A 110930-nucleotide genomic window follows, 5' to 3' on the forward strand; every position below is an offset into this window, starting at 1 on the left:
GGGGGGGGGGGGGTCGGGGGGGGGGGGGGGGGGGTGGTGGGGGGGGGGGGGGGGGGGGGGTGTTTTTTGGGTTCCCACCCAAAACCCCCCCCCACGACCCCCTCGACCAACGCCACATCTGTCACCGCAGTCGCACCAACCCCTGGCGGATGTCAGGAAAGGGGTCGTTCAGGACATCCGGGGCTACGGAGAGACCGCCTCGGGAGCGGAGGGCACCGAAGGAGCGACCGGGGAAACCGCCGCGACGCGACGCCGCCGCTGCACCGGGATCTGCACCCGGCCGAGCGCCGCCTGCACCGCGGATTCCGCCAGCGCGGCCAGTTCCCGCCGGTCCGAAGCGCGGCCCGGCGCGATCTCCGGGCACACGTGCACCTCCAGCACCAGACCGCGCAGCGCCGCGACCCGTCGCAGCGAGGCGATGAGCGACTCCGGCCCGATGAACGCCGGCTGGGTCGTCTCCCGCCCGTCGGCGAGCCGGAAGCGCAGCGCGAGCGGCCGCACCGGGACGCCGCCGTCGATCGCGGCCTGGAAGGTCGCGGGACGGAATCGGCCCGAACCGAGACCGCACCAGGTAGTGCCTTCCGGCGTCACGCTCACGAGTGATCCGCCGCGCATCGCGTCGGCGAGTTCGTCCATCGTCGCGGGCAGGCTCCGCAGGTTCTCCCGGTCGAGGAAGATGCTGCCGCCGCGGCGCACCAGCAGGCCGAGCACCGGCCAGGCGCCGACCTCCTTCTTGGCGAGCGCCCGCATCGGCTGGACGGCGTTCACCGCGATGATGTCCAGCCACGAGATGTGGTTGTTCACCACGAGCGCGCCACGGCCCGGCACGGCGCGGAAACGCTCGTCGCCGAGTACGCGCAGCTTCACCCCGAAGGATTTCAAGATCCCCGCGAAAAGCAGGCGCACCAACCGTTCCCGTGGCATGCCGCGCAGCACGAGCACCAGCGGCGCCGACAGGAAAGCGCCGAAGATGACGCCGATCGCCGCGGTGAACCGCAGGACGCGCCGGGGGAACGCCACCGTCGGCGCCCCTTCGCTCAGGCAGCCGTCGCCGCACGGCGACTTCGGCATCCAGGCGTGAGTCATCCCTGCACTCCCAGGAAGAACTTGAGGTACCGCTCGTCGACGTTGTGCAGATCCAGCAGGACGAAGAAGTCCGCGACACCGAAATCCGCGTCGAGCGCGGGCGGGCCGTAGATTTTCGCACCCAGTCGGGTGTAGCCCTTGATGAGCGGCGGAAGGATCGCGCGGGCGGGCCGCTCGACACCCTCGGCCCGCCACGGGTTCAGCGGCGTCACCCGAAAGGATTCCTCCGCGTAGTGCTTGGCGCGCAGGACATCCCAGACGCCCGCCGCGTAGACCCCGCCGTCCGTCAGCGGTACGGAAGCACAGCCCGCGAGATACCGGTGGCCGGCCAGCAGCATGTAGCGCCCGATGCCCGCCCAGACGAGGCTCACCACGGCGCCGCTGCGGTGGTCGGGATGCACGCACGACCGCCCCGTCTCGACCAGCGAAGGGCGCAGCGCATCGAGCGCGGTGAGATCGAATTCGCTGTCGGAGTACAGCTTCCCCGCCCGCGCGGCCCGATCGGGCGGCAGCATCCGGTACGTGCCCACGATTTCGCCGGTGTTGTCGTCCCGCACCACGAGGTGATCGCAGAACTCGTCGAAGTAGTCGACGTCGAGACCGGGTTCGAGCGAATTGAGCGTCGCCCCCATTTCCTCGGCGAAAACCTGATGGCGAAGTCGTTGCGCGGCAACGACTTCTTCGTTCCCGTTCGCCACGAGGAGGGAGTAACGCGGCGCATCGGCCGGGAGTTCGACACCTGCCTGGTCAGTACTGACGAGGAGCTGTGACGTCGTCATGACCCAGGTCTACCCCTCGGGGGGTACCAACGACAATGCGCCTGATGGCCGATTAGTGCACGTTCAGTTAATTGCGGGTTCTCAGGGTTCTCTCAGGCTGGAAGATCACTTTCGGATCACAGAAAAGGGGCCGCCCGGGAAAGAAATCCCGGACGGCCCCTTCGCGCGACGAGGGGTCTCAGCCCTTGCGCTTCTGGACCTCTTCGGTCAGCTGCGGCGCGACGTTGAACAGGTCGCCCACCACACCGAAGTCGGCGATCTCGAAGATCGGCGCCTCGGCGTCCTTGTTGACCGCGATGATGGTCTTCGAGGTCTGCATACCCGCGCGGTGCTGGATCGCGCCGGAGATGCCGAGCGCGATGTACAGCTGCGGCGAAACCGTCTTACCGGTCTGGCCGACCTGGAACTGCGCCGGGTAGTAACCCGAGTCGACGGCGGCGCGGGAAGCACCGACGGCGGCACCGAGCGAGTCGGCGAGCGCCTCGACGACGTCGAACTTGTCGGCCGAGCCGACACCGCGGCCACCGGAGACGACGACCGAGGCCTCGGTCAGCTCCGGCCGGTCGCCGCCGACGATCGGCTCGACACCGGTGATCCTGGCGGACTTCGCCGGGTCGCCCGCGGGGACCTCGACGGTCTCCTCGGCGGCCGCGCCTTCGGCCGGGGCCGCCTCGACCGCGCCGGGGCGGACCGAGATGACCGGGACGCCCTTGGTGGACTTGGACTTGACGGAGAACGCGCCACCGAAGATGGACTGGTCGACGCTGCCGTCGCCGTTCACGCCGACGGCGTCGTACAGCAGACCGGAGCCGAGGCGGACCGCGACCCGGGCGGACACCTCCTTGCCCTCCGCGCTGGCCGCGACGAGCACGGCGGCCGGGGAGGTCCGCTCCGCGAGAGCGGTGAGGACGTCCACCTTCGGGGTGACCAGGAAGCCGGTGGCGTTGTCGCCCTCGGCGACGTACACCTTGGCGGCGCCGTGCGCGGCGAGGGCTTCCTTCGCCTTGGCGGCGGTGCCGGTCGGGCCGACGACGACCGCGGACGGCTCACCCAGTTCCCGAGCGGCGGTCAGCAGCTCGAGCGTGACCTTCTTGACTTCACCGTCGACGTGGTCGACGAGGACGAGTACTTCAGCCATTTCCCTATTCCTCCTCGAAACCTGTCTCAGATGAGCTTCTGCGCGACCAGGTAGGCGGCCACCTTGCTGCCGCCGTCACCCTCGTCCTCGACGCGCTCGCCGGCGGTGCGCGGCGGCTTCGGAGAGGCTTCGAGCACGGACGACCAGGCGTTGCCGAGGCCGACCTCGCCGGCGTCGACGCCAAGGTCCGCGACGGTCAGCGTCTCGACCGGCTTCTTCTTCGCGGCCATGATGCCCTTGAAGGAGGGGTAGCGCGGCTCGTTGATCTTCTCGCCGACGCTCACCACCGCGGGCAGGTTCGCCTCGAGGTGCGTGACGCCGTCCTCGGTGTAGCGGTCGGCCTTGATCGAGGTGCCGTCGACGGTCAGCTCGTTCACGTGGGTCAGCTGCGGCAGGCCGAGCAGCTCGGCGATGATCGCCGGGACGGCGCCACCGCGGCCGTCGGAGGCCTCGTTACCGGTGATGACCAGGTCGAAGCCTTCGACCTTCGAGATCGCGGCGGCCAGCACCTTGGCGGTGGCGATGGCGTCGGAGCCGTGAAGGGCCTCGTCGGAGACGTGGATGGCCTTGTCGGCGCCCATGGACAGCGCCTTGCGGATCGCGTCGGTCGCGCGGTCGGGACCCACCGAGACGACGGTGACCTCGCCCTCGCCCGCTTCCTTGATCTTCAGGGCTTCTTCGACGGCCTTCTCGTTGATCTCGTCGAGCACGGCGTCGGCGGATTCGCGGTCAAGAGTGTTGTCGGCACCGGAGAGCTTCCGCTCCGAGTAGGTGTCCGGTACCTGCTTGACCAGGACAACGATGTTCGTCATGGGTCTACTTCGACCTCCCGTTGGTGGCCGGCGTCGGCCACGGGGCAACAGCTCTACTGGCCGGTAGATTAGGGCCATTTCAGTGCCGCGGCCCGCCGAGGTGACCTCATTCACCTGGATGCACGTTTTAGTGGGACCATCGTCCAGGTAATTCACCCGGAAGTGAGTGTTACCGGGCGACTAACCCGAACGGCCGTATTCCGGGGTACTCGTGGCGGGGGTGAGGCGATAGCCTGCCCGACCATGCGTTCCTTGCCCGGCCCCGTCGCCGTGATCACGGACTCGACCGCCTGCCTCCCCGCCCCGGTCGCCGAACGCTGGGGAATCGGCGTCGTTCAGGTCCAACTGCAGGTCGGAGAGCAGTTCGACGAAGAGAACCGCTACGACCGCGAGGACATCATCGGCCATCTGCGCGCCGGGACCCCGGTGAAGACGGCGCCGCCCGAGGTCGCCGCGTTCTTCTGGGCGTTCCAGGACGCCGCGAGCAAGGGTGCCTCGGCGATCGTCAGCATCCACATCTCGGGCCGGATGTCGGAGACGGTGAACGCCGCCCGCGAGGCCGCCCAGCAGGTGAGCGTCCCCGTCCACGTCCTCGACAGCGGGACCACCGGGATGAGCCTCGGTTTCGCGGCGACCTCGGCGGCCAAGGTCGCCGCCGCCGGCGGGCAGGCGACCCGGGTGATCGACGCCGCCGAACGCCGGTTCCGCGGCAGCCGGGAGATCCTCTACGTCGACACGCTGGAGTTCCTGCGCCGCGGCGGCCGGATCGGCGCCGCGCAGGCCTTCCTCGGCTCGGCGTTCTCGATCAAACCCCTGCTGACGGTGAAGAACGGCGAGGTCGCCCCGCTGACCCGGGTCCCGGGCCAGCGGCGGGCGCTCAACAAACTCGTCGACCTCGCGGTGGACTGCGCGGGCGATCAGGACGTGGAGGTCGCCATCACCCGGTTCGGCCCGGACGAACGCGATCTCGAGATCGGCGGGCGACTGCGGGCGCGGCTGCCGCATATGGTCGACAGCACCCTGGTGGACGCCAGCATGATCCTCGGCGCCCACCTCGGTCCCGGCGCCATCGGCATCACGGTGTCGCCGGTGTAGCCCGCTTCGAGGGGATCAGCGCCAGCACCACCGGGAGCACCGCGCCCAGCGCCGTCGTCACGACGATCAGCACCTGGTCCACCGGCTCGAAATGCGAGACGTGGCCGAGGTGGTAGAGGAAGTGCGGCAGTCCGAAGAGGAAGGTCGCGAGCGCCGCGAGCCTGGCCACGGCGGTCGTCCCGATCACGGCGGCGCCGATCAGGATCGCGGAAAGCGCCAGGTTGAGGCCGCCGAAGTCGCGGATCAGGTGTTCGTTGAAGGGGCCGTCCATCGCCACCCAGCCGGTGCGGAACCCCGGGAAGTCCCGGTAGAAGCCGTCCGGGCTGAACAGCGGCCACAGCCCGACGGGCAGTTCGATGAGACCGAAGACGACGAGCAGTACGCGGGTGAATGTCCGTTGCATACCTCCTGGACTGGACAGCACCGCGAAACGTGACACGCAGTTAGTCCTCTGGATGCGGTCCTTGCACGTGCAAGGACCGCATCCAGAGGACTAACTGCGCCAGGGAGGGAAGTGACCGGCCGGTAGGGTCGCGGCGTGACCACCCCAGCCACCAGGGCCGAAGCGCTGCACCTCACCGGTGAACGCACCGTGCCGGGCATCGCCGAGGAAAACTATTGGTACCGCCGCCACGAGGCCGCGTATCAAACGCTCCTGCCCCTGTGCGAAGGCAAGACCGTCCTGGAAGCCGGGTGCGGTGAGGGCTACGGCGCCGGGCTCATCGCCACCGTCGCCGAGCGGGTGCTCGCCCTCGACTACGACGTCCCCACCACCGAGCACGTCGCCCGCCGCTACCCCGGCATCGGCGTGGCCATGGCCAACCTGGTGTTCCTGCCGCTTCGGGACGCCTCGGTCGACGTCGTCGCCAACTTCCAGGTGATCGAGCACCTCTGGGACCAGGGCGCCTTCCTCGCCGAATGCCGCCGCGTGCTCTCCCCCGGCGGACGGCTGATCGTCACCACACCCAACCGGCTGACCTTCACCCCGGACAGCGACACCCCGCTCAACCCGTTCCACACCAGGGAACTCGCACCGTCCGAATTGGACGAACTGCTGCGTGAAGCCGGTTTCGAGGTCGAGACGCTGCACGGCCTCCACCACGGCGAGGGCGTCGCGAAGCTCGACGCCAAGTACGGCGGCTCGATCATCGACGCGCAGCTCGACGTCGTCATGGGGCAACTGCCCGGGCAGGCGACCTGGCCGGCGGAACTGCTCGCCGATGTCCAAGCCATCCAGGCCGCGGATTTCGCCATCCACGGTGAGGACCTCGACGCCAGCCTCGACCTCGTGGCCGTGGCGGTGCGCCCATGAGGGAGCTTGCGAGCGAATCACTCAACACAGTGCGCCTGCTCATGCGACGCAAAGCGACCCACTACGAGGAGCAGGCATGAGCGAGTACGAAGGCACGTTCTGCCTCGTCGTGCACAGCCATCTGCCGTGGCTGCCGCATCACGGCTCCTGGCCGGTCGGCGAGGAATGGCTTTACCAGGCGTGGGCGCATTCCTACCTGCCGATGGTCGACCTCTTGCGCCGCTTCGCCGACGAAGGCCGCGAGGACGTCCTCACTCTCGGCATGACGCCGATCCTCGCCGCACAGCTCGACGACCCCTACTGCATCGACGCCTTCCACGACTGGCTCGGGCATTGGCAGCTGCGCGCCTGGCACGCGTCCACGCTCTGGCGCGGCGACCCGCTGCTGCGCGACCTCGCGGCGGGCGAGTACCGGACGGCGCTGAAGGCGTCGGAAGAACTCGAAACGCGCTGGCGTCACGGTTTCTCGCCGATCCTCCGGTCCTTTGTGGACAACGGGACGATCGAACTGCTCGGCGGCCCGCTGGCGCATCCGTTCCAGCCGCTGCTCGACCCGGCGGTGCGCGACTTCATGCTGCGCGGCGGGCTGGCCGACACCGCACTGCGGATCGGACAACGTCCCGAAGGCATTTGGGCACCCGAATGCGGTTACGCGCCCGGAATGGAGGCCGGATACGCCGCCGCGGGCGTCCGGCGGTTCATGGTCGACGGACCGTCCCTGCACGGTGACACGTCGGCGGCGCGGACCGTCGGCGATTCCGACGTCGTCTGCTTCGGCCGCGACCTCGAAGTCACGTACCGCGTCTGGTCGCCGAAGGCCGGCTACCCCGGCCACGCCGCCTACCGCGACTTCCACACCTGGGCGCACGAAGTCGGCCTCAAACCGTCACGGGTGACCGGCAAGACCGTCGAGCCGCCGGACAAGGCGCCGTACGACCCGGCGATGGCGACGGCCACCCTCGGCGGCCACGTCCAGGACTTCGTCGACACCGTCGTCGCCCGGTTGCGCTCGCTCAAGGCCGAGCACGGCCGCGAATCGCTCGTCGTCGCCGCCTACGACACGGAACTGTTCGGGCACTGGTGGCACGAGGGCCCGGCCTGGCTCGAAGGTGTCCTGCGCGCGCTGCCCGAGGCGGGGGTCCGCGTCACCACGCTCAAGGGCGCGCTCGAAGCGGGCCACCTCGGTGGGAAGGTCGATCTCCCGGCGTCGTCGTGGGGCTCGGGCAAGGACTGGCGGGTCTGGGACGGCGAGCAGGTCGCCGACATGGTGCGGGACAACACCGCGCTGCAGCACCGGATGCTCGACCTGGTCACCGGGATGGACACGACGACGCGTGACGCCGTCCGCGACCAGGCCGTCGCCGAGGCGATGCTGGCACTGTCGAGCGACTGGGCGTTCATGGTCACCAAGGATTCCGCCGCCGACTACGCGCGGCGGCGGGCGAGGGTGCACACCGAACGGTTCGACACGCTCGCCGGGCTGCTCCGCGAGGGAGCGCTCGACCGCGCGCGGGAGACCGCGTCCGCGTTCCGGCGCGACGACGGGCCCTTCGGCCATGTCGACGCCCGTGACCTGCTGAGGAAATGACGAAAGGGAGAGCATGGGGATCCACGACATTCCACTGAAGACGCTCGCGGGCGAGGACACGACGCTCGGCGCGTTCGAAGGCAAGACGCTGCTGGTGGTGAACGTGGCGTCGAAATGCGGGCTGACCCCGCAGTACACCGGGCTGGAGAAGCTGCAGGAACGCTACGCGGACAAGGGTTTCTCCGTCGTCGGGTTCCCGTGCAACCAGTTCGCCGGACAGGAGCCGGGCACCGCCGAGGAGATCCAGGCCTTCTGTTCGACGACGTACGGCGTTTCGTTCCCGCTGTTCGAAAAGCTGGACGTGAACGGCGAAACCCGTCACCCGCTCTACGCCGAACTGACGAAGGCGGCCGACGCGGAAGGCGCCGCCGGCGACGTGCAGTGGAACTTCGAGAAGTTCCTCGTCGCCCCGTCCGGTGAAGTGGTGGGACGATTCCGCCCGCGCACCGAACCCGAGGACGAAGTGATCACCAAGGCGATCGACGCCGCGATCGGCTGACCCGCGCTTTTCCCGAGACGGGCGGGGTTTCCGGAGCGATCCGGTGAACCCGCCCGTTTCCTTTTCCGGCGATCCGGTGACCAAAGTCCCTGAATATCCCACCACTCGCGCGATGACTGGTTGCTCGATCACAAACCCCTGTCACATAAGGGAAATACTGACATTCCCGGGTGAAGCGCCGTACCCGATTGCACTATGGCGCCACCCCGCGGACAAGGGAAGACTCTTTCGTCGGGACTCCCGCACTTCGTCAACGCCGACAACCAGAAAAGTGTGGCCGACATGATCGAAAACAATATGATCCCGGACGATTTCCTCTCCCTCGCGAGCGTGCAGGCGGCCGAGGAGGAGGCGTTGCTGAACCGGCAGAACGTGGTGGGTGTCGCGCTCGGTACCAAATGGTCCGGGGGCAGGGACACCGGCGAAAAGGCGATCACCGTCCTGGTCGACACGAAACTGCCGCACGAGATGCTGCGTGACGACGACCTCGTCCCGGCGACGCTGGCGGGCGTGCCCACCGACGTCCAGGAGGTCGGGGTGCTCCAGGCCGGCCGCAGTATCGCCGCGCCGAAGGTGAACGGCGCCGCCACGATGATCGACGAGCCCCCGGCTCCGACGCTCGCCCGCCCCGACGAACTCGCCCGTGAGCAGGTCGGCCCGTTCACCCTCGCCAAGAAGTTCCGCCCGGCGTACGGCGGGCTGAGCGTCGGCCACTTCAAGATCACCGCCGGCACCTACGGCACCGCGGTCTACGACGCGACGGCACTGCCCGGCAAACCGCCGAGATACTACATCCTGAGCAACAACCACGTGCTGGCGAACTCCAACGCCGCCGCCATCGGCGACCCGATCCTGCAGCCCGGCCCGTTCGACGGCGGCGTCGTCCCCACCGACGTCATCGCCAGGCTGAGCCGGTTCGTGCCGATCAAGTTCATCCAGCCGGGGCAGCCGGTGCCGTTGAACTTCGTCGACGCCGCGATCGCCGAAGGCCAGTTCCACGACCTCGACCGGCGGATCTTCTGGGTCGGCGAGCTCAAGGGCACCAACGTGGCGCCCGCGGTCGGCACGCTCGTGCAGAAGACCGGCCGGACCACGAACTGGACGACCGGGCGGATCACGAACATCAACGCCACCGTCGACGTGAACTACGGCGGAGGCAGGGTGGCCCGGTTCGCGCAGCAGCTGCTGACCACCGACATGTCGGCCGGTGGCGACTCGGGCAGCCTCGTGGCGGACCTGAGCGAGAACGCCGTCGGCCTCCTGTTCGCCGGCTCGCCGGTGGTCACCGTGATCAACCGGATCTCGCTGGTCGAAGCGTCGCTCGGGATCCGGGTGCACCCGTAGTGGCCGACGAAATCTCCGACGTCGATGCCGCGCTCGTGGCGGCGTCCCGGTGGCTCGACGACGTCCCCGGAGTGGTCGGCGTCGGGCAGGGCGAGGCCGAGGGGGCACCCACGATCGACGTGTGGATGACCCCCGGTCACGACCCCGGGCAGCTGCCTTCTCAGCTGCTCGGGGTGCCCGTCCGGGTCCGGGATTCGGGTGGTCCGGTGGAGGCTCAGCCGGACTGACCCGCCTCGATGACCGCGCGATTGCGGGTGGCGACGGTCGGCGCGTCCGCCTTCACCACCCGCCGGTCGTAGGTGAGCAGGCCGTTGACCTCGTTCTCGACGTCGGTGGTCTGGGTGTAGATCGCGCCGGAAAGACCGGTTCCGGCGATGATCCGTTCGAGATGCTCGCTGACCTCGGCATAGCGCTTCGTCAGCTGTGCCGAGGTCAGCGTCATCTCGTAGGCCTGCGGCTCCCCGGGCCAGCGATGCTCGTCGAGGACCAGGCCGAGGCCGCCGTACTCGCCGTCGACGATCACCCTGTGGTCCTTCACCGAGGGCTTTCCCGGCCCGACGTAGGTGTGGTCGTCGTAGACGTCGCCCGCGCCGGTGTCCGGCCACGAGAAGCAGCAGTTCACTCCGCTGTTCGCGACGACGAGCCTGGTCGGGTCGAGGTCCTTCACCAGGTTCGCGATCCGCGCGGTGTCGAATTCGCCCCAGCCCTCGTTGAACGGCACCCAGCCGACGATCGAGGTCACCCCGCGCGACTGCTCGATCATCTCGGTCAATTCCTCTTCGAACCGCGCCTTCGCTTCCGGCACCGGATCGGGCGCCGTCCCGGGCGGGCCGTCGAACGAGACGGTGAGCGACGGCATGTCCTGCCAGCCGATCCGTCCAGTGGTACCAGCGCTCCGGCTCGACCTTGACGTGTTTGCGGACGAAGTTGAAGCCGAGTTCCTTGGTCTTCTCCAGGTCGAACCGCAACGCCTCGTCGGTCGGGGCGGTGTGGATCCCGTCCGGCCAGTAACCCTGGTCGAGCGGGCCGTGGAGGAAGGTGATCCGGCCGTTGAGCGCGATCCGCGGCCTGCCCTGGGCGTCGGAGACCGTCCCGATCGTGCGGAGCCCGGTATAGGACTCGACGACGTCGAGCGGATTGCCGCTCTCGTCGAGCAAACGGACCTGAAGGTCGTAGAGATACGGATCATCGGGCGTCCAGAGGCGCGGCGAAGGCACCTCCGCACGCAATCGGCGTCCCACGTCCTCCGCGGCACGTGCCACTTCGGGGCCATCGGGCTCGCTCACGATCAGCTCCACCCGGGCGCCGCCTGTGACCTTGGGCACAACCGTCACCCCTTCGAGGTCTGACGTCACCCGGAGATCCCGGACGCGCTCGGACGGCACCGGCTCCAGCCAGACGGTCTGCCAGATACCCGACGCGGCGGTGTAGAAGATCCCTTTCGGGTCGTTCCGCTGCTTGCCGACGGGGTGTGTCGAAGCGTCGGTGCGGTCCGTGGCCCGGACGGTCAGTTCCTGCGATCCCGACGGGCGCAGCACGCCGGTGATGTCCGCGCTGAAGGCCGTGTACCCGCCCTCGTGGGCGGCCACCTCCTGGTTGTTGACCCAGACCGTCGCGGACTGGTCGACGGCGCCGAAGTGGAGCAGCACGCGCTGACCGTCCCAGCCGGACGGGACCTCGAAAACCTTGCGGTACCAGAGGGTTTCGTCCCGCCGTCCGATACCGGAGAGCGCCGACTCCGGCGGGAACGGCACCAGGATCCGCTCGCCGTACCCGTTCCGGCCGGGCGAGCCGCTGCCCGCGTACTCCCAGACGCCGTTGAGGTTCAGCCAGCGTTCGCGGACCAGCCGCGGACGCGGATACTCCGGCAGCGCGTTGCCGGGCCCGACCTGCGCGGACCACGGCGTCGAGAGCACCGGTTCGACGGTTTCGAAGGCCGGTCCGGCCGCGTTCACCGAGGACGTCATCAACCCGATGGTGGCAAAGATCGTCGCTCCTGTCGCCCTCGATCGGGTTCACCGGCAGGGGTGATCGCCCCGTCCCGGTGACGACCGACTCACGAGTAACCTCCACCCATGCGCGTGCTGATGTTGTCGTGGGAGTACCCACCCGTGGTCGTCGGCGGACTCGCACGGCACGTCCACGCCCTGGCCCGGCATCTCGCCCGGCAGGGGCACGACGTGGTCGTCCTGTGCCGTCACACGGCGGGCACCGACGCCGAGACCCACCCCAGGACCGATCGCGTGGTCGAGGGCGTCCGGATCATCCGGGTCGCCGAAGACCCGATGCACGTGACCTTCGAACGGGACCTCGTCGCGTGGACGCTGGCCATGGGGCACGCGATGGTCCGCGCCGCCACCGACCTGCTGCGCACCTGGCAGCCGGACGTGGTGCACGCGCACGACTGGCTGGTCACCCACCCCGCGATCGCGATCGCGGAGGCCGCGCGGGTGCCGCTGGTCGGCACGATCCACGCCACCGAGGCCGGGCGGCACTCCGGCTGGCTCTCGCATCCGCTGAACCAGCAGGTTCACTCGGTCGAGTGGTGGCTCGCGAACCGCTCGGACGCGCTGATCACCTGTTCGCAGGCCATGCGCCGCGAGGTGGCGCATCTGTTCGAGGTCGACGGTGACGCGGTCACCGTGATCCACAACGGCATCGAGGAACGCACCTGGCAGGTGCCCGCGGAGGAGGTCGCGCACGCGCGCGAGGTCTACAGCCCCTCCGGCGCGCCCCTGCTGCTCTACTTCGGACGGTTGGAATGGGAGAAGGGCGTGCAGGACCTGCTCGCCGCGCTCCCCCGGATCCGCCGCGCCAAACCGGGGACGCGGCTGGTGGTCGCCGGCAAGGGACGGCATCTGGAGGAACTGGTCGACCAGGCCCGCAAGCTGCGCGTCCGCCGCGCGGTGGACTTCGTCGGGCACCTGTCCGACCGCGAACTGCGCGCCGTACTGGCCGCGGCCGACGCCGTCGTGCTGCCCAGCCGCTACGAGCCGTTCGGGATCGTCGCCCTGGAGGCGGCCGCCGCGAAGGCGCCGCTGGTCGCTTCGACCGCGGGCGGGCTCGGCGAGGTCGTCGTCGACGGCGAGACCGGCCTGGCGTTCAGCCCCGGCGACGTCGACGCCCTCGGGGACGCCGTCGAGGCGGTGCTGGACGACGAGGTCGCCGCCGCCCGCCGCGCGCTGACCGCGCAGTCGCGCCTGGCCGCGGACTTCGACTGGGGGCGGATCGCCGAAGCGACCGTCGCGGTCTACCGGCGGGCTCGCGCCGGGGAGCCGGTGGAACTGGGGCGGCCGAAGATCGCGACCGGGAACGCCTTCGAGCCCTGATCGCTCGACGCATTCAGAGGACTAATCGCGGACGCGCGTGTGGGTCGTGAGTGGCGATTCGTGTTCTAACCCGAATCGCCACTCACGACCCCGGCCCAAGCTGTCCTGATGCCCTTCGCGCCGCTCGAAGTACGTGAAGGACCCCTTCATGTACTTGGGAAAGGTGTGAAGGGCGAGTTACTTCGGCCGAGCAGCCGCTTTGCGGCGGTGGCGCGGGGCGAAGGGGAATCCGGGACGTCGGGGGACCCGGATCCCCCCTCACGAGCGTCGCGGGTCGCGAGGGGCGCGACCCCCGGGGCTGCTCTAGGTGACGAAGATCAGAAGTGGCAGGGCCGAACACAGCCCGGCTGCACCGAGACCCCGGCCGAAGCGGACACCGCCGGGGCGGCGAGGGCGACGGCGACGACGGCGAAGGTCGCGGCCAAGAGGGTCCTCAACTGCTTCTTCATGGTGGCTCCTCGGGGAAACGGGCGGAATTCCCACCCGGCGCCGAGCATCCGCGCGACCCGCCGCCGAAACAACGGGGGAATCACTACGTATCCCTACCTATTCGCGGTCCGTGACCGGTTCATCCCTTTCTGCCGGTCAGCATCCGTACCTGAACCGGCTCCACGAACGGCGCGTACGGGGAAATGGCAGCGCTCAGCCGCTCCTCGAATCCGGCGCGCTCGGCCGGCTTCGGCAACCTGTTCTCCGGGGTCGCGGAGTAGACCGCGCCGATGACGAATTCCAGGTCGATTTCGTCCTCGTACTCCACCACGCGCGAACCGGTGGCGAAACCGGCGGCCTCCAGGCTCGCGCGGTACCGGTCCTGTTCCTCTTGTTCGGCCCCGCAGGTACGCACGAGCGGCTGACCGAGCCAGCCGGAAAGGTATTCGCGCAATGCTTTCGACCACGAACTCTCGTGCAGCCACATCGGCGCCCCGTTGGTGAGCACGGCGACCCCGCCGCCGGGCCGCAGCAGCGAACGGAGCACGGGGAACAAGGTCGCGTGGTCCATCCAGTGCAGGGCCTGCCCGATCGTGACCACGCCGAGACCGTCCCGCCCCAGCAACGTCCGCAGCGCCGGAACGTCGCTGTCGGCACCGACGAGCCAGTTCACGTTGGTGAGCCCGGACGCCACTTTCCTGGCTTGGGCGAGCATGTCCGGTTCGGGATCCATCCCGATGACCGAGCGGGTCCTGGCGGCGAGCGGCCGGGTCAGCTGACCGGTGCCGCAGCCGAGGTCCAGTGCCGTGTCCTCGGTGGACAGCCCGAATTCCGCCACCAGCTTGTCGAAGACTTCGACGGGGTAGCCGCGGCGGTAGCGCTGATAGAACTCGGCGACCTCGCCGCTGAACTTCAGGATCGTCATCCCGCGATCGTGACCTGCCCGAGGATCCCTCGCCACCGCTTTCGCGCACGGCGGAAGGCCGCGGAGGCCCCGTCCACGGTGGTGTGGTGAGGACGGGCCTCCGCGGCGAAGCGCACGCCCGACAGCGCTACCGGAGGGGCGCGCGCGTGAAGCGGGTCCGGTGGCGGGGAGCCGCCGCCACCGGACCCGTTGGGCCACACCGTCCCAAACCGGTGTGGAACCCGGCCGCCCCGCGTCAGGTAGAGGCGGCCGGAGCCTGCGTCACCGCGCGGTCAGGTATCGCGCGTACGCGCCGGTGGTGAGGAAGCTCGGCAGCTTCTCGCCCAGCGCGGTCTCGGTGAAGATCTCGTAGGCGTCGCCGAGCCGGTTGCCCTCGCCCAGCTCGGCCCGCACCGACGCCAGCTCTTCGTCCAAATAGGACACGGCCAGCTCGCGGGTGAGCGCGGTGCCGTCTTCGAGCTTCGTGCCGTTGCGGATCCACTGCCACACCTGGCAGCGGGCGATCTCGGCGGTGGCGGCGTCCTCCATCAGGTTGTGGATCGCCGCCGCGCCCGTACCGCGCAGCCACGCGTCGATGTAGCGCAGCGCGACGTTGATGTTGGCGCGGACACCGGCTTCGGTGACCTCGCCGCCCGCGCTGGCGACGTCGAGCAGGTCCTCGGCGGTGACGACGACGTCCTCACGGAGCTTGCCGAGCTGGTTGGGCCAGCCGCCGAGCACCTCGTCGAACACCTCGCGGCAGACCGGGACGAGACCGGGATGCGCGACCCACGAGCCGTCGAAACCGTCGTTCGCCTCGCGTTCCTTGTCCTGACGGACCTTCTCGAGCGCGGTCGCGTTGATCTCCGGGTCCTTGCTCGGGATGAACGCGGCCATGCCGCCGATGGCGTGCGCCCCGCGCTTGTGGCAGGTGCGCACCAGCAGTTCGGTGTAGGCCCGCATGAACGGGACGGTCATCGTCACCTGCGCGCGGTCAGGCAGCACGAAGTCCGCGCCGTGCGAGGAGAAGTTCTTGATGACGCTGAAGATGTAGTCCCAGCGGCCGGCGTTCAGCCCGGAGACGTGCTCGCGCAGTTCGTAGAGGATCTCCTCCATCTCGAACGCGGCGGTGATCGTCTCGATCAGCACGGTGGCCCGGACGGAACCGCGCGGGATGCCGAGTTCCCGTTGCGCCAGCAGGAAGACGTCGTTCCACAGCCGCGCTTCGAGGTGGTTCTCGAGCTTCGGCAGGTAGAAGTACGGGCCGCTGCCGCGGGCCAGCAGCTGGCGCGCGTTGTGGAAGAAGTAGAGGCCGAAGTCGACCAGGCTCGCCGAGACCGGGCGGCCGTCGATGCGGATGTGCTTCTCCACCAGGTGCCAGCCGCGGGGGCGGGCGACGATCGTCGCGGGCTCTTCGCCGATCGTGTAGCGCTTGCCCGCCTCGGTGGTGAAGTCGATGTTGCGGCGGATCGCGTCGAACAGGTTGAGCTGGCCGTCGATGACGTTGTGCCAGGTCGGCGAGGTCGCGTCCTCGAAGTCGGCGAGCCAGACCTTCGCGCCGGAGTTCAGCGCGTTGACCGTCATCTTGCGGTCGGTCGGGCCGGTGATCTCGACGCGGCGGTCTTCGAGACCGGGCGCGGCCGGGGCGACCGACCAGCTGCTGTCGTCGCGGATGGCACGCGTCTCGGGCAGGAAGCCCAGCGGCTCCTCACCGGACTGGAGCTTCTCGCGGCGCAGACGGCGGGCGTCGAGCAGCTCGCGGCGGCGGCCGGCGAACGCGTTGTCCAGTTTGGCCACGAAGTCCAGTGCGGCCGGGGTGAGGATCTCGTCGAACCGGTCACCGGCGGGTCCGCAGACGTCGATCCGGTAGTTCAGCTTCTCAACCATGGTGTGCCTCCGCTGGGGCTTCGCGAGAGATTGAAGGGGATGGGAGGTGGCGGTCTCCCCTGGGAGTCGAGAGACCGCCACCTGGCACCTACTTGCGAGGGATCAGAACTGCTCGGCCTCGGTGGAACCGGCGAGCGCGGTGGTCGAGCTCTCCGGGTTCAGCGCGGTCGCGACGTTGTCGAACCAGCCGGTGCCGACCTCGCGCTGGTGCTTCGTGGCGGTGTAACCGCGGTCCTCCGAAGCGAACTCACGCTCCTGCAGGTCGACGTAGGCGGTCATGCCCTCGCGGGCGTAACCGTGCGCCAGGTCGAACATCGAGTAGTTCAGGGCGTGGAAGCCCGCCAGGGTGATGAACTGGAACTTGTAGCCCATGTGGCCGAGCTCGCGCTGGAACTTCGCGATCGTCGCGTCGTCCAGGTGCTTCTTCCAGTTGAACGACGGCGAGCAGTTGTAGGCCAGCATCTGGTCCGGGTACTTGGCCTTGATCGCCTCGGCGAACTGACGGGCGACCTCGAGGTCCGGCTTGGAGGTCTCCATCCACAGCAGGTCGGCGTACTCGGCGTAGGCGAGACCGCGGTCGATGCAGGGGTCGATGCCGTTGGTGACGTTGTAGAAGCCCTCGGCGGTGCGCTCGCCGGTGACGTACTTGCGGTCACGCTCGTCGACGTCGCTGGTGATCAGCGTGGCGGCCTGTGCGTCGGTGCGGGCGACGATCAGCGACGGCACGTTCAGCACGTCCGCGGCGAGGCGGGCGGCGTTCAGCGTGCGCTCGTGCTGCTTGGTCGGGATCAGCACCTTGCCGCCGAGGTGACCACACTTCTTCTCGGACGCGAGCTGGTCCTCCCAGTGCACACCCGCGGCACCGGCGGCGATCATGCCCTTCATCAGCTCGAAGGCGTTGAGCGGGCCACCGAAGCCGGCCTCGGCGTCGGCGACGATCGGGGCGTACCAGTCGATGTCGGTGTTGCCCTCGGCCCAGTTGATCTGGTCGGCGCGGCCCAGCGCGTTGTTGATGCGACGGACGACGGCGGGCACCGAGTTGGCCGGGTAGAGGCTCTGGTCCGGGTAGGTCTGGCCGGAGAGGTTGGCGTCGGCGGCGACCTGCCAGCCCGACAGGTAGATGGCCTTCAGGCCGGCGCGGACCTGCTGCACCGCCTGGTTACCGGTCAGTGCGCCCAGCGAGTGGACGTAGTCCTCGTTGTGCAGGAGGTCCCACAGCTTCTCGGCGCCGCGGCGAGCGAGCGTGTGCTCCTCGACCACGCTGCCGCGCAGCTTGACCACGTCAGCCGCGGAGTACGAACGCTTCACGCCCGCCCAGCGGGGGTCGGTCTCCCACTGCTTGGCCAGTTCGGCGGCCGCCTGCTCCAGCTGCTGCGCGTGCTGAGTCATCGGATTCTCCCGGTGTTGCGAAGTTTGCGAGTGATCGCCTTTCCTGATCCGACCCTGACATGACTGGGGAAATCCGATCCAGGCCTCCAATTTGCCAATTTCTGCGAAGCTTCCGTAGCATCTTGCAAAGGTTGCGAATCGCAGATTCGCAAGCCGGGGCAAAATCCACGGGCTTGACCGTTCACTGAATCGTTCAGGCCCGGAAACCTTGCGGACAGAGAGGCCTCAGTGGACAAAACCTTCGCCGGAGCGAAGCTGCGGCATCTGCGCGAAAGCCGGTCGATGAGCCAGGCGGATCTCGCTCGTGTGCTGGAGATCTCACCCAGTTACCTCAATCAGATCGAGCACAACTCGCGTCCGCTGACCGTCCCGGTGCTCCTTCGCATCACGCAGGCGTTCGGTGTGGACACCGAGTTCTTCGCGAACAACGACACCGCCCGGCTGGTGGCCGATGTGAAAGAGGCGCTGCTCGACGAGGTCCTCGGCGTGGACGTCACGAACAGCGAGCTCAACGACCTCGCCACGAACCTGCCGACGATCGCCCAGGCCCTGGTCAAACTGCACCGCAGCTACCGCAACGCCGTGGAGAACACCGCCGCGCTGACCATGGAAAACGGCCTCGGCCTGCACGGCAGCGCCGCGACCGCCCTGCCGCACGAAGAGGTCCGCGACTTCTTCTACGAACGGGAGAACTACGTCGCCGAGCTGGACGAACGCGCCGAACGGATGGCACACGACATCCCTCTGCAGCGTGGCCAGGTGCTCGCGGCGCTGAAGGAGACCCTGATCCAGCGCTACGGCGTCGACGTCACGAACGAGGGCATCGACGAGACCAACGGCGAACAGCACCGGTACGAACCGGGGCCGCGAGTGCTGCGGCTGGCGCCTAGCCTGCGCGTCGGGCAGCAGGCGTTCCGGATGGCCTCGCAGATCGCGTTGCTGGAATACGACGACCTGATCACCGAGCTCGCCGACTCGTGGGCGTTCTCCGGGCCGGCCGCGCGTTCGCTGGCCCGCGTCGGGCTCGCGAACTACTTCGCGGGCGCGCTGATCCTCCCCTATGGACCGTTCCTGGCGAGCGCGGAACGCTTCCGCTACGACATCGAGCGGCTGTGCGACCACTTCGGCGTCGGCTTCGAGACCGTCTGCCACCGGCTCTCGACGTTGCAGCGTCCGAAGAACCGCGGCGTGCCGTTCTCGTTCGTGCGGGTCGACCGGGCGGGGAACATGTCGAAACGCCAGTCCGCCGCGGGTTTCCACTTCTCCCGCGTCGGCGGCGCGTGTCCTCTGTGGAACATCTACGAGGCGTTCGCCCAGCCCGGCAAGATCCTCACCCAGATCGCGACCCTTCCCGACGGGAAGAGCTACTTCTGGGTCGCGCGGACGGTGTCCCGCAACATCGGCGGCTACGGCAGCCCCGGCAAGACGTTCACCGTCGGCCTCGGCTGCGAACTGCGGCACGCGAAACGGCTGATCTACTCGACCGGGCTCGACCTCGACGACCGGGCCGCGGCCACCCCGATCGGCATGGGGTGCAAAGTCTGCGAACGCCCGGCCTGCTCGCAGCGCGCGTTCCCGACGATCGGCAAACAGCTGACCGTCGACGAGAACACGAGCACCTTCGTCCCGTACCCGGCGGTGCCCAAGTCGCCTTGAGCCGCCCTGATCTCCCTGGCAGGGTGACCGACGACGGCCGCGGCCTGTGACGGCGGCCACCGCACTGGGGAGAAAATAATGATCTTGGTGACCGGGGCAGGCGGCAACGTCGGCTCGGAACTGACCGGAATCCTGGCGCGTGGCGGGCATCCCGTCAGAGCGCTGGTCCGCACGCCGCGGCCGTTGCCGGACGGCGTCGAAGGAGTGACGGGAGATCTCGACGAGCCGGCGAGCCTGAAACCGGCGTTGGCCGGTGTCCGGGCGGTCTTCCTGCTCGGCGGCTACGAGGACATGCCCGGCGCGCTGGCGGTGATGCGGGACGCGGGCGTCGAGCACGTCACGCTGCTGTCGTCCCGTTCGGTCGTCGGCGGGCACGCGGACAACGCCGTCGCGGGAATGCACATGGCGGCCGAGGCGGCGGTGCGCGCTTCGAAGCTGGCGTGGACGTTTCTGCGGCCGAGCGGGTTCATGTCGAACTCGCTGCAGTGGGTCCCGCAGCTTCGCGCCGGGGACGTCGTCCGCGAGCCGTTCGCGAACGTCCCGGTGGCGACGATCGACCCGTACGACATCGCCGCCGTCGCCGCGGAGTCACTGACCACGCCGGGACACGAGGGGCTCGCGTACGCCATCACCGGGCCGGGTTCGCTCCGGCCCGCCGACCGGCTCCGTGTCCTGAGTGAACTGCTCGGACGGGAGCTACGGCTGGAACCGCTTTCGGACGCCGAGGCCCGCGTGACGATGAGCGCGGAGATGCCGGAGAAGTACGTCGACGCCTTCTTCCGTTTCTTCGCGGGGGGCGAGTTCGACGACTCCGCGGTCACGGGTGCCGTCGAGGACCTCACGGGACGGGAGCCGCGGCCGTTCGCGACCTGGGCACGCACGCATTTGGCCGCTTTCCGCTAGCCTTCGGCCGGTCACGCCGCCGGGTCGCCGATCCTGCCGAGGAACAACGGCGCCCCGGTGGCCGTGTCGGTGATGACGAAGAGGAACGGGCGGTCGACGGTCACGGTGCGCGGCACCTCCGCGGACACGGCGCGGGCATCGACGCCCGTGGCCGCCGCGGCCTCGGTGCCCTCCTCGTCGACCTGGACGAAGGTCTTGTGCTGCACGGAAGCGATCCGCAGCCGGGCTTCGTCGGTGATGCCGCTGAAGTCGGCGCCGGGTTCGAACGCCGAGGGCATGCCCGCCTCCTTGAGCGGCGCCGTCAGGTCCAGCGCGGACCTGACGGTGAACCTGGGCATGGCCAGGTCCACGGTGGCCGGCCGGATCTCGCCGAGCAGCGCGGCGATTCCCTTGCCGCGCAAGGCGTCGATCGCCGCGGGCACGATCACGGTGAAGGCCAGCCGCCCGCCGCGGTAAGGCAGTGTGACCGCCTGGTAGCCCGGCCCTTCGGCGTAGCCCAACTGAACCTCCGGCGCGGTACGCATCATCGGGACGGTCACCGTCGACCCGTCGGCCCGGGTGAACGGCGCGTCCGCCGTCCGGTCGCGGGGGAACTCCCGCGCCCAGGGCACTTTCAGGTACAGGGCGTTGGCGAGGACGAGCCTGGTTTCGTCGGTGATCGCCGTCTCCGGGAAGAGGTCAGGGATCCTCCCCTCGGTCTGGTCCGCCACCGTCCGGTTGATCCGGTCGCGGGCGCCGCCGGGGTCGGCGGCGAAGTCCTCCTCGCTCGTCGCCGCACCGAACCGGTCGCGCAAAACGTCCCGGTATCCGGGCTTGATCCCGAGCCCTCGCTGGATCCAGGCGGTGTTCGACACCTTCAGGTCCTCGTGACCGGCGACCGGCGGAACGGGAGATCCGTCTCCGGGAAGTCGCAGCACCTTCCGGATCTGCATGGCGGTGTCGCCCTTCGCGCCCGCGCCGACCATTTGCAGCGCGGTGGACACGCTCGCCGGGGACAGCACCAGGTTCGCCCCGCCCGCCAGCGCCGGCGCGGTGAGCAGGTCAAGCCCGAAACCGCCGGCCGCCTTGACCGCCGCTGCCGTGCCGGGCGTCACCTGCTGGGTGACGGGCAGCGGCGCCGGAAGTTCCTCACGGGTGGGTTCCGCTCCGCAGGCCGCGAGCAGTATGACCAGGCCGAGCGCGAGGGACCGGGTGAACGCCGTCATGACCGGGAGACGGTCGCCGTGCCCGGTTCGGTTGCACCGGCCCAGGCGGAAAGCGGACGTCTCTCCGTCGTGGCCGGGGCCGGTCAGTACATTCAGCATTCGTGCAAGGGATCGAAACGGTGAGCGCCCGAACGGTCGAAGAGGCCGCCAAGCGATTGGCCGGGGTGGTGACCCGCACGCCGCTCGAACCGAACGAGCGGCTCTCGGCGCGGGTCGACGCCCGGGTCTGGCTCAAACGCGAAGACCTGCAGACCGTGCGCTCGTACAAGATCCGCGGCGCGTACAACTTCATCGTCCAGCTCGACGCGGAGCACCGGGAGCGCGGCGTCGTCTGCGCGAGCGCGGGCAATCACGCGCAAGGCGTCGCGTACGCGTGCCGCCGGCTCGGCGCGAACGGCCGCGTCTACGTTCCCGGCACGACTCCCCGGCAGAAGCGCGAGCGGATCGCGACACTGGGCGGCTCACATATCGAAGTCATAGTCGTCGGAGAGACCTACGAAGACGCCTTCACCACCGCGAAGCAGGACGCGGAGAGCACCGGCGCGACGCTGGTCCCCGCCTTCGACGCGCCGGAGACGGTGGCCGGTCAGGGCACGGTCGCGATGGAGGTCGTCGCGCAGCTCGGGTTCATCCCGGACGTGATGGTGGTGCCGGTCGGCGGGGGCGGGCTGCTCGCGGGGATCGCCGCGTGGGCCGCGGAACGGGCGCCGGAGATGCGGATCGTCGGCGTCGAACCGGCGGGCGCGACCTGCATGGCGGCCGCGCTGGCGGCCGGTGAGCCGGTGCGGCTCGAAAGCGTCGACACCTTCGTGGACGGCGCGGCGGTCGCGCAGGCCGGAGCGGTGACGTACCCGCTGGTCCGTGACGGCGGGGTCGAGCTCACCGACGTCGCCGAGGGCGCGATCTGCACGGAAATGCTCGCGATGTACCAGTCCGACGGCGTGATCGCCGAGCCCGCGGGCGCGCTCGCGACCGCCGCGCTGGGCACGACGGTGAAGATCGATCCCGGGCAGATCGTGGTGTGCGTCGTCTCCGGCGGCAACAACGACGTCAGCCGCTACGGCGAAGTGCTCGAACGGTCGCTGATCCACGAAGGGCTGAAGCACTACTTCCTGGTGGGTTTCCCGCAGGAGCCCGGCGCGCTGCGGCGGTTCCTCGACGAGGTCCTCGGGCCGGACGACGACATCACGCGGTTCGAGTACGTGAAACGCAACAGCCGCGAGACCGGCCCGGCGCTGATCGGCGTCGAACTCGCGCGGCCCGGCGACCTGGAAGGCCTGCTGCACCGGCTGGAGGTGAGCCCGCTGCAGGTCGAGCGGGTGGAGCCGGGCAGCCCGCTGTTCCACTTCCTGGTCTGAACTTCCGTGGTGGGCCACTGCGAAAGGTGTCGGTGGCCTGTGGTCCACTGGTCGCCATGGTGAGCAAGGTCGACGGAGTCCGGAGTCTCGATGCGTTGCGCGAGCTGGTCCACAGCGGCGCGGAGCCCGAGTACCAGCTCTTCTACGGCCACACCCCGCTCAAGAGCGGCCGGGTCAACGCGGCCTGCCTGAGCCAGTGGTGGCTGGCACCGTTCGTGGTGAACGGCGAGCGCTACCCGACGGCCGAGCACTTCATGATGGCGAGCAAGGCGGAACTGTTCGGCGATCACGAGGCCGCGGCGAACATCCGTCGGGCGCCGGACCCCAAAACCGCCAAGATCCTCGGCCGCGAGGTCACCGGTTTCGACGCCGAGGTCTGGGAGCGGCACCGCTTCGACATCGTCATCGACGGCAACCTCGAGAAGTTCCGCCAGCACGCCGAAGAGCGTGAGTTCCTGCTGGCCACGGGCGACAAGGTGATCGTCGAGGCCTCCAGGATGGACCTGGTCTGGGGCAGCGGCCTCGCCCGCGAGGACAAGAACGCCACGCGCCCCGACTACTGGCGCGGGCAGAACCTCCTGGGCTTCGCGCTCATGGAGGTCCGGGAGCAACTGCGCGGCTAGTTTCGCGTAACTCGCGTGACCAAAGCCCGCACTCGCGTGCTTGGACACCGCACTCGCGTGCTTGGAGGCGTAACTCACGTGTCACGCCTCTGAGCACGCGAGATCCGCCTCGGAGCACGCGAGTTACGCCTCTGAGCACGCGAGTTACGAGTCGACGCCCAGGGTCTTCTGCAGCGCCTTGTTCGCCTTGCGCGCCATGTCGGCGACGGCTTCGCGGCGGGCGGCGTCGGCGGCGTAGTCGTCCTGCCGGTTCCGCACCACGCGCGCCGGCGAACCGACGGCGATCGAGTAGTCCGGGATCTCGCCTCGCACCACGGCGTGCGCGCCGAGGACGCAGCCGCGGCCGACCCGGGTGCCCTTGAGCACGGAGACCTTGGTGCCGATCCAGGTGTCCGGCCCGATCCGCACCGGCGACTTCACGATGCCCTGGTCCTTGATCGGGACGGTGATGTCGGTGGTGACGTGGTCGAAGTCGCAGATGTACACCCAGTCCGCGACGAGCGTGGCCGCGCCGAGCTCGATGTCGAGGTAGCCGTTGAGGACGTTCTGCCGCCCGAACACCGCCTTGTCGCCGATGCGCAGCGAACCCTCGTGGCAGCGGATCGCGTTGCCGTCGCCGATGTGCACCCAGCGGCCGATCTCCAGCCGCCCGTAGCCGGGGCGGCAGTGGATCTCGACGTCCTTGCCGAGGAACACCATCCCCCGCAGGATGATGTGCGGGTTCGCGATCCGGAACTTCAGCAGCCGCCAGTAGCGGACCAGGTACCAAGGCGTGTACGCGCGGTTTCGCAGCACCCAGCGCAGCGAATCCTTGGTCAGGAACTTCGCCTGACGCGGATCACGACGGGCCTGGCCCCAGGCGCGGAGCCGCGACAGCGCGGGCGCACCCCACATGGACGTCATACCGGTGACCGTAACCTGTGTTCAGGCCGCCGACCGCAAAGGGGAGCACGCGCATGGGCACCAAGCTGATCATCGACACCGACCCGGGGGTCGACGACGCCTTCGCGCTGGCGCTGGCCACGCAATCCGAGGACGTCGACCTCCTCGGCGTGACCACGGTGTTCGGCAACGTCCCGCTGAGCCACACCACCGCCAACGCCCGCCGCCTGCTGCAGCTCTTCGGCCGCGACGACGTCCCGGTCGCCGCCGGCGCCGCGCGGCCGCTGGTGTACGACAACGCCAAGCCCGCCGGGTACGTCCACGGCCAGGACGGCCTTTCCGGCCACGCCGGGACGCTGCCGGAGGCGAAGCGCCCGCTCGACGAACGCGGCGCCGTCCGGCTGCTGGTGGATCTGCTGGAAGCCGCCGACGAGCCGGTGACCATCGCCCCGATCGGCCCGCTGACGAATATCGCGCTGCTGCTGGCGGCCCATCCGGGCATCCGCGAGAAGATCGGCCGGATCGTCGTCATGGGCGGCGGGGTGACCAAGGGGAACTCCACCACGGCGGCCGAGTTCAACATCTGGAGCGACCCCGAGGCCGCGCGCCGGGTGCTGGTCGACGAGGACATCCCGACGGTGCTGGTCCCGCTGGACATCACGCACCAATGCTCGGTCGACACGGACTGGCTGGGCAAACTCGCCGCGTCCGGCCCGCTCGGCGCGGCACTCGAAGCGCTGACCCCGACGTACGTGAAGCACTACACCCCGATCCTCGGCATGCCGGGGATGGTCATGCACGACGCGGTCGCGGTGGCCGAAGCGATCCGGCCGGGCGTCCTCGACCTCGAGTCGTACCCCGTGGACGTCGAGTGCGGCTTCGGCCCCGCGCGCGGCGCGACACTGGTAGACCGGCGAAGGCTGCGAAGCACCGATCCGCAGGCCGTGCCGGGCCGCACCATCGACGTCGCGCTGACCACCGACGTCGACGCCTTCCGCGAGTTCGTCCTCGGCCGGATCACCGGGGGCCGGTGATGGAACAGGAAACCTCCCGCCGCCGCAGACTCCCGGTGATCATCGCCGCCGTCGTCGTCGCGGGCGCCGCCCTGGTCGCCGCCATCACCTTCGCGCCGAAGGAAGAGCCGAAGACGGAGGCCGCCGCCGTCCAGTCCTCGGCCCCGCCCGCGCCGCCGTCGCCGTCGTCCGCCCCGGCGGAAATGCCGAAGGAACAGCCGAAGGTCCCCCAGCAGATGGGGCAGGAGTTCGACGCCTGGGTGTCGAAGACCAGCGGCTGGCTCGACATCCCGCTGCGCGCGATGACCGGCTACGCGAAGACCACCGTCGCGCTGAGCAAGGAAACGCCGAGGTGCCGTCTTTCCTGGGTGACGCTGGCCGCGCTCGGGAAGATCGCCTCCGATCACGGCCGCGCCACCGGTTCGGGGCTGAACGCCGACGGCGTGCTGACCAAGCCGCTCGGCGCGATCGAGGTCCGCGACTTCTACAACAAGGTCGTCTCGTCCGCGAACGCGAGCGGCCCGCTGCAGCTGACGCCGTCGGTGTGGGACCGGTTCCAGGCGTCGGCGACGGGCGGCAAACCGAACCCGCAGAACATCGACGACGCCACGCTCACCGCCGGGCGTGCCCTGTGCGCGGGCGGCCGCGACCTCGGCCAGGGTCAGACGTGGTGGAACGCCGTCAGCACGCTGCAGCCCGCGCCGCTGCTGATGCACCGCACGCTCGCGACGGTGAACGTCTACGGCACGGTCGGCCAGAGCCCGCAGCCGCCGAACGCGGCGGCCTTGAGCGCGGTCAACTTCGCCATCGACAAGATCGGGCTGCCCTACGTCTGGGGTGGCAACGGCACCGGTGGCAGCGACCCCGGTTTCGACTGCTCCGGCCTGACGACGGCCGCGTACGCCAGCGCCGGCGTCAAGCTCATGCGCACCGCCCACACGCAGTACCACAGCGTGGACAAGGTGACCGATCCCCAGCTGGGCGACCTGATCTTCTACGGCGAACCGAACACGAAGATCCACCACGTCGGGCTGTACATCGGGAACCAGCAGATGATCGACGCCCCGCAGACCGGGCAGGCGGTACAGGTGCACACCTACCGGAAGCAGGGCGACGACTACGCCGGGGCCGGCCGCCCGACGGCTTAGGACGAGGGGCAACCAACCCTCCCCTTGAGGCGTGTACGTCGTGCATGCCACAAGGGGAGGGCCAGCATGACCTTACGAAGATCACTGACGTTGTCCGCTGTCGCGCTCGCCATCGCGCTCACCGTCACCGATGGCGGGATGGCGGCAGCGGCGACCACTGATCAACAGCGTTCAGAGGTGACGCTGTCCGCGACGTCCTGGGGTTACGTCGACTCGGCGACACCGACCACCGCCTACTTCAAGCCATCCGGCAACCTGCCGATCGGCACCGGGGACAGCACACCGCACCTTCAACGCTCCTACGTGAATTTCGACCTGCGCTCGTTGCGGGGTGTGCCGTTCACGACGGTGCTGCTGTCGGCAGGCGAGACGCACTACGTCGGCTGTGACGGCCGCGCCACCGAGGTGTGGCGGACCTCCGCCTACACCAAGCAATCGACCTGGCAGAGCCGCCCGGCGGAGCGGACACGGGTGGCGTCCAGGGGTGCCGATGGCACCTGCATCGACAACGACGCCACGTTCGACGTCACCACCGCGGTGCGGGACGCGATCGAACACAAGGTCCGTCACCTCACACTGGGCTTCCGCGTCGCCGAAGCCCACGAGGCGGACCCGGCGTTCTATCGGATGATCAAGGCCCCGGCGACGCTGCGGGTGGTCGACAACGCTCCGCCCGCGACGCCGACCGACCTGCGCACCAATGACGAACCCTGTGCCAAGGACGGCGCCGGCGCGCTGGTGAGCGACCAGGCGAAGCTGAGCGCACAGATATCCGACCCGGACGGCGACCCCACGTACGGGCGGTTCACGTGGTGGCCGGTGGCGGACCCGGCGCAACGGCACACGGGTACCGGGTCGGGCAATCCCGCCGCGGCGTACCCGGACACCTCGGGCCTCGCCGACGGTACCTACGCGTGGGAGGTGTACGCACAGGACAGCTGGGGGGCGAAGTCGTCCACGACTGCCCCGTGCCGGTTCACCGTCGACCGCACGGATCCGAACGCGCCTGCCGTCGTCTCCGCGACGTACCCGGCAGGCGCCGAGGGCGGCGGGGTCGGTGTGGCGGGCGAGTTCACCTTCTCCCCCAACGGTTCCACCGACGTCGTGCGGTACGACTACAACTTCGGCGCGGGGACTCGGGAGATCGCCGCGGGCCCCGATGGCACGGGCACGGTCAGCTTCACGCCGACGGCCAACGGCTGGCAGTCGGTGGTCGTGCGGGCGTGGGACCGGGCTGGCAACCTCTCGCTCAGCACCTACTACTCGTTCATCGTCAAGGAGACGCGGCCGACGGTCACGTCCGACCGCTACCCGCCGCAGGGCGGCCCGGACGGCGGCATCGGCGTGCCGGGCGTGTTCCGGTTCGCGCCGGGGATGCCGAACGTCGTGGCGTACGGCTACCGGCTGGACGACGGCGCGTCCGCCACGGTCACGGCGGGCCAGGACGGCGTCGCCGAGGTGACGATCACGCCGGCCACCGGTGGTGATCACGTGCTGTTCGTGCGCAGCACCGACACGTCGGGCGTGAAGTCGCCGGAACGGGAGTACCGATTCCTCGTCGACGCGTCACCGGTGGTGAGCGGGCCCGAAAACGTCGACCTGGGCACGTCGGTCACGTACACGGCGAAACCGAGAATGCCGCACGTCGTCGAGTACGACTACTGGTTCGCGAGTGCCGAGAGTACGAAGTGGACGGTCAAGGCGAACGCCGACGGAACCGCCGCGCTGCCGGTCGAATTCGCCTCGGCCGACCAGAACCTGCTGCGGGTCCAGGCCCGCGACGCGTCCGGCGAGCTGTCCCCGGTGACGGAGAAACGGTTGTGGCTCAACACCTGGCGACCCACGATCGGCTACGTGGGCGACATCGGGACGGAGGGCAGAGCCGTCACGTTCACGTTCACCACCCCGATGCCGAACGCCGTGGAGTTCGAGTACTGGCCGGCGGCGGACCCGGCGACCAGGTGGACCGTGCCGGTCAGCGGGAACACCGCGACGGTGAGCTACACCCCGCCGAGGATCGGCGACTACGAGATGCTGGTGCGCGCGAGGAACACGGCGGGCGTGTGGTCCTCGACGGGCAACATCACGTGGACGGTGACGAACGATCCGACGGTGACCTCGAAGGAGTTCCAGGCGAACGGGCGGGTGTTCCCCGGCAGCTTCACGTTCGAAGCCCGCCAGCCGGGCGCGGTGGCGTTCGAATACTCGTTCAACTGGGGTCCGTTCCAGCGGACGGCCGCCGAGAACGGGCGCGCCGTGCTGGCGTGGACTCCCCCGCTGCCACCGGCCGGCTCGGCCGGCCACAACCTGCGGGTGCGTACGGTGACCGCCGACAACGTCTCCTCGCAGGAGAAAACGTACTACTTCAACATATTGAGCGCGCCGTACGTGTCGTCGAAGGAATACCCGGAAAGCACATGGTCGGGCGGTGCCGGTGTGCCGGGGACGTTCACCTTCACGCCGGGTATGCCGGGCATCGTCTCGTACACCTACTCCGTCCGGAACGACCGGGGTGCCGTGACCGAGGAGATCACCGTACCGGCGGACGGTTCGGGTGCGGGGACGATGACGTGGACCCCACCGGACCGAGGTATCTACTCGGTCCACGTGCGGGGCAACACGGCCGACGGCACCAAGTCGGGTGGCATCGGCTACTCGGTGTACGTCAGATAACCGCGTGACCGGCGGCCCCGTTCCCCCAGGGAGCGGGGCCGCCGTGTTCAGCCGCGGTAGTAGTCGGCGAGGGCCGCGAACGCGGCCTTGGGTTCCCACGGCATGCCCGGATAGGTTTCGCCGTCGCGGTCTTCGAGGACTTTGACGATGCCGAGACTGGCCAGATCCAGGTCACGGCGAGGGTCGTCGGGACGGTGCGGGTAGTTGGAGAGCGCGAAAAGGTAGACGAAGGCGCCGTCGACACCTTCGGCGTCGAAGATCTCCAGCAGCTCGCGCAGGTACTTGGCCTGCCCGGCCTCGTCGCGGTCGTACTCCCCGTTCAGCCGGACCGGGCGGCCGATCTCGTCGTGCTCGACGATCTCCATACTGCGCGGCGCCAGGTCGCCCGCGCCGCGCCAGGTGGCCGTGCCGAAGCCGGTGATCGCGAGCGGTTTTCCTTGCGCCACAAGGGCGCGCACCCCTTCCTGGAACCGGTCGGCCACCTCCGCGGACCGGATGAGTTCGACCGACATGATGTCGAAGAGGGTCCAGTCGACCCGCTCGAACGGGATGCAGGCGTAAGTGATCTTCCCGTGAAAGCGCTCACGGACCGTTGCCACGACCTCCTCGAGGAAGTCGTTGAGGCGCGCACTCGCCTCGGCGACTCGCTCACCCAGGCTCTCCGGCATGCTGAACAGTCGTTCGAGCCGCTCGGCGATGTCGTCACCGGGCAGGAATCCGTGGTCCATGAGGCTCAGCTCGACGCCGGTGACGAACACGACTTCGGCTCCAGTCCGCCGGACCCGCTCCGCCCGCCGCGCGCTGTCGGTGAACAACGCCAGCATCTCCTGGGCCGTCAGCTCCAGCGGGTAGGGCGAGAACCAGACCTCCAGCCCGAGCTCGGCGGCGAGGTGAGCGGCCTGTTCCAGCCGTTCCGGATCGCCGCCGACGAGATGCACGGCGTTGCAGTGCAGGTCGTCACGGATGATGGCCAGCTCCCGTTTCACCAGGTCGAGATCGAAGTTCTCGCGGGAGTTCTCGCCGCCCCGGACAAAGCCGGTGTCGTAGGCGATGCCTTTGGCACGCATGGGTTCGGTCCTCTCGTGTCGGGCTGTGGTGCCCGAGGCTAGGCAGAAACTTGCGCGCGCGCAAGTTTGCGTTCGCGCAAGTATGCTGGGATACTCGGCCGGTGACGACACGGCGGACCGGATTGCGCGATCAGAAGAAGCAGGCCACCCGAAAGACCTTGCGCGAGGCGGCGCTGCGGCTGGCCCTGGAGCGTGGTCCCGAGAACGTGCGCGTCGACGACATCGCCGAAGCCGCCGGAGTCTCGCCCCGGACCTACAACAACTACTTCTCCAGCCGCGAGCACGCCATCGTCGCCGCCGTCACCGCCGATCGGGAAGCGCGGATCGCGGCGGCGGTGGTGGCCCGGCCCGCCGAAGTCGGCCTCGCCGACGCCGTGATCGAAGCGATCGTCGAGCAGTACACCGACCCGGGCGAACACCATCGCGACGCGCTGCTGCTGATCACCACCCGTCCAGCACTGCGCGACGCCTTCGCCGACACCACCAGCGCGCTCGAACTCCCCCTCGCCGACGCGATCGCCCAACGCCAGGGCGACATTCCGCCGCACATCGCCCTTGTGCTCGCGGCGAGCGTGACCGCCGCGGTGCGCATCGCGCTCCAGCGATGGCTCCAGCCGAGCGCCGCGTCTCTCACGGCCGGCGGGCTCGTCGTACCGTCCGGCTCACTGCCCGACCTGCTCCGCACCGCACTCGCACCACTCGCGCCCGCACTCGACGCCGCCGAAGCCCGTCGCGACATAAGGTGACCGCGTGTACTCACCGATTCCGGTCCTGAACGAGCTGAAGGACCTTTACGACTCGACGCGCGACTACCTCGCCGACGGTTTCGAGCTGCACGACTACGACGACAAAAGCCGCTTCCCCCAGGAGCTGGACGACCCCGAGTTCCTCTCGCGGGTGGTCCCCTTCGCCCAGGCGAACGGGAGCGGCTCGACGTACGCGATCTGGCGAGCCGATGACGAGACGGACCTCGCCCGGTCGCCTGTCGTCGTCTTCGGCGACGAGGGTGGTGAGCACGTCGTCGCCCGCGAGTTCACGGATCTCCTGCGGCTGCTGGGTTTCGACGCCGAGATCATGGTCGACCACGATTCGGCCTACTACTACCGCGAGGAAGACGACGACCACAGCGGCTCGCACGAGCTGTTCGTCGAGTGGCTCCGGGAGCGCGGCTTGACGCCGGCCGAGGATCCGGACGGCGTCGTGGCCGCTGCTCAGGAGGCCCACGGGGAACGGTTCGGGGCCTGGATCACGCCGTTCTACGAAAAGATCGGCTGGGCCTGAAAAGCCGCCGCGTTGTCGCGCGCCCAGCCGTCGAACGTGAGCGCCGGACGGCCGAGGAGTGCTTCCACCGTGGTGGTCGTCGGTCCGGGACGCTCGCTGTAGTCGGCCAGGGAGCCGAGCAGGCGGGCGGGGACTTCCTCGGGGAGTCCCTGCGCGAGCATGCCCTGCCGTACCTGCTCGGGTGGAAGCTCCTGGAAGGACAGTGGCCGATCGATGGCCGCACCGATGAGCCGCACCTTCTCGTGCTGGTCCACCGATCCCGGGCCGGTCAGCGTGTACACCGACTCCGCCGGGAGATCGCCGCGAAGTGCTCGCGCGGCCACTGCGGCGATGTCGGTTTCGTGGATCGGGGACGTGGCGGCCCGGCCGTACGCGCCGCGCACCACGTCGCCCGCCTTGATCTGCGGTGCCCAAGCCAGCGCGTTGGCGGCGAAATCCGCCAGGCGCAGCACCGTCCACTCCAGACCTGAACGCGTGACGAGGTCTTCGGCGTACTGGAACTGTGCGGCGAAACGGGCTTCCCCGGCCGGGTACTCCACGGTGGTGGCCGACAGCAGCACCACACGCCGTACACCTCGCTCGGCCGCGAGCTTCAGCAGCTCTTCGAGGCCGGGACCGGTGGCACGCGGGCTGATCTGGACCGCTTCAAAACCTTCCAGGGCCGTCTCGATCCAGCCAGGGCGAAACAGGTCCCCGGCAACGACTTCCACGTCGCCGGGAAGCCCGGACCCGTCGCCGCGCGTGACCGCGGCGACGCCGATTCCTCGGTTCAGCAACACATTCATCACCTGACGTCCTACGACGCCGTTCGCTCCGGTGATCAGGATCATGATCGTTCCCTTGTTCGGCGGGGCGGGGTGTCACACGCTGACGGGTGCTGGGGCCGGGACGATCCGGCGGCGGCGCACGGGAAGCATCGACGTCGGATGCGAGATGCTCCAGGCCGCGGCCTTGCAGATGATCTCCTTGAGGCGTGCGGCCGTCTTGCCGGTGAGCGCCGAGTCCTTGGGCCGGTCGTCCGGGGTCACCCACTGCACGACGGCGTCGCGGCGGCCGAGGCTGACGCACTGGCCGGTGTACCCGATCTTGTTCTCGGGGAGCGAGCCTCCGGTCAGAACGGCGACGATGGCGTCGGCCGCGCGGTAAGCCGTGGGAACTCCCGAGGCGCAGGACATGCGCAGTGGCATGCCGTTCACGCCCGGCGCGAGCGCGGCGTCGCCGACGGCGTAGACGTCCGCGTGCGAGACCGACCGCAGCGTGTCGTCCACGACGATCTGTCCCGTCGCGGAGACGTCCAGGGTCGTGGCGGCGGCGATGGGATGGACGGCGAAACCGGCCGTCCAAACGGTCACCTGGGCGGGAATCTCGCGGCCGGCCGCGGTCATCGCCCCGTCCGGCCCGACACGTGTGATGTCGGTGTCCTCGTACAAGGTGATGCCGAGCCTCTCGAAGGTCCCGCGCAGATGACGCTGGGCCTTCTCGCTCATCCAGGCGCCCAGGCCGCCGCGGACCGCGAAGGAGACTTCGAGATCCGGCCGCGCTTCCGCGATCTCCGTGACGGCTTCGATGCCGGTCAGTCCACCGCCGACGACGAGCACGGTCCCGCCCGCCGCCAGGGCGGCGAGACGGTCACGCAGCCGCAGCGCGGAACCCTTGCCGTCGATGTGGTGAGCGTGTTCCGCGACGCCGGGAACGCCGCGGTCCGCGGCCGCGCTGCCGAGCGCGTAGACGAGCGTGTCGTAGGCGATTTCGCCGTCGTCGAGGGCGACGGTCTTGCGTTCGGTGTCGACCGTGGTGACCCGCGCCGTCCGCACCCGCACGCCCGTGCCCGCGAAGACGTCGGTCAGCAGGCGGGGTTTCAGGTCCTGGCCGGTCGCGAGCTGGTGCATGCGGACCCGCTCGACGAACTCGGGATCGGCGTTGACGAGGGTGATCTCGGTGTCGGCGGGGTGCAGCCGCTTGGCAAGGCGCCCGGCGGCGTTGGCTCCGGCGTATCCGGCTCCGAGAACGACGATTCGGTGCTTCATGGTCTCACTCCTGTCCGGTCGGTGTTCGCTTCCTGAACCGGACGGCGACACGAAACCTGACAGCGGCGGACTGTGATCCGGGTCACCAAGCGACGGTGAGCGGTTCCCCGTGCTCGGAGGTGCCCCACTGGCTCGCCGCGCGGTCGAGTTTCGCGGGGTTCACCTGGGCGTGGACCGCTGTGATGCCGTCGGTGGTGACCTCCAAGGAGACGACGCCGACGAGCCTGCCCTCCACCGTCAGCACCAGCGCGGGCACGCCGTTGGCGACGGTGGAGAACAGCTCGGGCTTGCCGCCGATCAACGACCACTTGGCCGCGCTCGGCTTGAAGAGGCCGCGCAGGAACCTCGCCACCCGGACCGCGCCGGTGATCGGCCGCGGCAGCGAGAAGAGCACACCGCCACCGTCGCCCACGCTGATCGCGTCGTCGGCCAGCATCCGCACCAGCGCGTCGGTCCGGCCGCTGAGCGCCGCGGCGAGGAACTCCTCGACGATCTTGCGGGCCGCGGCCGTGTCGACCTCCACCCGGCGCCGGTCGGCGGCCAGATGCTGCTTGGCCCGCCGGTAGATCTGCTGGCAGTTCGACTCGGTGACGTCGAGGACCTCGGCGATCTCGGCGTGGGAGTACCCGAACGCCTCGCGCAGCACGTACACGACGCGCTCCTTGGCCGAGAGCCGCTCCATCAGCGTGAGCATCGCGATGGAGACCGATTCACGCTGCTCGACGGTGTCGGACGGGCCGAGCATCCGGTCCCCCGCGAAAACCGGCTCGGGGAGCCATTGGCCCACATAGGTTTCCCGCCGGGCCCGCGCCGAGGTGAGCCGGTTGAGGCAGAGGTTGGTGAGCACCTTCGTCAGCCATGCCTCCGGCGTCTCGACGTACTTGCGATCGGCGGACTGCCAGCGCAGGAAAGTGTCCTGCACCGCGTCCTCCGCGTCGCTCGCCGACCCCAGCAGGCGATACGCGATCGCCTCCAGCCGGCCACGGGCCCCTTCGAACACCTCGACCTCGCGCGCACCGGTCAGCATCGCTCCAGATTAGCCATCACACCGGAGTCAGGCGGCGGGAATCCAGCTGCCGTGCAGTCCCAGCGGGACACGGGCGGGCAGGTGGACCCTCGCCAGGGGTTCGCCGGTGAAGTCCTGCGACGCCAGGATCACCAGATCCGCCGCACCCCGGTCGCGGTCGTGGACGTAGACCAGGTTGTAGCCGTCGTCCTCCGCGGCCGCGCGGGCCGACGGGACGAACACGGTCTCCCCCGCGTTCGCGTCACGGCCGAACTCGTGGGCTTCGGTGACGCCGGTCAGGATGTCGTGTTTGAGGAGAGCGCTGCTGAAGCCTTCGTCGGGGCGGTCCGGTTCGGTGGCGCTCGGCGTGGCGTACAGCTCGGCCGCCGCCGAATAGCCATAGCGGTAAGGCTTTCCGCCGAACCGGCCGTTGAGGCGAGGGAAGTCCTGCGGGCGGCCGTGCAGCAGTGTGCGCGTGGCCCGGTCGGCCGTGAGGTCCGCCGTCCAGCGTTCGAGCACGGGTTTCGAGGCGCCGACGTCGGCGAAGTCGATCGGCCGGGGATGCACGACCACGTCCACCACCACGGTTCCGTTGTCCTCGAAGGCGTTCAGGGTGTGACCGACCATGACGGGCGCGGTCTCGAACCACCGCACCGTCCCGCCCGCTCTCGGCAGCAGCCCCAGCCGTGACGGCAGTTCCCGGTTCCAGTGGAACGGCACGCCCGTCGCCAGACGTTCGGCCTCGAAGACCATCGGGGACTCGTAGAACACCACGTAGTGCTCGGTGAGCGCGAAGTCGTGCATGTACGGCAGCGTCGGCGCCTTGATGTCAGTGACGCTCCGGTTGCGCCCGTCGGGGCCGATCACGATGTGCTGCACGAAATCCGCGCCGTACCGGAAGGCCAGCGAATGCAGCTCGCCGGTCGCGTGGTCGTACTTGCTGTGCGCGTTGGCGGAGAAACCCTGTTCCGTCGCACCGAGGGCGGCGGGCCCGACGGTGTCGAGTTCGTCGGTCAGCTCGTACGGGGCCAGGCCTCCTTCGATGAGCGCGTAGAGGCGGCCGCCGTGTCCCGGGCCGCTGGCAGGCGGCGCACACGACGCTGGCACCGGGCTGGCAGGCGCTGTCAGCCGAAGAATTCGACGGTGTCTCCGGACCAGCCGGGGTCGCCGGTCCTCGCGAAGGCGACCCACGCGCCGTGCATCCTGGCCGCGAGACCTTCCGGGGCGGGATCGGGCCCGAGCAGGCCCGTCTCCCCGTGCAGCCACGGCTCGCCGGCGACGTCGAAGACGAACGGCAACTCGACGGTGTGGGCGGCGCCGAGCCGTCCGTTCAACGCCGTCGAGCGATGGCCGAACGAGTACCGGTGGGTGTGGCCGTCCGAGATCCGCGCGTGTGCCGTTGCCAGCCGCTCGGTACCGGCGCCGAACAGTGTCCGCCCGAGATCTGTTCGGCCGTAAAGGTTTCCTTCCTCGGTGTTGGTGCCGATGAGCAGCGCGACGTCGCCGTCGAGAGGACCGTCGGCGGGCTGGACCGGCGACACCAGGCTGAACGGGCTCAGCCCGGCCAGCGGATCCTCGGCGGTTTCGGTCCGCAGATCGAGACCGGCCAGCGCGGGCAGGATCTCCACGAACCGCTCGTCCGGGATCTCGCCGAACGCTCGCGCGGTGGGCTCGGTTCTCAGCGCGGAAGCGGCCGCCGCGGTGACCCTGGCGGCCTGTTCCGGTGTGAAGGCGCCGGTTCCGCTGCCGCTCTGGACGATCGCCCGGCGGAACGTTCCTTTGGCCTCCGGCGTCGCGAGCAGCGCGCCGGTGAGCGTCGCCCCCGCGGATTGCCCGAAGACGGTGACGTTGTCCGGATCGCCCCCGAACACCGCGACCGTGTCCCGCACCCAGCCGAGCGCGGCGAGCACGTCGAGCAGCCCCCGGTTGGGTGGGGCACCCTCCAGATCGAGGAAACCGGGGACGCCGAGGCGGTAGTTCACCGTCACCAGGACGACGCCGTCACGCGCGAACGCCCGTCCGTCGTACAGTTCGGCGCGGGCCGAACCGGTGACGAAACCGCCGCCGTGCACGAACACCATGACCGGACGACGGCCGTCGTCCGCGGCGGGTGTCCGGACGTCGACGGTGAGGTACTCGTCACCGCGCACCCAGCCGGGTCCGAAATACGGGGTCATGTCGAGCCCGCCGAAGTCGCGCACCGGCTGAGGTGCCGTCGGCCCGGGCCGCGTGCCGTCGCGGACACCGGACCAGCCCGGGTGCGGCGTCGGCGGGAGAAGGCGGCCGGGCCCGATCGGCGCCGCCGCGTACGGGATGGCGCGGTAGAGCTCACCGGAGGAGTCGCGTTGGCCGCGCACGACACCGGATGGGGTTTCTGCTTGCACGTACACGAAAAACTCCTCAGGAGAGGGCGGAGAACCCGGCCCACCGCGCGATCGCGAACTTCGATCCTCGGCGCTCGACGCGCACGGCGCCCTGAGCGCCGAAATGCGCCGGGAAGACGAGAGCGTTGTCGTCGGTGGCCTGGCCGAGCAGTTTGTGCCGGGTGGCCCGGGAGCCGGCCGGGTCTTCGCAATAGGGCGAATTGGTGTCCGGCTCCACGATCTGCAGCGCGGTGTGCACGAGGTCACCCACGAACAACGCCCGCTCCCCGCCCGATTCCAGGGTGAGCACGGACGAGCCGGGGGTGTGGCCGGGCGCGAGATCCAGCCGCAGATTCCGGTCGACGCGGTGCGTGCCGTCCCACAGATGGGTCAGCCCCGCCTCGTGCACCGGCGCGACACTGTCCTCGAAGACGTTCTGGTTTCCGCGGCCCAGCACGGAATCGTGTGCTTCGGCCGGATTCCAGAAGTCGAAATCGGGCCGCGGCATCAGATACGTGGCGTTCGGGAAGGTCGGCACCCAGGTGCGGCCGTCGAGCCGCGTGTTCCAGCCGACGTGGTCGATGTGCAGATGGGTGTTGACCACGACGTCGACATCCTCGGGCCGCACACCGGCGGCCGCGAGGTTGTCGAGGTAGGCGGTGTCGAGGCGGTTCCACACCGCCGCGTACGGCCGGTCCTTGTGGTTGCCGACCCCGGTGTCGACGAGGATCGTGCGTCCTTCGCTGCGGATCAGCCACGACTGCAGCGCCGCACGGCACTCGTTCGTCTCGGGGTTCCAGAAATCGGGCGCCAGCCAGTCGCGGTGTTCGTCCCACGCGCCGCCTGGGCTGTCCGGCATGAACTCGGCCGGCGTCATGCCGAGCGAACCGTAGAACTCCTTGACCCGGGTGACCGTGACGTCTCCGATGATGATCTCGTCCATGCCACCGAGCCTGGCGGCCCGTGCGCGCCCGGACCACGCCCCGCTTTTCCTCCCACTGGGAGGGTGTGGCTGAGTGTGGCCACGCCACGGATACTCGGGTTCATGGACGGACCTGGCCCGCTCGGCGACTTCCTGCAGGCGCGACGGGCTCGGCTGCGCCCGGAAGACGTCGGCCTGCGCGATTTCGGGGCACGCCGCCGGGTGGCCGGGCTGCGGCGCGAGGAACTGGCCCAGCTCGCGGGAGTCAGCGTCTCCTACTACGCGCGGCTGGAGCAGGGCATGTCGCGCGGCGCCTCGGCCGAGGTGCTCGACGCCATCGCTCGCGCGCTCCGGCTCGACGGCCACGAACGCGAACACCTCGAAAGGCTCGCCACCGCCGCCCGCCGCACCCCGCGGGCACGCCGTCCACGGCCCGAAACGCTCCACGACGAGACACGGGATCTCCTGGGTACCGTCGACGCTCCCGCCCTGGTGCTCGGCCGCCGCTCGGACGTCCTGGCGTGGAACGCCCTCGGCCACGCCCTGCTGGGCGGGCATCTGGACTTCCACGCCCCGGACGACCCGGCGCGACGGCCGAACATGAGCCGGATGCTGTTCCTGGACCCGCACTGCCGGGACCTGTACACCGACTGGAAGCGGAAGGTCCGCGCGGTGGTCGGCAGCCTGCGGATCGCGGTCGGCAGGCATCCCGAAGACCCGCTGCTCGCGGAACTGATCGGCGAACTGACGATGAAGAGTCCCGAGTTCGTCGCGCTCTGGAGCGACCATCGCGTGCGGCCCTGTGACGCCGAGAGCTACGAACTACGGCATCCGGTCGTCGGCGCGGTCACGGTGACCCAGCAGACCCTGTCGATCGCCCGTTCACCGGATCAGTTGCTGATCGTGTGCACCACCCCCGCCGGCTCGTCCGACGCGCAGGCCCTCACGCTGCTCCGGCAGGCGGGCTCAGGCCTTGTCGTGCACGGTGATCGCGTAGCCGTCCGGGTCCGCGAAGGCGAACGTGCGGCCGAACGGCCCGTCGAACGGCTCCGTGAGGATGGTGACGCCGGCGTCGGCCAGCCGGTCGTGCAGGCCTTGCGCGTCGTCGGCGTGCAGCCACATCGCCACCCCTGATCCCGGCCGCGGGGAGATGGCGTCGAGATCCGTGCCCGGCACGGGTTCCCGCACCGCGAACGGGATCGTCTTCGTGCCGAACACCACCGCGTGCGGCGGTGCGACGGGCAGCCTGCTCAGCCCGAGGTGGGTCTCGTAGAACGCGGCGGCACGGTCGAGGTCGCGCACCTGCAGTGAGAAGAAATCGGGTCCGGTCACGGTCATGTCGTCCTCCATGTCAGTGTGTTGACATAGCCAACGTATGTCATGATGCTGACATGAGTCAAGGTGAGCAGGTCGGGCCTCTGGACCAAGCGGTGGGGTACATGCTGAAACGAGCGGCGACGGCGCTCCGGACGGCGATGGACACCGCGTTGCGCCCCCTCGACCTGACCGTGCCGCAGTACTCCTGCCTCGAAGTGCTCTCGCAGCGGCCGGGGCTGTCCAACGCGGAACTGGCCAGGGCCGTGTTCGTCACCCGGCAGTCGATGAACCTGGTCCTGCGCGGATTGCAGGACCGCGGGCTCATCACCCGCCCGACGACGGCGCCTCAGGGCCGCGCCCTGCCCAGCACGCTCACCCCCGCCGGACGCGAACGGCTCCGCGCCGCCAGCGGCGTCGTGCGCACGGTCCAAGACCGGATGCTCACGCCGTTTTCGGCGGACGAGCGGGACCGGCTGCTCCACGACCTCGCCGCCTGCGCCGACGCGCTCGCGTCCGAGGAATGACTCAAGACCTCTTGCTCACCAGCGTTTCCGGTTTGAACGCGTACACGTCGGTGCCTTGGACCAGCACGTGCCATTCACCGCAGACCTTGTCGGTCCGGCTTTCCTGTCCCTGCGGCCACCACTGGGCGGCGAGGGTGGCAGGCTGTGTCGCGGCCGCCCCCGGCACGCAGACGGCGGGCAGAGTCCCACCGGTGAACCTCAGGAGCCGCTCCGAACCCGTGGTCCGGATGACTTCGGTGACCGACGTCGCCCCGTCCGGCACCCACTCCGGCAGGCGGGCGTCCTCGTTCCGCTTGCCCTCCGCGCCGGTCGCGTAGCCGACCGTCTTGACGTGCCCGTTCGCCTTTTCGGTCAGCCCTTCCTTGAGACCGCATCCGGACAGGGCGACCGTGGCCGTCGCGGCGGCGAGGACCGCCGCGGTGATCTTCGTGTTCATACGATCGAGTCAACCTCGCGGAACCGTCCGCGGGATCGGACTTTCGGCTCGCCCGCGCCGCCATCCGGCCGATCTCCACGACGGATAACCGCCAGCGATCGGCGACGCGGCGCACCACAGTGGTCGTCGTGACAACGACAACAGACGCCCTGTCCGTACTCAAGGGCATGTACGCGGCGGAAGCCGAGTACCTCACCGCGGGCGGCCCCGGCGAGGCCGCCTTCGCGCCGCTCGCCCCGTTCTTCTCCCCCGCAGTGGTGCTGCACCAGGCGGATTCCCTGCCCTACGGCGGAATCTGGCGCGGCCATGAGGGAATGGAGCGGTTCTTCGCCGCGATGAGCGACACCTGGGACGTCTTCGACATGGTGGAGCAGAGCTTCCTGAGCGAGACCAGCCCGCTGGTCGTCCTGACCCACGTGCACGCCCGTGCCAGGGCCACCGGCCGCGAGCTGGGCTTCCCGATCCTGCAGACGATCACCGTCGAGGACGGGCGCATCACCGAGGTGCGGCCGTTCTACTGGGACACCGCGGCGATCGCGGCGGCCTGCACGAACTACCATTCCGCTGATGACCGCCTACCAAGATCTTGAGCTGTTCGAGGAAGCCGCTTCCCTGCCGGAACGGCAACAGAAGATCCTGCTGACCATCCGCGAATGGGTGATGGAGTACGGATACTCGCCGAGCACACGCGAGATCGGTGAAGCGGTCGGGCTCCGCTCGACGTCCTCGGTGTCGAAGCACCTCGCGGCCTTGGAGGAGAAGGGCTTCCTCCGCCGCAGCAGCTCGATCTCCCGCCCCATCGACGTCCGCGCCTTCCTGCACGGCACCACGTCGAAAGCGTCCACAGAGGACTCCGTGCCGGTGCCCGTCGTCGGTGACATCGCCGCGGGAACGCCGATCTCGGCCGTCGAGCACGTCGACGACGTGATGACCCTGCCGCGTGAACTCACCGGGCGCGGCAACGTCTTCGGGCTGCGGGTGCGCGGTGACTCGATGATCGACGCGGCGATCTGCGACGGCGACATCGTCGTGGTGAAGCAGCAGCAGGAGGCGCACTCCGGCCAGATCGTCGCCGCGATGATCGACGAAGAGGCCACGGTCAAGGTCTACCGCCGCCGCGACGGCCACGTGTACCTCGAACCGCGCAACCCCGCCTACGACGTCATCGACGGGGACCGCGCGAGCGTGCTCGGCGTCGTGGTGTCGGTCCTGCGCAGCGTCTGACACTTTCCGGGCGGCGGCGTGCTCAAGCGACGAATCCGAGCACCAACGAGGCTGCGACGGGCGCCAGGTACATCAGCGGGAACGCGGCGTGCGACGGCCAGTGCGCGCGGAGCACGGTGATCACGGCGCCGGTGAAGTAGAGCACCAGGCCGATCCCGGCCGCGACGCCGAGCACGGGCACCCACAGGCCGGCGATCAGGCCGAGCGCGCCCGCCGCCTTGGCGACGCCGAGCGGCGTCCACCAGCCGCGGGGAACGCCGTAGTCGGCCAGCGGCTGTACGACCCACTTGGCGCGGAAGAAGATCGAGGCGGCCGAGAAGGCGGCCATGATGGCTCCGACGACGGTGACGATGACATAGGCGGTGGTCATTTCGGTTTCTCCTCGGGTTCTCGATGGTTCGCCGGGTTGACCCCCGCCGCTCGCCGGATGTGACAACCTGGCGACGGAGGCGCCGTGACCCATGTCACATCCCGGGACGGCACACCGATCGCCTGCGAACGGGCAGGCTCCGGGCCCGCCGTCATCCTGGTCGGCGGCGGCCTCGACGACGGCTCCGAGAACGCTCCACTCGTCCCGGAACTGGCCGGGCGGTTCACCGTGCTCGACTACGCGAGGCAAGGGCGAGGCGAAAGCGGCGACACCCCGCCGTACTCGGTGCACCGGGAGTTCGAAGACCTCGACGCGCTCATCACGGCCGCCGGCGGCTCCGCGTCGGTGTTCGGGGCGTCGTCCGGCGGCGCGCTCGTCCTCGAAGCGGCCGCGGACGCCGTCGCCGCCGCGCTCCCGGACGCGACAAGGCGGATCGTGGCGGGGCAGAGCCACGTCGCCGATCCGAAGGTGTTCGCGAAGGTATTGGCGGACTTCTTCGCCTGACGCGTTTTGGAGCAATCGCTCTCTTATTGTTTTAGAGCAAGTGCTCTGTTACTGTCGCCCCATGCCCCGGCCCCGCGTGCACGACCTGGACAGGCTGCTCGACGCGGCCGAACGCCTCGTCGTCGAGACGGGCGCCCACGGCGTCACCGTCCGGTCCCTCGCGGCCGCCGCGGGAGTGTCCAACGGCACGATCTACCACGCCTTCGGCTCACTCGGCGCCTTGCTGGCCCGCGTCTGGCTCCGTGCGGCGGGCGAGTTCCTCGACCTCCAGACCGAGCTGGCGGATCAAGCGGAAGACCCGGTCGAGGCGGTCACGGCCGCGGCGGGCACACCGGCCGCGTTCGCCGACCGCAGGCCGGAGGCGGCCCGCCTGCTCATCACCGTCAAGAAGGAAGACGTACTCGGCCCGCAGGTCCCCGACGACCTCGCGGGCGAACTCCTCGCACTCGACAAACGCCTGATCGCGCTCCTGGTCCGGCTCGCCGAGCGGCTCTGGGACCGGCGGGACGCGCAGGCCGTCGAGGTGCTGACCACCTGCGTGGTCGATCTGCCGACAGCCCTGTTCCGCCGCGCGTTCGCCGCGGGCGAGCCGATCTCCGAAGACTCCCGCACCCGGCTCACCGCCGCGGTCCGCGCCATACTCCTGCTCCCACCCCCGCGAAAGGACTGACATGCCCACCCTGCGCCAAGACGCCCCGGTGTTCCTGCTGGACCTCGGAGACGACGAGAACCGCTTCTCGCCCTCCTGGCTGGAAACCGTCCATTCCCAGCTGGACACCGTCGTCGCCTATCCGGATCCGGCCGTGCTGGTCACCGTCGGCTCCGGGAAGTTCTACTCGAACGGCCTCGACCTCGAATGGCTCACCAGCAACCCCGCACAGGCCGCGCAGTACGTCGCCGACGTCCACGAACTGCTGGCCCGCGTGCTCACCCTCGGCGTGCACACGGTCGCCGCGATCAACGGGCACGCGTTCGGCGCCGGGGCCATGCTGGCGATGGCGCACGACTTCCGGGTGATGCGCGCCGACCGCGGGTACTTCTGCTTCCCCGAAGCGGATATCAACATCCCGTTCACGCCGGGGATGGCGGCGCTGATCCAGGGCAAGCTCACTCCCGCCGCCGCGATCGCGTCGATGACCACGGGGCGGCGGTTCGGCGGGACGGACGCGCGTGATCTGGGGCTCGTCGACGCCGTCGCCGAGAAGCCCGCGCTGCTGGAGTACGCGACCGACCTCGTCCGCCCGCTGGCAGGCAAGGATCGCGGCACGCTGTCCGCGATCAAGACGACGATGTTCAGCCCTGCCGTCACCGCGCTTCGCGCCAAGTAGCCGTCGTGCGCACCGACGACGCGGCGTTCGATCGCCTGGTCGAGCCGTTGCGCCGCGAGCTGCACGCCCACTGCTACCGCCTGCTCGGCTCGGCCCACGACGCCGACGACGCGCTGCAGGACGCGCTCCTGCGAGCTTGGCGGGGGATGGACCGGTTCGAGGGCCGCAGCTCGATGCGCACCTGGCTCTACACCATCGTCACCCGCACCTGCCTGGACATCGCGGCCGCCCGCGGCAACCGGGCCTTGCCGATGGACCTGGGCCCGTCGAGCGAGCGAGTCGTGTTCGAAGACGCCCCGGCGACCGAGGTGGCGTGGCTCGGCCCGTACCCCGACGCGCCGGACGCCAGGTACGAGCGGCGCGAGGCCGTCGAGCTGGCCTTCGTCGCCGCGCTGCAGCACCTGCCTGGCAACCAGCGGGCCGCGCTGGTGCTCTTCGACGTGCTCGGTTTCTCCGCCGCCGAAATCGCGTCCACAATGGACACTTCGGTCGCGGCGGTGAACAGCGCGCTGCAACGCGCGCGGGCGATCGTGGCCGAGAAGGTCCCGGCGCCCGAGGGGCAGCGGAAGCTCGAAGACACCCGGACACGCGAGATCGCGGCGGACTTCGCGTCCGCGCTGGAACGTGGCGACGCCGACGCGCTCGTGGCGTTGCTGACCAAGGACGTCACCTGGTCCATGCCCCCGCTCATGCGCTGGTACAGCGGCATCGAGGCCGTGACCGGCTTCGCCGTCGCGGTCCCGCTGGGCCGGTGCCCGAGCTGGCGCACCGAGGTCCTCACCGCCAACGGGCAGCCCGCCGTCGCCTGCTACCTGGGCGAATCGGCCGACGCCGTCCATCGCGCCTGGTCCATCAACGTGCTTTCCCTGCGCGAAGACCGGATCCGCGAGATCACCTCGTTCCTCGACGCGGACCTGTTCGCGCGGTTCGGCCTTCCCCCGGCGAAGGCCTGAGCATGCGCAAGAGGGTGTTGATCACGCTGGCGGTGGCCGTCACCATCGTCGGTGTGGTCTTCGGTGGCGCGTTCGCCTTCCAGCGCAAGCTGATCTACCTCCCCGAGGCAGGTCCGCTCGCCGGTGCCGCCGACGTCCTGCCCGGCGGCAGGGACGTCACGCTCACCACCGCCGACGGGCTGGGCCTGGCGAGCTGGTACTTCCCGGTCACCGGCGCGAAGGCGGCCGTGCTGGTCGCGCCGGGCAACGCCGGGAACCGGTCGTACCGCGTGCCGATGGCCCGCGCGCTGACCGCGCGCGGGCTCTCGGTGCTGCTCTTGGACTATCGCGGATACGGAGGCAATCCCGGAGAGCCGTCCGAGGACGGCCTCGCGCTGGACGTCCGTGCCGCGCAGGACTTCCTGGTACGCGAGGCCGGGACGCCGCTGATCTACTTCGGCGAGAGCCTCGGCTCCGCGGTCGTCACCGAACTGGCCGTCGAGCGGCCGCCGTCCGCACTCGTGTTGCGTTCGCCGTTCGCCGACCTCGCGTCGGTCGGACAGCGGCACTATCCGTTCCTGCCGGTCCGCTGGCTCCTGCGGGACGAGTTCCCGACGAGGGACAACGTCGCGCGGGTGAAGGCACCGGTGACCGTCGTGTACGGCGCCGCGGACTCGATCGTCCCGGCCGAGCAGAGCCGCGCCGTGGCGCGGGCGGCCGGCGCCGAGGTGATCGAGGTCCCCGGCGCCGATCACAACGATCCGGCGTTGTCCGACGGACCGGAACTGATCGGCGCCATCGCGGGCGCGGTTCGCTGACGGGCTCAGACCCGGCTTGCGCTCCGGCCCAGTGACAGGGAGTGGCCTGGGTTGAGCTTGCGGCCGAGGCGATCGGCCTTGGGCCAGCGGACGTCCGTCGCCCAGCCCGCCTTCTCGAACAGCCAGATCAGCCGCGCCGAGATGTCGAGCTGGCCACGGCGGACGCCGTGCCGGGCGCCGGTGGGGTCGGCGTGGTGGGAGTTGTGCCAGGACTCGCCCATCGAGGCGATCGCGAGCGGCCAGAAGTTCGCGGATTTGTCGCGGGCGGCGAACGGGCGGTCGCCGATCATGTGACAGAGCGAGTTCACCGACCAGGTGACGTGATGCAGCAGCGCCACGCGGACCAGGCTCGCCCAGAAGAAGGCGGTGACCGCGCCCCACCACGACATCGTGATCACGCCGCCGAGGACGGCGGGCGCGAGCAGCGTGACGACGGTGAGCAGCGGGAACAGGCGATCGATCCGGGCGATGTCACGGTCGGCGAGCAGATCGGGGGCGAACCGTTGCGCGTTGGTCTTCTCGCGCTCGAAAAGCCACCCCATGTGGGCGTGCCAGAAGCCGCGGGCCAGCGCGGCAGGGGTGGTGCCGAACCGCCACGGGGAGTGGGGGTCGCCCTCGCGGTCGGCGAAGGCGTGATGGCGCCGATGGTCGGCGACCCAGCCGATGACCGGGCCCTGCATGGCCATGCTGCCGGCGACCGCGAGGGCGATCCGCAGGCCGCGGTTGGCCTTGAAGGCGCCGTGGGTGAAGTAGCGGTGGAAACCGATGGTCACGCCGAGACCGGTGAGGAAGTAGAACCCGGCGGCCAGGCCGAGGTCCACCCAGCCGAGGCCCCAGCCCCACGCGAAGGGGACGGAGGCGGCGAGCGCCAGCAGGGGCACCACCGCGAACAGCTTGACGAGAAAGTTTTCGGTGGTGGTCTGCTCCCCGGACAGCAGGGGCTGTGGCGCCTGCCGTTCTTCGCTGTCCGGGTGTCTTAGAACTGAAGTCATATCGTCGCTTCTTGTCGATGGCCAGGACTGGTATCGGCGGTGTCAGCCGATGTCACGGCGCGACGCACGGAACGCGAAGCCCGCGACGAATTCTGCGCGAGCGTGCTTGGACAACACGACACCCAAAACGTTGGTCTGCTCCGGTCAACGAACGGCGTCGGCCGAAGGTTCCGGTGCGGGATAAGAGGGTTCGCGAAAAAGATCCCGGTATCGCTCACCTTGAGGGGTCGCGGGATCGTGACGCTCGACCTGGGTGTCGAGCGGGTGGCTGAACAGCGCACTGTCGGTGCTGTGAGTTTTGACGGTGAAACCCTTTCGAAGGGACCGCGGATTCGCGGTCTTCGGCGAGGCCGGGGGCGAATTCCACCCGCCTCGTGCCGGATCGGCGTCGCGCTGTGAAGGCGCCGCCATCCGCCACGATACACGCCCCGGGGCCGGAACCCCAGGGCGTCCGCATCGATCAGCCGGGTGCCGTCACGTTGAGCGCCGCCACGAGCGTCCGCTCTTCGTGGGCGAAATGTGCTTCGAGCGTCCCCGCGAGCGCGTCGAACTCCTCGCGCAAGCGAACGGGGTCACTCTCACCGTGGACGTACCCCTCGACGAGCTTCCGGATCCGCTTCTGCAGGTCCGCGACGGCGACATGGTCCTCCCCGAGCTCGGTCAACACCGGCGCGAGCGCCGGGAACCGTTGCGCCAGCATGGGAAACGCTCCCATGTCCTCGCCGGTATGATGTTTGGTCAACGCCTCGCAGAACGAAACACAGTGCGCCCGCAGGGACTTCTCCATGAAGAGCGCGTCCGCGCGCCCGGCCACGATGTCGTCCACCCCGGCGCGCAGCGTCTTGAGCTCCTCCCGCAGCCAGTCGTGGACCTCCACCAGGAAGTCCCCCAACCCCCGCACCCGGTCGTCGATCCGGTACAGGATCACGACCGGCAGCACGCGCGTCGTTTTCGCCTGGTACTCGGCGAAACCCGGCTCCACGGCGACGATCTTCGCGAACAGCGCGTCACCCTCCGCCGCGGGCGGAACTGCCGCGACGGCCTCGTAGGTCTCGGTCCCCGTCTCGATCGTGACCCGATGGTCACGCCGGATGTTGTGATACCAGCCCGGATGCGCCGGCGCCCCCATGTTCGAAGCGACGACGACGATCTTGCCGTCGATTTCGAGATATCCCAGCGGATTCGTCCGCCGCTCACCACTCTTGGCACCGATGGTGGTGAGCAGGATCATCTGCCACCCCTCGAACATGCCGCCGAGCTTTCCCTTGCTCCGCCTGAATTCTTCGATCACCTGGTCGTTGAAGCCGGTCAATGCGATCCTTTCCCGTCGATGTGTCGACAGGAGGGCGCGGAACCGCCACCGGAAGAGCGCACACAAGCCTGGACGCACCCGATTTTCGGGCGCATCGCATGGAGGCGTCATCCCACGACGCGGGGATGACTGAAAACGAGAGACGGTGTGTGCCGATCTCTGGTGGCCGAGTAGCCGCTACCTCCATGCGTAGGCCCATACGGGGCTCGACGACGACGTTAGCACGGGACCGGGCCGATGCGCACCTACCTTGCCTCTTTCGCTTAACCGAAAAGACACTCGGCGAGCTAAGCCTCTTCGCACCGTTAAGGCGCTTCGCTGCTTTAAACCCCCTTCGCGGCTGCCATTTTTCGGCAATTTTCTCCGCTAGGCCGTTTGGACTAGCGCAGGTGTTCGATTCGGGGTAATGTCGGTGTCGTGGCCAGCGACGATACATCCCCGAGGACGTCCACCGAGTGGTGGCGCGTCGATACCGCGACGCTACATGCCCGTAAACAGGAACTTGAGATCCAAAAACGTCAGATAGACGCAGAGCAGAACGCGATCCTGGCTGAAATCAATTCCCGTGGGATTCGCGGGTGTAGTGGTCATTCGACGTTGTCGGCCCTGATATTCGAGGACTTCCTCGTGACCGACAAGGAAGCCGACGCCCGCGCCGACCGGGTCCTCGCTTTGTATCCCGGCCCGTTCATCGGCGGAGACCCCGAACCACCCCTGGCGCCGTTGACGGCCGAAGCTGCCGCCGAGGGCGCGATCGGCGGCAGTCAGATCGACGCCATCATCCGCACCCTGGCACGCATCCCCTCCTCCGTCCCCGAAGAAGACGTGCGTGCGGGGGAGAAGATCCTCGTCGACCTCGCCCGCCGCGCCGGGCCCCGGCAGATCGCCCGCGCCGGGCGCCGCCTGCTGGACAAGCTCGACCCCGACGGGAAAGAACCCCGCAACGAGGACCCCAAAGACACCCGCCCGGAGCTGCGGTTCGTCAAACACCGCGACGGCACCCTCGGCCTCAAAGCCAGACTCGACCTCGAAACCTACGCCCGCCTGAAGTCCGACCTCGATCCGATGGCCAAACCTCACAAGGCCATCGACGGGGTGCGGGATTCCCGCAGCCAGGACGAACGCTACGGGGATGCTTTCACCGACTACGTGCGGTTGAAGACCACCAGCCGCAACCTTCCCGGCCAGGCGGGCGAGGCGACTCACATCCTGGTCACCATGTCCTACGACGACCTCATCCGGGACATCGGCGAAGCGCACCTCGATTTGGTCGGCCCGATCAGCGCCACTGACGCCCGCATCCTCGCCTGCGACGCCCGCGTCCGACCCGGCGTCCTCGGCACCGCAGGCGAACCCCTCGACATCGGACGCTCCAAACGCACCGTATCCCTCGCCCAGAAATACGCACTCACCCTCCGCGATGGTGGGTGTTCGTTCCCGGGCTGCGACATGCCCGTACCCCGCTGCACCGCCCACCACATCGTCTTCTGGCGCCACCACGGCGAAACGAAAATCGACAACCTCGTCCTGCTGTGCACGAAGCACCACCGGTTGATCCACCACAGCGAATGGAAAGTCCAGATCGCCCAAGACGGCCTGCCGGAGTTCACCCCACCCACCTACCTCGACCCCACCGGAACACCAAGGCGGAACACCATGCACCTCAGGACATAAGCCGACCCGATCGGGCCCGGTCGCACACCGGACACAGAGACCTACCAGATCTCTGACTGTCCACGTGAGACGTGGTCCCGAGTCAAAGCACCGATTTGACACTTCGCAAGGCGTCGTGAGTGATAAAGAGCGTTCTAACGCTCTTTATCACTCACGACCCCAGAAAGAAGCATGCCCAGCGGCGCCAATCAGGCATCTGGCGACCAGAGTGTCCAGTGTGGACACAGAGGGCACGGCCGACCCGCCGCCCAGCCCACCCACGAAGGCTCTCAGCCCTTGAGGCCAGCGCGGAATGCCTACAAGACAGGGGCTTGTTCACACCTTGCCCTGCCCTCGATATCCCACCCCCAAGGCGACTGCCCCGCCTTCGCCACGTTGCGAAGCTTCTTTAGCGACACGACCGCGCGCCCCTACCTCAGCCACAGCGCCCCGCCACCCATCGGAAACCCCGGCGTGGGCGAGGAAAGTCCCCTTCACCTCACCTGCCCCCATCCAAACCCGTGACACCAGGCGGAAATCCCTGATCCAACGCCAACTCACCGACCACCTGGTCCCCGCTCATCTCCCCGGTCAACCGGAACCCGAGCTTCAGATAGAAGCGCTCGGGCCCGTCGTCGCCGGGGTGCCAGCAAGCGGTGAGGTGGTCACCGCCCCGGCGGCGGATCTCGGCGGCCACGGCGTCGACCGCGAAACGACCGTAGCCCCGGCCCTGTTCGCCCGCCGCGATGTTGAGCCGCCAGAGGCCCGAGCGGATGTCCGTACCCGTGCCGTCGCCGGCGAAGTCGATGTCCAGGAAGGCCATGAGGAAACCGACCAGCCGGTCACCGTCGAAGATGAGACGGGGCCAAGCGATGCCGGGATGCACGTAGGCCTCGGCGAGGGACTTCACCACCGGCGCGACCAAATGGCTTTGCTCCGGTTGGACCTTCAGTTCGATCGCGGCGTCGAAGTTGGCGGCTGTGACCTCGGCCAGCCTGAGTGTCCTCGTCATACTCGCACCGTAAACCGGTGATCAACTCATTTCGTCCAGCACCGCCTGGATCACGTGCCGCGCGTTTCCCGCCATCGCCTCGTTGGTCTTCCGGTAGTACGGCAGCGCGATCAGTGCCTGCGAGAGCGTCCGCGCGCGGCCGCGGTTCCAGGTCGCGTCGTCGACGCTCAGTGCCTCCCGGAAGACTTCCCTCCCGGAAGAGGGCAAGAGGTTCCACGCCGGGAAGAGGTCGCAGGCCGGATCGCCCGCGCCCATGCAGCCGAAATCGATCACCGCGGAGAGCCGGTCGCCGTCCAGCAGGAGGTTGCCCGGCATCAGGTCCGCGTGCAGCCACACCGGCGCCGCCGATGGCTCGGGCATCCCCAGAGCGTTCTCCCAGAGAGCGAGGACGGCGTCGCAGTCGACGTTCTCCTCAGGGATCGCACGCAGGCGTTCGATCGCCGATCGCGTCTCCGCGTCCAGTGTCGTGAGCGGTCCGCCGCGGTGTGCTTTCGGCGCCTGCGCGGTGGGTATACGCCGCATCGCGAGCACGAACTCGGCCAGGTCTTCGGCCAGCGGTACGGGCCGGCCGAGCGCGTCCGGCCGCGGGTTCTCGCCCGGCAGCCAGCGATACACCGACCATGGCCACGGGTAGCCGTCGGCGGGCAGCCCCGCGCCGAGCGCCTCGGGGATCGGCGTGGGCAGCCGCGACGCGATACGCGGCAGCCACTCCTGCTCCAGCGCCACGTCTTTCGCGCCGCCCTTGGTCAGTGGCAGCCGTACGACCATGTCGTCGCCCAACCGGAACATGGCGTTGACCGTGCCACCGGACGGCCACCGTTCGACCGTCCGTCCGGCCCACCGCGGGAACTGTGCCGCGAGCAGCTTCCGTACCAGGTTCTCGTCGACCACGACGGACATCCAACCACCGCGCGGGCATGCCGATCCTGACCGGCTCCGAGCCGCTCACCCCGGAACTCACCGTCCGTCCGGCCCGGCCGGGCGAGGAGGACGCCGCCTGGCTCGCCGGACGCGGAATCCACCTGTGGCCGCAACGCTTTCCCCGGGAGTCGGTACACCACCAGATCCAGGCGGGCGAGCGTTGCTGGTCGTCAGGCACGGCAAGCCGATCGCGACCTGTGTGGTGACCGAGGCGGATCCCGGACTCTGGGGCGGAAAGACGGAACCGGCCTACTGTCTGGGCCGCCTCGCGGTGGCGCGGGAAGCGGCCGGAGCCGGACTCGGGAACAGGATCATCGACTGGGTCGCTGAGAAGGCCGCGGTTCACCACAAGGCCTTCGTCCGGGTGGCGACCACGAGGGACAATCCGGCCTTGCGCGGGCTCTACGAGCGCAGGGGTTTCGAGCACGTGGCCGACCCGCCCGAGGCGAAATGGCCCACCAGCCTCTACGAAAAGGCGGCCGGGTCACGGCAAGCCGAGGATCTCCGGCCGTGAAGCGTATTTCCGCCAGTGCCGTCCCGGATCCGGGACCAGCCGTCGCCTTTCGAGATCCAGCAGTCCGGAAAGGCTCTCCACCTCGGCCACGACGGCGCCGTCCGGTGTCACGAATTCCTGGACGACCCGGGACACCTTGCCCGGCTCCCAGGTGAACCTGGTCAGGACGTCGATCCGCGCGCGGGCACGCAGTTCCCGGCGGAACCGGATCGTCGTTTCGAGGTTGACCGGGCCGAGGTTCCCGGCCTTGAGCTCCAACGGGTCCACGCCGGCCGCCCAGACGCACTCCCAGCGCGCGTGGTCGGCGTACGCCAAGTAGGCCGGGCCGCGTACGTGACCGTTGATGTCGAGATCGTCGGTGCGGATGTCGATGGTGACGCGGAAAGGTTCGGGCACCTCCCGATCTTCGCCCCGGCGGGCCGCCCAGTCTGGAACGTTTCGGCCAGTCCAGGACCGCACGAGCGCGCCCGGCGACGCGGCCGACAGCCGACGACACTCGCGCCCGAGATGCGACTGATCCGCGTAGCCCACGTCGGCGGCGATGTCAGCGAGCGACGCCTGATCCCGTGCCACGGCCTCGACGCGCTCGAGGAACCGGTGGAACCGCAGCACCCGCTGCAACTCCTTGGGACCGACACCGACGTCGTGCCGCATATGCCGCCGAAGGCCGCGCTCGCTCACACCCAGCGCGGCGGCCACCCGGTCGGTACGAGCACCGGGCGCACGCAGCGCGCTAGCGGCCGCGAGAGACAGCCCGTCCACCTCGACGTCCCGAAGCCTTTCGGCGACCAGCGATTCCAGCACCGATCGCGCCTCACCAGGCGCTCCGCATTCGGCCAGCCTGGCCTCCGCGCGGCGAGCACCAGCGGGCAACAGGTCGCGCAACGGGGTGGCACCCGCTCCCAACTCCGTCATCGGCAGGCCCAGCAGCGCGCCGCCGACGCCGCACCGCAGGCGCAGCCCGGCGGTCCACTCCGCCGGCGGCAGCTCGTGCCGCAGCACCCCGCGCACCGTGGTGACCGCGGCGAGCACCGTCCCGTCCCAGACGAGGTCCACACAGCCGTCCGGGAACACCCGCAGCGGACGACGACAGCCCACCAGTCCCGTCCAGGCGCACTCGACCACGCCGGCCACGGCCGCGACCGGCGTGCTTTGGCGGTACACCGAACGGCCCGAACGGCGACGCAGCGGGACACCCACGTCCGGCAGTATGCCCCCGCCCGCCGACAAGATGCGCTTCACATGATCTTGATGAAGACTTGCCGCCGTGCTGCGACCGGTGCTCGACCCGTCCCCCGCCGAGTGGATCTCCCCCAGGCTCGGCGGGGCATTCGGCGCGGCAGGCCGCACGGTTCCGCGTGGTTACGCGGCCTACGCGCGCCTCTGCCACCCCGCCGAGCGCGACCGTGGTGGCTGGGCGAGCTGGAGCGAAGCCGCCGCCGAAACGGGACGGCGTGCCCATGGCGCCATGCAGTGGCACGCGCTGGTCGGCTCCCCGGATCCGGTGAATCTCACCGGCTCGCTCTGGCGCGGCTCACCGCCGGGGCGCGGCACACTGCCGTCGCACAGTCTCACCGCGCTGCTGGCCGTTCTCGGCGACCACACGTCCGCTTCGGACGCCTGGTTCGGCCTCTGGGACGGCTACGGCTGGGCCGACGAGGCGACGTTGTCCCGCGAGCACCTGGACGCGCCGCGACTGCGCCACCCCGGCCGGGACTACCTGCTCTTCCACGGACCGTTGACGTCCGCGACGGAACTCGGCTGGCGGCCCCGGCCGAACTGGTTCGAGGCGCAGTCGCCCAACCTGTTCTGGCCGGACGACCGCGCGTGGTGCGTGGCCACCGAAGTCGACTTCGATTCGACCCTCGTCGCGGGCGAGGAGGCCCTCGTCGACGCCCTGGTCAAGGCACCGGGGCTGGAGGTCTGGCGGATCGAATCCGACACCTCGCTCGCGGCCGACGGGGACCGGATCAACCAGCTCCCGTGACGGTCAGCGCTCCTCGATCGCGTCGACCTTCGTCGGGTAGAACGCCACGTGGTCCTTGATCTCGGCGACCGCGTCGTGCGGCGCTTCGTAGGTCCAGACGGCGTTCTCGGCGACGCCGTCACCGGTACGGACGCTGTAGTACGACGCGTCGCCCTTGAACGGGCAGTACGTCGAGTGGTCCGTCCGCTCCAGCAGGCCGAAGTCGACGTCGGCACGCGGGATGTAGTGCGCGGGCGGATAGTTCGCCTCCCGCAGCGTGAGCGCGTTCGCGCTGTCCGCCACGACCTTCCCGCCGACCGTGACGACCACGCGCGCCTTGTTCGGCTCCACCGTGATCGGGTGGGCCGCGCTGGGCTTCAACACCTTCTTGTCAGACATACCGGGCACAGCGACGCCGCCCGCGCGGATATTCCCCTCAAGGCAGGTAGTACATCGGATTCGGCAGTTTGACCGGGAACTCGGCGTAACCGCCTTCGAGGTCGCTGAACTGGTCACCGAAGTTGGCGAGGATGGCCGCGCCGGTCGAGGCGATATGCTTCCGCGTGCCCGATTTGTACTGAACGGTGGTGCAGGTCAGCCCGCACGGCAGATAGTCCGGCGCGGTGGTCTTCGGTTTGAAGAACGCCCCCGCCGGCGCCGGGTAGCCCTCGTTCGCGAGGTTCTTGAGCGACTGCGGGCCTTGGAACTCGTTGCGCCCGGTCAGGAAGTAGATCTTCACACCGCGCTGCGCCGCCCAGTTCGCCAGCTCCAGTACGGGCTTGTTCGCGACGAACGTGCCCTTGTCGATCGCTTCCTGCTGTTTCACCGGGTCGAAGCCGAAGTCGTTGTCCGCTTCCCAGCCGTAGGTGACCTCGGCGGTGTCGTCGACGTCGAACACGACGGCGGGGTTCTCGACGCCGCGGTCCAGCCTCCGCGTGAGGTAGCGCTTGGCGTCGTCGACCTGGCGCCGGGTGTCGGAGACGAACCGGCTGCCGTCGGAGTACCGGTGCTTGCCGTCGCTGCCGACGACATCGCCGTAGTAGGCCTTCACGTCGAGCTTGACCTGGCCGATGTTGGCGGGCTCGCGACCGTGCCACCCGGTGGCGTCGCCGGTGTTCGCGACGGCGGTGGCGCCGCCCGCGAGAACGGCCCCGGCGGCCGCGGCGGCGGCCAGTTTCAGCAGACCGGTGAACCGGCTCATGGAAATGCTCCTCACGTCAGCTGTGCGCGGCAAAGGAACGCTACTCCAGAACGACCGATTCTGGTCAGTACCAAAGTAGCTTCTTCACCACCGCGAGGTTTCAGCTTGCGCCGCAAGGCATCCGGGTCTATGTCGAGACCTCGGACGAGGATCTCCAATCGACCGATATCGTGTTTTTTCAGTAATACACGAAGATTCTTCTCGCTGTACGGTCCGTGCTCGAATACCCGGAACGCCCGGATTCCCGGCGGAGGAGTGTCCCCCGTCAGGTACGCGATACGCTCGTCGAGCTGCCACAAACCGTGCCGCGCCGCGTAATGCCGCACGAGCCCGGCCCGGACGACCGCGCCGTCGGGATCGACGATCCATTCACCCGGCTCACACGCGGGGATCTCGTCGGGGTCGGCGTCGGTGACCGTCCACTGTGTACCGTCCGAACGCAGCACCGTCGCCCGGCGTGACACCGTCGAGCCCACTCCGCGCCACAGGCACGCCTCACGGACCTGGCCGTCCAAAGAGACCAGTTCGACCTCGTCCGCCCAGGGCGCGATGGAGAAATCGAGGCCCGGCGCGCATTTGACCGAAAGCTCGCGTCCCGGATAGGCGTCGACCAGTCCGTCCAGCGGCGGCAGGAAATCGGCGGGCTTCCACGCCCGGCGCCCGGCGGAGTCACGGCGGGCGGGATCGGCGACGACGACCGATGCCCGGCTGACCGGCCGCAAGGCGTCGGCCCTGAGCAACGCCGGCGAAACCCCGGCTTCGGAAGCGTTGTGGCGCGCCATCTCCAGGCGGATCTCGTCCAGATCCGAGCCGAGCGCCTTCGAGGCGACGCGGGCGATCTCGATCAGGTCCGCGCCGACGGAACACGTCACGTCGTGGACGTCGCGACCGGCGAGCCGCGCGGCCCGGTGCCGGGCGACCAGCGTGGCGCTGGCCTGCTGGAGGGCGTCGCCGGTGAAGAGCCACGAGCCCGCGGCGTCCAGTTTGGGCGACGACTTCCGCCGGAGCACCACCGTTTCCAGTACCGCGGCCGCGTGGTCCGGGGCGATCCGGCGCACGGCGGCGACGTCGGCGATACGGGTCTTGTCGGTCAGCGGGAGGGCCGAGCATTCGGCGAGCGCCGCGCTTCCCGCGCCGGAGCGCAGGAAGGCGACGTCGTCGAGGGTGAAGTGGTACGGCAACCTACGATCGCTTGGTACCGGTGATCATCACGTTGTAGAACAGCTCGCGCGGCAGCACCTTGGCGAGCAGCTTCTTGTCCAAAGCGGACAGCCGCAGCCACAGCCGGTACGCGAACAGACGCCAGCGCAAGGTCAGCTTCTCCTGCGGCACGGCGGCTTCGAAGGTCCGGATCGGCCAGCCCGCGAGCGCCGCGGCGAACTCCTCGGTGACCGCGCGGACGTCCTGCGCGCCCGCGCCGCGGGCCATCGACTCCAGTTCGGACGGGTCGAAGGTGTGGATGTCGACCACGGCCTCCAGCGCGGCCGCGCGGGAGGACTCGTCGAGTTCCTCCTGCGGACGCCGCCAGCCGTTCAGCACCGGGAGCTTGGTCAGGTTGGTGGTGAGGTACCACGTGATCTGGCCGAGCTTGCGCGCGTAGAAGTCGCCGACCTTGGTCGGCTCGCCCGCGAAGACGAACCGTCCGCCCGGCTTCAGCACCCGCAGCACCTCGGCGAACGCCGCGCGGACGTCCGGGATGTGGTGCAGCACGGCGTGCCCGACGACGAGGTCGAAACTGTTGTCCTCGTACGGGATCCGCTCCGCGTCGGCGACCCGGCCGTCGACGTCGAGGCCGAGGTTCTCGGCGTTGCGCAGCGCGACCTGCACCATGCCCGGCGAGAGGTCGGTGACCGAACCCTTCTTGATCACCCCGCCCTGCATCAGGTTGAGCAGGAAGAAACCGGTACCGCTGCCCAGTTCCATCGCGGTCGGGTACGGCTGGCCGTCTTCACCTGCGACGGCGTTGAACACGTCCGTCGCGTAGGAGATGCAGCGCTCGTCGTAGGAGATGGACCACTTCTCGTCGTAGGTCCCGGCTTCCCAGTCGTGGTAGAGCACGTTGGCGAGCTTAGGGTCGTCGAAGGCGGCCTTGACCTCTTCGGCGGTGGCGTGCGGATTCGGCGCCGGATCGTTCACCTGCGTCATCGCGCTTACTTCCCCTCGAAGGTGGCCTTGCCAGGACCGTTTTCGATGAACGACTTCATGCCGTCGCGCTGGTCCTCGGTCGCCCAGAGCGCGGCGAAGAGGTGGGATTCGAGCTTGAGACCGCTCGCGAGGTCGGTGTCGAGACCACCGTCGATGGCGGCCTTCGCGGCGCGCAGCGCCACGGCCGGGCCGTTCGCGAACTGCGAGGCCCACTTGTGCGCGGCGGCGTAGACGTCGTCCGGCGCCACGACCTCGTCGAGGATGCCCAGCGCGAGGGCCTCCTCGGCCTTCACGAAACGGCCGGTGAACACGAGGTCCTTGGTCTTGCTCGGGCCGATGAGCCGCGCCAGGCGCTGCGTGCCGCCGGCGCCGGGGATGACGCCGAGCTGGATCTCCGGCTGGCCGACCTTGACGTTGTCGCCGGCGATCCGGCGGTCGGCGGTCAGCGCGAGTTCGAGCCCGCCGCCCAGCGCGTAGCCGGTGATGGCCGCGACGACCGGCTTCGGGATGTTCGCGATGGTGGCCAGCGACGCCGTCAGCGCCGCGCCGAACTTCGCGATCTCCGGGTAGGTGCGCTCGGCCATCTCCTTGATGTCCGCGCCACCCGCGAAGGTCTTCTCGCCGCCGTAGAGGATCACGGCGCGCACGTCGTCGCGCTCGGAGGCCTCACGGGCCGCTTCGGCCAGCTCGGCCTGCACCTGGTTGTTCAGCGCGTTGACCGGCGGGCGGTCCAGCCGGATCGTGCCGACCCCGCCTTCGACCTCGAGACTTACGAACTCTCCCACGCCGTCCTCCTTAACCGTCCAAGACAGATTGCAGGCTACCGGTCAGTACGACCCGTCAGCGGCGACGGGCGAAGAAGCGATCACCGGACCGTTCGAGCAAGAGGTCCTGATCGAACGTCTTGGACAGGTTGTCGCTGGTCACGACGTCGTCCACGAGTCCGGAAGCGACCGCGCGGCCGTCGCGCAGCAACAGCGCGTGGGTGAACCCCGGCGGGATTTCTTCCACGTGATGGGTGACGAGCACCATGGCCGGGGCCTCGGGGTCGAGTGCCAGCTCCGAAAGGCGGGCGACGAGGTCCTCGCGGCCGCCGAGGTCTAGCCCGGCGGCGGGCTCGTCGAGCAGCAGCATTTCCGGGTCGGTCATCAGCGAACGCGCGATCAGCGTCCGCTTGCGCTCGCCTTCCGACAGTGTGCCGAAGGTGCGGTCGGCCAGGTGCGCGATGCCGAGGGCGCCCAGGAGCTCCATGGCGCGGTCGGTGTCGAGGCTGTCGTACTCCTCACGCCAGCGGCCGACGACGGCGTAACCGGCGCTCACCACGACGTCGACGACGCGCTCCTCGCCCGGCACACGCTGGGCGATCGCGGCCGAGGTGAACCCGATCCGCGGGCGCAGCTCGAAGATGTTGACCTTGCCGATCCGGTCGCCGAGCAGGTCGACCGTTCCGGTGGTCGGGTGGAGTTCGGCCGCGGCCAGCCGGAGCAGGGTGGTCTTGCCCGCGCCGTTCGGGCCGAGCACCACCCAGCGCTCGTCCAGTTCCACGGTCCAATCGAGGTCGGCGAGGAGGTCGTTGCCTGTTCGGCGGACCCCGACACCGGTCATCCTCACCACGAGGTCGTCAAGTTCGCTGGGCTGGATCGGCTCGCTCACGCGCCCATTGTGTCCGCACTCGCGCGCGTGTGTGCACCGGGCCGCCGGTCGGTGGAAAGCGGCTGGTCCAGGAAGTGGGACGAAGCGACCCTTGGCGGGACACTGTGGCACCATCGACGGCGTGATCAGGTCCGTGTCCGCCGCCTTCCCCGTCATCGGGGGCTCTTTCTGGCGCCGCCGGACCATCGACCTGCTCCTCGTCGCCTCGTGCGGGTGTACCACCGCGCGACACGGCTGAGTCCCCGCTCTTCCGACGGCACCCCCGTGTCGCGCCGCGCTCGGCCCTGCTTCCGCGCCCGCGAACCTTCACGAGGAGCCTCTCCGTGACCACGTCCATCACGCCCCGCCAGGATTTCGAGATCCACCCGCAGCTGGCCGATCCGCTGCTCCCCGAACTGCTGCACCCCGATCGCCTGCTCTGGACGTCCCGCGAACTGGCCGAGCTGACCTCCACGGTCACCACCGAGCTGACCTCGGGCCTGCGCGGCCTGCTGCGTTTCGACCCCGATCACCGCTGGTGGGCGCGGCTCGCGCTGACCGACGGCGTCGAACTGTGGCTGCTGTCGTGGCTGCCCGGCCAGCAGACCAAACCGCACGACCACGGCGGCGCTTCCGGTTCGTTCACCGTGCTGCAGGGCGAGATCGGCGAGGAGTACCGCTACCCCGGCGGCCCGGTCCGGCGCCGCACCCACGTCGCGGGCGAAGGCATCGGCTTCGGCGCGGGGCGGGCGCACCAGGTGACCGGCATCGGCACCGAGCCCGCCGCCAGCGTCCACGCCTACTCGCCGCCGCTGGTCGCGACGCGCGAATACGCCACGCTCGCCGACGTTCCCGCCGAGATCCCCTCGCTCACCCCGATACCGGGCCGATGAGCGCGATCGACGCACTGCTGGCCACCGCCCGGTCCGGTCTGGACCGGGCGGAGCCCGAGCGGGCGCTGCGGCTGCAACGCGACGGTGCCCTGATCGTGGACATCCGCCCGTATGTCAACCGGGCCGAAGAGGGCGAGATCCCCGGCTCGGTAGTCGTCGAGCGGATCCACCTCGAGTGGCGGCTCGCGCCGGACAGCGAATGGCGGCTGCCGGAGGTGAAACCGGACTCGACGGTGATCGTCGTGTGCAACGAGGGGTACTCGTCGAGCCTCGCCGCCGCCGACCTGCAGCGGCTCGGCCTGCCGGGTGCCACCGACCTCGAAGGCGGGTTCCGGGCCTGGCGTTCGGCGGGTCTCCCGATCCGGGAGGGCGGCACCCCCGCCGTTCCCTGAACCGCTACCGGCGGACCGCCAGCCTGGCGACCGACTCCGGGGAGAGCGGGAGCGCGGCGTGGATCCCGGCGCCTCGCGTCGGCCTGGGGTTGACCAGCACGCCCGTCGCCGCGGCACGGCCGGCGGCCGCGAGCACGACCTCACGGCCGGTCCGGTGCCGGATCCGGCCCCAGCCCATGCCGGTGACGGCGCGGTACTCGGCCAGCAACCGCTCGTCGGTGAAGACGCAGAGCCAGTCGCCGTGCGCGCCGAGCCGGGCCGGGACCGGGGCGCCGGCTTCGTCCGCCGGGCCGCACACCGTGCCGTCGAGGAACATCCGCATGACCGAGGGAACGGGGTCGCGCGGAGCGCCACCGGGCTGTTCCGGTCCCGGGCGGACGTTCTCGGCGATCCACCGCGAAGCGAGCCTGAAGTCTTCGCCGGTGAGGTCCTCCTGGAAACCGTCGAGACTGTTCTTGACGCTCCCCAGGAAGTCGTAGAACCGCCGGGTGCAGGTCCGCTCGGAGACCGGCACCCGGCCACGGCCGACCATGGTCCTGATCCGCCCGACCATGCCCGCCCCGCCGTGCACCGGATCCACGCCGAGGTTGTAGGCGGTCCAGACGATCTCGGGCATGAGCGGGTCGGCGAACCGCTCGAGAACGCGGTTCAGCCGCAGAAGAACGATTTCGCGCACCCGGCCGGGCTCGGCGTCCTCGGCGATCCCCCAGATGCCCCGCAGTTCCGGCCCCAGCGCTTGGCTCAGCCCCTCCTGCCGGATCCCGGCGCGGGAGTGGACATGGTGCAGCCGGTCCTTGGCTCTGCGCGATGTTTTCGTTTCCTTAGCCGAAGCCACCATTCCTCCGCCGTTCGGGAAGGGCCCGGCAAAGTGTATTTCACCTGGCCGTTCCGCATTGTCCGGCGGAAATCAGGAATCGGCGGCTTCTTTTGTTCGGTACCGGCCTAAGCGTGGACGACCCGCGCCAGTTCCGCCGGCGTGGCCAGCAGACGGTGTTTCGGCAGCACACGGACGGTGTAACCGATGGAGCCGGGATGCGGCAGTTTCAGCCGCGCCGCGAACGCGCCGATCCCGTCACCCGACATCGGGACGGTGACGGGGTCACTCAGTTCGTCCCCGTCACCCACCTTCCCGACGACGGCCTGAACGTCCACTTCGGACGGTTCGAGTCCGGCGAGGTCGATCCGCGCCCGGATGGTCACCTCGGTCCCGGTGACCATCGGCGCGGAGTCCTCGACGAGCAGTTCGGTGTCGAAGATCCGCACCCGCGGCCAGGAGACGTCCAATTTGGTCCGGTAGTCGGCCAGCGACAGCGCGCCGCGGTATCCGTCGCCGGTGGCTTCGGCGACCATGCGCGAGGCGGGCAGATACCCCGATTCGACGTACTCACGCACCATCCGCGAAGCCTGCACGCGCGGCCCGAGGGTCTCCAGCGTGTGCCACACCATCGACATCCAGCCGCCGGGAACGCCATCGGCGCCGCGGTCGTAGAACAGCGGCGCGATCTGGTGGCCCAGCAAGTCGTAGAGCGCGGCGGCCTCCAGTTCGTCGCGGCGCAGCGGGTCGGTGACGCCGTCCGCGGTCGGGATCGCCCAGCCGTTGCTGCCGTCGTAGCACTCGTCCCACCAGCCGTCGCGGATGGACAGGTTGAGGCCGCCGTTGAGCGCGGACTTCATCCCCGAGGTGCCGCACGCCTCCAGCTGCCGCACCGGCGTGTTCAGCCAGACGTCGCAGCCGCGGTAGAGGTAGCGCGCCATGGACATGTCGTAGTCCGGCAGGAAGACGATGCGACGCCGGACCTCGGGATCGTCGACGAACCTGACGATCTGCTGGATCAGCTGCTTGCCGCCCTCGTCGGCCGGATGCGACTTGCCCGCGACGACGAGCTGGATCGGGCGCCGCTCGTCCAGCAGCAGCGCGCGCAGGCGATCCGGGTCGCGCAGCATCAGCGTGAGCCGTTTGTACGTCGGCACGCGGCGCGCGAAGCCGACGGTCAGCACGTCCGGGTCGAAGACCGTGTCGGTCCACCCGAGTTCGAGCGCGGACGCGCCACGCTGCATCCAGGCGGCCCGCACCCGGCGCCGCACCTCCGCGACGAGCTTCTCGCGCAGCTCCCGTCGCAGCGCCCACAGCTGCTCGTCGGTGACGCCGTCCCGCAGCGGCTTGCCCTGACCGCCGTCGAGACCCAGCTCCTCGTGGTTGCGCCCGAGCAGCGCGCTCAGCTCGCGCGCCACCCAGGTCGGCCCGTGGACGCCGTTGGTGACCGACGAGACCGGCACCTCGTCGAAGTCGAACCCGGGCCACAGCCGCGAGAACATCCGCCGCGACACGCGACCGTGCAGCGCGGAGACGCCGTTCGCGCGCTGGGCGAGCCGAAGTCCCATGTGCGCCATGTTGAACAGACCGGGGTTGTCCTCCGCGCCGAGCGCGAGCACGCGGCGCGGGTCGACGTCCGGGACCAGCCTGCCGTCGGTGAAGTACCGCTGGACGAGGTCGACAGGGAACCGGTCGATCCCGGCGCTCACCGGGGTGTGCGTGGTGAACACGGTGCCGGCGCGGACGGCGGGCAGCGCCTCGTCGAACGCCAGCCCGTCGGCCTGGATGATCTCGCGGGCGCGTTCCAGCCCGAGGAATCCGGCGTGGCCTTCGTTGGTGTGGAACACCTTCGGCTGCGGATGCCCGGTCAGCTCGCAGTAGCGCCGCACCGCGCGGAAGCCGCCGATCCCGGCCAGGATCTCCTGGCGGATGCGATGATCGGCGTCGCCGCCGTACAGCCGGTCGGTGACCGCTCGCAGGTCCTCGTCGTTGGCCTCGGTGTCGGTGTCCAGGAGCAGCAGCGGGATCCGGCCGACGCGGGCCTTCCAGATCTGGGCGTGCAGTGTGCGCCCGGCGGGCATCGCGACGTCGACCAGCACCGGCTTGCCGCCGTCGGTCACGAGCTCCAGCGGGAAGGCGTTCGGATCGATCACCGGGTAGTGCTCGACCTGCCAGCCGTCGAGCGACAGCGCCTGCCGGAAGTACCCGGCGCGGTAGAGCAGCCCGACACCGACCATCGGCACGCCGAGGTCCGACGCCGCCTTGAGGTGGTCCCCGGCGAGCACGCCGAGGCCGCCGGAGTAGTTCGGCAACGCCTCGGTGACCCCGAACTCCATGGAGAAGTACGCGACGGCGGGCGGGAGGTCGGCGTCGTCCTGCTTCTGGTACCAGCGCGGCTCGGCGAGATAGCGGTCCAGATCGGCGACCGCCTCGCGCGCGTGGGCGAGGAAGGCGTCGTCGACGGCGAGTTCGTCGAGCCGGGCCGGTGGCAGGGCGGTGAGCATCCGCAGTGGGTCGCGGACGCGGTTGAACAGCTCCGCGTCCATCGACGCGAACAGGTCGCGCGTGGGCGGGTGCCAGGTCCAGCGCAGATTCGTGGCGAGGTCACCGAGGCCGGAGAGCGACTCCGGCAGGCTCGCGCGGACGGTGAACCGGCGGACTGCTCTCATGAGGAGCGACCATATCGGCAGCGCCCCTCCCCCGCTCAAGACCCACTTCGGGGATTACCTGCACGCGGGCCATAAGCGCTGGGTAGGGTCCCTGCTTGCCGGAGTACGCGGCCCGGTCGGGGCCCTGACGACAAGCGAGTGAACATGATCCAAGGGGGAGCGCGGGGTATACGCCGCCCGGCTCTGATCGCGGTCGTGACGGTGCTGGCCCTCGGGCTGAGCGCTTGCAGCGACAAGGGAGGCTCGACCGGCCAGCAGGGCAGCCAGCCGGGCGCCGGTGACATCGCCGGTCTGCCGGTCACGCATTTCGAGAGCGGGCTGAAGCCGAACGCGCCCAAGCCGGACCTGCAGGTCCGCAACGAGGACGGCTCCGAAGACGACCAGCTCGCCATCGCCGCGATCGCCGACGCGCAGGCCTACTGGACCGAGGTCATGCCGCGCGACTTCGGGCAGCCGTACGAGCCGCTGAAGTCACTGCTGTCCTACAGCGCGAAGACCGACAACGAAGAGACCGAATGCGGGAGCGTCAAGAAGCTCGTCAACGCGTTCTACTGCCCGCCGGGTGACCTGGTGGCGTGGGACCGCGGCGTGCTGCTGCCCATGCTGCGCGAACGGTTCGGGAAGATGGCGGGCGCCGTCGTACTCGCGCACGAACTCGGGCACGCCGTGCAGTACCGGCTCGGCGAGAAGGCCAGCATCAAGAAGAACACCCCGTCGATCGTCAAGGAGCAGCAGGCCGACTGCTTCGCCGGCGGCTACTTCCGCTGGGTCGCCGAGGACAAGAGCAAGTTCTACCGCGTCTCCACATCCGAGGGCCTCAACCAGGTCATGGCGTCGCTGTTCCTGATCCGCGACCAGGCTGGCACCAGCGCGACCAAACAGGGCGCGCACGGCACGGCGTTCGACCGCACGTACGCGTTCCAGGTCGGGTTCGAGAAGGGCCCGAAGGAATGCGCGGCGATGAACGAGGAGAACATCAAGGCGCGGATCACCGAGCGCCCGTTCGACAAGGGTGACAAGGGCAAGGGCGACTCGAAGTTCAATGCCGAGGTCGTCGGGATCCTCAAGAAGAGCCTGGACAAGGCCTTCGAGGGCGCCGGCGTCCCTGGCCCGGAGATCACCGAGGACGGCAACGGCAGCTGCCCCGGCGGCCCGAGCACCCCGCCCGCGTCGTACTGCCCGTCGAACAACACCGTCAGCATCGACATGGCCAAGCTGCGCGAACTCGCCCAGCCGGTCGACCAGCAGGCGGAATGGGAAAGCGGGCACAGCGAGGGCAAGGGCGACTTCGCCGCGTTCTCGGAAATCGCGTCCCGGTACGCGATGGGCATCCAGAAGGGTGTCGGCGCGTCGATCGACAACGCGAACGCGGGGCTGCGCACCGCCTGCCTGGTCGGCGCGTGGGCGAAGGCCAGCACCGTACCCGGCGCGACGCTGCGGCTTTCCTCCGGCGACCTCGACGAGGCCATTTCGGACCTGCTGAGCCCGGAGAGCCTCGTCTCGGCCGACGTCAACGGCAAGCGCGTGGACAACGGTTTCGAGCGGATCGAGGCACTGCGGAAGGGCTACCTGGAGAGCTCGTCGGTCTGCTCGACCCAGTACGGCTGATCGGTCCGGTCACCGCTCCCTGAAGTGCCATGAAAGGTCCTTTCCTTGCAAATTTTGCAAGGAAAGGACCTTTCATGGCGTTCGGGCGGGGGCGAAACCTGGCTCGGGAGCGCACGGGCTGGACGCCCCCGGGTACATGAAGGCCCCCTTCCTTGCGCCTGGCGCAAGGAAGGGGGCCTTCATGTACCGAAAGAAACCTCAGTAGAGCGCGCTCGCCAGATCCCGCCGCGCCTTCATGACGCGCTCGTCCGCCGAGTCGAACAGGTCGAACAGCGCTACCAGGTGCTCCCGGACCTTGTTGCGCTCGTCGCCCGCGGTACGCCGCACGACGGCGATCAGCCGCGCGAAGCCCGCCTCGGGCTGCTGCCCCGCTACTTCGAGGTCGGCGGCGGCGAGCTGGGCGTCGAGGTCGGCCGGGTCGGCGTCGGCCTTCGCGACCGCGTCCGGGCCCGCGGCCTCGGCGCGGGCGGTGAACTTGACCTGCGCGAGCGCGGTCTTGGCCTCCTCGTTCGCGGGCTCGACGTCGAGGATGCGCTCGTAGGCCGCCTGCGCCGCGGCGAAGTCACCGCGTTCGAAGGCCTCTTCGGCCTCGGTGAACCGCGGATCCTCCGGCACCTCGACACCGCCGCCGTTCTGCTCGGCGGCCTTGATGCCCGGCAGCCGGTCGCGCAGCGCGTCGAGCAGCGAGCCGAGCCACTTGCGGATCTCGGGTTCGGGCAGCGCGCCCGAGAACGCGTCGACCGGCTGGCCGCCGCCGATGGCGATGACCGTCGGGATGGACTGCGCGCCGAAGAGCTGCGCGATGCGCGGGTTGGCGTCGACGTCCACCTTCGCGAGCACCCAGGCACCACCGGACTCGGCGGCGAGGCGCTCCAGCACCGGGCTGAGCTGCTTGCACGGGCCGCACCATTCGGCCCACAGGTCGACGACCACCAGCTGCTGCAGGGAGCGCTCGACGACCTCGGCCTGGAACGTCGCCTCGGTGACGTCGATCACGGCGCCACCCACGGCGGGGGTGGCACCGTCTGTCGGGCGAGGTGGGGCAGGAGGCTGTTTCTGGGGCGCCTCGGCACGCGCCTTGAGCGCGGAAAGGTCGACCGCGCCGGAAAGCGCGGCGGAGAGGGCCGCCGTCTTCGATGCTGATCCGCGTGGGTGTGTCACGGTTCCATCCTGGCACGCATCCCCGAGCGTTTCACCGCATGCCCCCGGCTACCCGCTTGGCAGGACGGTCACGTTCCGGCAGGCTCGCCACGAGGGGGTGATCGACATTCCGACACGCAGGACGGCCACGGTGGCAGTCGCGATCGCCATCGCCATCACGTGGGTGAGCGTCATCACGGTCCTGATCGCCCATCAACCCGACCCCGGTGTCGCCAGTCCCGGGCAACTCCGGGAGGCCCTCACCGCCGCGCTCAACGAACACGACGTCGAGGCCCTCTCCGAACTCATCGACTATCCGCCCGCTTCGGCGGGCGACTTCGCGAAGTCCTATATCGACGCGCTGGCCGACCGTGGCGCCCACGACGTCACGGTGAAGTTCGCCCCGGACGATCTCGCGCCGACTTCGGCGACCGTCAGCGGAAAATTGGGCGACGGCAGTTCTTTCGGCTATCCGGTGGCCATCACGGTCAAGGACAGGCTGTGGCTGGTCTCGTTCACCCCGCCACTCCCCTGACTCATTCGCTCAGGTGCTTCTCGACGCGCTCCACCTTCGCGGTCAGCTGGCCTTCGTAACCCGGCCGGATGTCGGCCTTGAGCACCAGCCCGACCCGCGACGAACCCTCGCCCGCCGCCTCGACGGCCCGCTTGACGACGTCCATCACTTCGTCCCACGAACCCTCGATGTTCGTGAACATGGCGTTGGTCGAATTCGGCAGGCCGGACTCCCGCACCACTTTCACCGCACGGGCGACCGCTTCGCTGACCCCGCCGTCTTCCTCGGCCGCGGACGGGCTGACACTGAAGGCCACGATCATGTTCTGCTCCTCGTTCAGACGCTTTTCCCACGCATAACACCCGGTGGTGCGGCGTGGCACGGGTACCCGCTGGTAACTTCGAGCGCCATGAGCCGTCCGTTGCCGTTCGACCCGATCGCCCGCGCGGCGCAGCTGTGGGAGGCCCGTATCGGGCCGTCCGAGACCATGGCCGCGGTGACCGGGATCATGCGCGTGCAACAGATCATCCAGTCCGCGGTGGACGGTGCGCTCAAACCGCACGGGCTGACCTTCGCCCGGTACGAGGCGCTCGTCCTGCTGACCTTCGCCCGCGCGTCCCGGCTGCCGATGCGCGTGATGGGCGAGCGGCTGCAACTGCATCCGACGAGCGTCACCAACATCGTCGACAGGCTGGAGAAGGACGGCCTGGTCAAGCGCGTGCCGCATCCGACCGACCGCCGGACCACGCTGGTCGAGATCACCGGCGAAGGCCGCGCACGCCGCGAAGAGGCCACGAAGGCGGTCACCGAAATCGACTTCGGGCTGACCGGGCTCACCGGCAAGCAGACCGAGCAGCTGACCGACCTGCTCACCAAGGTCCGCAAGGCCACCGGCGACTTCACCGAATAGCGCGTGAAGGCCCCCTTCCCTCGGCTGAGCCGAGGGAAGGGGGCCTTCACGCGCTTAAAAGAAGATCAGGCGGCGGCGGTTTCCGGGGTCTTGGCGAACAGGCCGACCCCACCGTGCGAGAGCCGCTGCGGGCCGTCCAGCTTGCCGTTGCGCAGCGCCCAGGACTCGAACAGCCAGGTGAACAGCGGCGGGATGCTGGAGAGCAGCGCGAGGATCAGGGTCTTCGGGCGCCAGCCGAGCGGCTTCGCCACGGACAGGGAGACCAGCACGTAGAGGACGAACACGACGCCGTGCACCATGCCGAGGACGGGAACGCCGCCCTCGCCGAGCTTGACGCCGTACTTGAGGAACATCCCGACCAGCAGCCCGGCCCACGAAAGGGCTTCGGCTACCGCGGCCACGCGGAATACTAGAGCGGCCTTGCTGGACACTTTCTCCTCCTGTGGGGTCTCACCACTGTGTGTGTCTAAATGACTACGTCCGACGAGCACTGTCCAAGGCGGACTCGCCAAGAACGTCAACAGCGCTGTCGGACGTGGTAATACCAGTGTGAGGCGTGACGACGCTCACCGGAACACCGGGGGCCGTGATGCTCCTCACGACCCCCGGTACGAACCGGTCTAAACCACTCGGATCACCCGGCGCAGGGCGATTCCGGGGCACCTTCGGGACCGGTCGCCCACGTCGCCTTCGACGGGTCGTCCGTGAGCTTGAAGTCCAAAGTGGTCCCTCGCGTCAACTGTTCCAACCCGACATACGCCCGCTGCGAACCGGCTCCCAGTCCTTGGACGTACTGGAGCTTCGACCCGTCGGCGCCGTCGGCCTTGATGGTGATGTCACGGCCGTTCTCCAGACGCACCAAGGACTTCTCGAACCGCGGCGCGTTGAGCACGAACTGCCCGGTGCCCGGCACCGCCGGATACAGCCCCAACGCGCTGAAGACGTACCACGCGGACATGGTCCCGAGGTCGTCGTTGCCGGTGACACCGTTGGGCGCGTTGGTGAACAGCGTGTGCGCGGCGCGAACGACAGCCGAGGTCTTCCACGGCTGCCCGGTCAGCGTGTACATCCAGGGCGAGTGCAGATCCGGCTCGTTGTTCGGGTTGTAGCGGAACTGGTTGTAGTAGTTGTACGGGCCGACGACCCATTCCTCGCGCACGGTCTTCGCCGGGTCCTTGACCAGATCCCCGTAGGCGAAGAAGTCGTCGAGCCGCTCGCCGACGTTCTCCTTGCCGCCCATGCGCTCGACGAGTCCGGGGACGTCCTGCTGGGTCAGCCACTGGTACTGCCACGACGTGCCCTCGTGGAAGCCGTCCTGGCTTTGCGGGTCGAACGGCTTGCCCGCCGGGCTGAACCATTCGCCGCCCTCGACTTTGGGCCGGTAGAACCCCGTGAAGCCGCGGTCGGTCACCGAGGAGTCCCACAGTGTGCGATAGCTGCGCCCCTTCTCCGCCAAGGCCTTCGCGTCTTCCTGCTTGCCGAGACCGGCGGCCATGATCGACAGCGAGCAGTCCGCGAGCGCGTATTCCAGCGTGGCCGAAGCGCCGTGGTTCGGGTCGGTGTCCTGACCCTTCTTCGGGAAGTCCTTGTCGTACTGGACGAACCCGTCCTTCTGGTAGCTCGCGTTCCCCGAGCGGCCCTGGAACGGCGACGACGCGGGCGGGATCTCCCGCGAGTTCTGCAGAAGCGCCTGGTAGGCCTTGAATTCCTGGCCGGACAGCGCACCGAACCGCCACAGGTCGACCAGGAACGGGGTGACCGGATCGCCGGTCATCGTGTTCGTCTCCTGGTTCGCGTACGCCCAGCGCGGCAACCAGCCGCCCTGGTCGTGGATGGCGAGCACGGATTTCGCGACGTCCTTCGCGCGCGCCGGCCGCAAAAGCGCGAGCAACTGGTTCTGCGTGCGGTAGGTGTCCCACAGCGAGAAGAACTCGTAGTACGTCCAGCCCAGCGCGCGGTGGATCTTGTCGTCGAACCCACGGTAACGGCCGTCGGCGTCGTTGCCGGTCAACGGCTGCAGGAGCGCGTGGTACAGCGAGGTGTAGAACACCGTGCGGTCGTCCTTCGTACCGCCCTTGATGTCCACTGAGGACAGTTCCTTGCGCCAGGCGCGCTGTGCGCCGTCCCGGACCGCGTCGAACGAACGCCCCTTCTCCGAGGCCAGGTTGAGCTTCGCGCCGGAAGCGTCCACATGGGAGATCGCCGTCGTCGCGGTGACCTGCCCGCCGCCGAAGGTCAGCCACGCGCCACGCAGCCCTTCACCACCGGCGGACTCCTTCGAGCCCGGGGTACCGCCCGTCGGCGACCAGGTACCGAAGGACTTGAACGGCTTGTCGAACGTCGTGGTGAACCAGGTCTTGTACGGTTTACCGCCGCAGAACGCCTGCGACTCCACCATGCCCTCGACCGTCCGATCGCCGACGACGCGGATCTGGCTCGCCGTCACGGGTTCCTTGTCGTTGGCCTGCCCGACGTTGACGAAGACGTTCGCGTCGCCGGACTTCGCGAAGGTGTACCGCTCGACGCCGGTCCGCGTGGTCGCGGTGGTCTCCGCGTCGACGCCGCCGTAGCCGGTGAGCCGCACCTTGTAGTAGCCGGGCTTCCCGACCTCGCCCTCGTGCGTGTACGGCGAGGCGTACTTCCTGTGGTCGAACGTCTCGGGTTTCGTGGTGTCGAACGCCGCGCCGGGCCCGACCGCGCCGGTGGTGGGCAGGGTCGACACGAGACCGCCCTGTTCCCAGCAGCCCGCGCCGGACAGGAAGAAATGCCCGAAGCCGCGGATCGCGGTGTCGTCGTAGCGGTAGCCGGCGTAATGCGAGGAAATCGGGCTGACCTGCGTCATCCCGAAAGGCGCCGAAGCGCCGGGGAAGGTGTTGCCGTCGTCCTTGGTGCCGATGAAGGTGTTGACCGCGTCCACGGAGTCGCCACCGGGCGCCGCCGCCGCGGCGGGCGTGACCAGCCCGGCGGGGACGACGAGCGCGGTGAGCAATCCGGCGACGCGGATCGAAGTACGTGCGGGCATGGGAAAGGCCGCCTCCTGACAACGTTGTCGCTGCCTGTTCACCTTCGACAAGAACAGACCAGTTGGTCAAGAGGGCCGCCAAACCCTGTCCATTTCGGGACAAGCTCACCTGAGCGCTTCGGCCACCTCTCGCGCCGCGCGTTCGCCGGCCTCGATGGCGCCGTCGAGGTAACCGGGGTGCTCGCGGGCGGTTTCCGAACCCGCCCAGTGCACATGCCCGGCCGGAGCCGACGGAAGCGGCGGGAAACCTTCGGTCGTGCCCGGCACGGGAAGCGCGGTGTAACCACCACCGACGTGCTCGTCGAGATGCCACGCCTTTTCGTGCCAGCCCACGGGTTCGAGCACGGCGGAGCCGAGATGCGGGACCAGCGGCCCGAGCAGCGCGTCACGGCGGGCAGCGGTGTCCAGTTCGTCGAGCCGCCGCGCCCGGGGTCCGCCGACCAGCACGCACAGGTGTCCGGGCCCGCCGGGGGCGGTCGTGTCGAACACCGTGTGTCCGACACCGTCCAGGACGAGGAACTCCCCGTTCGAGCGCTCCCGCCAGAACGGCCGCTCGTAGACGGCGATCGCCTTGTGCACCGTCCCCATGTACGAGTTCTTTTCCAGATCGAGCCGCTGTCGCGGAAGCGTGGGCTCGTGCGCGATCCGGGCGGCGACCGGCGGTGGCACGGCGATGACGACCTTCGCTGCCCGCAGGGTGTCCGTCCCGGTCCGCACGGTGACCCCGTCGACGTCACGGTCGATCGAGGTGACCGCCGCCCCGGTCCGCACCCGTGAGCCGAGTTCGGCGGCGAGACCGTCGACGAGCGCCCCCATGCTCTCGGCGAGCAAGGCCTCCTGCGCCCCGCCTGCCGTCGACAGCATGGTCCGCAATCCGCCCTGCGCGCGGATCATCCTGGTCATCGCTTCGACGGAGAACCGGTCGAGGTCGGCGGTCCACGACACCGCGGCCACCGCCTCCAGCAACCCGCGGGCCCGGCGGCCCGGCACCGCGCGCAGCACCGATCCCAGCGTCGTGCGGTTCCACCGCTTCGGCGTGCCCGTCCGGGCCAGCACGCCCGCCGCGGCAAGCGCGAGACCGGCGGGCAGCAGAGCGGGCGACCAGGGCGGCACCCGCTTGCCCGCCTCGATCAACCCGGGAAGCGTTCCGGTGCGCATGGGGAACTCGGTGGCGCCGAATTCGGCCGCCAGCGCCCTGACCCGGTGATGGTCGGCCCCGATCCACTGCCCGCCGAGGTCGAGCCGGGAACCCAGTACGGTCGTCTCGCCAAGGACCCGTCCGCCGATCCGGCCCGCGGCCTCCAGTACGACGACTTCGACGCCTCGCCGGTGCAGAGCGCGTGCCGCCACCAGCCCCGACAAACCGGCACCGATGACCACGACAGTCGTGTCCATTTGTCAACCTCCGCAATTCAGTCAGTCGTATGACTTGACCTTAAAGCAGCTTACGGCGACCCGCAACGATGCCGGTCAGACCTCAGACAGGCCGGATGTCCGCCGAGGCGATGAGCATCCCGATGACGGTTTCGAGGTCGGCGCGAGCACGCTCTTCGTCGGGTTCGCAGACGTACTGCACGATGAGCCCGTCGACGCCGGCGAGCATGACCCTGGCGAGCCGCTCGTAGGGCAGCGCGCACTGCTCGCCCGCGTTGACGGCCGCCTCCCGGCACCAGTCGGTCAGCACCGTGACGTAGCGCCGGTACTGCCAGCTCGCCATGCTTTCCTGCCCCGGCTTGCGGAGCGCGTAATGGAGCAGTTCGCCCTGCATCAGCTGCAGCTTGACGTGATCGGCGACCAGCTCGGACCAGAAGCTCGTCAGCCCCTGGCGGATCGCGTGCGCCAGCCCCCGGTCGAGTTCGACCGTCCCGGTCAGCACGGTCGAGATCTCCTCGACCACGTCCTCGATCACGGCCCGCAGCAGCGCTTCCTTGCTGGAGAAGACGTACTGCAACGTGCCGAGCGGGACGTCGGCTTCGGCCGCGACCGCCCGCAAGGTCGTCGCGGCGACGCCGTCGCGCTGCATCACTTCGCGGGCGGCGGCGACGAACTGCCTGCTGCGCACCGACGCTTCGACATACGGCATTCCGCACTCCCCTCGATCGGACAAGACCCTGCCACAGCGGGGCACGAAGCCCCGGCCCGCGTAACGGTTCGACTTCGGAAGGCGCCTCCAGGACGAACCGGGCATTGACATCACCGCGCCGCTGGCGTTCAATTCCCGCCACTATGACAACGTTGTCTTCCAGCGGACCGGACAACGGCCACCGCACTACCGGCCGACGGGCCACGATGAGTGACGTGGCCCGGCTCGCGGGCGTGAGCATCAAAACCGTCTCGCGAGTGGTGAACGACGAGCCCGCCGTCCATCCGGACACCGCGGAGCGCGTCATGGCGGCGATCGAGCAGCTCGGGTTCCGGCGCAATCTCGGCGCGCGGAACCTGCGGCGCGGCTCGACGACCGGGACGATCGGCCTGATCGTCGAGGATGTCGGAAACCCCTTCTACTCCGAGCTCAACCGGGCCGTCGAACGTATCGCGACCTCGTTCGGCCGCCAGGTACTGACCGGTTCGTCGGAGGAGAACTCCGACCGCGAACGCGAACTGGTCCTGGAGTTCTGCTCCCGTCGCGTCGACGGCATCCTCGTCGTCCCGGCCGGGATGCAGCACGGCTACCTGGTCCCCGAGATGCGCGCGGGCACGCCCGTGGTGTTCCTCGACCGGCCCGCCGGCGACATAGTGGCCGACACGGTGCTGGTCGACAACATCGGCGGCACCGTCGAAGCGGTCGCCCACCTCGCGAAACACGGCCACCGCCGGATCGCGTTCCTCGCCGACAGCCCGGACATCTTCACCGCGGGCGAACGGCTGCGCGGCTTCCGCGAAGGCTGTGTCCGCAACGGGATCCCCTACGACGAGCACCTTGTCGTGATGCGTACGCCGACCGCCGAGAGCGTCGGCGACGCCGTACGGCGGCTGCTCACCGGGCCGAATCCGGCCACCGCCGTGATCGCGGGCAACAACCGGGTCGCCGTCCACCTGCTGCGCGCGCTGGCGCACGCGGAGCGGCGTCCCGCGATGATCAGCTTCGACGACTTCGAACTGGCGGATCTGCTGGATCCGCCGGTCTCCGTGATCGCGCACGACGTGAGCGCGTTGGGCCGGGCGGCCGCGGACCTGCTGTTCGCCCGGGTCCAGGGAGATCAATCCGCACCGAGAAAGGTAGTTCTGCCCGTGCACCTCGTAGCCCGCGGTTCCGGGGAGGTCGCCCCTTCATGAGCGGCCACCTCGAACCGATCCGCCTGCCGGCGAACCAGCCGCCGCAGTTCTACCGCGGCGGCGACGCCATCGCCGCGTTGCGGGGCGCCCCCTCGGAGTCGAAATTCGGCCCCGAAGACTGGGTCGGCTCGGCCACCACGATGTTCGGCCAGGAGACCAACGGCCTGACCAAGCTGCCCAGCGGGGTCTGGCTCCGCGACGCCGTCCGTGAGAACCCGTCCGCGTGGCTCGGCGCCAAGCACGTCGAGGCGCTCGGCGATTCGACCGGCCTGCTGGTGAAGCTGCTCGACGCGGGCCAGCGCCTGCCGGTGCACTTCCACCCGTCCGACTCGTTCGCGAGGCGGCACTTCGACTCGCACTTCGGCAAGACCGAGGCGTGGATCGTGGTCGGCACCTACGGCGACGACCCGCGCGTCTACCCGGGGTTCAAGGAGACCGTCGACAAGGCGACGGTCAACGAATGGGCCCGCACCCAGGACGCGCCCGCCATGCTCGGAGCGCTGAACAGCGTCGCGGTGACGCCCGGCGACACGGTGTACATCCCGGCGGGCCTGCCGCACGCGATCGGCGAAGGCGTCTTCGTCGTCGAGCTCCAGCAGCCGACCGACTTCTCGCTGACCCTGGAATGGCGGGACTTCCTGGCGAACCCGGAGAAGGCGCACCTCGGGATCGGCTTCGAGAGCGCCATCGAAACCCTGGACACCTCCGGCTGGGACGAAGAACGGCTCGGCTCGATCGTCAAGCGCACCGCAGCCGACGAAGCGTCCACTGTGGACCTCCTCGCCGACGGCAGTGACGCGTTCTTCCGCGCCGACCAGCTCCGTCCCGCCGTTTCCGGTAGGTCGACAACGTTGTCACTCGATCCGTCGTTCGCGGTGCTGGTCGTCATGGACGGTTCGGGCACGCTCCGCACCGAACACGGCGGCGAATACTTGCTGCGCAAGGGCGAGACGTACGTGGTCCCGCACGACGCCGGACAGTCCACTGTGGAGGGGGAGGTCACCGTCATCCGCTGCCGTCCGCCCGCACCCGAGAAGAGGGAGCGATCGTGAGCGAACTCCTGCTCGACGCACAGAACCTGGTCAAACGCTACGGCTCGGTGGAGGCGCTGCGCGGCGCGTCGTTCCAGGCGCGGGCCGGTGAGGTCACCGCGCTGATCGGCGACAACGGCGCCGGGAAGTCCACTTTGGTCAAATGTCTGTCCGGCGCGGAACAGCCGACGTCGGGCAGCATCCTGCTCGACGGTGCCGAAGTGGTGCTGGACTCCCCCACCACGGCACGGCGGATGGGGATCGAGACGGTGTACCAGGACCTCGCGGTCGCACCGGAACTCGACCCGGCCGCGAACCTGTTCCTGGGCAGGGAGATCCACCGCAAGGGGATCCTCGGCAAGCTCGGGATGCTGGACAAGAAGGAGATGAAGCGCCAGGCCGTCGAGGAGTTCCAGCGGCTCGGCGTGACCCTGCAGAGCACCGACGTCCCGATCGGCTCGCTTTCGGGCGGGCAGCGGCAAAGTGTCGCCGTCGCGCGGTCGGTCGTCTGGGCGTCGAAGGTCGTGTTCATGGACGAGCCGACGGCCGCGCTCGGCGTCGTGCAGCGCGAACGCGTGCTCGACGTGATCAAGAAGGTGCGGGACAAGGGCATCGCCGTCGTGCTGATCAGCCACAACATGCCCGAGGTGCTGTCGGTGGCCGACCGCGTCGAGGTGCTGCGGCTCGGCAAACGCGTCGCCCGGTTCACCGGCGCCGACACGAAACTGGAAGACCTGGTCGCCGCGATGACGGGCGCCCTCGTACAAGAGGAGGCGGCGTGACCGTGTCCACTCCGACGAAGAACGGCCCCGAGATCCAGACCTCGGTGGACGGTGGTTTCGGCAAACGATCGATCGGTCAGCGGTTGATCGGGGCGAACACGTTCTGGATCGCGCTGGTGCTGCTGGCGCTGATCATCGTGTTCACCGCGATCGCGCCCGCCGAGTTCGCGACGCTGTTCACCTTCCAGACCCTGCTCATCGAGACCTCGGTGCTGCTGGTGCTCTCGGTCGGCATGACGTTCGTGATCATCACCTCCGGTATCGACCTCTCGGTCGGTTCGGTGCTGATCTTCGCGGGCATGGTGGCGGGCAAGACGATGGAGGCGCTCAGCCCGGACGGCGACGCGACGAAGGCCGGATGGGGCGTCATCACCGCCGGACTCGTGGCGGCCGTCGTCGCGGGGACGATCTGGGGGCTCATCAACGGGTTCCTGATCGCGGTGGCGAACATCCCGCCGCTGATCGTCACGCTCGGCACGATGGGTGCCGCGCTCGGCGCCGCGTACCTGCTGAACAACGGGTCCGACGTGCGCAGCGTCCCGACCGAGCTCAACAAGACGCTCGGCTACGGGACGTCGTTCGGCGGCGTGCCGAATCTGGTGCTGGTGGCCGTGGTCATCACGCTGATCGGCGCCTGGCTGTTGCACACCACCAAATTCGGCCGCTACACCTACGCCGTCGGCTCCAACGCCGAGGGCGCGCGCCGAGCGGGCATCGGGGTGACCGCGCACCTGCTGAAGGTGTACACGCTCACCGGTTTCCTCGCCGGTGTCGCCGGTTTCCTCTCGCTGGCGTACTACGCGTCGACGACCATTTCGGCGCACACCACCGACAACCTCAACGCCATCGCCGCCACGGTGATGGGCGGGACGAGCCTCTTCGGCGGTGTCGGTTCGGTGCTGGGCACGGTGATCGGCGTGTTCATCCCTGCCGTGCTGAAGAAGGGCTTCAACATCACGCAGGTCCAGGACTTCTGGCAGATGATCGCGGTCGGCGCGGTGCTGATCGCCGCGGTCTGGTTCGACCAGCGGCGCCGTCGTCGCCGCAACTCTCGTTAGTTCTCCCTACGCACAAAGAGGTGCATTCCCCATGAAGAAGACCCTGCTCGCCGCCGGTGCCGCCGTTTCCGCGGCCCTCCTGCTCACCGCGTGCGGCGGTGGCACCGTCGGCGAGGCGCCGTCGGGCGATTCCGGCGCCAAGACCAACAACAAGAAGCTGTCGCTCATCCCGGGCGTGCAGGCCGAGCCGTTCTACATCTCGATGCAGTGCGGCGCCGAGGCCGAGGCCAAGAAGGCGGGCTACGAGCTCACCACGCAGGCCCCGCAGAAATTCGACGCGGCCATGCAGACCCAGCTGGTCAACGCGCTGGGCTCCAACCCGCCCGCCGCCCTGCTCATCGCGCCGACCGACGCGCAGGCGATGCTCGCGCCGATCCAGCAGGTCAAGAACCGCGGCGCGAAGATCATCGAGGTCGACACCGCGCTGAAGGACACCAGTGTGGCCGAGTCGTCGATCTCCTCGGACAACGCCGAGGGCGGCAAGCTCGCCGCGAAGACCATGGCGGAGCTGGCCGCGGGCAAGACCGGGTCGGTGCTGGTTCTCGACACCATCGCGGGCACCTCGACCACGAACACCCGCGCGAAGGGTTTCGAGGACGAGCTGAAGAACCACCCGAACCTGAAGTCGGCGGGCGTGCAGTTCACCCAGAACGAGCCCGACCAGGCCGCGTCCAAGGTGACCGCCGCGCTGGCCTCCACCCCGGACCTGATCGGCATCTTCGCGACCAACCTCAACACCGGTGAGGGCGCCGCGACCGGCCTGCGGAACGCGGGCAAGATCGGCGCGGTCAACCTGATCGGCTTCGACGCTTCGCCGTCGGAGATCGAGGGCCTGAAGAAGGGCGAGTACCAGGGCCTCATCGCGCAGGACCCGGCCGCCATCGGGCAGCAGGGTGTGCAGCAGGCCATCGCGGCACTGGAGGGCAAGCCGGTGACGCGCAATCTGACCGCTTCGCTGCACTCCATCACCAAGGCGAACATGGACGCGAACGCTCAGTACTTCTACAAGCAGAGCTGCTGACGCGCCTCGGTACTGCAATGAAAGGTCCTTTCCTTGCAAATTTCGCAAGGAAAGGACCTTTCATAGCGTTCGGGGGGCGCTCACTCGGCGAACTCGACCACCCCAGCGGGTGCGAAGAGCGTGAGACCCGCGTACAGCCGGGCGCCACCGCCAAGGTGACCCAGCGCGTACGCGTACTCGCCGTCCTCAAGCAACACTTCGGGCCCCGAGCCGGTCCAGTCGAGCCGGTAGTGCCACCAGTGCATCCACCGCCCCACGCGGCGCTTCTCCCGCCACACCCGCAGCCGCGTCACTTCGATCCACCGGACCTCGAACACACCCGGGACCGCGAACCCCGCGGCGGAAATCGCCAACGAGCCCGCCGAGCGCCGCAGGGCGAGCAGGATCAGCCCGGCGAAGGCCACGCTGAGCAGGCCGAACACCACCCCGGAAACCGAGCCGGAGAACAACGCCCGAACGACGGCCACCAGGCCGCCCCCGCCGAACACCACGAACCCCGCCCACGCGAACCGGCGCATCACGACGTCCAGCCGGAGCACCACCGCATCCCCAGTGACCATGCCCGGAGCGTAACCGCCGAATCCACGCAGCGACGTTAGGATCTAGGCCCCGACGTCGCGGAGGAGGCCGGATGACCACCCGTCTGCCCTGGCGTCCCGCCGCGAGCGCGGATCCGGTGCCGGTGCTCGCCGCCGCCCAGCGTGTCTCCGACGATCTCATGGACGGCCTGGCCGGGCCCCGCGCCCGCCACGCGGCGCACGGCCTCCGGCGGCTGTTCGGCGTCCCCGGCCTCGGGTTGACCGACCTCTCCGGCTCGCTGATCTGGTCGGGCAGACCGGCCGCCGACGACGTCGTGATCGCGGCGCTCGACGAGGTCCTCCACTCCGAGACGCCGGTGTCCGAGCCCGGGCTATTGGCGCTGCCGCTCCACGTCCACGACGAACTGGCCGGCGTCCTCCTGGTCGCCGATGGCAAGAACGCCCTCGCCCGGCAGGCCGCCGAGCTCGTCGTCCACGCGCTCGAACGCGGCAGGCTGGAAGCCTCCGCCGAGCAGGCCGCGGAGGCCGAACTGCGCGCGCTGCGGGCCGAGATCTCACCGCATTTCGTCTACAACGCGCTCACCGTGATCTCCTCGCTGGTCCGCTCCGACCCGGATCGCGCCCGCGACCTGATGCTCGACTTCGCCGAGTACACGCGCTACAGCCTCGCCAGGCACGGCGAGTACACGATGGTCGCCGAAGAGTTCCGCGCCATCGAGACGTACCTGGCGTTGCAGCGCGCCGTGCTCGGCGAACGGCTGCGGGTGCAGGTGCGCGTCGCGCCGGAGGTGCTGGCCGTCGCCGTGCCGTACCTCGTGCTGGAACCGCTGGTGGAGAACGCGATCCGGCACGGGATCGAGCCACGCGCCGAGGCGGGGTTCATCCAGGTTCAGGGAATGGCGGAAGGGAACGACTGCGTGATCAGCGTCGAGGACGACGGTGTCGGCATGGACCCCGCACGCGCGGCGGCGATCCTGGCCGGGCGCGGCGACGACGGCGGCGTCGGACTGGCCAATGTGGACAGAAGGCTGCGCAGCGTCTACGGCCCGTGGTACGGACTGACGGTCGAGACCGAGACCGGCGCGGGCACCAGGGTCGTGGTGCGCGTGCCCCGTTTCCAGCCGGGGGTGCTGCCGTGACGAACGGGCTGCGGGTGCTGGCGGTCGACGACGTCCCGCCCGCCCTCGACGAGCTGTGCAGCTTGCTGCGCGAGGCACCGGAAGTCGCCGAGGTGGTCGCCGCCGGTGACGCCGTCAACGCGCTCAAACTTTTGCAGGGCAGTCATTTCGATGCCGTCTTCCTCGACATCTCCATGCCCGGCCTCGACGGGCTCGAGCTCGCCTCGCTGCTGGCGCGGCTCAGCGAACCACCGGTGATCGTGTTCGTCACCGCGCATGACGGGCACGCCGTGGCCGCGTACGGGATCGGCGCGGTCGACTACCTGCTCAAACCGGTCCGCGCGGAACGGCTGTCCGCCGCACTGTCCAAAGTGGTCCGGATGGCGGGCAACCAGCCCGACGAGCCGAAACCCGCGCCGGACGCGATGTCCGCGCTGCCGGTGGAATCCGGCGGGCGCACGCGGTACGTCCGCCGCGACGACGTCCAGTTCGTCGAGGCGCACGGCGACTATGTCCGGCTGCACACGAAATCCGGCGTCCACGTCACGCGGATGCCCATCTCCCGGCTCGAAGAGTATTGGGAGGGAACGGGATTCACCCGCGTGCACCGGGGTTTCCTGCTCGCCGTGGACGCCGTGCTCGAACTGCGCAGCGACACGACCGGCGGGCTGTTGGCGCATACCGAAGCGGGTGACGTGCCGGTGAGCCGCCGCCACGCGCGCGACCTGCGCGACCGGCTGCTCGCCGCCGCGCAGCGCGGCGAACTGGGCCGGGGAAGCCGCTCGTGAGCCGTGTCAAACGGGTCGCCGTCACCAGCCCGCAGACCCGGCTCGCGCATTCGCGGCGCCGTTCGCGCGGACGTTGGCGGGTTCCCCGGCTGGCAGCGAGTGACGCCGAACGCGCGGACGCGCTCTACCGGGCCCAGCGCCGCCGAGGGATTCCCGCGCTGGCCGGGATGTTCGGGCTGGTGTTCGGGCTCCCCCTGGTGTTCGGGGTGTTCCCCGGGCTGGATTCGGTGCGGCTGCTGGGTATCCCGCTGTCCTGGCTGATGATCGCGATCCTCCCGTACCCGGCGATGGCGCTGCTGTCGTGGTGGCAGTTGCGCCGGGCGGAAAAGATCGAGGACGAGTAGTGGTCACCGCGCTCTCGGTGGCCCCCGTCGTGCTGATCACCCTGCTGATCGGGTTGCGCGGGGTCGCGGCCATGCGCACGACGTCGGATTTCCTCGTCGCCTCGCGCCGGATCTCGCCGCTGGTCAACTCCGCCGCGGTCTCCGGCGAATACCTGTCCGCGGCGTCGTTCCTCGGCGTCGCGGGCCTGGTGGTGAAGGACGGCATCGGCGCGCTCTGGTACCCGGTCGGATTCACCGCCGGATACATCGCGATGCTCGTGCTCGTCGCGGCGCCGATGCGGCGCTCCGGCGCGCTCACCGTCCCGGACTTCGCCGAGGCGCGGCTCGCTTCCCCCGCACTGCGCCGTCTGGCCGCCGTCGTCGTCCTCGTGATCGGAACCCTTTACCTGGTCCCGCAGTTCCGCACCGCGGGGCTCGTGCTGACCGCCGTCGGCGGCACGCCGTACTGGGTCGGCGTCGTCATCGCGGGCACCGCCGTCAGCGCGACACTGGCACTCGGCGGCATGCGCGCGGCGACCTACGTCCAGGCGTTCCAGTTCGTGCTGAAACTGCTGCTGTTCATCATCCCCGCGATCTGGCTGGTCTCCCAGGTCTCCCCGGAGGAACGGTCGGCTTCGGTGCACCCGGTGGAATTCACCCACTTCGCCCGCGACACCCAGCTGTCCTTCGAGATCGACGTGACGCTGACCCTGCGCGAGCCGACCACCCTGCTCACCCCGGAAAAGCACGTGGTGCCGCCGGGAGAACTGGTGGCCAGGAGCGGGGAAACGCTGGAATTCGCCGAGGGCACGCCGGTTCCCGCCGTCCGGGGCGGTGCCCCGCTGGGCGGGCCGGACTGGCAACGGCCGCTGCTCGACCTCGGCGATCAGGGTTATCCGCTGCTCGGCACGTGGGCGATCCTGATCGCCACCATGCTCGGCACCATGGGCCTGCCGCACGTCCTGATGCGCTTCCACACCAGCCCGGACGGCCGCGCCGCCCGCCGGACCGCGGCGATCACCGTCGCCCTGCTCGGCGTCTTCTACCTGTTCCCAGGGGTTTACGGCGTCTTCGGCCGCGTGCTGGTGCCCGAGCTGTACGTCTCGGGCGCGACGGACACGGTCGTCGTCGCGCTGCCGGCGCAGATCGACGACGGCTGGGCGGGGTCGTTGTTCACCGGATTGCTGACGGCGGGCGCGTTCGCGGCTTTCCTGGCGACGTCGCTCGGGCTGCTGCTGGTGATCTCCGGCGCGGTCGCGCACGACCTGGCGCCCGGCGGCCTGCGGAGACTGCGCTGGTCGGTGCTCGGGGCGGCGGCGGTGATGGTCCTGCTCGCGCTGCCGTCGGCCAGATTGGACGCGGGCGTCCTCGTCACCTGGGGCTTCACCGTGGCCGCGTCCACGTTCTGCCCGTTGCTGGTGCTCGGCATCTGGTGGAACCGGCTGACCGCCGCGGGCGCGATCAGCGGCGTCCTCGCCGGGCTCGTCGCGTCTTCGGGCTCGATCCTCGTGGCCTTGTTCGTCCCCAGCCTGAGCGGTCTGCCCGCGATTCTCGTGTCGCAGCCCGCACCTTGGTCGGTTCCGCTGGCATTCGGAGTAATGATCGTGGTTTCCTGGCGGGGCAGGCCTCCCGCCTGGTCGACGGCCGCCATGCTGCGGCTGCACTTGGACGATCGCACAGCCGAAACCCCCTCGTCGTGGTCGGACTACCGTTCGTCGACCGTTCGTCGTCTCGGCAGACGTTTGAACCGCTGAAGGTTCCGGTCTCCTTGACCTCTCCTTAACGTGTCGCGGAACACATTCGCGGTGCGAGGAGAGCACGATGAGTACCGAAACGAACGCTCCCAGTCCGCCGGAAACGGACTGGGACAAAGCCCATGACAGCGCGGAGTTCAAGGAACTGCGGGCTCGGTTGCGCCGGTTCGTGTTCCCCGTCTCGGCGCTGTTCCTCCTCTGGTACCTGCTCTACGTGCTGCTCGCCGACTACGCGCACGGCTTCATGAGCACGAAGCTGGTCGGGAACATCAACGTCGGCCTCGTCTTCGGTCTGCTGCAGTTCGTTTCGACCTTCGTGATCACCGGGCTCTACGTCCGCTACGCGAACAAGAAACTCGACCCCATCGCGGAGAAGATCCGCACGGACATCGAGAGTGAGACCAAATGACCCTCGCCGCCGGAGTCGAGGGCAGCAGCCCCGTACTCAACATCACCATCTTCGGCCTGTTCGTGGTGGTCACGCTGTTCGTCGTGTTCCGGGCGAGCCGCAACACGAAGACGGCGTCGGACTACTACGCCGCCGGCCGCGCGTTCACCGGCCCGCAGAACGGCGTCGCCATCGCGGGTGACTACCTGTCCGCCGCGTCGTTCCTCGGGATCGCGGGCGCGATCGCCGTCTACGGCTACGACGGATTCCTTTACTCCATCGGCTTCCTGGTGGCGTGGCTGGTCGCGTTGCTGCTGGTCGCCGAACTCCTGCGCAACACCGGCAAGTTCACCATGGGCGACGTGCTGGCGTTCCGGATGAAGCAGCGCCCGGTGCGGGCCGCGGCGGCGACGTCCACGCTGGCCGTCTCGTTCTTCTACCTGCTGGCGCAGATGGCGGGGGCCGGTGGCCTCGTCGCGCTGCTGCTCGGGATCGAGAGCAAGGCCGGGCAGGCCGCGATCATCGTGATCGTCGGCATCATCATGATCGCCTACGTGCTCATCGGCGGGATGAAGGGCACCACCTGGGTCCAGATCATCAAGGCGGCGCTGCTCATCGCCGGCGCGCTGGCGATGACGCTGTGGGTGCTGGGCATGTACGGCTTCAACCTTTCCGCGCTGCTGCAGGGCGCGGTGGACAGGGCGGGCAGCGCCGGTGAAGCGCTGCTCGGGCCGGGTAACCAGTACGGCAAGACCGGTACGACGAAGCTCGACTTCCTGTCGCTGGGCATCGCTCTGGTCCTCGGTACCGCCGGCCTGCCGCACGTCTTGATGCGCTTCTACACCGTGCCGACCGCGAAGGAAGCCCGTCGTTCCGTGGTCTGGGCGATCGCACTGATCGGCGTCTTCTACCTGTTCACCCTGGTGCTCGGCTACGGCGCCGGCGCGCTGGTCGGCGCGGACAAGATCAAGGCCGCGCCGGGTGGCGTCAACTCGGCGGCACCGCTGCTGGCACTGGAACTCGGCGGGCCGGTCCTGCTGGGCCTGATCGCGGCGATCGCCTTCGCGACGATCCTCGCGGTGGTCGCGGGGCTGACGATCACCGCATCGGCGTCGTTCGCGCACGACGTCTACGCCAGCGTGATCAAGAAGGGCAAGGCGTCCCCGGATTCGGAGGTGAAGGTCGCCCGGATCACCGCGCTGGTGATCGGCGCGGTCGCGATCCTCGGCGGCATCCTCGCCAACGGGCAGAACATCGCGTTCCTCGTGGCGCTCGCGTTCGCGGTGGCGGCGTCGGCGAACCTGCCGACGATCCTGTACTCGCTGTTCTGGAAGCGGTTCAACACCCAGGGCGCGTTGTGGAGCATCTACGGCGGTCTCGCGGTCTGCGTCGTGCTGATCGTCTTCTCGCCGGCGGTCTCGGGTAAGCCCGTCGACCCGAAGACCGGGAAGAGCGCCTCGATGATCCAGGGCGTCGACTTCCACTGGTTCCCGCTGGACAACCCGGGCATCGTCTCGATCCCGGTCGCCTTCTTCCTCGGCTGGCTCGGGACCGTGCTGTCCAAGGAGCACAACCAGAAGAAGTACGCCGAGATGGAGGTCCGCTCGCTCACCGGTGCGGGCGCCGAGAAGGCGATCGCCCACTAGTCGCCGGGACGGTGCGGCCGGCATCCAACGCCCCCGGCCGCACCGCCCCGGTTCCCATTCAGTAAGGCAGCTTCCCCGCCGTCAGTTCGGCCAGCTTCGCGCGGAGATCGGCGCGGACCGACTTCCACAGCCCGGTGCCCAGCGAGATCCGCGCCACCCCCAGTGCGGTGAGCGCGGAGAGATCGGGGCCTCCTGGCATCGGAGCGGCGTTGACCGCTCCCGGCGCGACCGCCTTCACGAACTCGCCGAGCACCTCCGGCGACTTCACCAGGATCGGATAGACGCAGTCCGCCCCGGCCTCGAAGTACGCCTTGGCCCGCAGGATCGCGTCGTCCAGTGCCGCTCGTTCGTCGGACGCGCCGAGGAAGACGTCGACGCGGGCGTTGATCACCAGTGCGTCCCCGGCGGCCGCGCGCAACTCCGCGACCCGTTCCGCCTGCGCCTCGAGCGGGCGTACCCCACCTGAAGCGTGATCGGTGTCCTCGTAGTTGCAGCCGACGGCACCCGCCTCGGCCAGCCTCGCCGCGAGTTCTCCCGCTTCGAGCCCGTACCCGCCTTCCGCGTCCACGGTCACCGGAACCGAGACCGCACGCGCGATCCGCGCCGCCGCCGCGAACATCTCGGCGGCGGGCGCGTCCTCCCCGTCCTCGTACCCGAGGACCTTGGCCACGGCGAAGGAACTCGTCGCCACAACAGGGAACCCGGCGGCTTCCACGAGACGCGCGCTGTCGGCGTCCCACGCGTTCGGCAGGAGCAGCGGAGTACCCGCGACGTGCAGTTCCCGCAGCCGAGCCGCCGTCATTCGGCGCGCTCGGGCAGCGGCGCGTGGCTGGTCACGCACATCCGGTTCCAGCTGTTGATCGCGATGGCCTCCCAGACCACGGCGCGGTACTGCTCCTCGGTGAAGACGCGGGTGGCCTCTTCGTAGACGTCGTCCGGGACGTCGTGCAGGGTCGCCACGTTCGTGATCGCCTCGGTGAGCGCGAGCGCGGCGCGCTCCTGCTCGGTGAACAGTTCGGTCTCGCGCCAGCCCTGCAGCACGAACAGCCGCCGCGGCGACTCACCCATCTGCAGCGCGTCGTGTGAGTGCATGTCGAGGCAGAAGGCGCAGTGGTTGATCTGCGACGACCGCATCTTCACCAGTTCGAGGATCTTCTGGTCGACACCGGCGTTGGCGGCGGCCTTCTCGACTTCGGCCTGCAGTTTCGCCATGGCCTGGTAGATCTCGGGCACTCGCTTGCCCACATGGATTCGCTCGGTCATGCCGTCGAATCTAGCGGCGACTGGCCCACGAGTATGGTCCAGTATCATGGCGGAATCGTGGTCCAGTTCGGGAATAGACGTCCATCTGGACTGGCGTCCCGAAAGCGGCCGGAGCGGGCTCGCCGCGGCGATCCGCGCGGCCATCCGGGAGGGACGCTGGCAGGCGGGCGCCGCGGTGCCCTCCACCAGGGCACTGGCGCAGGACCTCGGCGTGGCCAGGGGAACGGTCACCAGGGTGTACTCCGACCTCGCCGCCGAGGGATACCTGCGGACCACGCAGGGCGCGCCGACCCGCGTCGCGACGGCGGGCGCGCTGCCCGCGTCACCGCCGCGGCCCGTCCCCCGCGACCCGGCGCCGCGCTGGGACCTGCGCCCCGGCAGGCCGAACCTGTCCGCGTTCCCCCGCTCCGCCTGGCTCGCGGCGACACGGCGGGCACTGCACCAGGCGCCGATGTCGGCGTTCGACTACACGGCCGAGTCCGGTGCCCCGGAGCTGCGGGAAACGCTCGCCGCGTATCTGGCCCGCAGCCGCGGCGTGATCGCCGACCCCGCCCGCATCCTGGTGTGTTCCGGGTTCTCGCACGCGATCGCGGTACTGGCGCGGGTCCTGCACGCGCGCGGCGCGGACGAGATCGCGTTCGAGAACCCGTCGCTGCACATCTACCGGAACATCGCCGCCGCCAACGGTCCCCGCGTGGTCGGCGTGCCCGTCGACGACCACGGGATCACGGTGTCCGCTTTGGACAGTCCGGCGGTGGTGGTCACCCCGGCGCACCAGTACCCGCTCGGCGTCACCCTCGCGCCGCGGCGGCGGGCCGAACTCACCCGCTGGGCGGAGGAAACCGGTGCCGTCGTGATCGAGGACGACTACGACGGCGAATTCCGCTTCGACCATCAGCAGGTCGGCGCGCTACAGGCGCTGGCTCCGGAACGGGTCGTGTACGTGGGCACGACGAGCAAGACGCTCGCGCCGTCGCTGCGCCTGGGCTGGATGGTGCTGCCGCGGTTCCTGGTCGAGCCGGTGCGCACGGCGCTGGCCGAGAGCGGGGCGCGGCCCGCGCTGCTGGACCAGCTGGCGATGGCCGAACTGATCGAATCGGGCGCCTACGACCAGCACATCCGCCGCTGCCGCGTCGAATACCGGTCCCGGCGCGACAAGCTGCTCGCGGCCCTGCCGGATTCCGTGCTGCCGCAGGGGATCTCGGCCGGGCTGCATTTGGTGCTCCAGTTCCCCGGCGAGCTTCCGCGGGAGATGGAGGTGCTGGCCGCCTGCCGCCGCCGCGCCATCGGGCTCGAAGGGCTCAGCGAGTACTGGATCGGCGAGCCGCGGCGCGAAGGGCTCATCATCGGGTATGGCACCGCCGCGAAGCACTCTTTCGCCGGCGCCACCCAAGCCTTGCGCGAGGCCATCTTCGAAGTCACCTGACTCCCCGCATTTCGTCCTCTGAATGCGGTAGTACGTCCAACGAACCACCGCATTCAGAGGACGAAATGCATAAGGGGGGTCAGCAGAACCAGGGGCGCGCCCGGAGGATGTCGGTCTTCAGGACGGGGGCGCCGTCGACCGGGGCGGGGTTCTCCGGGGTCGGCTTGATGCCACCGGCGGCGACGTCGTCGAGGGTTTCGAGGCCTTCGTGACCCACGGTGCCGAAGATCGTGTAGTTCGGGCGCAGCGCGGAGTCGCCGTACACGACGAAGAACTGGCTTCCGTTGGTCGCCGGGCCCGCGTTGGCCATCGCGAGGACGCCACGCGCGTACACCTTGCGCTCGCCGGTCGGGTCGGTCGGCGCGGGCGGCAGGCCCACGGGCAGCTCGTCCTTGTACTTGTAGCCGGGGCCGCCCTCGCCGGTACCGCTCGGGTCACCGCACTGCAGCACCTTCAAGGTCGGGTACGCGGTCAGCCGGTGACACGTCGTGCGGTCGTAGAAACGGTGCTTCGCCAGGTGCAGGAAGCTCTGCACCGTGCACGGCGCCTTCGCCCGATCGAGCGTCAGGTCGATCTTGCCCTGGTTGGTCCTCAGCTGCACCGGGACCTTGCCCCGGTCCGGCGTGCGCCGGGGGTCCGGCGGCAGCGGGACCGGCCGCGCGGCAGGCTCATCCGGGGTCTGCGTGTACTGGCACGGCCCCTTCGTGACCTTCGGTGGCGCGCCCTCCGCCGACGCCGTTCCGGTGCCGGCCGCGAGCATCAGCCCTGCCCCCAGCACTGCCACAAAGACCTTCGCGATCCTCTGCACGGTTCCTGCCTCCCAGCCGTGGACGAAGAAGAGAGCATAGGGTGAATCCCCGGCGCTCACACAGGTCCGGAAGTAGGTCCGCGATTAGGGTCGAAGCCGTGGAGATCGCCGAACGACACCAATGGCAGCTGAACGCCTTGACCTTCCTGTACGCGTACACGCAGTACGTCCTCGTGCACGAGAGGGTCATGGCCGGGCTGCCGCCGGAGAAACCGGCCGAACTCGACAAGCCGCGCATGCTCAGGCTCGCCAAGGTCGTCGACGACATGATCCTCGACTTTCGCAAGGAGGACGGGCTGACCGATCTCGAACGGCGCCGGGTCGTCCGCCTCGCCAGGGAGATCAAAGCGCACGTCCGGGAGAAGTGGCCGCCTCGCGACGCGTCGCTCACCGAGTGGATCGCCTCGGCCGCGGCGCACTTCTACTGCGAGGAGCACATCAACAACGGCTACGTCCGGATGGGCCGCGTCTTCGATCCCGACATGGCAGACAGGTTCCTGGAACGCGTGGAGTTCTGCCGGGGCCAGACCGTCACGATCACGAAGTACGCCCACAAGGTGGCCGACGGCGAGCAGCTCACCTACGGCGAGACGAACCAGCTCGAAGTCTGGAAAGAGGACGCGATCGCCCATCTGGACAATCTCGACAGCGATTTCGGTGACATCAAGATGTACGTCGAATTCTGACCGCTGCCGCACCAACAACCTCGTGAGTGGTAAGGACGGTTAGAACCGTCCTTACCACTCACGAGTCGCGAAGATCTCCGATGAGTTCTTCGGCCGCCGCGAACGGGTCGAGTTTCCGCGCGACCACGCGTTCGGCCAATTCGGTGAGCCGGTCGCCGGAGCGCAGGTCGACGAGTTCCGCGCGCAGCCGCTGCACGGCGATCGCCTCGACCTCGTCCCGGGCCCGCGCCGCACGGCGGCGGGGCAGTTCGTCGCGCCGGACCAGCCAGTCGTGATGTTCGTCGAGCGCGCGGACGACGTCCTCGACGCCTTCGCCCCGCGAGGCCACCGTTCGCACGATCGGCTGACGCCAGCTCGGACCGCGGATCTCCCTGCGCACCAAGGAGATCATTTGCTTGAGGTCGTGCACGGTGGCGTCCGCGCCCTCGCGGTCGGCCTTGTTGACCACGAACACGTCCGCGATCTCCAGCACGCCCGCCTTGGCCGCCTGGATCCCGTCGCCCATCCCCGGCGCGAGCAGGACCACCGTGGTGTCGGCCAGTTTCACGACGTCCACTTCGGACTGACCGACGCCGACGGTCTCGATCAGCACGACGTCGAACCCGGCCGCGTCGAGGACCCGGACCGCCTGCGGCGTCGCCCACGACAGCCCGCCGAGATGACCGCGCGTGGCCATCGAACGGATGAAGACGCCCGGATCGGTGGCGTGTTCGGTCATCCGGATCCGGTCGCCGAGCAGCGCGCCGCCGGAGAACGGCGACGACGGGTCGATCGCCAGCACCCCGACCCGCAGGCCCCGCGCCCGCAGGGCCGTGAGCAGCGCGGACGTCGATGTCGACTTACCGACACCCGGCGGACCGGTCAGACCGACGACCCGCGCGTTGCCGGTGTGCGGCGTCAGCTTCGCCGCGACCTCGGGCAACCGTGGATGAGCGTCCTCGACCAGCGACAGCAACCGGGCGATCGCGCGGGGGACACCGTCCCGCGCGCGACCGACCAGTTCGTCGATGTCCAGCTGTACCGGCAAGGGCTTTACGGAACGCGGATCAGCAGCGCGTCGCCCTGGCCGCCACCGCCGCAGAGGGCGGCCGCGCCGAGCCCGCCGCCGCGACGGCGGAGTTCGTGCACCAGGTGCACGGCGAGCCGGGCGCCGGACGCGCCGATCGGGTGACCGAGCGCGATGGCGCCGCCGTCGACGTTGACCTTCTCCGGGTCGAGTCCGAGCTTGTCGGCCGAGACCAGGCCGACGGCCGCGAACGCCTCGTTGATCTCGACGAGGTCGAGCGCGTCCGCGGTCAGCTTCTCCTTGGCCAGCGCGGCCAGGATCGCGTTCGACGGCTGCTCGTGCAGGCTGGCGTCCGGACCGGCGACCACGCCGTGCGCGCCGATCTCGGCGAGCGCGGTCAGGCCCAGTTCCTCGGCCTTGGCCTTGCTCGCGACGATGACCGCGGCCGCGCCGTCGGAGATCTGCGACGCCGAGCCTGCGGTGATGGTGCCGTCGGAGGCGAAGGCGGGACGCAGCTTCGCGAGGCTTTCGGCGGTGGCGTCGGCGCGGACGCCCTCGTCCTGCGAGAAGACGATCGGGTCGCCCTTGCGCTGCGGGATCGACACCGGCGCGATCTCGACGTTGAACCGGCCCTCGGCGATGGCGGCGGCGGCGCGCTGGTGCGACCGCGCGGAGAACTCGTCCTGCTGCTCACGGGTGATGCCGTAGCGGCTGTTGTACTTCTCCGTCGACGAGCCCATGGCGACCTGGTCGAAGGCGCAGAACAGGCCGTCGTACGCCATGTGGTCGACGAGCGTGGTGTCGCCGTACTTGAAGCCCGCGCGGGACTTCGGCAGCAGGTGCGGCGACTGGGTCATCGACTCCTGGCCGCCCGCCACGATCAGGTCGAACTCACCCGCGCGGATGAGCTGGTCGGCCAGCGCGATGGCGTCGAGGCCGGAGAGGCAGACCTTGTTGATGGTCAGCGCCGGGACGCTCATCGGGATACCGGCGGCGACCGCGGCCTGACGGGCCGGGATCTGGCCGGCGCCCGCGGTGAGCACCTGGCCCATGATCGTGTACTGGACCGCGTCCGGCGAGACGCCGGCCTGCTCCAGCGCCGCCTTGATGGCGAATCCGCCGAGTTGCGCGCCCGAGAAATCCTTCAGGGAACCGAGCAATCGCCCGATCGGTGTACGGGCGGCACCCAGGATCACGGAACCGGACACGGCGTCCTCCAAGCATCGGCGCAAGGGCAAAGGGGGTCTTCGCGACCATACCCGGGTCGCGGGTCTCTTGATGGAGCCAGTGTGAGGCGGCGCACGCCGGTCCACTCGCTCGCGCACCTATCCTGCTCTGCATGAACCAGGCGCTGAAAACGTTCGTGACCGCCATCGACCACGTCGGCATCGCGGTACCCGACCTCGACGCCGCGATCGCCTTCCACACCGAGCATTTCGGCCTGGAGGTCGCGCACGAGGAGGTCAACGAGGAGCAGGGCGTCCGCGAGGCGATGCTGCGCGCGCCGGGCACCGCGGGGACCGAGACCGCGATCCAGCTCCTCGCGCCGCTGCGCGACGATTCCGCGATCGGCAAGTTCCTCGCGAAGAGCGGCCCCGGGCTGCAGCAGCTGGCGTATCGAGTGTCCGATGTGGACGCTGCCGCCGCGGCGCTGCGCGCGCAGGGACTGCGGCTGCTCTACGACGAGGCGAAGCGGGGGACATCCAACAGCCGGGTGAACTTCGTGCACCCCAAGGACGCCGGCGGTGTGCTCGTGGAACTGGTCGAGCCCGCGAAAGACGGTCACTGACCCCGCGTCAACGCTGAGGCGATGAAGAGGACCTCGCGGTCGATCTCGGCGGGGTCCCCGTCCTCGGTGTGCCGTGCTGTCGCGTGACGGTGGCTGACCGCCCGCGCGAGCAGTCCCGACGCCGAATCGACGTCGGCGATGGCGACCTTGCCGCCCGTCGCGGCGACGATCACGGCCTTCACCTGCCGGACGAGTTGCTGGAAGCGTTCGGCCAGCGCGTCGCGGACCGCGCGGTGCGTGTCGGCCTCGCGCCACAACAGGTGTGACAGCGCCAAGGACCGGTTGAACCGCCTGTCCAGTTCGACGACGAGGCCGCGAAGACTGCCCGCGAGGTCGCCGGGGACGACCACGACGGCCGGTTCGATCCGGGCGTCGGGCAGTTCGGCGACCAGCGCGGCCAGCAGATCCGACTTACGCCGGAAGTAGTAGTGCACCAAGCCTTTCGGCACGCCCGCCCGCTCCGCGATCCGCGAAGTGGGCGTGGCGTCGAAACCGGATTCGGCGAAGAGCGCCTCCGCGGCCCGCAGGATGCGCTGTTTCGCCGAATCCTCTTTCACGCCGTTTCCTCCTGGGTCAGTGCTGCCCCGCCGTCCGGTGCGTCGCCTGGGCGATCGGCATCGCCGCCGCCCCGGCCACCACGGTCAGGACGCCGCCGATCCAAGCGGTCCAGGACGCGCCCATGAAGTCGGCGTATCCCATCACCCAGGGCGAAATGAACAGCAGCGCGCCCAGGACGATCTGAATGCCTTCGCCGTAGACCATGCCAGGCATCGCAAGCGACGCGAAACCGTCTAGGGCGACCAGCGCGCCGAGAATGACGAGCGTCCACATGGCGGTGTTGTCCGTGGTCATCCAGAGGGGTGAAAGCGCGACCACGACACCGATGACCACCTCCGCCCAGTCATGGGGACGGGTCCAAGGGCGCGTCGTGGGTTCGTTCATGCGTGCTCACCTCCGAAAATCGGCTGAACCTGCAGGTCGGAGAGATCTCCACAGCCCATGGTCCGCTTGGTTGGCCGGCCGGTCAAGACCGGTCGATAACACTTCGGGATGTGTACGTGCTCCACGTCTCGTACAGTTGTGGACCTGGTTACCCATGAGTAATTTGGGCGAACCACTCTTTGCCGGTGAGGCCACATCGGCGCAGTGGCGCCACACGCCGTCCACCACCCCATTCGCGGAGGTTCCGATGTCGCAGCTCGGCGAGATCCAGCAGGCCATTCTGAACGATGACCTCGGCGCCGTGGCGTCGCTCGACGTGCCGGAGTCCTATCGCGGGGTGACCGTGCACAAGGACGAGGCCGGCATGTTCGAAGGCCTCGAAAGCCGCGACAAGGACCCGCGCAAGTCCCTGCATGTCGACGAGGTCCCGACGCCGGAACTCGGCCCCGGCGAGGCGCTGGTCGCGGTCATGGCGAGCGCGATCAACTACAACACCGTCTGGACCTCGATCTTCGAACCGGTCTCGACGTTCAAGTTCCTGGAGCGCTATGGGCGGCTCTCGCCGCTGTCGAAGCGCCACGACCTGCCTTATCACGTCGTCGGCTCGGACCTGTCCGGCGTCGTGCTGCGCACCGGGCCCGGCGTGCACAACTGGAAGCCGGGCGACGAGGTCGTCGCGCACTGCCTCAACGTCGAACTCGAGGGCCCGGACGGGCACAACGACACGATGCTCGACACCGAGCAGCGGATCTGGGGTTTCGAGACGAACTTCGGCGGGCTCGCGGAGATCGCGCTCGTGAAGGCGAATCAGCTGATGCCCAAGCCGGGACACCTCACCTGGGAGGAAGCCGCCTCCCCCGGCCTGGTGAATTCCACGGCCTACCGCCAGCTCGTCTCGCGCAACGGCGCCGACATGAAGCAGGGCGACGTCGTGCTGATTTGGGGCGCTTCGGGCGGCCTCGGCTCCTACGCGACGCAGTACGCGCTCAACGGCGGCGCGATCCCGGTGTGCGTGGTCTCCAGCCCCGAAAAGGCGGAGATCTGCCGGAAGCTCGGCGCGGAGCTGATCATCGACCGCAACGCCGAGGGCTACAAGTTCTGGAAGGACGAGCACAACCAGGACCCGAAGGAGTGGCAGCGGTTCGGCAAGAAGATCCGCGAGCTGACCGGCGGCGAGGACCCGGACATCGTCTTCGAGCACCCGGGCCGCGAAACCTTCGGCGCGTCCGTCTACGCCGCGCGCAAGGGCGGCACGATCGTCACGTGCGCGTCGACTTCCGGCTACATGCACCAGTTCGACAACCGCTACCTCTGGATGAACCTGAAGCGGATCATCGGCAGCCACTTCGCCAACTACCGCGAATCGTGGGAGGCGAACCGGCTGATCGCGAAAGGTCTGATCCACCCGACGCTGTCGAAGACCTACTCGCTCGAGGACACCGGGCAGGCCGCGCTGGACGTCCACCGCAACGCGCATCAGGGCAAGGTCGGCGTGCTCGCCCTTGCGCCGGAAGAAGGTCTGGGTGTCCGGAACCACGAGCTGCGCGAAAAGCACATCGACGGGATCAACGCTTTCCGGAACGTTTAGCGCGCCGAACCGTGGTTTCGCCGCGCGTTGCGTGGGTGCTCACCCTTCCGTGACTCCAGCTCGACTACGGTAGAAGGATGAGCCTTGGCGAGGAACGGGAGCTAGTGCCGCTGGGAGCCGGCTTCGACGTGGCGAAGCGCGGTTACAGCCGTGCGCAGGTCGACGAACATCTCGAACGGCTGGACGCCGATCTGAAGATGCTCACCGCCGATCGCGATGCCGCCATCGGACAGGCGGGCGACCTGGCACGGCAGCTGGAGATCGCGCGCGGCGAGATCGCGGACCTGCGCGGGCAGGTCGACAGGCTCGCCCAGCCGCCGACGAGTGTCGAAGGCCTTTCCGAGCGCCTGCAGCGCATGTTGCGGCTCGCGCAGGACGAGGCCGCCGACACCAAGGCGCGCGCGGAAGCCGAAGCCGGGCACATCCGCGCCAAGGCGGAGACCGACGCGAGCGCCATGCGGGCCCGCTACGAGCAGCTGCTCAACGAGCTCGACCTCCGTCGCAAGGAGATGGAGGCCGAGCACCGCGGCGTGCTGGAGAAGGCTCGCGCCGAGGCGAAGGACATCACCGACAAGGCGAAGGCCGAGCGCGACAAGCTCGACGCCGAGGCGCAGCAGCGCCGCACGCAGGTCGAAGAGGACTTCGAGATCGCGATGGCGTCGCGGCGCACCGAGGCCATGCACGCGCTGGCCGAGCAGGAGGCCGCGAGCAAGGCCGAGGCGGCCCGCCGCGTCCGCGAGGCCACCGAGGACGCCGCCGCCATCCGCGCGAAGGTGCTCGAAGAGGAGACGGCGGCCAAGGCCGACATCGAGCGCCGTCAGCGCGAGTCCGTCGCCGACGCCAACAAGCGCAAGCAGGACTCGATCACCGAGGCCAACGCCCGGCTCGCCGAGGCGGCCGACGAGGCACGCCGCCGCGTCCGGCAGGCCACCGAAGAGTCCAACCGGCGGATCACACAGGCCACCGAACGGGTCGAAGCGCTCCGCAAGGTGCGCTCCAGCCTGGCCGAGCAGGTCCGCTCCGCGCGGGCCGCGCTCGCCGAGGCGACGCACGTGCTCGGCGACGAACCGCATGTCCCGGCGGACCTGAAGGCGAAGCCGTCGCCCGACGCGGAAGCCACCGTGCAGCTCCGGACGGCCGATGTGCCGAAGGCCACATCCGGCGCGAAGCCTTCACCGCGACCTGCGGCAGCGCAGAAACCGACTGGCGAGTAACCTTTTCACCCGACCGTGCTCACGGCGGCCTGCGAGGCCGCCGACGAGCGGTTATCGTCGCTGCTCGCGCGCACGTGCGGGCTGTCAGATCGGTGGAGGTTGCGGATGGCTGCATATCGGACCGTGGTCGTGGGCACGGACGGATCGGATTCCTCGTTCGCCGCGGTCGACCGGGCGGCGGGTGTCGCCGGGGACTCCGGAGCGACCCTGGTCATCGTGTGCGCCTACTACCCGGCCACCAAGGGCGACGTGGAGAAGGCACAGGACGTCCTCGGTGACGAGGCGTACCAGGTGGTGGGCTCGGCCCCGGCCGAGGACACCCTCCTGTCCGCCCGTGACCGGGCGGCGAAGGCCGGCGCGAAGAGCATCGAGACCGCCGCGGTCGTCGGCGACCCGGTCGACTCACTGCGCAAGGTCGTCTCCGAGCGCTCCGCGGACCTGCTGGTGGTCGGCAACCGCGGGCTGAACACGCTCGCGGGCCGCATCCTGGGTTCCGTGCCGTCCGAGGTCGCGCGGAAGTCCGGGGTGGACGTGCTCATCGTCCACACCACCTGATGCCCGAACCCGGCGAGATCTCGCCCGACGCGCTGCAACAGCGCCTCGAACGGATCCTGCTCGGCGGAAGGCGCAAGTACACCCGGCTCGAAGTCGCCGAGAAGGCAGGCGTTCCCGAGGAACGCTCTCGGCGCCTTTGGCGTGCGCTGGGCTTCGCGACGGTCGACGACGACGAGGTCGTCTTCACCGACGCCGACATCGAAGCGATCCGCACGGCCGATCAGCTGATGAACTCGGGGCTGATCGACCCGAGCATCGAGCTGGCCGTGACACGCGCGCTGGGCCAGCACCTTTCGCGTCTCGCGGAATGGCAGGTCCACATGCTGTGGACGATGATCACCGAGAACAAGGAGATCGGCAGCAGCGAACGCCAGATCGGGCGGCTCGTCGAGCGGCTGCTGCCCGAGCTGGAGAAGGTGCAGGAATTCGTCTGGCGCCGCCACCTGGCCGCCTACGCGGGCCGGGCGCTGGCACTGCCGGACGAAGACCTCGAAGCGAGGACCGAGGTGGTCGGCTTCGTCGACATGGTCGGCTACACCCGGCTGACCAGGCAGGTCGACGAAGAAGAGCTGACCGACATCCTCGACCGGTTCGAATCCGTCGCCACCGAGGTGGTCGCGGATCACCACGGGCGGATCGTGAAGATGATCGGCGACGAGGTCCTGTTCGTCGCCGATTCCGCCGTCGACGGGGCCGAGATCGCCCTTACCCTGTCCGCACGCGCCGATGCCGACGAGACCTTGCCCTCCGTGCGCGCGGGGCTGGCTTCGGGCCGGATCCTCAGCCGGTTCGGCGACGTCTACGGCTCGGTCGTGAACCTCGCCGCCCGCCTCACCTCGACCGCGCGGCCGGGCACCATCCTGGTCGACAAGGAACTCGCCGGCGAGCTTTCGGGGTTCCCGCAGTACGAGGTCCGCTCGCGGCGGCCGGTTTCGGTGCGGGGCTACAACCGGCTGAGGCCTTCGTCCCTGCGCCGGGCGCGGGACCGGCCTTCGGGCATGTTCGCGTCTTCGCAACAGCTCGCCGCGGAGATGCTGGGGCTGGGCGACGCCACTCCGGACCCGACGCCTGCTTCGGACGAGGTCGAGGACGCCACCGCGGACTCGATGCCTCCTCGGCCTCGGTCCAAGCGGCGGCGGCGCTGATCCCCTGCCGGGGAGCAAGGGACCTTTGCTACCACTCCCGCGGGTCGTGAGTGACGATTCGGGTTAGAACACGAATCGCCACTCACGACCACCGCGCGTCAGGCGGGCAGCACGGCGTACTGGCGCACGTAGAGGTCGGTGTAGGTGACCGGACCACGCGGGCCGGGGACCTTGTCCAGGTTGATGCCGGTCTCGGGGACGGCGAGGAGCTTGAAGCCGTCGAGCAGCCGGGTCGGGGCGTTCCAGAAGACGCCGGTGCCGGTGTACGCGTCGAAGAACGCGTCGGCGGCTTCGCTGCTCTCGGTCGCGATGCCGGCGGCCAGGCCGGAGGTCCGCTCGTTGGCGATCTCCGCCGCTTCGGGCAGGCCGGAGACCTTCGCGACGGTGACGGTCGCTTCGCGGTCCGAGTCGAGCGCCCATTCGTAGCCGATGGCGTGCTCGTGCGGGGCGAGCGAGGGCGTGACGCCGCGTTCGGCCAGCGCGCCGGAGATGCCGGGCCAGACGCGGTCGTGGGCGTTCTCGTGGATCAGCAGCAGGTTCAGCCGGTTGCAGACGCCGAGCCGGTCGAGGCTGTTGAAGACCAGGTCGCGCACCTTGTCGGTGTCGGCCGCTTCGTCGACGTACAGCACGCCGCCGCCGTCGGCGTGCGCCAGCGTGCGGACGCCGTGAACGGCCGCCTCGGTGGCCAGTGCCCGGGTGCTGTCACCGCTGCCACGCAGGATGACCAGCGGCACGAGCTCGGGGAAACGGACCAGCGCGGACGCCGCTTCACGCTCGGCGCGCGGCACCAGCTGGATGACGTCCGGGTCGATTCCCGCCTCGGAGAGCGCGGGCGCGATCACGGTCTCGCGCAGACGCTGGGCCGAGCCGAGCGCGGCGGAACCCGTGCGGAGCACGCCACCGTTGCGCGACTTCACCAGCTGCGAGGCGACGTCCACCGTGACGTTCGGGCGCGCTTCGTAGTTCGCGCCGATCACGCCGACCGGGCGGCGACGCTCCACCAGCCGCAGCCCTCCGTCCAAAGTGGACACATCGACGGAGCGCTCCTGATGCGGGGCGCCCGCCAGGAGACGGAGCTGTTCGGCCATGCCGGTCAGCCGCTCGGGCGTGATGGTGAGCCTGTCGAGCAGGCCCGCGCTCATGCCGTCCTCGCGTGCCTTGGCGATGTCGGCCTGGTTCGCTTCGAGCACGACGTCGGCGTGCTCGACCAGCTTGTCCGCCATGGCGTTCAGCGCGGCGTCGATCGCCTCCGCGGTGGCGGCGGCCAGCGACGGCGCGGCCCGTTTCGCCGATCGAGCGCATTCCTCGACGGCCTTGGCGACCTCGTCCATCTGCTGACTCCTTCCGCGCGGAACGAGCCATCAGTCTGCCGTACCGCCCCGGTCAGGCGACGGTCGGCTCCAGCAGCCACAACCCGCCCGCGAAGAGACAGCTCACCGTCAGCACGGCCATCACCAGCACCCACAGCACCGCGGGCATCCCGGTGAGCCTGCCGAGCTGATCGGCGTCGGAATCCCGCGCCGCTCCCCGGCGCCGCTTGATCTGGAGCTCGACCACCGGCCGAACACCGCCGAACAGCAGGAACCAGGTCAGCAGGTAGACGAAGATCGCCTGGAACCACGAGGGCGCCACCAGCGCGACCAGCCCGAGCACCACCGAGCTGGCGACCACGGTGAACACGCCGTAGGTGTTGCGCACCATCACCAGCACGCCCAGCAGCATCAACGCCATCATGATCAGCACGACGGTGATCAGGTCCGACGAGAGCAGCCCCGCGAACACCAGCCCGAGCACCGCGGCCGCCGGGTACCCGGCCAGCGCGGTGAACGCCATCCCCGGGCCCTCCGGTTTGCCACGGGAGACCGTGACTCCAGAGGTGTCCGAGTGCAGCTTGATGCCCTGCAGCCGACGGCCGACCAGCACCGCCGCCAGCGCGTGACCCGCCTCGTGGACGAGCGTGATCAGGTTGCGGGCGATCCGCCAAGGCCTGCCTGAGAGCACCACGAGCAGCGCGAGACCACCGGTGACCAGGGTGATCGTGCCGGGCGGGGTGGACTGGGCGATGTCGGAAACCGTTTCGGCGGGAGACGAGCTCACCTCACCAGCTCACCACAAGCCGGATATGTCCCGTGTCAGGCGGTCATCGAACTCCCGATCCCGCGCGTGCGAAACTCCCGTCGTTGCGCAGGGCGAAAGCCACCCAGCTGCGGAACGGCCGCCATACCGCAGACAACTCCTCCAACTCCTCGGGTGGCGCCATCGGCAGGTCGTACGCGGCCCGCATGGCCTCCTGTAACCGGGGCTCGCCACTGGGGAAGACGTCCGGATGCCCGGCACCACGGATCAGGATCAGCTGTGCCGAGAACGGGCCGATCCCAGGCAAGCGCTGCAACCAGCGCAACGCGTCCGGCACCGGCATCGCGCGCAGGTACGCGGCGTCGAGCAGACCGTCCTTGGCGGCGTTGGCCACCGCGCGCAACCGCTCGGCCTTCACCTCCGGCAGGCCGCGCCCTACCTCCGGCCCGGCCAGTACGTCCGGCGCCGGGAACGACCTGAGGACCTTCCCTCCGACGTCCACCGGCCTGCCGAATTCCTCGGCGAGCCGTCGTTTCACCGTGGCGGCCTGGGACATCCGCGCCCGGTGGCTCAGGATCGCCCAGCAGGCCGCTTCATAGGGCGAATGGAACAGCACCGGCCGCAGGCCGGGGTGCGCCTGCTGGAGGCGGCGCACCACGGGATCCGCCGTGCCGATCTTGGCGAAGCCGACGCCGTCGACATCCACCGACAGGATCCGCCGGACCTGGGCGCCGACTTCGACGGCGAGCCCCTCTTCGGCGAAGACCTCCACCTCGATCGAACCGGGCGATCTCTGTCTGACGGCCGCACCGACATGCTCCCAGCCCGCTTCGACGGGAAAGGCGAAGCGCAGGGTGCCGGGTTCGGCGGCCGCGTCCGCGCGGCACGCGGGCGGGAAATCGGTCAGGAAACGGATGGACTTGTCGAGGTCGAACGGGCCGCGCACCGGGATGCGGAGCGTGGTCGTGGCGGTGTGCTGCAGGATCGAGCCGGTCATTTCGTGCTCCTTCGGCTGGGGAACGGCGACTCCCTCCGACGTTAGAGACGGCCACCGACAGTTTCGGGTCGCGGCGGCGGGAATGTCGCGAACGGACCGGTCATGGCAGATTCTCCGGTGAGGACCGTGAAGGGAGCAGCCATGCCGGACCATCGCGAACGTCTCGAAAGCCTGCTGCGGCCGGGCACCACGCCCACCACCACCGGGAAGGGTTTCCTTGACCTGCTGGGAGAAATCCCGCAGGCGGGGCCGCCGACCGGACTCGCGCAGCGGCTGATGCGCACCTCCGCCGTGCCGATGATCTACGAGCGGCACTGGCGCCCGGCGCTGGGCAGGGTCGCGAAAGGACTGAACGGCCCGACGATGGCGGACGAGGTCCGCATCGCGATCGAAGCGCTCGGCCTGCGCGCCGGTCAGGTCGCGCTGGACGTCGCCTGCGGCACCGGCCGGTTCACCCGTGCCTTCGGCGAAGCGGTCGGGCCGGACGGCCTGTCGATCGGGCTCGACGGTTCGGTCACCATGCTGGAGAAGGCGCTCGCCGCGCCCAATCCCCCTTCGGTGACCTATCTGCGCGCCGACGCCGTCGACCTGCCGCTCGACGATTCCACTGTGGACGCCGTCTGCTGCTTCGCCGCGCTGCACATGTTCGCCGATCCGGACGCGGCGCTGGATTCGTTCGCCCGTGTGCTGAAACCCGGTGGCTCGCTGGTGATGCTGACCAGTGCCCGGCACAGCGATCAGCCGATGCGGCTCGCGGACACCGTCCTCGGCAGGCTGAGCGGGCAGCGGATGTTCGACCGCGGCGAGATCGCGAGCAAGCTGTTCCAGCGCGGTTTCGACCACGTCGAAGAGCGGTACTCCGGTGTCACGCAGATCGTCACGGGCGAGCTAGGAGTTAACATCCGGAAATGATCCGCTCTGAGCACGCTTCGCCGATTCCTCCCGACGACGGCTACCTCCGCTCGCTGGTCGACGCGACCGCGGACGCCGTCGCCGCGGCCGAACCCCTCGGTTCGCCCCATGACGGCGCGGACGCCGCCACACGAGACGCCGTAAGCGCCGACATCCGCGCGCTGGCGGCGGAATTGGTGGGGCTGAGCCAAGACCTGCACGCTCATCCAGAAGAAGGTTTCGCCGAACACCGCTCGGTCCGCGCGCTCGGCGACCTGCTCGAGCGGCACGGCCACGAGGTGACGATCGGCGCGGGCGGCCTCGACACCGCCTTGGTCGCGACCACCCCCGGCAGCGGGCCGCATATCGCGGTCCTCTCCGAATACGACGCGCTTCCCAGGCTCGGCCACGGCTGCGGGCACAACGTCATCTGCACCGCGGGCGCGGGCGGCTTCCTCGGCGCGGCGGCGGTCGCCGAACGGCTGGGCGGCCGGGTCTCGCTGATCGGCACGCCGGCGGAGGAAGGCGGCGGTGGCAAGGAGACGATGGCCCGCGCGGGCGTTTTCGACGACGTCGACGCCGTGGTCATGCTGCATCCGTTCAGCCACGACATCGCCATGCACCCGTTCCTCGGCAGGCGGCAGCTGGAAATGGTCTTCCACGGTGTCGGCGCGCACGCCTCGGCTCAGCCGTTCATGGGCCGCAACGCGCTCGACGCCGCCGTCGCCGCGTACCAGGGAGTCGCGGCGCTTCGGCAGCATCTGCCTTCCAGCGACCGCGTCCATGGGGTCTTCACCGACGGCGGCGCGCGGCCGAACGTCGTCCCCGAACGCGCGGCCCTGCTGTTCTATCTCCGCTCCGCGCAGCCGGACACGCTGCGCGACCTCGCCGAGCGGGTTTCGGCGATCGCGCGCGGTGCGGCGGAAATGACCGGCTGCGGAGTCGAACTGCTGTGGGACGCCCAGCCCGCGTATCTGCCGATCCGGTTCAACTCCACCCTCGCCGGCCGCTGGTCGGTGCACCAGGTCGACGCCGGCCGCAAACCGTTGCCGCCCGGTATCGTGCCCGAATTCCTCACCGGCTCGACGGATCTCGGCAACCTCTCCTACCGGATGCCCGCGATCCACCCGATGATCGCCATCGCCGGACCGACGACCGCCTTGCACACCAAGGAGTTCGCGGCCGCGGCCGGTTCGCCGGACGGCGATCGCGCGGTCGTCGACGGTGCGCTGGGGCTGGCGCTGACCGCCGTCGACTACCTGGCCGACGCGAAACTCCGCGCCGCGGTACACGAGGAGTTCGAGGCGTCGGGCGGAGCTTTGGACGTCCCGGCGTTCTTCGACTGAGCGTTCTCAGGTAATTCTTCTCAGGAAAGCACAGGGGGATTCCACAGGCGGTTCACAAGTACGGGCGCGAATCTTGCTCCATGACCGAGAACGAGAGTCGGCCAGGTCCCGCCTCAATCGGTGGGCACCAGCCGCCGCACCAGCAGCAGTACCCCGGTTACACCCCTTGGCAGGCCGCGCCGAATCCACTCGTCACCCCGCCACCACGCAAGAAGGGCGGCAGGGTCGCCGTCCTCGTCAGCGCGACGGCGCTCGCCGCCGCACTCGTCGGCGGTGTCGGCGGAGCGGCGATCACGGGGCTCGGCACCGCGTCGTCGGCGTCGGGCACGGGTTCGTCCGCGGTCGCCAACGGGCAACTGGTCGGGAACAACACTTCGGGTGACGTCAGCGGGGTCGCCGCGAAGGTGACGCCGAGTGTCGTCCAGGTGAACGTGACCACCGCGCAGGGCGAGGCGGTCGGCTCCGGCGTCATCCTGACTGCGGACGGGCGCATCCTCACCAACGCCCACGTGGTCGCCGACGCCGAGGGCGACGTGACCGTCACCCTGTCGGACGGCAAGCAGTACAAGGCGAGCGTGGTCGGCGCCGACACGAAGGCCGACATCGCCGTGCTCCAGGCGAAGGACGCGAGCGGCCTGACGCCGGCTTCGCTCGGCGACTCGAGCAAGCTCGCCGTCGGCCAGCAAGTCGTCGCGATCGGCTCGCCCGGCGGACTGCAGAACACCGTGACCACCGGGATCGTGAGCGCGCTGAACCGCAAGCTCGACGAGTTGAGCAGCGGCCAGGAGCGGCGCTCGCCCTACAGCAGGACCACGAACGAAGCCGGGCCGAGCTACACCGCGATCCAGACCGACGCCCCGATCAACCAGGGCAACTCGGGCGGGGCGCTGGTGGACGCGCAGGGGAACGTCATCGGCATCAACTCGGCGCTGTACAACCCGGCCTCGACGGGCAGCATCGGCATCGGTTTCGCGATCCCCATCAACGACGCGAAGAAGATCGTCGAGCAGATCGTCGGCTGACCCGGCCGTCTGGACCGCGTCAGGGGGCGGCCCAGCCGGTGAGCGTGTGAAGGACTCCTCCGGGGGAAGGAGTCCTTCACACGCGTTCAGAGTTCGTAGCTGAGGGTGAAGGTGTGGTTGCCCTCGTCGTCCTGGACGATCTCCGCCGTTCCGGTGATGCCTGCCAGCTCACCGTGACCGGAGCCCGGCAAGACGATCAGGTGGTGCCCGTTCTCCCCCGCCGAGTGATGCAGGACGAAGCCGCCCTTGCGCCCGTCGACGGAGACGGCCAGCCGCTCGAAGGCGACGTACGCCGACGACGTCTCGTTCACCGCGGTCAGCATCTCCACGGCGCTGGCCCCTTCGACGTCACCGGTGAACGTCTTGGTCAGCAGCACCCGTGAGAACTCGGTGCCTTCGGCCTTCTCGGTGGCTTGCGGATCCCAGCCGTCCACGGTGAACGACGCTGTCGCGGTGTTGGTCATGCCGCTGACCCTGCCGGACATACCTGACAGATCCCGTCAGGTTTTCCTCACCGCCTCCGGTTCCCGAAGAGACCACGGGTGATCTCCCGTCCCAGCGCGCTCGCCGCCGAGCGGAGGAACGACTTCACCGCCGGGTTCTTCATCGCCTGCTCGACCATGCCGGGGCCTTCCTTCTCCGGTTTCGGAGCCGGCGCCTCCGGAGCAGCCTCACCGGCGGGCGGCGCGGCCACCTTCGCGGCGAGCTTCTCGTAGGCCGACTCACGGTCGATCGTCTCGGAGTACTTCGCGTGCAGGTCCGAAGACGTCGTCGCCGCTGTGATGGCTTCGGCGCCGATGGAGCCCATCTTCGAACGCGGAGCACGCAGGCGGGTCCACGCGACCGGCGTCGGCGCACCCCGCTCGGAAAGCACGGTGACGATCGCTTCGCCGATACCGAGCGACGTCAGCGCCGAGTCCAGCTCGTAGTGCTTCGTCTTCGGATACGTCTTCACCGTCTTCGTCAGCGCCGCCTGATCCTCGGGCGTGAACGCGCGCAACGCGTGCTGCACCCGCGCGCCCAGCTGGGACAGGACGTTGTTCGGGATGTCCGTCGGGAGTTGCGTGCAGAAGAACACGCCGACACCCTTCGACCGGATCAGCTTCACGGTCTGCTCGATGCGCTCCAGGAACGCCTTCGACGCGTCGTTGAACAGCAGATGTGCCTCGTCGAAGAAGAACACCAGCTTCGGCTTGTCGAGGTCGCCCTCCTCGGGCAGCTCCTCGAACAACTCGGCCAGCAGCCACATGAGGAAGGTCGAGAACAGCGCGGGCTTCGACTGGAGGTTGTCCAGTTCCAGCAAGGTCACGATCGCCTTGCCGTCGACCTCGCGCATCAGATCGTGGACGTCCAGCTCGGGCTCGCCGAAGAAGTCCTCGCCGCCCTGAGCCTCCAGATTGGACAGCGCGCGGAGGATCACCCCGGCCGTCGCGGCCGAGACGCCGCCGATGCCCTTGAGGTCCTCCTTGCCCTCGTCACTCGTCAGGTGCGTGATGACCGAGCGGAGGTCCTTCGTGTCCAGCAGCGCCAGCCCGCGCTGATCGGCCCAGTGGAAGATCAGGCCGAGCGTCGACTCCTGGGTTTCGTTGAGCCCCAGGACCTTCGACAGCAGGATCGGGCCGAAACTCGTGATCGTCGCCCGGATCGGCGACCCCTTCCCACCCGTGCCCAGCGACAGGAACTGCACGGGGAAGGCGGCGGGCTCCCAGGAGTCACCCAGTTCTTCCTCGCGCTTGGCGATCTTGTCGTTGCTCTCGCCCTGCGCGGCGAGCCCCGACAGGTCACCCTTCACGTCCGCCAGCACCACCGGCACTCCCGCGGCCGACAGCTGTTCGGCGATCAGCTGCAGGGTCTTCGTCTTGCCGGTGCCGGTCGCGCCCGCGACCAGCCCGTGCCGGTTCAGCGTCGCCAGCGGCAGGCGGACCGCGGCGCCGGCGTCGGCCTTGCCGTCGATCATGACCGCGCCGAGCTCGACCGCCGCGCCCTCGCTCACGTACCCCTGCGCGATCTCCTGGGCTGGACCTTGTTCGACCACTGTCGCTCCCTGGTCTGTGACATGACTCACCTGAGGATGCACACGCTGCCAGCAACGCGCCGAACCCGCACGTCGCGCGTCACGAATCCCCGGGTCGGGTTAGGGTTCCGGGGTGAACGACCGCCTAGTCTGGATCGACTGCGAGATGACGGGGCTCGACCTCGGCAAGGACGCGTTGATCGAAATCGCCGCGCTGGTGACCGACGCCGAGCTCAACGTCCTCGGCGAAGGCGTCGACATCGTCATCCACGCCGACGACGAAGCTCTCGACGGCATGCCGGAGGTCGTCCGCGAGATGCACGCCCACTCCGGCCTCACCGAAGAGGTCCGGCGCTCCACCGTGACCATGGAAGAAGCCGAGCAGCGCGTGCTCGAGTACATCCGCGCGCACGTGCCCGAGGCGAACGTCGCCCCGCTCGCCGGCAATTCCATCGCCACCGACCGCGGCTTCATCACCCGCGACATGCCCCTTCTCGACGCGCACCTGCACTACCGCATGGTCGACGTCTCGTCGGTGAAGGAACTCGTCCGGCGCTGGTACCCGCGGATCTACTACGCCAAGCCCGAGAAGGGCCTCGCGCACCGCGCGCTCGCCGACATCAGGGAATCCATCGGGGAGCTCGACTACTACCGTCGCGTCGCCTTCGTCCCGCAGCCCGGCCCGACCACCGAACAGGCCAAGGCCGCGGCCGCTGAAGTGCAGGAACGCCACGAAGGGTAACCCGTTGCGAGCCCCTGAAACGGGCACGCTAATATAGTGCGGCCGAGGTGGTGGGGAGTTCCCCGAGCCCGGCGATGGTGGGCGTAGCTCAGCTGGTAGAGCACCTGGTTGTGGTCCAGGAGGTCGCGGGTTCGAAACCCGTCGCTCACCCCATCACCCCAGTCTGTTCGGGGCCTTCGGCCCCTCCAAACGGGCTGGGGTTTCGCCTTTTTCGGGGCCGAGCCCCCGGACCCCCATCAGATCGGTGCCGTGAGGGGCGATCGTCCCGGGCGGATTTGCGCAGCCTCTCCGCCGAACCAGATACCGGCACCGGCGATGACGTCGACACCCGTCACGACCGTGACGGTGAGCCCGCCCAAGCCGACCACATCGGCCAAGAAGTCACCGTGGCGCTGCGAGCCCGGCTACCCGAACTGCACCAAGGCCCAGTCTCAGAAGTACCTCGCCGAGCTCGAGTAGCAAAGACGCGTCCGTGATCCAGAGAAGACCTGGGACACCCTCAACGGGACACCCGAGCCCGGAACGCCATGAGGGGTCCCCTTAGGACGTATTCCGTCCTAAGGGGACCCCTCATGGCAATGGGTCAGTTCCGGTCGCCGCCGGTCTTCCAGTCGTCCCACGACATCTGCCACACCGACCAGCCGTCGGTCGGCTCGAGCACCTGCGGCCCCGAGTTGGTGACCGTGATGATGTCACCCTTCTTCGAAGTGTCCATCAGCCACTTCGCGTTCTCCGTCGACAGGTTGATGCAGCCGTGGCTCACGTTCCGCTTGCCCTGAGAACCGACCGACCACGGTGCCGAGTGATAGAAGATGCCGCTGTTCGACATCCGCACCGCGTACTTCACGAACGTCCGGTAGCCGGCCTTGCTGTCCGTCGGGACGCCGTACGTACTGGAGTCCATCGTGTACCCGTTGTGCTCGCTCATCACCGTGTAGGTCCCGGCCGGGGTGCTGCTCGACGGCTTGCCCATCGAGATCGGCATCTGCTTGACCTCTTGGTCGTTCACCACGACCTTCATCTGGTGCGTGCCACCGTCCGCGGTCGCGACCAGCTTGTCCCCGACGACCACCTTGGCGGGCTTGTCCTCGCGGCCGAAGGTGTTGTTGCCGAGGTTCTTCCCGTAGATCGCCGCGTTGACCGAGATCTTCGTGCCCGGCTTGAAGTACTCCTTGGGCCGCCACATCACGGTCTTCTCGCCGAACCAGTGGAACGCGCCCTCGGCCTGCGGCTCGGTGACGATCTTCAACGCCTTCTCGGTCGCCGCCTTGTCCGGCACGTTGCCGGTGAAGGTGAAGATCAACGGCAGGCCGACGCCGACCGTCTCGCCTTCGACCAGGTTGATCGAGACGCCGATCTGGCGGCCAGGCTTGGCGGTGGAGAACGTCGAGGTCGCGGTGACCGGCTTGCCATCGGTCCCGGTAGCGGCCGCGGTGACGGTGTAGGTCTTGCCATAGCCGAGCGGTTCCGCCGACTCCCAGCCCGTACCGTCTTCCTTCGGCTTGCCCGCGACGACCTTGCCGTCGGCGCCGGTCAGTTTGACCTCGCCGACCTTGCCGTCGGCCACGGCCACCGTGACCGGCTCGCCGGGCGCCACGTTCGCCGCACCCTGTGCCGGGGTCAGCGTCATCACGGCCGGCTTCGGCTCCGGCGCGGGCGCCGCACTCTGCTGCGAACCCCCAGGAGCACCACCCTGCGACGGCGATTCACCCGACGGTGTACTGCTGCACGCGGCCAGTGTGAACCCGGCCACCAATGCCACCACAGCCACCCGCGACCGCCCCGTCGCTCCCCAGACCCTCATGCACACCGCCCGTTTCGCGTGGTACCAACCCCAACGTCTGGCTATAGTCTGCCTGACCGGCCGCAACGCTCGCGGCCGGATGGCCGAATACGTCCCGGCCCGTCGTTAGGGGACCCCCCTGAAACGGGCCCCAGCAACCCTGTGTTAATGTTTTCCACGTCGCCGAGGGGAACACCAAAGCGGCGGAACAAGCAGGCGCCATTAGCTCAATTGGCAGAGCAGCTGGCTCTTAACCAGCGGGTTCGGGGTTCGAGTCCCTGATGGCGCACAGTTAGAAACCAAAGCCCACCAACGATTTTCCCGTCATTTCAGGGATGCCGTTGGTGGGCTTTGTTGATGTGTGAGCCCGAGGTGGGGCCACCGTGAGCCCGGTCAAGGGCCTCTCCACGGCAAATGAGGCGCGGACCGCGTCCGGTGCCCTCGCCCCGTCGTTGCCGACCGCGAGTGGCCCGTGACCTGCAGATCTTCTGTCCCCGTTCGTAGCCGGCGCGACGAACGAGGCTCGCGGTCGCTTCGGCGCTCGCACGGGCGAGGGACGGGAGCACGCTGGTGTAGGTGTCGGCCGTCAGGACGATGCTCGCGTGGCCCAGCAGCGCCTGCACCGTCTTCAGGTCATTCCCTGCGGCCAACGACAGCGTCGCCGCACCGTGCCGGAGGTCGTGGAACCGCACCGGCGGCAGCCCAGACTCGGTGACCAGCCGACTGAACGCGTGCGACATGTAACTCGGGCTCCACTCACGCGCGAACACCCAACCGTCCGGAGCGCCTCCCCCTGTCTGATGCTGGGAGGCACGCAGCCGAGTCAGCAGCGCCACGGTGCCCCGGTCCAAGGACACCGTACGACCGCTGGCCGTGGTCTTGGGCAGGCACACCACTGCTCGGCCGTCTCGCTCCTGGATCTGGTGCGTCACGGTCAGGGTCGCCTCACCCAGGTCGAGGTCGCACCAGCGCAGGCCAAGGACCTCGCCACGTCGCAGCCCGGTCAAGGCCGCGACATGGAACAAGGGGTGCAGCGGGTGCTGCCCAGTGTGCCGGAGAAACGCCGCGGTCTGTTCGGCCGTCCACACCGCCACTGGTGGACGTTCCCCGGTCGCCCGCCACACCGCCACCCTCGCGTCCGTCCACACCACCGGACGCGGCCGCTGCGGCGAGGGCAGCTCCACCCACCGCGCTGGATTGCTCGTGATCAACCCACGCCGGATGGCGCCGTTCAACGCGGCACGCAGCACCTCCCGCATCCGTTGCACTGTCGCCGCCGACAACGGCCGCGCCCGCGTCGCATTCGCGCGCAGCAGGCCCGTGAACATCGCCTGCACCCGCCCGATCGTCAACTCCGCCAGCACCACGTTGCCAAGGCGAGGCTTCAAGTAATCCCGAACGAGCTGGGTATAGATCGTCCGAGTCGCCGGACGGATCGTGTGACGAGTCGCCAGCCAGATATCCAGCCACTGCCCCAGCGTCACCAGACTCAGATCAGGATCAACATCATCACCCCGCCAATACCGCCGAGCCTGCGTAGCCGCCGTCCGCGAGGTAAATCCGCCACGCCGCAGCCGGCACCTCCCAGCATCCCGGCGCCCCGGCAACTCCACCGTGAAATACCAGCTACCGTGCCCCCGCACCGGCAGCCGCGGACACCGCGGACCAAACCGACGTCCCGTCTCCTGATCAACACACCCACACCGCTTCCACACACCACGCTCACATCACGACTCCCTGACTCTGATCTATTCCGTCAGACCAGGATGCGCTCATCTTGAGCCGATGGCGAAATCCGAGTAGTAACGTCCTATGGCTGCATTCCACAGTGATCCAGACCTAGAGCAGCAACTACTTGCTCAGCTTGAGTGGGTCGAACTGCACCTGAAAAACCATGCGAACCTCGTCGGCGACGGCGAAACCGATCCCGGAACAAGTGATTGGTGGGCCAGCGCGACCGTACGCGTCCTGCCGGACGAGGACGAAGCCGACGGCATCAACCCCTGGCACGAAATCGAAGGCACGGCACTCTCGACGAAACGACTCGACGAGGAAGCTCTCGACGTCACGATATTCGAAGCCAACGGGTTAACCCTCGACCTCCAGCACGTCAAAAACATCCACGTCGCACTCGATGCCCGTAGCGAGGACTACGCAAGATTCATCCCCCTCTTCGGCGGCCGCGATCAATTCGGTTTCGTCACACTCCGGGATGACCTCGAAGATGGGGCCGAGTCGCTCGGCAGCCACGTCGTCATCATCGATCGAGTACAGCTCGCGCCGGCCTGGCGCGGCCTCGGCGGAGTCGGACGGCTACTCACCGCCCGCCTGCTCCGCTGGGTCTGCGCCGACCCGCGCCTCGTCGCTGTACTGCCGTTCCCCATCGACCTCGACCGCGCCCTGCTCGAAGACGACTCGGCCTTCGAACCAGCACTCGAAAAAGTACGCCGCACCTGGGCAGCACTCGGATTCCAACCCGCCATCGATCAGCTGTGGATCATGGATCCCGCCATCGGAACACATAACAACGCCGTCACCCAAATCGAACAGTCCCTCCGACTCAGTAACGAACTGGGTAAAGAGGCGCATCACGTGCCCGAAATGTAGCAGTCCGCCGTGCTGGTTGGTGAACAACGAACATCTGCCACTTCGATCGCAGGCGAACAGCGCCTTGCAAGAGGCCACGGCGGCGATGCCGCATACCTCCGTTGACTTCATCGCGCGAGACGCGGTTGCTAACGTCGGCGCATTTGCCGACGAGGGATGCAGCTTCCACGCACAACCGAGGCCAGACCGTGTAACACACTCTCACGAAACCGCGACTTCTGCGGTGATCAGGAACAGCGGAGGGTAGTGGTATGGGGTATAGGTTCAATCCGCCACCGAACTGGCCGGCAGTCCCCTCCGGATGGGCGCCTCCGCCCGGCTGGCAGCCACCAGCCGACTGGCCCGCACCGCCGAAATTCTGGCAGCTGTGGACACTTGATCCCGAGCCACGGTCTCAAACGGCGCCCGTCCAAGCAGGACCCGGTCCCGCAGCATCGAGCAAGCCTGGATTGTTCGGCTCCCGAAAACGGGTTCGAGACCTCGAAGCCGAACTCAGCACGGAGACCGCCAAGTTCCAACAAGCGGCATCCCAAGTTCGCGAACTCGGTACACACAACGCTACGTTGAGCGCGAAACTGGGGGATCTCAACGCCAAGTACACCGAGCTTCGCGGCAAGGACGCGCTGGAGGCAGAGCGAGAAATCCGGCAGATGCGCCAGACTGTCGCCGAACTCGGGCAAGAGGCGCAGAAACAACGAGACGCCCAGGCACAGAGCCAGAAGGACGCCGAGGCACAGCTGGCCTCGATCCGACGGCAGACCGACGACGCGGCAATCAAGCTCAAGTCACTGCACGGCCAAATCGTCGAGACTGAAGAAATCACGC

Annotated in this window: 112 protein-coding genes, 2 tRNA genes and 3 pseudogenes (1 of these 117 running past the window's edge); 60 read left to right on the top strand and 57 right to left on the bottom strand. The window is 69.1% G+C overall.

The features are described 5' to 3' along the window. Positions 1–183 precede the first annotated feature (183 nt). The 4 genes from AC0685_RS29360 to AC0685_RS29375 form a co-directional block, all read right to left on the bottom strand. Entirely contained in the window at positions 184–1086 is a 903-nt protein-coding gene (locus AC0685_RS29360; RefSeq protein WP_478228472.1) for a lysophospholipid acyltransferase family protein, read from the bottom strand. After that, positions 1083–1865, bottom strand: a complete 783-nt coding sequence (locus tag AC0685_RS29365) for a GNAT family N-acetyltransferase (protein ID WP_478228473.1) — start codon at positions 1863–1865, stop codon at positions 1083–1085. The genes AC0685_RS29360 and AC0685_RS29365 overlap by 4 nt, the downstream gene beginning before the upstream one ends. Before the next feature lie 178 nt (positions 1866–2043). After that, positions 2044–3003 (bottom strand): electron transfer flavoprotein subunit alpha/FixB family protein, encoded by a 960-nt coding sequence (locus tag AC0685_RS29370; RefSeq protein WP_465435382.1) that lies wholly within the window; start codon positions 3001–3003, stop codon positions 2044–2046. Positions 3004–3029: 26 nt separating this feature from the next. Further along, the gene (locus AC0685_RS29375; protein ID WP_016336566.1) at positions 3030–3815 is read right to left on the bottom strand and encodes an electron transfer flavoprotein subunit beta/FixA family protein; all 786 of its coding nucleotides are present in this window, start codon (positions 3813–3815) and stop codon (positions 3030–3032) included. Positions 3816–4058: 243 nt separating this feature from the next. Between AC0685_RS29375 and AC0685_RS29380 the strand changes: the two genes are divergently transcribed. Then, positions 4059–4910 carry a DegV family protein gene (locus AC0685_RS29380; RefSeq protein WP_478228474.1) on the top strand — a complete coding sequence of 284 codons (852 nt, stop codon included), beginning with the start codon at positions 4059–4061 and terminating at the stop codon, positions 4908–4910. Here AC0685_RS29380 and AC0685_RS29385 read toward each other — a convergent pair. Next, positions 4891–5313 (bottom strand): hypothetical protein, encoded by a 423-nt coding sequence (locus tag AC0685_RS29385; protein ID WP_478228475.1) that lies wholly within the window; start codon positions 5311–5313, stop codon positions 4891–4893. The two genes, AC0685_RS29380 and AC0685_RS29385, sit on opposite strands and share 20 nt — an antisense overlap. A gap of 135 nt (positions 5314–5448) precedes the next feature. Between AC0685_RS29385 and AC0685_RS29390 the strand changes: the two genes are divergently transcribed. The 5 genes from AC0685_RS29390 (at position 5449) to AC0685_RS29410 (ending at position 9880) form a co-directional block, all read left to right on the top strand. Further along, complete coding sequence (locus tag AC0685_RS29390; protein WP_478228476.1) at positions 5449–6222, top strand: class I SAM-dependent methyltransferase; 774 nt, start codon at positions 5449–5451, stop codon at positions 6220–6222. 76 nt (positions 6223–6298) lie between these two features. After that, on the top strand, positions 6299–7810 hold the full coding sequence (locus AC0685_RS29395; RefSeq protein WP_478228477.1) for a 1,4-alpha-glucan branching protein domain-containing protein: 1512 nt from the start codon (positions 6299–6301) through the stop codon (positions 7808–7810). Positions 7811–7823: 13 nt separating this feature from the next. Continuing rightward, entirely contained in the window at positions 7824–8309 is a 486-nt protein-coding gene (locus tag AC0685_RS29400) for a glutathione peroxidase (protein ID WP_478228478.1), read from the top strand. Positions 8310–8591: 282 nt separating this feature from the next. Beyond that, positions 8592–9653: a chymotrypsin family serine protease gene (locus AC0685_RS29405; protein ID WP_478228479.1), complete on the top strand. Its 1062-nt coding sequence runs from the start codon at positions 8592–8594 to the stop codon at positions 9651–9653. Further along, the gene (locus AC0685_RS29410; protein WP_478228480.1) at positions 9653–9880 is read left to right on the top strand and encodes a hypothetical protein; all 228 of its coding nucleotides are present in this window, start codon (positions 9653–9655) and stop codon (positions 9878–9880) included. Before AC0685_RS29405 ends, AC0685_RS29410 begins: the two co-directional genes overlap by 1 nt. Here the strand turns inward: AC0685_RS29410 and AC0685_RS29415 are convergent. Further along, positions 9868–11620 (bottom strand): annotated as a pseudogene (locus AC0685_RS29415) (glycoside hydrolase family 2 protein). The gene AC0685_RS29410 and the pseudogene AC0685_RS29415 sit on opposite strands and share 13 nt — an antisense overlap. A gap of 108 nt (positions 11621–11728) precedes the next feature. On the opposite strand from AC0685_RS29415, the gene AC0685_RS29420 reads away from it, so the two are divergent. After that, positions 11729–12982, top strand: a complete 1254-nt coding sequence (locus AC0685_RS29420; protein WP_340683533.1) for a glycosyltransferase family 4 protein — start codon at positions 11729–11731, stop codon at positions 12980–12982. Between the two features lie 317 nt (positions 12983–13299). On the opposite strand, the gene AC0685_RS29425 is transcribed toward AC0685_RS29420, so the two are convergent. The 4 genes from AC0685_RS29425 to aceA form a co-directional block, all read right to left on the bottom strand. After that, positions 13300–13431: a hypothetical protein gene (locus tag AC0685_RS29425; protein ID WP_478228481.1), complete on the bottom strand. Its 132-nt coding sequence runs from the start codon at positions 13429–13431 to the stop codon at positions 13300–13302. 119 nt (positions 13432–13550) lie between these two features. Beyond that, positions 13551–14336: a class I SAM-dependent methyltransferase gene (locus tag AC0685_RS29430; RefSeq protein WP_478228482.1), complete on the bottom strand. Its 786-nt coding sequence runs from the start codon at positions 14334–14336 to the stop codon at positions 13551–13553. Between the two features lie 261 nt (positions 14337–14597). After that, entirely contained in the window at positions 14598–16202 is a 1605-nt protein-coding gene (aceB, locus tag AC0685_RS29435) for a malate synthase A (RefSeq protein ID WP_478228483.1), read from the bottom strand. 102 nt (positions 16203–16304) lie between these two features. Then, a complete protein-coding gene (gene aceA / locus AC0685_RS29440; protein ID WP_072030536.1) occupies positions 16305–17591 on the bottom strand; it encodes an isocitrate lyase in 1287 nt (428 codons plus the stop codon). A gap of 228 nt (positions 17592–17819) precedes the next feature. Between aceA and AC0685_RS29445 the strand changes: the two genes are divergently transcribed. Both AC0685_RS29445 and AC0685_RS29450 read left to right on the top strand, forming a co-directional pair. Then, entirely contained in the window at positions 17820–19247 is a 1428-nt protein-coding gene (locus tag AC0685_RS29445; protein ID WP_340683536.1) for a short-chain fatty acyl-CoA regulator family protein, read from the top strand. A 78-nt stretch (positions 19248–19325) separates the two neighbouring features. Further along, positions 19326–20150 carry an NAD(P)H-binding protein gene (locus AC0685_RS29450; RefSeq protein ID WP_478228484.1) on the top strand — a complete coding sequence of 275 codons (825 nt, stop codon included), beginning with the start codon at positions 19326–19328 and terminating at the stop codon, positions 20148–20150. A gap of 11 nt (positions 20151–20161) precedes the next feature. On the opposite strand, the gene AC0685_RS29455 is transcribed toward AC0685_RS29450, so the two are convergent. Further along, positions 20162–21454 carry a serpin family protein gene (locus tag AC0685_RS29455; RefSeq protein ID WP_478228485.1) on the bottom strand — a complete coding sequence of 431 codons (1293 nt, stop codon included), beginning with the start codon at positions 21452–21454 and terminating at the stop codon, positions 20162–20164. Positions 21455–21456: 2 nt separating this feature from the next. Between AC0685_RS29455 and ilvA the strand changes: the two genes are divergently transcribed. Together ilvA and AC0685_RS29465 are read left to right on the top strand one after the other, a co-directional pair. Then, positions 21457–22713 carry a threonine ammonia-lyase IlvA gene (ilvA, locus tag AC0685_RS29460; RefSeq protein WP_478228486.1) on the top strand — a complete coding sequence of 419 codons (1257 nt, stop codon included), beginning with the start codon at positions 21457–21459 and terminating at the stop codon, positions 22711–22713. Between the two features lie 56 nt (positions 22714–22769). Then, a complete protein-coding gene (locus AC0685_RS29465) occupies positions 22770–23336 on the top strand; it encodes an NADAR family protein (RefSeq protein ID WP_478228487.1) in 567 nt (188 codons plus the stop codon). A gap of 144 nt (positions 23337–23480) precedes the next feature. Here AC0685_RS29465 and AC0685_RS29470 read toward each other — a convergent pair whose 3' ends face one another. After that, a complete protein-coding gene (locus AC0685_RS29470; RefSeq protein ID WP_007031648.1) occupies positions 23481–24239 on the bottom strand; it encodes an acyltransferase in 759 nt (252 codons plus the stop codon). 53 nt (positions 24240–24292) lie between these two features. Between AC0685_RS29470 and AC0685_RS29475 the strand changes: the two genes are divergently transcribed. From AC0685_RS29475 to AC0685_RS29485, 3 genes are all read left to right on the top strand, one after another. Beyond that, positions 24293–25252: a nucleoside hydrolase gene (locus AC0685_RS29475; RefSeq protein ID WP_478228488.1), complete on the top strand. Its 960-nt coding sequence runs from the start codon at positions 24293–24295 to the stop codon at positions 25250–25252. Beyond that, a complete protein-coding gene (locus AC0685_RS29480; RefSeq protein ID WP_478228489.1) occupies positions 25252–26379 on the top strand; it encodes a C40 family peptidase in 1128 nt (375 codons plus the stop codon). Before AC0685_RS29475 ends, AC0685_RS29480 begins: the two co-directional genes overlap by 1 nt. A gap of 66 nt (positions 26380–26445) precedes the next feature. After that, positions 26446–29052 (top strand): hypothetical protein, encoded by a 2607-nt coding sequence (locus tag AC0685_RS29485; protein WP_478228490.1) that lies wholly within the window; start codon positions 26446–26448, stop codon positions 29050–29052. Positions 29053–29099: 47 nt separating this feature from the next. Here the strand turns inward: AC0685_RS29485 and AC0685_RS29490 are convergent, their stop codons facing one another. Further along, positions 29100–30119, bottom strand: a complete 1020-nt coding sequence (locus AC0685_RS29490; protein WP_478228491.1) for a hypothetical protein — start codon at positions 30117–30119, stop codon at positions 29100–29102. 101 nt (positions 30120–30220) lie between these two features. Here AC0685_RS29490 and AC0685_RS29495 point away from each other — a divergent pair, with 101 nt between their 5' ends. Together AC0685_RS29495 and AC0685_RS29500 are read left to right on the top strand one after the other, a co-directional pair. Then, the gene (locus AC0685_RS29495; RefSeq protein WP_478228492.1) at positions 30221–30865 is read left to right on the top strand and encodes a TetR/AcrR family transcriptional regulator; all 645 of its coding nucleotides are present in this window, start codon (positions 30221–30223) and stop codon (positions 30863–30865) included. A 4-nt stretch (positions 30866–30869) separates the two neighbouring features. Then, positions 30870–31400: a hypothetical protein gene (locus AC0685_RS29500; protein WP_478228493.1), complete on the top strand. Its 531-nt coding sequence runs from the start codon at positions 30870–30872 to the stop codon at positions 31398–31400. Here AC0685_RS29500 and AC0685_RS29505 read toward each other — a convergent pair. The 6 genes from AC0685_RS29505 to AC0685_RS29530 form a co-directional block, all read right to left on the bottom strand. Then, the gene (locus tag AC0685_RS29505) at positions 31376–32230 is read right to left on the bottom strand and encodes an NAD(P)H-binding protein (protein ID WP_478228494.1); all 855 of its coding nucleotides are present in this window, start codon (positions 32228–32230) and stop codon (positions 31376–31378) included. The two genes, AC0685_RS29500 and AC0685_RS29505, sit on opposite strands and share 25 nt — an antisense overlap. Positions 32231–32260: 30 nt before the next feature. Continuing rightward, entirely contained in the window at positions 32261–33427 is a 1167-nt protein-coding gene (locus AC0685_RS29510; RefSeq protein WP_478228495.1) for an NAD(P)/FAD-dependent oxidoreductase, read from the bottom strand. An 82-nt stretch (positions 33428–33509) separates the two neighbouring features. Continuing rightward, positions 33510–34454, bottom strand: coding sequence for an RNA polymerase sigma-70 factor (locus AC0685_RS29515; RefSeq protein ID WP_478228496.1), 945 nt, complete (start codon positions 34452–34454; stop codon positions 33510–33512). A 27-nt stretch (positions 34455–34481) separates the two neighbouring features. Next, entirely contained in the window at positions 34482–35540 is a 1059-nt protein-coding gene (locus tag AC0685_RS29520; RefSeq protein ID WP_478228497.1) for a carotenoid oxygenase family protein, read from the bottom strand. 17 nt (positions 35541–35557) lie between these two features. After that, entirely contained in the window at positions 35558–36823 is a 1266-nt protein-coding gene (locus tag AC0685_RS29525) for a carboxylesterase/lipase family protein (RefSeq protein ID WP_478228498.1), read from the bottom strand. 10 nt (positions 36824–36833) lie between these two features. Further along, a complete protein-coding gene (locus AC0685_RS29530) occupies positions 36834–37739 on the bottom strand; it encodes an MBL fold metallo-hydrolase (RefSeq protein WP_478228499.1) in 906 nt (301 codons plus the stop codon). A 102-nt stretch (positions 37740–37841) separates the two neighbouring features. Here AC0685_RS29530 and AC0685_RS29535 point away from each other — a divergent pair. Then, a pseudogene (locus AC0685_RS29535) lies at positions 37842–38660 on the top strand (helix-turn-helix domain-containing protein); the annotation flags it as partial. A 24-nt stretch (positions 38661–38684) separates the two neighbouring features. Here the strand turns inward: AC0685_RS29535 and AC0685_RS29540 are convergent. Continuing rightward, entirely contained in the window at positions 38685–39056 is a 372-nt protein-coding gene (locus AC0685_RS29540) for a VOC family protein (RefSeq protein WP_340683549.1), read from the bottom strand. A gap of 53 nt (positions 39057–39109) precedes the next feature. Between AC0685_RS29540 and AC0685_RS29545 the strand changes: the two genes are divergently transcribed. Beyond that, on the top strand, positions 39110–39559 hold the full coding sequence (locus tag AC0685_RS29545; protein ID WP_478228500.1) for a MarR family winged helix-turn-helix transcriptional regulator: 450 nt from the start codon (positions 39110–39112) through the stop codon (positions 39557–39559). A 1-nt stretch (position 39560) separates the two neighbouring features. Here the strand turns inward: AC0685_RS29545 and AC0685_RS29550 are convergent, their stop codons facing one another. Then, positions 39561–39995: a hypothetical protein gene (locus tag AC0685_RS29550; protein ID WP_478228501.1), complete on the bottom strand. Its 435-nt coding sequence runs from the start codon at positions 39993–39995 to the stop codon at positions 39561–39563. A 128-nt stretch (positions 39996–40123) separates the two neighbouring features. Between AC0685_RS29550 and AC0685_RS29555 the strand changes: the two genes are divergently transcribed. After that, complete coding sequence (locus AC0685_RS29555) at positions 40124–40585, top strand: nuclear transport factor 2 family protein (protein WP_478228502.1); 462 nt, start codon at positions 40124–40126, stop codon at positions 40583–40585. Continuing rightward, positions 40563–41219 carry a transcriptional repressor LexA gene (lexA, locus tag AC0685_RS29560; protein ID WP_340683553.1) on the top strand — a complete coding sequence of 219 codons (657 nt, stop codon included), beginning with the start codon at positions 40563–40565 and terminating at the stop codon, positions 41217–41219. Before AC0685_RS29555 ends, lexA begins: the two co-directional genes overlap by 23 nt. Before the next feature lie 22 nt (positions 41220–41241). Here lexA and AC0685_RS29565 read toward each other — a convergent pair whose 3' ends face one another. Next, positions 41242–41589, bottom strand: a complete 348-nt coding sequence (locus AC0685_RS29565) for a DoxX family protein (RefSeq protein ID WP_478228503.1) — start codon at positions 41587–41589, stop codon at positions 41242–41244. An 84-nt stretch (positions 41590–41673) separates the two neighbouring features. On the opposite strand from AC0685_RS29565, the gene AC0685_RS29570 reads away from it, so the two are divergent. From AC0685_RS29570 to AC0685_RS29590, 5 genes are all read left to right on the top strand, one after another. Further along, the gene (locus AC0685_RS29570; protein WP_478228504.1) at positions 41674–42093 is read left to right on the top strand and encodes an alpha/beta fold hydrolase; all 420 of its coding nucleotides are present in this window, start codon (positions 41674–41676) and stop codon (positions 42091–42093) included. A gap of 61 nt (positions 42094–42154) precedes the next feature. Beyond that, the gene (locus AC0685_RS29575) at positions 42155–42763 is read left to right on the top strand and encodes a TetR/AcrR family transcriptional regulator (protein WP_478228505.1); all 609 of its coding nucleotides are present in this window, start codon (positions 42155–42157) and stop codon (positions 42761–42763) included. A gap of 1 nt (position 42764) precedes the next feature. Further along, positions 42765–43421, top strand: a complete 657-nt coding sequence (locus AC0685_RS29580) for an enoyl-CoA hydratase-related protein (protein ID WP_219149199.1) — start codon at positions 42765–42767, stop codon at positions 43419–43421. Between the two features lie 5 nt (positions 43422–43426). Beyond that, positions 43427–44374, top strand: coding sequence for a sigma-70 family RNA polymerase sigma factor (locus AC0685_RS29585; protein ID WP_478228506.1), 948 nt, complete (start codon positions 43427–43429; stop codon positions 44372–44374). Between the two features lie 2 nt (positions 44375–44376). Further along, on the top strand, positions 44377–45171 hold the full coding sequence (locus AC0685_RS29590) for an alpha/beta hydrolase (protein ID WP_478228507.1): 795 nt from the start codon (positions 44377–44379) through the stop codon (positions 45169–45171). Between the two features lie 5 nt (positions 45172–45176). Here the strand turns inward: AC0685_RS29590 and AC0685_RS29595 are convergent, their stop codons facing one another. Together AC0685_RS29595 and AC0685_RS29600 are read right to left on the bottom strand one after the other, a co-directional pair. Next, positions 45177–46163, bottom strand: a complete 987-nt coding sequence (locus AC0685_RS29595) for an acyl-CoA desaturase (RefSeq protein ID WP_478228508.1) — start codon at positions 46161–46163, stop codon at positions 45177–45179. Positions 46164–46623: 460 nt separating this feature from the next. Further along, complete coding sequence (locus tag AC0685_RS29600) at positions 46624–47475, bottom strand: nitroreductase/quinone reductase family protein (RefSeq protein WP_478228509.1); 852 nt, start codon at positions 47473–47475, stop codon at positions 46624–46626. 417 nt (positions 47476–47892) lie between these two features. Here AC0685_RS29600 and AC0685_RS29605 point away from each other — a divergent pair, with 417 nt between their 5' ends. Beyond that, complete coding sequence (locus AC0685_RS29605; protein ID WP_478228510.1) at positions 47893–49149, top strand: HNH endonuclease signature motif containing protein; 1257 nt, start codon at positions 47893–47895, stop codon at positions 49147–49149. 478 nt (positions 49150–49627) lie between these two features. Here AC0685_RS29605 and AC0685_RS29610 read toward each other — a convergent pair whose 3' ends face one another. Continuing rightward, positions 49628–50140 (bottom strand): GNAT family N-acetyltransferase, encoded by a 513-nt coding sequence (locus AC0685_RS29610; protein WP_478228511.1) that lies wholly within the window; start codon positions 50138–50140, stop codon positions 49628–49630. A gap of 21 nt (positions 50141–50161) precedes the next feature. Further along, positions 50162–51040, bottom strand: a complete 879-nt coding sequence (locus AC0685_RS29615) for an aminoglycoside phosphotransferase family protein (RefSeq protein ID WP_478228512.1) — start codon at positions 51038–51040, stop codon at positions 50162–50164. Between the two features lie 181 nt (positions 51041–51221). On the opposite strand from AC0685_RS29615, the gene AC0685_RS29620 reads away from it, so the two are divergent. Beyond that, positions 51222–51575 (top strand): GNAT family N-acetyltransferase, encoded by a 354-nt coding sequence (locus tag AC0685_RS29620; protein WP_478228513.1) that lies wholly within the window; start codon positions 51222–51224, stop codon positions 51573–51575. Here AC0685_RS29620 and AC0685_RS29625 read toward each other — a convergent pair. Beyond that, complete coding sequence (locus AC0685_RS29625; protein WP_478228578.1) at positions 51546–51971, bottom strand: acyl-CoA thioesterase; 426 nt, start codon at positions 51969–51971, stop codon at positions 51546–51548. The two genes, AC0685_RS29620 and AC0685_RS29625, sit on opposite strands and share 30 nt — an antisense overlap. 69 nt (positions 51972–52040) lie before the next feature. Continuing rightward, positions 52041–52925: pseudogene (locus tag AC0685_RS29630) on the bottom strand (helix-turn-helix domain-containing protein); the annotation flags it as partial. On the opposite strand from AC0685_RS29630, the gene AC0685_RS29635 reads away from it, so the two are divergent. Continuing rightward, positions 52843–53562, top strand: a complete 720-nt coding sequence (locus tag AC0685_RS29635) for a hypothetical protein (RefSeq protein WP_478228514.1) — start codon at positions 52843–52845, stop codon at positions 53560–53562. The pseudogene AC0685_RS29630 and the gene AC0685_RS29635 overlap by 83 nt on opposite strands. A gap of 3 nt (positions 53563–53565) precedes the next feature. On the opposite strand, the gene AC0685_RS29640 is transcribed toward AC0685_RS29635, so the two are convergent. From AC0685_RS29640 to AC0685_RS29665, 6 genes are read right to left on the bottom strand one after another with little or no spacing between them, the layout of a single operon-like run. Next, positions 53566–53940, bottom strand: coding sequence for a DUF427 domain-containing protein (locus AC0685_RS29640; RefSeq protein ID WP_478228515.1), 375 nt, complete (start codon positions 53938–53940; stop codon positions 53566–53568). Between the two features lie 37 nt (positions 53941–53977). Further along, the gene (locus tag AC0685_RS29645; RefSeq protein WP_478228516.1) at positions 53978–54742 is read right to left on the bottom strand and encodes an HAD family acid phosphatase; all 765 of its coding nucleotides are present in this window, start codon (positions 54740–54742) and stop codon (positions 53978–53980) included. Between the two features lie 11 nt (positions 54743–54753). After that, on the bottom strand, positions 54754–55923 hold the full coding sequence (locus AC0685_RS29650) for a class I SAM-dependent methyltransferase (protein ID WP_478228517.1): 1170 nt from the start codon (positions 55921–55923) through the stop codon (positions 54754–54756). A gap of 1 nt (position 55924) precedes the next feature. Beyond that, entirely contained in the window at positions 55925–56887 is a 963-nt protein-coding gene (locus AC0685_RS29655; RefSeq protein WP_125673544.1) for a class I SAM-dependent methyltransferase, read from the bottom strand. 5 nt (positions 56888–56892) lie between these two features. Continuing rightward, the gene (locus AC0685_RS29660; RefSeq protein WP_478228518.1) at positions 56893–57672 is read right to left on the bottom strand and encodes an enoyl-CoA hydratase/isomerase family protein; all 780 of its coding nucleotides are present in this window, start codon (positions 57670–57672) and stop codon (positions 56893–56895) included. 55 nt (positions 57673–57727) lie between these two features. Continuing rightward, complete coding sequence (locus AC0685_RS29665; RefSeq protein WP_126732852.1) at positions 57728–58540, bottom strand: ABC transporter ATP-binding protein; 813 nt, start codon at positions 58538–58540, stop codon at positions 57728–57730. A 323-nt stretch (positions 58541–58863) separates the two neighbouring features. Between AC0685_RS29665 and AC0685_RS29670 the strand changes: the two genes are divergently transcribed. After that, positions 58864–59412, top strand: coding sequence for a cysteine dioxygenase (locus AC0685_RS29670; RefSeq protein WP_478228519.1), 549 nt, complete (start codon positions 58864–58866; stop codon positions 59410–59412). Continuing rightward, positions 59409–59804, top strand: a complete 396-nt coding sequence (locus AC0685_RS29675) for a rhodanese-like domain-containing protein (protein ID WP_478228520.1) — start codon at positions 59409–59411, stop codon at positions 59802–59804. Before AC0685_RS29670 ends, AC0685_RS29675 begins: the two co-directional genes overlap by 4 nt. A gap of 4 nt (positions 59805–59808) precedes the next feature. Here AC0685_RS29675 and AC0685_RS29680 read toward each other — a convergent pair whose 3' ends face one another. Then, entirely contained in the window at positions 59809–60642 is an 834-nt protein-coding gene (locus tag AC0685_RS29680) for a hypothetical protein (RefSeq protein WP_478228521.1), read from the bottom strand. 104 nt (positions 60643–60746) lie between these two features. After that, complete coding sequence (glgP, locus tag AC0685_RS29685) at positions 60747–63287, bottom strand: alpha-glucan family phosphorylase (RefSeq protein WP_478228522.1); 2541 nt, start codon at positions 63285–63287, stop codon at positions 60747–60749. A 138-nt stretch (positions 63288–63425) separates the two neighbouring features. Here glgP and AC0685_RS29690 point away from each other — a divergent pair, with 138 nt between their 5' ends. Beyond that, on the top strand, positions 63426–64895 hold the full coding sequence (locus AC0685_RS29690; protein ID WP_478228523.1) for a neutral zinc metallopeptidase: 1470 nt from the start codon (positions 63426–63428) through the stop codon (positions 64893–64895). Positions 64896–65093: 198 nt separating this feature from the next. Here AC0685_RS29690 and AC0685_RS29695 read toward each other — a convergent pair whose 3' ends face one another. After that, positions 65094–66056, bottom strand: a complete 963-nt coding sequence (locus tag AC0685_RS29695; RefSeq protein WP_478228524.1) for a tetratricopeptide repeat protein — start codon at positions 66054–66056, stop codon at positions 65094–65096. A gap of 130 nt (positions 66057–66186) precedes the next feature. Between AC0685_RS29695 and AC0685_RS29700 the strand changes: the two genes are divergently transcribed. Further along, a complete protein-coding gene (locus AC0685_RS29700; RefSeq protein ID WP_478228525.1) occupies positions 66187–66570 on the top strand; it encodes a hypothetical protein in 384 nt (127 codons plus the stop codon). Between the two features lies 1 nt (position 66571). On the opposite strand, the gene AC0685_RS29705 is transcribed toward AC0685_RS29700, so the two are convergent. Next, a complete protein-coding gene (locus AC0685_RS29705; protein WP_005167823.1) occupies positions 66572–66871 on the bottom strand; it encodes a thiamine-binding protein in 300 nt (99 codons plus the stop codon). 87 nt (positions 66872–66958) lie between these two features. Between AC0685_RS29705 and AC0685_RS29710 the strand changes: the two genes are divergently transcribed. Continuing rightward, entirely contained in the window at positions 66959–67459 is a 501-nt protein-coding gene (locus AC0685_RS29710; RefSeq protein WP_478228526.1) for a MarR family winged helix-turn-helix transcriptional regulator, read from the top strand. Positions 67460–67524: 65 nt separating this feature from the next. Here AC0685_RS29710 and AC0685_RS29715 read toward each other — a convergent pair whose 3' ends face one another. The 4 genes from AC0685_RS29715 to AC0685_RS29730 form a co-directional block, all read right to left on the bottom strand. After that, positions 67525–67890, bottom strand: a complete 366-nt coding sequence (locus AC0685_RS29715) for a DUF3817 domain-containing protein (RefSeq protein WP_478228527.1) — start codon at positions 67888–67890, stop codon at positions 67525–67527. 203 nt (positions 67891–68093) lie between these two features. Beyond that, positions 68094–70481: a GH92 family glycosyl hydrolase gene (locus tag AC0685_RS29720; RefSeq protein ID WP_478228528.1), complete on the bottom strand. Its 2388-nt coding sequence runs from the start codon at positions 70479–70481 to the stop codon at positions 68094–68096. Positions 70482–70586: 105 nt separating this feature from the next. Further along, positions 70587–71876, bottom strand: a complete 1290-nt coding sequence (locus AC0685_RS29725) for a flavin monoamine oxidase family protein (RefSeq protein WP_478228529.1) — start codon at positions 71874–71876, stop codon at positions 70587–70589. A gap of 82 nt (positions 71877–71958) precedes the next feature. Then, the gene (locus tag AC0685_RS29730; RefSeq protein WP_478228530.1) at positions 71959–72564 is read right to left on the bottom strand and encodes a TetR/AcrR family transcriptional regulator; all 606 of its coding nucleotides are present in this window, start codon (positions 72562–72564) and stop codon (positions 71959–71961) included. A gap of 206 nt (positions 72565–72770) precedes the next feature. On the opposite strand from AC0685_RS29730, the gene AC0685_RS29735 reads away from it, so the two are divergent. From AC0685_RS29735 to AC0685_RS29755, 5 genes are read left to right on the top strand one after another with little or no spacing between them, the layout of a single operon-like run. Next, entirely contained in the window at positions 72771–73757 is a 987-nt protein-coding gene (locus AC0685_RS29735; protein WP_478228531.1) for a LacI family DNA-binding transcriptional regulator, read from the top strand. Further along, positions 73754–74809, top strand: coding sequence for a class I mannose-6-phosphate isomerase (locus AC0685_RS29740; RefSeq protein WP_478228532.1), 1056 nt, complete (start codon positions 73754–73756; stop codon positions 74807–74809). The genes AC0685_RS29735 and AC0685_RS29740 overlap by 4 nt, the downstream gene beginning before the upstream one ends. Then, positions 74806–75570, top strand: coding sequence for an ATP-binding cassette domain-containing protein (locus AC0685_RS29745; protein ID WP_478228533.1), 765 nt, complete (start codon positions 74806–74808; stop codon positions 75568–75570). Before AC0685_RS29740 ends, AC0685_RS29745 begins: the two co-directional genes overlap by 4 nt. Further along, positions 75567–76628, top strand: coding sequence for an ABC transporter permease (locus AC0685_RS29750; protein WP_073848166.1), 1062 nt, complete (start codon positions 75567–75569; stop codon positions 76626–76628). Before AC0685_RS29745 ends, AC0685_RS29750 begins: the two co-directional genes overlap by 4 nt. 31 nt (positions 76629–76659) lie before the next feature. Continuing rightward, positions 76660–77649 (top strand): ABC transporter substrate-binding protein, encoded by a 990-nt coding sequence (locus AC0685_RS29755; RefSeq protein WP_478228534.1) that lies wholly within the window; start codon positions 76660–76662, stop codon positions 77647–77649. Between the two features lie 80 nt (positions 77650–77729). On the opposite strand, the gene AC0685_RS29760 is transcribed toward AC0685_RS29755, so the two are convergent. Next, a complete protein-coding gene (locus AC0685_RS29760) occupies positions 77730–78209 on the bottom strand; it encodes a hypothetical protein (RefSeq protein ID WP_478228535.1) in 480 nt (159 codons plus the stop codon). 71 nt (positions 78210–78280) lie between these two features. Here AC0685_RS29760 and AC0685_RS29765 point away from each other — a divergent pair, with 71 nt between their 5' ends. From AC0685_RS29765 to AC0685_RS29790, 6 genes are all read left to right on the top strand, one after another. Further along, on the top strand, positions 78281–79327 hold the full coding sequence (locus AC0685_RS29765; protein WP_478228536.1) for a sensor histidine kinase: 1047 nt from the start codon (positions 78281–78283) through the stop codon (positions 79325–79327). After that, on the top strand, positions 79324–80094 hold the full coding sequence (locus AC0685_RS29770; protein ID WP_340683590.1) for a LytR/AlgR family response regulator transcription factor: 771 nt from the start codon (positions 79324–79326) through the stop codon (positions 80092–80094). The genes AC0685_RS29765 and AC0685_RS29770 overlap by 4 nt, the downstream gene beginning before the upstream one ends. Continuing rightward, positions 80091–80438, top strand: coding sequence for a hypothetical protein (locus AC0685_RS29775; protein WP_478228537.1), 348 nt, complete (start codon positions 80091–80093; stop codon positions 80436–80438). The genes AC0685_RS29770 and AC0685_RS29775 overlap by 4 nt, the downstream gene beginning before the upstream one ends. After that, positions 80438–82171, top strand: coding sequence for a sodium/solute symporter (locus tag AC0685_RS29780; RefSeq protein WP_478228538.1), 1734 nt, complete (start codon positions 80438–80440; stop codon positions 82169–82171). The genes AC0685_RS29775 and AC0685_RS29780 overlap by 1 nt, the downstream gene beginning before the upstream one ends. Positions 82172–82238: 67 nt before the next feature. Next, entirely contained in the window at positions 82239–82580 is a 342-nt protein-coding gene (locus AC0685_RS29785) for a DUF485 domain-containing protein (protein ID WP_340683592.1), read from the top strand. After that, the gene (locus tag AC0685_RS29790) at positions 82577–84205 is read left to right on the top strand and encodes a solute symporter family protein (protein WP_478228539.1); all 1629 of its coding nucleotides are present in this window, start codon (positions 82577–82579) and stop codon (positions 84203–84205) included. The genes AC0685_RS29785 and AC0685_RS29790 overlap by 4 nt, the downstream gene beginning before the upstream one ends. Before the next feature lie 58 nt (positions 84206–84263). Here AC0685_RS29790 and AC0685_RS29795 read toward each other — a convergent pair whose 3' ends face one another. Both AC0685_RS29795 and AC0685_RS29800 read right to left on the bottom strand, forming a co-directional pair. Then, on the bottom strand, positions 84264–85007 hold the full coding sequence (locus AC0685_RS29795; protein ID WP_478228540.1) for an isocitrate lyase/PEP mutase family protein: 744 nt from the start codon (positions 85005–85007) through the stop codon (positions 84264–84266). Further along, positions 85004–85468 (bottom strand): carboxymuconolactone decarboxylase family protein, encoded by a 465-nt coding sequence (locus AC0685_RS29800; RefSeq protein WP_007031709.1) that lies wholly within the window; start codon positions 85466–85468, stop codon positions 85004–85006. Before AC0685_RS29800 ends, AC0685_RS29795 begins: the two co-directional genes overlap by 4 nt. 46 nt (positions 85469–85514) lie before the next feature. On the opposite strand from AC0685_RS29800, the gene pdxR reads away from it, so the two are divergent. After that, a complete protein-coding gene (gene pdxR / locus AC0685_RS29805) occupies positions 85515–86894 on the top strand; it encodes a MocR-like pyridoxine biosynthesis transcription factor PdxR (RefSeq protein ID WP_478228541.1) in 1380 nt (459 codons plus the stop codon). 79 nt (positions 86895–86973) lie between these two features. Here pdxR and AC0685_RS29810 read toward each other — a convergent pair whose 3' ends face one another. Then, the gene (locus tag AC0685_RS29810; protein ID WP_478228579.1) at positions 86974–87654 is read right to left on the bottom strand and encodes a peptidylprolyl isomerase; all 681 of its coding nucleotides are present in this window, start codon (positions 87652–87654) and stop codon (positions 86974–86976) included. Positions 87655–87800: 146 nt separating this feature from the next. Here AC0685_RS29810 and AC0685_RS29815 point away from each other — a divergent pair, with 146 nt between their 5' ends. Beyond that, complete coding sequence (locus AC0685_RS29815) at positions 87801–88388, top strand: hypothetical protein (protein WP_478228542.1); 588 nt, start codon at positions 87801–87803, stop codon at positions 88386–88388. 58 nt (positions 88389–88446) lie between these two features. On the opposite strand, the gene meaB is transcribed toward AC0685_RS29815, so the two are convergent. Together meaB and AC0685_RS29825 are read right to left on the bottom strand one after the other, a co-directional pair. Continuing rightward, positions 88447–89415, bottom strand: a complete 969-nt coding sequence (gene meaB / locus AC0685_RS29820; RefSeq protein ID WP_478228543.1) for a methylmalonyl Co-A mutase-associated GTPase MeaB — start codon at positions 89413–89415, stop codon at positions 88447–88449. 5 nt (positions 89416–89420) lie between these two features. After that, on the bottom strand, positions 89421–90602 hold the full coding sequence (locus tag AC0685_RS29825) for an acetyl-CoA C-acetyltransferase (RefSeq protein WP_478228544.1): 1182 nt from the start codon (positions 90600–90602) through the stop codon (positions 89421–89423). A gap of 131 nt (positions 90603–90733) precedes the next feature. Between AC0685_RS29825 and mce the strand changes: the two genes are divergently transcribed. Next, positions 90734–91183, top strand: coding sequence for a methylmalonyl-CoA epimerase (gene mce, locus AC0685_RS29830; protein WP_478228545.1), 450 nt, complete (start codon positions 90734–90736; stop codon positions 91181–91183). Here the strand turns inward: mce and AC0685_RS29835 are convergent. Both AC0685_RS29835 and AC0685_RS29840 read right to left on the bottom strand, forming a co-directional pair. Next, positions 91177–91740 carry a TetR/AcrR family transcriptional regulator gene (locus AC0685_RS29835; RefSeq protein WP_125673592.1) on the bottom strand — a complete coding sequence of 188 codons (564 nt, stop codon included), beginning with the start codon at positions 91738–91740 and terminating at the stop codon, positions 91177–91179. The two genes, mce and AC0685_RS29835, sit on opposite strands and share 7 nt — an antisense overlap. 16 nt (positions 91741–91756) lie before the next feature. Further along, complete coding sequence (locus AC0685_RS29840) at positions 91757–92125, bottom strand: SPW repeat protein (protein WP_478228546.1); 369 nt, start codon at positions 92123–92125, stop codon at positions 91757–91759. A gap of 247 nt (positions 92126–92372) precedes the next feature. On the opposite strand from AC0685_RS29840, the gene ccrA reads away from it, so the two are divergent. The 4 genes from ccrA (at position 92373) to AC0685_RS29860 (ending at position 96627) form a co-directional block, all read left to right on the top strand. After that, positions 92373–93713, top strand: coding sequence for a crotonyl-CoA carboxylase/reductase (gene ccrA / locus AC0685_RS29845; RefSeq protein ID WP_340683600.1), 1341 nt, complete (start codon positions 92373–92375; stop codon positions 93711–93713). Positions 93714–93790: 77 nt separating this feature from the next. Next, positions 93791–94927, top strand: a complete 1137-nt coding sequence (locus tag AC0685_RS29850; RefSeq protein ID WP_340683601.1) for a coiled-coil domain-containing protein — start codon at positions 93791–93793, stop codon at positions 94925–94927. Positions 94928–95032: 105 nt separating this feature from the next. After that, positions 95033–95482 carry a universal stress protein gene (locus tag AC0685_RS29855; protein ID WP_478228547.1) on the top strand — a complete coding sequence of 150 codons (450 nt, stop codon included), beginning with the start codon at positions 95033–95035 and terminating at the stop codon, positions 95480–95482. Then, on the top strand, positions 95482–96627 hold the full coding sequence (locus AC0685_RS29860; RefSeq protein WP_478228548.1) for an adenylate/guanylate cyclase domain-containing protein: 1146 nt from the start codon (positions 95482–95484) through the stop codon (positions 96625–96627). Before AC0685_RS29855 ends, AC0685_RS29860 begins: the two co-directional genes overlap by 1 nt. Positions 96628–96725: 98 nt before the next feature. Here AC0685_RS29860 and AC0685_RS29865 read toward each other — a convergent pair whose 3' ends face one another. From AC0685_RS29865 to AC0685_RS29875, 3 genes are read right to left on the bottom strand one after another with little or no spacing between them, the layout of a single operon-like run. Then, positions 96726–97958 carry an aldehyde dehydrogenase family protein gene (locus tag AC0685_RS29865; protein ID WP_478228549.1) on the bottom strand — a complete coding sequence of 411 codons (1233 nt, stop codon included), beginning with the start codon at positions 97956–97958 and terminating at the stop codon, positions 96726–96728. Between the two features lie 52 nt (positions 97959–98010). Further along, positions 98011–98724, bottom strand: a complete 714-nt coding sequence (locus tag AC0685_RS29870; RefSeq protein ID WP_007031724.1) for a M50 family metallopeptidase — start codon at positions 98722–98724, stop codon at positions 98011–98013. A 43-nt stretch (positions 98725–98767) separates the two neighbouring features. Beyond that, a complete protein-coding gene (locus AC0685_RS29875; RefSeq protein WP_478228550.1) occupies positions 98768–99700 on the bottom strand; it encodes a DNA-3-methyladenine glycosylase family protein in 933 nt (310 codons plus the stop codon). A gap of 141 nt (positions 99701–99841) precedes the next feature. Here AC0685_RS29875 and AC0685_RS29880 point away from each other — a divergent pair, with 141 nt between their 5' ends. The 3 genes from AC0685_RS29880 to AC0685_RS29890 all read left to right on the top strand — a co-directional run bounded on the left by AC0685_RS29880 (position 99842) and on the right by AC0685_RS29890 (position 102959). Further along, positions 99842–100612 (top strand): class I SAM-dependent methyltransferase, encoded by a 771-nt coding sequence (locus tag AC0685_RS29880; RefSeq protein WP_478228551.1) that lies wholly within the window; start codon positions 99842–99844, stop codon positions 100610–100612. After that, positions 100609–101937 (top strand): M20 family metallopeptidase, encoded by a 1329-nt coding sequence (locus AC0685_RS29885; RefSeq protein WP_478228552.1) that lies wholly within the window; start codon positions 100609–100611, stop codon positions 101935–101937. The genes AC0685_RS29880 and AC0685_RS29885 overlap by 4 nt, the downstream gene beginning before the upstream one ends. An 80-nt stretch (positions 101938–102017) precedes the next feature. Continuing rightward, a complete protein-coding gene (locus tag AC0685_RS29890) occupies positions 102018–102959 on the top strand; it encodes a S1C family serine protease (protein ID WP_478228553.1) in 942 nt (313 codons plus the stop codon). Between the two features lie 86 nt (positions 102960–103045). On the opposite strand, the gene AC0685_RS29895 is transcribed toward AC0685_RS29890, so the two are convergent. Together AC0685_RS29895 and AC0685_RS29900 are read right to left on the bottom strand one after the other, a co-directional pair. Next, entirely contained in the window at positions 103046–103423 is a 378-nt protein-coding gene (locus tag AC0685_RS29895) for a DUF3224 domain-containing protein (protein ID WP_478228554.1), read from the bottom strand. A 47-nt stretch (positions 103424–103470) separates the two neighbouring features. Further along, positions 103471–104994: a helicase HerA-like domain-containing protein gene (locus tag AC0685_RS29900; RefSeq protein ID WP_478228555.1), complete on the bottom strand. Its 1524-nt coding sequence runs from the start codon at positions 104992–104994 to the stop codon at positions 103471–103473. A gap of 112 nt (positions 104995–105106) precedes the next feature. On the opposite strand from AC0685_RS29900, the gene orn reads away from it, so the two are divergent. From orn to AC0685_RS29915, 3 genes are all read left to right on the top strand, one after another. Next, a complete protein-coding gene (gene orn / locus AC0685_RS29905; RefSeq protein ID WP_478228556.1) occupies positions 105107–105715 on the top strand; it encodes an oligoribonuclease in 609 nt (202 codons plus the stop codon). Between the two features lie 77 nt (positions 105716–105792). Beyond that, a tRNA-His gene (locus AC0685_RS29910) sits at positions 105793–105868 on the top strand. Between the two features lie 162 nt (positions 105869–106030). Beyond that, positions 106031–106174, top strand: a complete 144-nt coding sequence (locus AC0685_RS29915) for a hypothetical protein (protein ID WP_478228557.1) — start codon at positions 106031–106033, stop codon at positions 106172–106174. 124 nt (positions 106175–106298) lie between these two features. On the opposite strand, the gene AC0685_RS29920 is transcribed toward AC0685_RS29915, so the two are convergent. Next, entirely contained in the window at positions 106299–107519 is a 1221-nt protein-coding gene (locus tag AC0685_RS29920) for a L,D-transpeptidase (protein ID WP_478228558.1), read from the bottom strand. Positions 107520–107714: 195 nt separating this feature from the next. On the opposite strand from AC0685_RS29920, the gene AC0685_RS29925 reads away from it, so the two are divergent. Then, positions 107715–107787, top strand: a tRNA-Lys gene (locus AC0685_RS29925). A 40-nt stretch (positions 107788–107827) separates the two neighbouring features. Here the strand turns inward: AC0685_RS29925 and AC0685_RS29930 are convergent. Then, positions 107828–109213, bottom strand: coding sequence for a tyrosine-type recombinase/integrase (locus AC0685_RS29930; RefSeq protein WP_478228559.1), 1386 nt, complete (start codon positions 109211–109213; stop codon positions 107828–107830). Between the two features lie 97 nt (positions 109214–109310). Between AC0685_RS29930 and AC0685_RS29935 the strand changes: the two genes are divergently transcribed. Then, complete coding sequence (locus AC0685_RS29935; protein WP_478228560.1) at positions 109311–110105, top strand: hypothetical protein; 795 nt, start codon at positions 109311–109313, stop codon at positions 110103–110105. 563 nt (positions 110106–110668) lie between these two features. Continuing rightward, positions 110669–110930, top strand: partial view of an SNIPE associated domain-containing protein gene (locus tag AC0685_RS29940; RefSeq protein WP_478228561.1) — the start only. 1010 nt of this gene lie beyond the right edge of the window; the window shows 262 of its 1272 coding nt (coding positions 1–262); its start codon is at positions 110669–110671; its stop codon lies beyond the right edge, outside the window.

The sequence above is a fragment of the Amycolatopsis sp. NPDC043889 genome, from assembly GCF_056435645.1.

Excerpts from the sequence above, each read along its gene's own strand:
- AC0685_RS29360 (WP_478228472.1), bottom strand. The coding sequence starts at position 1,086 with ATGACTCACGCCTGGATGCCGAAGTCGCCGTGCGGCGACGGCTGCCTG.
- AC0685_RS29365 (WP_478228473.1), bottom strand. The coding sequence starts at position 1,865 with ATGACGACGTCACAGCTCCTCGTCAGTACTGACCAGGCAGGTGTCGAA.
- AC0685_RS29370 (WP_465435382.1), bottom strand. The coding sequence starts at position 3,003 with ATGGCTGAAGTACTCGTCCTCGTCGACCACGTCGACGGTGAAGTCAAG.
- AC0685_RS29375 (WP_016336566.1), bottom strand. The coding sequence starts at position 3,815 with ATGACGAACATCGTTGTCCTGGTCAAGCAGGTACCGGACACCTACTCG.
- AC0685_RS29380 (WP_478228474.1), top strand. The coding sequence starts at position 4,059 with ATGCGTTCCTTGCCCGGCCCCGTCGCCGTGATCACGGACTCGACCGCC.
- AC0685_RS29385 (WP_478228475.1), bottom strand. The coding sequence starts at position 5,313 with ATGCAACGGACATTCACCCGCGTACTGCTCGTCGTCTTCGGTCTCATC.
- AC0685_RS29395 (WP_478228477.1), top strand. The coding sequence starts at position 6,299 with ATGAGCGAGTACGAAGGCACGTTCTGCCTCGTCGTGCACAGCCATCTG.
- AC0685_RS29400 (WP_478228478.1), top strand. The coding sequence starts at position 7,824 with ATGGGGATCCACGACATTCCACTGAAGACGCTCGCGGGCGAGGACACG.
- AC0685_RS29405 (WP_478228479.1), top strand. The coding sequence starts at position 8,592 with ATGATCGAAAACAATATGATCCCGGACGATTTCCTCTCCCTCGCGAGC.
- AC0685_RS29420 (WP_340683533.1), top strand. The coding sequence starts at position 11,729 with ATGCGCGTGCTGATGTTGTCGTGGGAGTACCCACCCGTGGTCGTCGGC.
- AC0685_RS29425 (WP_478228481.1), bottom strand. The coding sequence starts at position 13,431 with ATGAAGAAGCAGTTGAGGACCCTCTTGGCCGCGACCTTCGCCGTCGTC.
- AC0685_RS29430 (WP_478228482.1), bottom strand. The coding sequence starts at position 14,336 with ATGACGATCCTGAAGTTCAGCGGCGAGGTCGCCGAGTTCTATCAGCGC.
- aceB (WP_478228483.1), bottom strand. The coding sequence starts at position 16,202 with ATGGTTGAGAAGCTGAACTACCGGATCGACGTCTGCGGACCCGCCGGT.
- aceA (WP_072030536.1), bottom strand. The coding sequence starts at position 17,591 with ATGACTCAGCACGCGCAGCAGCTGGAGCAGGCGGCCGCCGAACTGGCC.
- AC0685_RS29450 (WP_478228484.1), top strand. The coding sequence starts at position 19,326 with ATGATCTTGGTGACCGGGGCAGGCGGCAACGTCGGCTCGGAACTGACC.
- AC0685_RS29455 (WP_478228485.1), bottom strand. The coding sequence starts at position 21,454 with ATGCTGAATGTACTGACCGGCCCCGGCCACGACGGAGAGACGTCCGCT.
- AC0685_RS29465 (WP_478228487.1), top strand. The coding sequence starts at position 22,770 with ATGGTGAGCAAGGTCGACGGAGTCCGGAGTCTCGATGCGTTGCGCGAG.
- AC0685_RS29470 (WP_007031648.1), bottom strand. The coding sequence starts at position 24,239 with ATGACGTCCATGTGGGGTGCGCCCGCGCTGTCGCGGCTCCGCGCCTGG.
- AC0685_RS29475 (WP_478228488.1), top strand. The coding sequence starts at position 24,293 with ATGGGCACCAAGCTGATCATCGACACCGACCCGGGGGTCGACGACGCC.
- AC0685_RS29480 (WP_478228489.1), top strand. The coding sequence starts at position 25,252 with ATGGAACAGGAAACCTCCCGCCGCCGCAGACTCCCGGTGATCATCGCC.
- AC0685_RS29485 (WP_478228490.1), top strand. The coding sequence starts at position 26,446 with ATGACCTTACGAAGATCACTGACGTTGTCCGCTGTCGCGCTCGCCATC.
- AC0685_RS29490 (WP_478228491.1), bottom strand. The coding sequence starts at position 30,119 with ATGCGTGCCAAAGGCATCGCCTACGACACCGGCTTTGTCCGGGGCGGC.
- AC0685_RS29505 (WP_478228494.1), bottom strand. The coding sequence starts at position 32,230 with ATGATCCTGATCACCGGAGCGAACGGCGTCGTAGGACGTCAGGTGATG.
- AC0685_RS29510 (WP_478228495.1), bottom strand. The coding sequence starts at position 33,427 with ATGAAGCACCGAATCGTCGTTCTCGGAGCCGGATACGCCGGAGCCAAC.
- AC0685_RS29515 (WP_478228496.1), bottom strand. The coding sequence starts at position 34,454 with ATGCTGACCGGTGCGCGCGAGGTCGAGGTGTTCGAAGGGGCCCGTGGC.
- AC0685_RS29530 (WP_478228499.1), bottom strand. The coding sequence starts at position 37,739 with ATGGACGAGATCATCATCGGAGACGTCACGGTCACCCGGGTCAAGGAG.
- AC0685_RS29540 (WP_340683549.1), bottom strand. The coding sequence starts at position 39,056 with ATGACCGTGACCGGACCCGATTTCTTCTCACTGCAGGTGCGCGACCTC.
- AC0685_RS29545 (WP_478228500.1), top strand. The coding sequence starts at position 39,110 with ATGAGTCAAGGTGAGCAGGTCGGGCCTCTGGACCAAGCGGTGGGGTAC.
- AC0685_RS29550 (WP_478228501.1), bottom strand. The coding sequence starts at position 39,995 with ATGAACACGAAGATCACCGCGGCGGTCCTCGCCGCCGCGACGGCCACG.
- lexA (WP_340683553.1), top strand. The coding sequence starts at position 40,563 with ATGACCGCCTACCAAGATCTTGAGCTGTTCGAGGAAGCCGCTTCCCTG.
- AC0685_RS29565 (WP_478228503.1), bottom strand. The coding sequence starts at position 41,589 with ATGACCACCGCCTATGTCATCGTCACCGTCGTCGGAGCCATCATGGCC.
- AC0685_RS29575 (WP_478228505.1), top strand. The coding sequence starts at position 42,155 with ATGCCCCGGCCCCGCGTGCACGACCTGGACAGGCTGCTCGACGCGGCC.
- AC0685_RS29580 (WP_219149199.1), top strand. The coding sequence starts at position 42,765 with ATGCCCACCCTGCGCCAAGACGCCCCGGTGTTCCTGCTGGACCTCGGA.
- AC0685_RS29590 (WP_478228507.1), top strand. The coding sequence starts at position 44,377 with ATGCGCAAGAGGGTGTTGATCACGCTGGCGGTGGCCGTCACCATCGTC.
- AC0685_RS29595 (WP_478228508.1), bottom strand. The coding sequence starts at position 46,163 with ATGACTTCAGTTCTAAGACACCCGGACAGCGAAGAACGGCAGGCGCCA.
- AC0685_RS29610 (WP_478228511.1), bottom strand. The coding sequence starts at position 50,140 with ATGACGAGGACACTCAGGCTGGCCGAGGTCACAGCCGCCAACTTCGAC.
- AC0685_RS29615 (WP_478228512.1), bottom strand. The coding sequence starts at position 51,040 with ATGTCCGTCGTGGTCGACGAGAACCTGGTACGGAAGCTGCTCGCGGCA.
- AC0685_RS29640 (WP_478228515.1), bottom strand. The coding sequence starts at position 53,940 with ATGTCTGACAAGAAGGTGTTGAAGCCCAGCGCGGCCCACCCGATCACG.
- AC0685_RS29645 (WP_478228516.1), bottom strand. The coding sequence starts at position 54,742 with ATGAGCCGGTTCACCGGTCTGCTGAAACTGGCCGCCGCCGCGGCCGCC.
- AC0685_RS29655 (WP_125673544.1), bottom strand. The coding sequence starts at position 56,887 with ATGACGCAGGTGAACGATCCGGCGCCGAATCCGCACGCCACCGCCGAA.
- AC0685_RS29675 (WP_478228520.1), top strand. The coding sequence starts at position 59,409 with ATGAGCGCGATCGACGCACTGCTGGCCACCGCCCGGTCCGGTCTGGAC.
- AC0685_RS29680 (WP_478228521.1), bottom strand. The coding sequence starts at position 60,642 with ATGGTGGCTTCGGCTAAGGAAACGAAAACATCGCGCAGAGCCAAGGAC.
- glgP (WP_478228522.1), bottom strand. The coding sequence starts at position 63,287 with ATGAGAGCAGTCCGCCGGTTCACCGTCCGCGCGAGCCTGCCGGAGTCG.
- AC0685_RS29705 (WP_005167823.1), bottom strand. The coding sequence starts at position 66,871 with ATGATCGTGGCCTTCAGTGTCAGCCCGTCCGCGGCCGAGGAAGACGGC.
- AC0685_RS29710 (WP_478228526.1), top strand. The coding sequence starts at position 66,959 with ATGAGCCGTCCGTTGCCGTTCGACCCGATCGCCCGCGCGGCGCAGCTG.
- AC0685_RS29720 (WP_478228528.1), bottom strand. The coding sequence starts at position 70,481 with ATGCCCGCACGTACTTCGATCCGCGTCGCCGGATTGCTCACCGCGCTC.
- AC0685_RS29725 (WP_478228529.1), bottom strand. The coding sequence starts at position 71,876 with ATGGACACGACTGTCGTGGTCATCGGTGCCGGTTTGTCGGGGCTGGTG.
- AC0685_RS29730 (WP_478228530.1), bottom strand. The coding sequence starts at position 72,564 with ATGCCGTATGTCGAAGCGTCGGTGCGCAGCAGGCAGTTCGTCGCCGCC.
- AC0685_RS29735 (WP_478228531.1), top strand. The coding sequence starts at position 72,771 with ATGAGTGACGTGGCCCGGCTCGCGGGCGTGAGCATCAAAACCGTCTCG.
- AC0685_RS29740 (WP_478228532.1), top strand. The coding sequence starts at position 73,754 with ATGAGCGGCCACCTCGAACCGATCCGCCTGCCGGCGAACCAGCCGCCG.
- AC0685_RS29755 (WP_478228534.1), top strand. The coding sequence starts at position 76,660 with ATGAAGAAGACCCTGCTCGCCGCCGGTGCCGCCGTTTCCGCGGCCCTC.
- AC0685_RS29760 (WP_478228535.1), bottom strand. The coding sequence starts at position 78,209 with ATGGTCACTGGGGATGCGGTGGTGCTCCGGCTGGACGTCGTGATGCGC.
- AC0685_RS29765 (WP_478228536.1), top strand. The coding sequence starts at position 78,281 with ATGACCACCCGTCTGCCCTGGCGTCCCGCCGCGAGCGCGGATCCGGTG.
- AC0685_RS29785 (WP_340683592.1), top strand. The coding sequence starts at position 82,239 with ATGAGTACCGAAACGAACGCTCCCAGTCCGCCGGAAACGGACTGGGAC.
- AC0685_RS29790 (WP_478228539.1), top strand. The coding sequence starts at position 82,577 with ATGACCCTCGCCGCCGGAGTCGAGGGCAGCAGCCCCGTACTCAACATC.
- AC0685_RS29795 (WP_478228540.1), bottom strand. The coding sequence starts at position 85,007 with ATGACGGCGGCTCGGCTGCGGGAACTGCACGTCGCGGGTACTCCGCTG.
- AC0685_RS29800 (WP_007031709.1), bottom strand. The coding sequence starts at position 85,468 with ATGACCGAGCGAATCCATGTGGGCAAGCGAGTGCCCGAGATCTACCAG.
- pdxR (WP_478228541.1), top strand. The coding sequence starts at position 85,515 with ATGGCGGAATCGTGGTCCAGTTCGGGAATAGACGTCCATCTGGACTGG.
- AC0685_RS29810 (WP_478228579.1), bottom strand. The coding sequence starts at position 87,654 with ATGCTCGCGGCCGGCACCGGAACGGCGTCGGCGGAGGGCGCGCCACCG.
- mce (WP_478228545.1), top strand. The coding sequence starts at position 90,734 with ATGAACCAGGCGCTGAAAACGTTCGTGACCGCCATCGACCACGTCGGC.
- AC0685_RS29840 (WP_478228546.1), bottom strand. The coding sequence starts at position 92,125 with ATGAACGAACCCACGACGCGCCCTTGGACCCGTCCCCATGACTGGGCG.
- ccrA (WP_340683600.1), top strand. The coding sequence starts at position 92,373 with ATGTCGCAGCTCGGCGAGATCCAGCAGGCCATTCTGAACGATGACCTC.
- AC0685_RS29850 (WP_340683601.1), top strand. The coding sequence starts at position 93,791 with ATGAGCCTTGGCGAGGAACGGGAGCTAGTGCCGCTGGGAGCCGGCTTC.
- AC0685_RS29855 (WP_478228547.1), top strand. The coding sequence starts at position 95,033 with ATGGCTGCATATCGGACCGTGGTCGTGGGCACGGACGGATCGGATTCC.
- AC0685_RS29860 (WP_478228548.1), top strand. The coding sequence starts at position 95,482 with ATGCCCGAACCCGGCGAGATCTCGCCCGACGCGCTGCAACAGCGCCTC.
- AC0685_RS29865 (WP_478228549.1), bottom strand. The coding sequence starts at position 97,958 with ATGGACGAGGTCGCCAAGGCCGTCGAGGAATGCGCTCGATCGGCGAAA.
- AC0685_RS29875 (WP_478228550.1), bottom strand. The coding sequence starts at position 99,700 with ATGACCGGCTCGATCCTGCAGCACACCGCCACGACCACGCTCCGCATC.
- AC0685_RS29880 (WP_478228551.1), top strand. The coding sequence starts at position 99,842 with ATGCCGGACCATCGCGAACGTCTCGAAAGCCTGCTGCGGCCGGGCACC.
- AC0685_RS29885 (WP_478228552.1), top strand. The coding sequence starts at position 100,609 with ATGATCCGCTCTGAGCACGCTTCGCCGATTCCTCCCGACGACGGCTAC.
- AC0685_RS29890 (WP_478228553.1), top strand. The coding sequence starts at position 102,018 with ATGACCGAGAACGAGAGTCGGCCAGGTCCCGCCTCAATCGGTGGGCAC.
- AC0685_RS29895 (WP_478228554.1), bottom strand. The coding sequence starts at position 103,423 with ATGACCAACACCGCGACAGCGTCGTTCACCGTGGACGGCTGGGATCCG.
- AC0685_RS29915 (WP_478228557.1), top strand. The coding sequence starts at position 106,031 with ATGACGTCGACACCCGTCACGACCGTGACGGTGAGCCCGCCCAAGCCG.
- AC0685_RS29920 (WP_478228558.1), bottom strand. The coding sequence starts at position 107,519 with ATGAGGGTCTGGGGAGCGACGGGGCGGTCGCGGGTGGCTGTGGTGGCA.
- AC0685_RS29935 (WP_478228560.1), top strand. The coding sequence starts at position 109,311 with ATGGCTGCATTCCACAGTGATCCAGACCTAGAGCAGCAACTACTTGCT.